Source organism: Streptomyces sp. NPDC048197, from assembly GCF_043202395.1.
In the GTDB taxonomy this organism is placed as follows: Bacteria; Actinomycetota; Actinomycetes; order Streptomycetales; family Streptomycetaceae; genus Streptomyces; species Streptomyces siderophoricus.
On record NZ_JBIDAJ010000010.1, the window covers coordinates 136,748 to 247,973 of the forward strand.

The 111,226-nt window shown below is 73.0% G+C and carries 99 protein-coding genes, 1 tRNA gene, 1 pseudogene and 1 riboswitch (1 of these 102 only partly in view); of the genes and pseudogenes, 54 read left to right on the forward strand and 47 right to left on the reverse strand.

All coding sequences use genetic code 11. From position 1 onward, the window contains the following. Nucleotides 1-152 precede the first annotated feature (152 nt). On the reverse strand, nucleotides 153-923 hold the full coding sequence (locus tag ACGF4C_RS16315) for a polysaccharide deacetylase family protein (RefSeq protein ID WP_393566946.1): 771 nt from the start codon (nucleotides 921-923) through the stop codon (nucleotides 153-155). Between the two features lie 147 nt (nucleotides 924-1,070). On the opposite strand from ACGF4C_RS16315, the gene ACGF4C_RS16320 reads away from it, so the two are divergent. The 4 genes from ACGF4C_RS16320 to ACGF4C_RS16335 are packed head-to-tail and all read left to right on the forward strand — an operon-like array spanning nucleotide 1,071 to nucleotide 4,413. Then, entirely contained in the window at nucleotides 1,071-1,775 is a 705-nt protein-coding gene (locus ACGF4C_RS16320; protein WP_030415362.1) for a response regulator transcription factor, read from the forward strand. Continuing rightward, nucleotides 1,772-3,358 (forward strand): ATP-binding protein, encoded by a 1,587-nt coding sequence (locus ACGF4C_RS16325; RefSeq protein ID WP_393566779.1) that lies wholly within the window; start codon nucleotides 1,772-1,774, stop codon nucleotides 3,356-3,358. The genes ACGF4C_RS16320 and ACGF4C_RS16325 overlap by 4 nt, the downstream gene beginning before the upstream one ends. Continuing rightward, nucleotides 3,355-3,969: a hypothetical protein gene (locus ACGF4C_RS16330; RefSeq protein ID WP_393566781.1), complete on the forward strand. Its 615-nt coding sequence runs from the start codon at nucleotides 3,355-3,357 to the stop codon at nucleotides 3,967-3,969. Before ACGF4C_RS16325 ends, ACGF4C_RS16330 begins: the two co-directional genes overlap by 4 nt. Before the next feature lie 42 nt (nucleotides 3,970-4,011). Further along, a complete protein-coding gene (locus tag ACGF4C_RS16335; protein WP_393566783.1) occupies nucleotides 4,012-4,413 on the forward strand; it encodes a DUF1992 domain-containing protein in 402 nt (133 codons plus the stop codon). An 18-nt stretch (nucleotides 4,414-4,431) separates the two neighbouring features. Here ACGF4C_RS16335 and ACGF4C_RS16340 read toward each other — a convergent pair whose 3' ends face one another. Next, nucleotides 4,432-5,718: a hypothetical protein gene (locus ACGF4C_RS16340; protein ID WP_393566785.1), complete on the reverse strand. Its 1,287-nt coding sequence runs from the start codon at nucleotides 5,716-5,718 to the stop codon at nucleotides 4,432-4,434. Between the two features lie 160 nt (nucleotides 5,719-5,878). On the opposite strand from ACGF4C_RS16340, the gene mutA reads away from it, so the two are divergent. The 4 genes from mutA to ACGF4C_RS16360 all read left to right on the forward strand — a co-directional run bounded on the left by mutA (nucleotide 5,879) and on the right by ACGF4C_RS16360 (nucleotide 11,462). Continuing rightward, nucleotides 5,879-7,765 carry a methylmalonyl-CoA mutase small subunit gene (mutA, locus tag ACGF4C_RS16345; protein WP_393566787.1) on the forward strand — a complete coding sequence of 629 codons (1,887 nt, stop codon included), beginning with the start codon at nucleotides 5,879-5,881 and terminating at the stop codon, nucleotides 7,763-7,765. Nucleotides 7,766-7,770: 5 nt separating this feature from the next. Continuing rightward, a complete protein-coding gene (scpA, locus tag ACGF4C_RS16350) occupies nucleotides 7,771-10,002 on the forward strand; it encodes a methylmalonyl-CoA mutase (protein ID WP_393566948.1) in 2,232 nt (743 codons plus the stop codon). 11 nt (nucleotides 10,003-10,013) lie between these two features. Then, a complete protein-coding gene (meaB, locus tag ACGF4C_RS16355; RefSeq protein ID WP_393566789.1) occupies nucleotides 10,014-11,021 on the forward strand; it encodes a methylmalonyl Co-A mutase-associated GTPase MeaB in 1,008 nt (335 codons plus the stop codon). An 81-nt stretch (nucleotides 11,022-11,102) separates the two neighbouring features. After that, a complete protein-coding gene (locus ACGF4C_RS16360; protein WP_393566791.1) occupies nucleotides 11,103-11,462 on the forward strand; it encodes a coenzyme f390 synthetase in 360 nt (119 codons plus the stop codon). On the opposite strand, the gene ACGF4C_RS16365 is transcribed toward ACGF4C_RS16360, so the two are convergent. After that, nucleotides 11,459-12,361, reverse strand: coding sequence for a LysR family transcriptional regulator (locus ACGF4C_RS16365; RefSeq protein ID WP_393566793.1), 903 nt, complete (start codon nucleotides 12,359-12,361; stop codon nucleotides 11,459-11,461). The two genes, ACGF4C_RS16360 and ACGF4C_RS16365, sit on opposite strands and share 4 nt — an antisense overlap. A gap of 82 nt (nucleotides 12,362-12,443) precedes the next feature. Continuing rightward, on the reverse strand, nucleotides 12,444-12,968 hold the full coding sequence (locus tag ACGF4C_RS16370) for an ATP-binding protein (RefSeq protein WP_393566795.1): 525 nt from the start codon (nucleotides 12,966-12,968) through the stop codon (nucleotides 12,444-12,446). 196 nt (nucleotides 12,969-13,164) lie between these two features. Here ACGF4C_RS16370 and ACGF4C_RS16375 point away from each other — a divergent pair, with 196 nt between their 5' ends. Continuing rightward, complete coding sequence (locus ACGF4C_RS16375; protein ID WP_393566797.1) at nucleotides 13,165-13,398, forward strand: DUF397 domain-containing protein; 234 nt, start codon at nucleotides 13,165-13,167, stop codon at nucleotides 13,396-13,398. A 129-nt stretch (nucleotides 13,399-13,527) separates the two neighbouring features. Continuing rightward, nucleotides 13,528-14,433 (forward strand): helix-turn-helix domain-containing protein, encoded by a 906-nt coding sequence (locus ACGF4C_RS16380; protein ID WP_393566799.1) that lies wholly within the window; start codon nucleotides 13,528-13,530, stop codon nucleotides 14,431-14,433. Nucleotides 14,434-14,519: 86 nt separating this feature from the next. On the opposite strand, the gene ACGF4C_RS16385 is transcribed toward ACGF4C_RS16380, so the two are convergent. Continuing rightward, a complete protein-coding gene (locus ACGF4C_RS16385; protein ID WP_393566801.1) occupies nucleotides 14,520-15,335 on the reverse strand; it encodes an SAM-dependent methyltransferase in 816 nt (271 codons plus the stop codon). A gap of 260 nt (nucleotides 15,336-15,595) precedes the next feature. On the opposite strand from ACGF4C_RS16385, the gene ACGF4C_RS16390 reads away from it, so the two are divergent. The 3 genes from ACGF4C_RS16390 to ACGF4C_RS16400 all read left to right on the forward strand — a co-directional run bounded on the left by ACGF4C_RS16390 (nucleotide 15,596) and on the right by ACGF4C_RS16400 (nucleotide 18,916). Further along, entirely contained in the window at nucleotides 15,596-15,991 is a 396-nt protein-coding gene (locus ACGF4C_RS16390; protein ID WP_393566803.1) for a hypothetical protein, read from the forward strand. 67 nt (nucleotides 15,992-16,058) lie between these two features. Continuing rightward, a complete protein-coding gene (locus ACGF4C_RS16395) occupies nucleotides 16,059-16,877 on the forward strand; it encodes a class I SAM-dependent methyltransferase (RefSeq protein WP_393566804.1) in 819 nt (272 codons plus the stop codon). Nucleotides 16,878-17,191: 314 nt separating this feature from the next. Continuing rightward, nucleotides 17,192-18,916 (forward strand): Ig-like domain repeat protein, encoded by a 1,725-nt coding sequence (locus tag ACGF4C_RS16400; protein WP_393566806.1) that lies wholly within the window; start codon nucleotides 17,192-17,194, stop codon nucleotides 18,914-18,916. Nucleotides 18,917-19,015: 99 nt separating this feature from the next. Here ACGF4C_RS16400 and ACGF4C_RS16405 read toward each other — a convergent pair whose 3' ends face one another. Next, nucleotides 19,016-19,603 carry a DUF6314 family protein gene (locus tag ACGF4C_RS16405; RefSeq protein WP_393566807.1) on the reverse strand — a complete coding sequence of 196 codons (588 nt, stop codon included), beginning with the start codon at nucleotides 19,601-19,603 and terminating at the stop codon, nucleotides 19,016-19,018. 231 nt (nucleotides 19,604-19,834) lie between these two features. Between ACGF4C_RS16405 and ACGF4C_RS16410 the strand changes: the two genes are divergently transcribed. Genes ACGF4C_RS16410 through ACGF4C_RS16420 form a run of 3 tightly spaced genes read left to right on the forward strand, consistent with a single transcriptional unit; the run spans nucleotide 19,835 to nucleotide 24,506 of the window. Next, on the forward strand, nucleotides 19,835-21,304 hold the full coding sequence (locus ACGF4C_RS16410) for an aldehyde dehydrogenase family protein (RefSeq protein WP_393566808.1): 1,470 nt from the start codon (nucleotides 19,835-19,837) through the stop codon (nucleotides 21,302-21,304). Next, nucleotides 21,301-22,929: an APC family permease gene (locus ACGF4C_RS16415; RefSeq protein ID WP_393566809.1), complete on the forward strand. Its 1,629-nt coding sequence runs from the start codon at nucleotides 21,301-21,303 to the stop codon at nucleotides 22,927-22,929. Before ACGF4C_RS16410 ends, ACGF4C_RS16415 begins: the two co-directional genes overlap by 4 nt. Nucleotides 22,930-22,943: 14 nt before the next feature. After that, nucleotides 22,944-24,506, forward strand: coding sequence for a GMC family oxidoreductase (locus tag ACGF4C_RS16420; protein WP_393566811.1), 1,563 nt, complete (start codon nucleotides 22,944-22,946; stop codon nucleotides 24,504-24,506). A 22-nt stretch (nucleotides 24,507-24,528) separates the two neighbouring features. Further along, nucleotides 24,529-24,701, reverse strand: a riboswitch (TPP riboswitch). A gap of 166 nt (nucleotides 24,702-24,867) precedes the next feature. Here ACGF4C_RS16420 and ACGF4C_RS16425 read toward each other — a convergent pair. Together ACGF4C_RS16425 and ACGF4C_RS16430 are read right to left on the reverse strand one after the other, a co-directional pair. Continuing rightward, nucleotides 24,868-24,955, reverse strand: a tRNA-Leu gene (locus ACGF4C_RS16425). A gap of 894 nt (nucleotides 24,956-25,849) precedes the next feature. Next, the gene (locus ACGF4C_RS16430; RefSeq protein WP_030412914.1) at nucleotides 25,850-26,191 is read right to left on the reverse strand and encodes a chorismate mutase; all 342 of its coding nucleotides are present in this window, start codon (nucleotides 26,189-26,191) and stop codon (nucleotides 25,850-25,852) included. A gap of 278 nt (nucleotides 26,192-26,469) precedes the next feature. Here ACGF4C_RS16430 and fdhD point away from each other — a divergent pair, with 278 nt between their 5' ends. Beyond that, entirely contained in the window at nucleotides 26,470-27,318 is an 849-nt protein-coding gene (fdhD, locus tag ACGF4C_RS16435; RefSeq protein ID WP_393566814.1) for a formate dehydrogenase accessory sulfurtransferase FdhD, read from the forward strand. Between the two features lie 89 nt (nucleotides 27,319-27,407). On the opposite strand, the gene ACGF4C_RS16440 is transcribed toward fdhD, so the two are convergent. Next, the gene (locus ACGF4C_RS16440) at nucleotides 27,408-27,857 is read right to left on the reverse strand and encodes a MarR family winged helix-turn-helix transcriptional regulator (RefSeq protein ID WP_393566816.1); all 450 of its coding nucleotides are present in this window, start codon (nucleotides 27,855-27,857) and stop codon (nucleotides 27,408-27,410) included. A 135-nt stretch (nucleotides 27,858-27,992) separates the two neighbouring features. On the opposite strand from ACGF4C_RS16440, the gene ACGF4C_RS16445 reads away from it, so the two are divergent. Together ACGF4C_RS16445 and ACGF4C_RS16450 are read left to right on the forward strand one after the other, a co-directional pair. Beyond that, nucleotides 27,993-28,934 carry a zinc-binding alcohol dehydrogenase family protein gene (locus ACGF4C_RS16445; protein WP_393566817.1) on the forward strand — a complete coding sequence of 314 codons (942 nt, stop codon included), beginning with the start codon at nucleotides 27,993-27,995 and terminating at the stop codon, nucleotides 28,932-28,934. 282 nt (nucleotides 28,935-29,216) lie between these two features. Then, nucleotides 29,217-31,196, forward strand: a complete 1,980-nt coding sequence (locus ACGF4C_RS16450) for an exo-alpha-sialidase (RefSeq protein WP_393566819.1) — start codon at nucleotides 29,217-29,219, stop codon at nucleotides 31,194-31,196. Here ACGF4C_RS16450 and ACGF4C_RS16455 read toward each other — a convergent pair. Continuing rightward, nucleotides 31,079-32,260 carry a bile acid:sodium symporter family protein gene (locus ACGF4C_RS16455; protein ID WP_393566820.1) on the reverse strand — a complete coding sequence of 394 codons (1,182 nt, stop codon included), beginning with the start codon at nucleotides 32,258-32,260 and terminating at the stop codon, nucleotides 31,079-31,081. The two genes, ACGF4C_RS16450 and ACGF4C_RS16455, sit on opposite strands and share 118 nt — an antisense overlap. A gap of 131 nt (nucleotides 32,261-32,391) precedes the next feature. On the opposite strand from ACGF4C_RS16455, the gene ACGF4C_RS16460 reads away from it, so the two are divergent. The 8 genes from ACGF4C_RS16460 (at nucleotide 32,392) to ACGF4C_RS16495 (ending at nucleotide 41,963) form a co-directional block, all read left to right on the forward strand. Beyond that, a complete protein-coding gene (locus ACGF4C_RS16460; RefSeq protein WP_393566822.1) occupies nucleotides 32,392-33,255 on the forward strand; it encodes a LysR family transcriptional regulator in 864 nt (287 codons plus the stop codon). A 262-nt stretch (nucleotides 33,256-33,517) separates the two neighbouring features. Further along, nucleotides 33,518-35,344, forward strand: a complete 1,827-nt coding sequence (locus tag ACGF4C_RS16465; RefSeq protein ID WP_393566823.1) for an AMP-dependent synthetase/ligase — start codon at nucleotides 33,518-33,520, stop codon at nucleotides 35,342-35,344. A gap of 132 nt (nucleotides 35,345-35,476) precedes the next feature. Continuing rightward, nucleotides 35,477-36,484 carry a hypothetical protein gene (locus tag ACGF4C_RS16470; protein WP_393566825.1) on the forward strand — a complete coding sequence of 336 codons (1,008 nt, stop codon included), beginning with the start codon at nucleotides 35,477-35,479 and terminating at the stop codon, nucleotides 36,482-36,484. A gap of 14 nt (nucleotides 36,485-36,498) precedes the next feature. Next, on the forward strand, nucleotides 36,499-37,332 hold the full coding sequence (locus tag ACGF4C_RS16475; RefSeq protein ID WP_393566827.1) for an aldo/keto reductase: 834 nt from the start codon (nucleotides 36,499-36,501) through the stop codon (nucleotides 37,330-37,332). 179 nt (nucleotides 37,333-37,511) lie between these two features. Continuing rightward, the gene (locus tag ACGF4C_RS16480) at nucleotides 37,512-38,303 is read left to right on the forward strand and encodes a VOC family protein (RefSeq protein ID WP_393566829.1); all 792 of its coding nucleotides are present in this window, start codon (nucleotides 37,512-37,514) and stop codon (nucleotides 38,301-38,303) included. Between the two features lie 113 nt (nucleotides 38,304-38,416). Then, nucleotides 38,417-39,490 carry a DUF1266 domain-containing protein gene (locus tag ACGF4C_RS16485; protein ID WP_393566831.1) on the forward strand — a complete coding sequence of 358 codons (1,074 nt, stop codon included), beginning with the start codon at nucleotides 38,417-38,419 and terminating at the stop codon, nucleotides 39,488-39,490. A gap of 30 nt (nucleotides 39,491-39,520) precedes the next feature. Then, nucleotides 39,521-40,900, forward strand: coding sequence for a cryptochrome/photolyase family protein (locus ACGF4C_RS16490; RefSeq protein ID WP_393566833.1), 1,380 nt, complete (start codon nucleotides 39,521-39,523; stop codon nucleotides 40,898-40,900). 118 nt (nucleotides 40,901-41,018) lie between these two features. Next, entirely contained in the window at nucleotides 41,019-41,963 is a 945-nt protein-coding gene (locus tag ACGF4C_RS16495; protein ID WP_393566835.1) for a YihY/virulence factor BrkB family protein, read from the forward strand. Nucleotides 41,964-42,002: 39 nt separating this feature from the next. On the opposite strand, the gene ACGF4C_RS16500 is transcribed toward ACGF4C_RS16495, so the two are convergent. Then, the gene (locus tag ACGF4C_RS16500; RefSeq protein WP_393566837.1) at nucleotides 42,003-42,314 is read right to left on the reverse strand and encodes a 4a-hydroxytetrahydrobiopterin dehydratase; all 312 of its coding nucleotides are present in this window, start codon (nucleotides 42,312-42,314) and stop codon (nucleotides 42,003-42,005) included. 127 nt (nucleotides 42,315-42,441) lie between these two features. On the opposite strand from ACGF4C_RS16500, the gene ACGF4C_RS16505 reads away from it, so the two are divergent. Further along, on the forward strand, nucleotides 42,442-43,260 hold the full coding sequence (locus ACGF4C_RS16505) for a helix-turn-helix domain-containing protein (RefSeq protein ID WP_051823313.1): 819 nt from the start codon (nucleotides 42,442-42,444) through the stop codon (nucleotides 43,258-43,260). Between the two features lie 12 nt (nucleotides 43,261-43,272). Here the strand turns inward: ACGF4C_RS16505 and ACGF4C_RS16510 are convergent, their stop codons facing one another. The 6 genes from ACGF4C_RS16510 to ACGF4C_RS16535 all read right to left on the reverse strand — a co-directional run bounded on the left by ACGF4C_RS16510 (nucleotide 43,273) and on the right by ACGF4C_RS16535 (nucleotide 49,432). Continuing rightward, entirely contained in the window at nucleotides 43,273-43,647 is a 375-nt protein-coding gene (locus tag ACGF4C_RS16510; protein ID WP_393566839.1) for a nuclear transport factor 2 family protein, read from the reverse strand. A gap of 135 nt (nucleotides 43,648-43,782) precedes the next feature. Beyond that, nucleotides 43,783-44,763, reverse strand: a complete 981-nt coding sequence (gene rfbB, locus ACGF4C_RS16515; protein ID WP_393566840.1) for a dTDP-glucose 4,6-dehydratase — start codon at nucleotides 44,761-44,763, stop codon at nucleotides 43,783-43,785. A 48-nt stretch (nucleotides 44,764-44,811) separates the two neighbouring features. Further along, nucleotides 44,812-46,200 carry an amino acid permease gene (locus ACGF4C_RS16520; protein ID WP_393566842.1) on the reverse strand — a complete coding sequence of 463 codons (1,389 nt, stop codon included), beginning with the start codon at nucleotides 46,198-46,200 and terminating at the stop codon, nucleotides 44,812-44,814. 264 nt (nucleotides 46,201-46,464) lie between these two features. Further along, on the reverse strand, nucleotides 46,465-47,583 hold the full coding sequence (locus ACGF4C_RS16525; protein WP_393566844.1) for an MBL fold metallo-hydrolase: 1,119 nt from the start codon (nucleotides 47,581-47,583) through the stop codon (nucleotides 46,465-46,467). A 70-nt stretch (nucleotides 47,584-47,653) separates the two neighbouring features. After that, on the reverse strand, nucleotides 47,654-48,868 hold the full coding sequence (locus ACGF4C_RS16530) for an aminotransferase class I/II-fold pyridoxal phosphate-dependent enzyme (RefSeq protein WP_393566846.1): 1,215 nt from the start codon (nucleotides 48,866-48,868) through the stop codon (nucleotides 47,654-47,656). Nucleotides 48,869-48,985: 117 nt separating this feature from the next. Next, entirely contained in the window at nucleotides 48,986-49,432 is a 447-nt protein-coding gene (locus ACGF4C_RS16535) for a GNAT family N-acetyltransferase (protein WP_393566848.1), read from the reverse strand. A 48-nt stretch (nucleotides 49,433-49,480) separates the two neighbouring features. Between ACGF4C_RS16535 and ACGF4C_RS16540 the strand changes: the two genes are divergently transcribed. From ACGF4C_RS16540 to ACGF4C_RS16550, 3 genes are all read left to right on the forward strand, one after another. Further along, on the forward strand, nucleotides 49,481-50,962 hold the full coding sequence (locus ACGF4C_RS16540) for a bifunctional phosphatase PAP2/diacylglycerol kinase family protein (RefSeq protein ID WP_393566849.1): 1,482 nt from the start codon (nucleotides 49,481-49,483) through the stop codon (nucleotides 50,960-50,962). Nucleotides 50,963-51,085: 123 nt separating this feature from the next. After that, the gene (locus ACGF4C_RS16545; RefSeq protein ID WP_393566851.1) at nucleotides 51,086-51,901 is read left to right on the forward strand and encodes a methyltransferase domain-containing protein; all 816 of its coding nucleotides are present in this window, start codon (nucleotides 51,086-51,088) and stop codon (nucleotides 51,899-51,901) included. A gap of 132 nt (nucleotides 51,902-52,033) precedes the next feature. Further along, complete coding sequence (locus ACGF4C_RS16550; RefSeq protein WP_393566853.1) at nucleotides 52,034-52,393, forward strand: VOC family protein; 360 nt, start codon at nucleotides 52,034-52,036, stop codon at nucleotides 52,391-52,393. A gap of 76 nt (nucleotides 52,394-52,469) precedes the next feature. Here the strand turns inward: ACGF4C_RS16550 and ACGF4C_RS16555 are convergent, their stop codons facing one another. Both ACGF4C_RS16555 and ACGF4C_RS16560 read right to left on the reverse strand, forming a co-directional pair. Continuing rightward, nucleotides 52,470-53,393 carry an NADP-dependent oxidoreductase gene (locus ACGF4C_RS16555; protein ID WP_393566855.1) on the reverse strand — a complete coding sequence of 308 codons (924 nt, stop codon included), beginning with the start codon at nucleotides 53,391-53,393 and terminating at the stop codon, nucleotides 52,470-52,472. A gap of 98 nt (nucleotides 53,394-53,491) precedes the next feature. Beyond that, nucleotides 53,492-55,622, reverse strand: a pseudogene (locus ACGF4C_RS16560) (DUF5107 domain-containing protein). A gap of 282 nt (nucleotides 55,623-55,904) precedes the next feature. On the opposite strand from ACGF4C_RS16560, the gene ACGF4C_RS16565 reads away from it, so the two are divergent. Next, entirely contained in the window at nucleotides 55,905-56,240 is a 336-nt protein-coding gene (locus tag ACGF4C_RS16565; protein WP_393566857.1) for a DUF6204 family protein, read from the forward strand. A gap of 46 nt (nucleotides 56,241-56,286) precedes the next feature. On the opposite strand, the gene ACGF4C_RS16570 is transcribed toward ACGF4C_RS16565, so the two are convergent. The 5 genes from ACGF4C_RS16570 to ACGF4C_RS16590 form a co-directional block, all read right to left on the reverse strand. Then, on the reverse strand, nucleotides 56,287-56,682 hold the full coding sequence (locus ACGF4C_RS16570) for a glyoxalase superfamily protein (protein WP_393566859.1): 396 nt from the start codon (nucleotides 56,680-56,682) through the stop codon (nucleotides 56,287-56,289). Nucleotides 56,683-56,687: 5 nt separating this feature from the next. Further along, nucleotides 56,688-57,287 (reverse strand): GNAT family N-acetyltransferase, encoded by a 600-nt coding sequence (locus tag ACGF4C_RS16575; protein WP_393566860.1) that lies wholly within the window; start codon nucleotides 57,285-57,287, stop codon nucleotides 56,688-56,690. A gap of 97 nt (nucleotides 57,288-57,384) precedes the next feature. Further along, nucleotides 57,385-58,842: a CoA transferase gene (locus ACGF4C_RS16580; RefSeq protein WP_393566861.1), complete on the reverse strand. Its 1,458-nt coding sequence runs from the start codon at nucleotides 58,840-58,842 to the stop codon at nucleotides 57,385-57,387. A 181-nt stretch (nucleotides 58,843-59,023) separates the two neighbouring features. Next, on the reverse strand, nucleotides 59,024-59,263 hold the full coding sequence (locus ACGF4C_RS16585; protein ID WP_030412942.1) for a hypothetical protein: 240 nt from the start codon (nucleotides 59,261-59,263) through the stop codon (nucleotides 59,024-59,026). A 138-nt stretch (nucleotides 59,264-59,401) separates the two neighbouring features. Further along, complete coding sequence (locus tag ACGF4C_RS16590) at nucleotides 59,402-59,971, reverse strand: RNA polymerase sigma factor (RefSeq protein WP_030412943.1); 570 nt, start codon at nucleotides 59,969-59,971, stop codon at nucleotides 59,402-59,404. Nucleotides 59,972-60,100: 129 nt separating this feature from the next. On the opposite strand from ACGF4C_RS16590, the gene ACGF4C_RS16595 reads away from it, so the two are divergent. Further along, complete coding sequence (locus ACGF4C_RS16595; protein WP_393566863.1) at nucleotides 60,101-60,238, forward strand: hypothetical protein; 138 nt, start codon at nucleotides 60,101-60,103, stop codon at nucleotides 60,236-60,238. A gap of 9 nt (nucleotides 60,239-60,247) precedes the next feature. On the opposite strand, the gene ACGF4C_RS16600 is transcribed toward ACGF4C_RS16595, so the two are convergent. Continuing rightward, nucleotides 60,248-61,144 carry a DUF2867 domain-containing protein gene (locus ACGF4C_RS16600; protein ID WP_393566865.1) on the reverse strand — a complete coding sequence of 299 codons (897 nt, stop codon included), beginning with the start codon at nucleotides 61,142-61,144 and terminating at the stop codon, nucleotides 60,248-60,250. Nucleotides 61,145-61,189: 45 nt separating this feature from the next. Here ACGF4C_RS16600 and ACGF4C_RS16605 point away from each other — a divergent pair, with 45 nt between their 5' ends. The 3 genes from ACGF4C_RS16605 to ACGF4C_RS16615 all read left to right on the forward strand — a co-directional run bounded on the left by ACGF4C_RS16605 (nucleotide 61,190) and on the right by ACGF4C_RS16615 (nucleotide 63,408). Then, nucleotides 61,190-61,795, forward strand: a complete 606-nt coding sequence (locus ACGF4C_RS16605; protein ID WP_393566867.1) for a TetR/AcrR family transcriptional regulator — start codon at nucleotides 61,190-61,192, stop codon at nucleotides 61,793-61,795. A gap of 195 nt (nucleotides 61,796-61,990) precedes the next feature. After that, nucleotides 61,991-63,178 carry a cytochrome P450 gene (locus ACGF4C_RS16610; RefSeq protein WP_393566869.1) on the forward strand — a complete coding sequence of 396 codons (1,188 nt, stop codon included), beginning with the start codon at nucleotides 61,991-61,993 and terminating at the stop codon, nucleotides 63,176-63,178. A gap of 35 nt (nucleotides 63,179-63,213) precedes the next feature. Beyond that, nucleotides 63,214-63,408, forward strand: coding sequence for a ferredoxin (locus tag ACGF4C_RS16615; RefSeq protein WP_393566870.1), 195 nt, complete (start codon nucleotides 63,214-63,216; stop codon nucleotides 63,406-63,408). Nucleotides 63,409-63,528: 120 nt separating this feature from the next. Here the strand turns inward: ACGF4C_RS16615 and ACGF4C_RS16620 are convergent, their stop codons facing one another. The 4 genes from ACGF4C_RS16620 to ACGF4C_RS16635 form a co-directional block, all read right to left on the reverse strand. Then, nucleotides 63,529-65,364: a CocE/NonD family hydrolase gene (locus ACGF4C_RS16620; RefSeq protein ID WP_393566950.1), complete on the reverse strand. Its 1,836-nt coding sequence runs from the start codon at nucleotides 65,362-65,364 to the stop codon at nucleotides 63,529-63,531. A gap of 179 nt (nucleotides 65,365-65,543) precedes the next feature. Further along, the gene (locus ACGF4C_RS16625) at nucleotides 65,544-67,571 is read right to left on the reverse strand and encodes a S9 family peptidase (protein ID WP_393566871.1); all 2,028 of its coding nucleotides are present in this window, start codon (nucleotides 67,569-67,571) and stop codon (nucleotides 65,544-65,546) included. A 44-nt stretch (nucleotides 67,572-67,615) separates the two neighbouring features. Continuing rightward, on the reverse strand, nucleotides 67,616-68,977 hold the full coding sequence (locus tag ACGF4C_RS16630; protein WP_393566873.1) for a M20/M25/M40 family metallo-hydrolase: 1,362 nt from the start codon (nucleotides 68,975-68,977) through the stop codon (nucleotides 67,616-67,618). After that, entirely contained in the window at nucleotides 68,970-69,803 is an 834-nt protein-coding gene (locus tag ACGF4C_RS16635) for a M55 family metallopeptidase (RefSeq protein WP_393566952.1), read from the reverse strand. Before ACGF4C_RS16635 ends, ACGF4C_RS16630 begins: the two co-directional genes overlap by 8 nt. A 348-nt stretch (nucleotides 69,804-70,151) precedes the next feature. On the opposite strand from ACGF4C_RS16635, the gene ACGF4C_RS16640 reads away from it, so the two are divergent. Both ACGF4C_RS16640 and ACGF4C_RS16645 read left to right on the forward strand, forming a co-directional pair. Continuing rightward, complete coding sequence (locus tag ACGF4C_RS16640) at nucleotides 70,152-71,033, forward strand: helix-turn-helix domain-containing protein (RefSeq protein ID WP_393566875.1); 882 nt, start codon at nucleotides 70,152-70,154, stop codon at nucleotides 71,031-71,033. A 320-nt stretch (nucleotides 71,034-71,353) separates the two neighbouring features. After that, nucleotides 71,354-72,244, forward strand: coding sequence for a serine hydrolase (locus ACGF4C_RS16645; protein WP_393566877.1), 891 nt, complete (start codon nucleotides 71,354-71,356; stop codon nucleotides 72,242-72,244). A 32-nt stretch (nucleotides 72,245-72,276) separates the two neighbouring features. Here the strand turns inward: ACGF4C_RS16645 and ACGF4C_RS16650 are convergent, their stop codons facing one another. The 3 genes from ACGF4C_RS16650 to ACGF4C_RS16660 form a co-directional block, all read right to left on the reverse strand. Then, nucleotides 72,277-73,071, reverse strand: a complete 795-nt coding sequence (locus ACGF4C_RS16650) for a hypothetical protein (protein ID WP_393566956.1) — start codon at nucleotides 73,069-73,071, stop codon at nucleotides 72,277-72,279. Between the two features lie 147 nt (nucleotides 73,072-73,218). After that, nucleotides 73,219-75,807, reverse strand: coding sequence for an MFS transporter (locus tag ACGF4C_RS16655; RefSeq protein WP_393566878.1), 2,589 nt, complete (start codon nucleotides 75,805-75,807; stop codon nucleotides 73,219-73,221). Between the two features lie 373 nt (nucleotides 75,808-76,180). Further along, the gene (locus tag ACGF4C_RS16660) at nucleotides 76,181-76,624 is read right to left on the reverse strand and encodes an SRPBCC family protein (RefSeq protein WP_393566880.1); all 444 of its coding nucleotides are present in this window, start codon (nucleotides 76,622-76,624) and stop codon (nucleotides 76,181-76,183) included. Between the two features lie 187 nt (nucleotides 76,625-76,811). On the opposite strand from ACGF4C_RS16660, the gene ACGF4C_RS16665 reads away from it, so the two are divergent. After that, a complete protein-coding gene (locus tag ACGF4C_RS16665) occupies nucleotides 76,812-77,894 on the forward strand; it encodes an Rv2578c family radical SAM protein (protein WP_393566881.1) in 1,083 nt (360 codons plus the stop codon). A 17-nt stretch (nucleotides 77,895-77,911) separates the two neighbouring features. On the opposite strand, the gene ACGF4C_RS16670 is transcribed toward ACGF4C_RS16665, so the two are convergent. Together ACGF4C_RS16670 and ACGF4C_RS16675 are read right to left on the reverse strand one after the other, a co-directional pair. Next, entirely contained in the window at nucleotides 77,912-78,271 is a 360-nt protein-coding gene (locus tag ACGF4C_RS16670; RefSeq protein ID WP_393566882.1) for a MerR family transcriptional regulator, read from the reverse strand. A gap of 140 nt (nucleotides 78,272-78,411) precedes the next feature. Then, on the reverse strand, nucleotides 78,412-79,215 hold the full coding sequence (locus ACGF4C_RS16675; RefSeq protein WP_393566884.1) for an SDR family NAD(P)-dependent oxidoreductase: 804 nt from the start codon (nucleotides 79,213-79,215) through the stop codon (nucleotides 78,412-78,414). A gap of 195 nt (nucleotides 79,216-79,410) precedes the next feature. Between ACGF4C_RS16675 and ACGF4C_RS16680 the strand changes: the two genes are divergently transcribed. Next, nucleotides 79,411-80,043, forward strand: a complete 633-nt coding sequence (locus ACGF4C_RS16680; RefSeq protein WP_393566886.1) for a GNAT family N-acetyltransferase — start codon at nucleotides 79,411-79,413, stop codon at nucleotides 80,041-80,043. Between the two features lie 28 nt (nucleotides 80,044-80,071). Here the strand turns inward: ACGF4C_RS16680 and ACGF4C_RS16685 are convergent, their stop codons facing one another. Next, nucleotides 80,072-80,764: a HEAT repeat domain-containing protein gene (locus ACGF4C_RS16685; protein WP_393566888.1), complete on the reverse strand. Its 693-nt coding sequence runs from the start codon at nucleotides 80,762-80,764 to the stop codon at nucleotides 80,072-80,074. Between the two features lie 393 nt (nucleotides 80,765-81,157). Between ACGF4C_RS16685 and ACGF4C_RS16690 the strand changes: the two genes are divergently transcribed. The 10 genes from ACGF4C_RS16690 (at nucleotide 81,158) to pssA (ending at nucleotide 94,754) form a co-directional block, all read left to right on the forward strand. Further along, the gene (locus ACGF4C_RS16690) at nucleotides 81,158-82,978 is read left to right on the forward strand and encodes a 3-hydroxyacyl-CoA dehydrogenase family protein (RefSeq protein ID WP_393566890.1); all 1,821 of its coding nucleotides are present in this window, start codon (nucleotides 81,158-81,160) and stop codon (nucleotides 82,976-82,978) included. Nucleotides 82,979-83,114: 136 nt separating this feature from the next. Continuing rightward, a complete protein-coding gene (locus ACGF4C_RS16695) occupies nucleotides 83,115-83,918 on the forward strand; it encodes a TetR family transcriptional regulator (RefSeq protein WP_201805004.1) in 804 nt (267 codons plus the stop codon). A gap of 49 nt (nucleotides 83,919-83,967) precedes the next feature. Beyond that, entirely contained in the window at nucleotides 83,968-86,433 is a 2,466-nt protein-coding gene (locus tag ACGF4C_RS16700; RefSeq protein ID WP_393566893.1) for a hypothetical protein, read from the forward strand. 510 nt (nucleotides 86,434-86,943) lie between these two features. Beyond that, nucleotides 86,944-88,281 carry a crotonyl-CoA carboxylase/reductase gene (ccrA, locus tag ACGF4C_RS16705; protein ID WP_393566894.1) on the forward strand — a complete coding sequence of 446 codons (1,338 nt, stop codon included), beginning with the start codon at nucleotides 86,944-86,946 and terminating at the stop codon, nucleotides 88,279-88,281. A gap of 15 nt (nucleotides 88,282-88,296) precedes the next feature. Further along, on the forward strand, nucleotides 88,297-90,333 hold the full coding sequence (locus ACGF4C_RS16710; RefSeq protein WP_393566896.1) for a protein meaA: 2,037 nt from the start codon (nucleotides 88,297-88,299) through the stop codon (nucleotides 90,331-90,333). Next, nucleotides 90,330-91,349, forward strand: a complete 1,020-nt coding sequence (locus ACGF4C_RS16715; protein ID WP_393566898.1) for an HpcH/HpaI aldolase/citrate lyase family protein — start codon at nucleotides 90,330-90,332, stop codon at nucleotides 91,347-91,349. Before ACGF4C_RS16710 ends, ACGF4C_RS16715 begins: the two co-directional genes overlap by 4 nt. Before the next feature lie 5 nt (nucleotides 91,350-91,354). Continuing rightward, complete coding sequence (locus ACGF4C_RS16720; protein ID WP_362143531.1) at nucleotides 91,355-91,879, forward strand: MaoC family dehydratase; 525 nt, start codon at nucleotides 91,355-91,357, stop codon at nucleotides 91,877-91,879. Between the two features lie 5 nt (nucleotides 91,880-91,884). After that, nucleotides 91,885-93,090, forward strand: a complete 1,206-nt coding sequence (locus tag ACGF4C_RS16725; protein WP_360949493.1) for an acyl-CoA dehydrogenase family protein — start codon at nucleotides 91,885-91,887, stop codon at nucleotides 93,088-93,090. 169 nt (nucleotides 93,091-93,259) lie between these two features. Further along, nucleotides 93,260-93,907, forward strand: coding sequence for a phosphatidylserine decarboxylase (locus tag ACGF4C_RS16730; protein WP_030412970.1), 648 nt, complete (start codon nucleotides 93,260-93,262; stop codon nucleotides 93,905-93,907). After that, entirely contained in the window at nucleotides 93,894-94,754 is an 861-nt protein-coding gene (gene pssA / locus ACGF4C_RS16735; RefSeq protein WP_393566900.1) for a CDP-diacylglycerol--serine O-phosphatidyltransferase, read from the forward strand. The genes ACGF4C_RS16730 and pssA overlap by 14 nt, the downstream gene beginning before the upstream one ends. Nucleotides 94,755-94,835: 81 nt before the next feature. Here pssA and ACGF4C_RS16740 read toward each other — a convergent pair whose 3' ends face one another. After that, nucleotides 94,836-95,960, reverse strand: coding sequence for a glycerate kinase (locus ACGF4C_RS16740; RefSeq protein WP_393566954.1), 1,125 nt, complete (start codon nucleotides 95,958-95,960; stop codon nucleotides 94,836-94,838). A gap of 184 nt (nucleotides 95,961-96,144) precedes the next feature. On the opposite strand from ACGF4C_RS16740, the gene ACGF4C_RS16745 reads away from it, so the two are divergent. Then, the gene (locus ACGF4C_RS16745) at nucleotides 96,145-96,657 is read left to right on the forward strand and encodes an NUDIX hydrolase (RefSeq protein WP_362143372.1); all 513 of its coding nucleotides are present in this window, start codon (nucleotides 96,145-96,147) and stop codon (nucleotides 96,655-96,657) included. A gap of 38 nt (nucleotides 96,658-96,695) precedes the next feature. Then, nucleotides 96,696-97,511, forward strand: coding sequence for a nucleotidyltransferase domain-containing protein (locus ACGF4C_RS16750; protein ID WP_393566902.1), 816 nt, complete (start codon nucleotides 96,696-96,698; stop codon nucleotides 97,509-97,511). Nucleotides 97,512-97,620: 109 nt separating this feature from the next. Here the strand turns inward: ACGF4C_RS16750 and ACGF4C_RS16755 are convergent, their stop codons facing one another. Then, nucleotides 97,621-98,256, reverse strand: a complete 636-nt coding sequence (locus ACGF4C_RS16755) for an NAD(P)-dependent oxidoreductase (protein ID WP_393566903.1) — start codon at nucleotides 98,254-98,256, stop codon at nucleotides 97,621-97,623. Nucleotides 98,257-98,422: 166 nt separating this feature from the next. On the opposite strand from ACGF4C_RS16755, the gene ACGF4C_RS16760 reads away from it, so the two are divergent. Then, nucleotides 98,423-99,082, forward strand: coding sequence for a TetR/AcrR family transcriptional regulator (locus ACGF4C_RS16760; protein WP_393566905.1), 660 nt, complete (start codon nucleotides 98,423-98,425; stop codon nucleotides 99,080-99,082). Between the two features lie 423 nt (nucleotides 99,083-99,505). Here the strand turns inward: ACGF4C_RS16760 and ACGF4C_RS16765 are convergent, their stop codons facing one another. From ACGF4C_RS16765 to ACGF4C_RS16805, 9 genes are all read right to left on the reverse strand, one after another. Beyond that, nucleotides 99,506-100,102, reverse strand: a complete 597-nt coding sequence (locus tag ACGF4C_RS16765; protein ID WP_393566906.1) for a methylated-DNA--[protein]-cysteine S-methyltransferase — start codon at nucleotides 100,100-100,102, stop codon at nucleotides 99,506-99,508. Nucleotides 100,103-100,121: 19 nt separating this feature from the next. Then, complete coding sequence (locus ACGF4C_RS16770; protein ID WP_362143363.1) at nucleotides 100,122-101,594, reverse strand: AlkA N-terminal domain-containing protein; 1,473 nt, start codon at nucleotides 101,592-101,594, stop codon at nucleotides 100,122-100,124. A gap of 227 nt (nucleotides 101,595-101,821) precedes the next feature. Next, on the reverse strand, nucleotides 101,822-102,874 hold the full coding sequence (locus ACGF4C_RS16775) for an alpha/beta fold hydrolase (RefSeq protein ID WP_393566908.1): 1,053 nt from the start codon (nucleotides 102,872-102,874) through the stop codon (nucleotides 101,822-101,824). Between the two features lie 134 nt (nucleotides 102,875-103,008). Further along, a complete protein-coding gene (locus ACGF4C_RS16780; RefSeq protein WP_393566910.1) occupies nucleotides 103,009-103,299 on the reverse strand; it encodes a hypothetical protein in 291 nt (96 codons plus the stop codon). 289 nt (nucleotides 103,300-103,588) lie between these two features. Then, nucleotides 103,589-104,035 (reverse strand): hypothetical protein, encoded by a 447-nt coding sequence (locus ACGF4C_RS16785; protein WP_393566911.1) that lies wholly within the window; start codon nucleotides 104,033-104,035, stop codon nucleotides 103,589-103,591. A 272-nt stretch (nucleotides 104,036-104,307) separates the two neighbouring features. Further along, a complete protein-coding gene (locus ACGF4C_RS16790; RefSeq protein WP_393566913.1) occupies nucleotides 104,308-104,844 on the reverse strand; it encodes an O-acetyl-ADP-ribose deacetylase in 537 nt (178 codons plus the stop codon). Between the two features lie 31 nt (nucleotides 104,845-104,875). After that, entirely contained in the window at nucleotides 104,876-106,297 is a 1,422-nt protein-coding gene (locus tag ACGF4C_RS16795) for a phytoene desaturase family protein (RefSeq protein ID WP_393566914.1), read from the reverse strand. A 40-nt stretch (nucleotides 106,298-106,337) separates the two neighbouring features. After that, nucleotides 106,338-107,330 (reverse strand): inositol monophosphatase family protein, encoded by a 993-nt coding sequence (locus ACGF4C_RS16800; protein WP_393566916.1) that lies wholly within the window; start codon nucleotides 107,328-107,330, stop codon nucleotides 106,338-106,340. An 87-nt stretch (nucleotides 107,331-107,417) separates the two neighbouring features. Next, entirely contained in the window at nucleotides 107,418-109,277 is a 1,860-nt protein-coding gene (locus tag ACGF4C_RS16805; RefSeq protein WP_393566917.1) for a gamma-glutamyltransferase family protein, read from the reverse strand. A 190-nt stretch (nucleotides 109,278-109,467) separates the two neighbouring features. Between ACGF4C_RS16805 and ACGF4C_RS16810 the strand changes: the two genes are divergently transcribed. Continuing rightward, nucleotides 109,468-110,235 carry an NAD-dependent deacetylase gene (locus tag ACGF4C_RS16810; RefSeq protein WP_393566918.1) on the forward strand — a complete coding sequence of 256 codons (768 nt, stop codon included), beginning with the start codon at nucleotides 109,468-109,470 and terminating at the stop codon, nucleotides 110,233-110,235. A 54-nt stretch (nucleotides 110,236-110,289) separates the two neighbouring features. On the opposite strand, the gene ACGF4C_RS16815 is transcribed toward ACGF4C_RS16810, so the two are convergent. Next, nucleotides 110,290-111,226, reverse strand: the 3' portion of a protein-coding gene (locus tag ACGF4C_RS16815) for a TIGR03842 family LLM class F420-dependent oxidoreductase (protein WP_393566920.1). It continues 71 nt past the right edge of the window; only the last 937 of its 1,008 coding nucleotides appear in the window; its start codon lies off the right edge, out of view; it ends in the stop codon at nucleotides 110,290-110,292.

The window sequence follows — 111,226 nt, forward strand, 5'->3', positions numbered from 1 at the left end:
CTAACCCCTTCCCCCCCCCCACCTGGGCGCGCGCCACTCCCGGGCCCCGCCCCGGCTTCCCCGACCGCGCGGCGCCGCCCCCCCCCCCCCCGCCGCCCCGGGGGGGCCCCCCGGGCCCCCACGGCCGCTTCACCGCTTACGGAAGGGGTGGGTCAGCGCTTCGGGAACCCGAAGCCGTACCCCTGCTGCTTCATCCACGGCAGCAGGCGGTCCAGGGACGCGACGGTGAGGGAGCGGTTGCCGCCGCCGTCGTGGAAGAGGACGGTCGGCCCGTTGGTGATCTCCCCGTGGACGGTGGCCTCGATCGCCTCGGCGCTGCCGCTCTCGAAGTCCTTGCTGTCGACGTTCCAGCCGAGCGGGCGCATGCCGTGGGCGGCGGCCAGCTTCCGGCTGTAGGGGGTGAAGGCGCCGCCGGGTGCGCGGTAGTACTCGACCTTCGCGCCGCCCGCCGCGTCCTCGATCATCTTCTGGGCGTCGAGGATCTGCTGCGACTGGTAGCTCTCCGGCTGGTGGTCCATGCCGGTGTTGTGGCTGACGGTGTGGTCGCAGAGCTTGTGCCCGGCGGCCACCACCTGCTTGACCAGGTCGGGGTGGGCCCTGGCCTGCGGGCCGATCATGCAGAAGACGGCCCTGACGTCGTGCTTCTTCAGCACTTCGAGGACCTTGGGGGTCCAGACCGGGTCCGGGCCGTCGTCGATGGTGATGTTCAGGCTGCGGCCGGGGCGGTCGGAGGCGTGCACGATGGACGGGTCGACGGGGGCGATCTTCGGTGCCCGCGCGGTCTGCCGGCCCAGGGTGTCCGCCTCGGCCCTGGACGGCCCACCGAGTTGGCCGGAGGCGACCGCCCCGACGATCCCCAGCGACACCACCGCCGCCGCCACCACTCCGATGATGCCGCCCTCGATACCGAAGCGCCGAGCCATCCCGATCCCGTCCCCTATGCCGTGCCGGTGTCCGTGCGGACGGCGGGTGCCGGAGGCATCCGCCGTCTTCACCACGACAGATGCGTCCCGGGCCGGGATGGCTGCTCCTGTTACGGATCCATCATGAAACTTATTGATACTGGTGCCATGCCACGAGTACTTCTGATCGAGGACGACGCCGCCGTACGGGACGGAGTGTCCCTCGCGCTACGGCGGCGCGGCCACGAAGTGGCGGCCGCGGCCAGCGGCGAGGAGGGTCTGGCGGCGCTGCCCGGGTTCCGCCCGGACATCGTGCTGCTGGATCTGATGCTCCCCGGCAAGGACGGTTTCGAGGTGTGCCGGCTGATCCGCGCCGAGCGGCAGCTGCCGATCATCATGCTCACCGCCCGCGGCGACGATCTGGACGTGGTGCTCGGGCTGGAGGCGGGAGCCGACGACTACATCGTCAAACCGGCCCGTGGTGAGGTGCTGGAGGCGCGCATCCGGGCGGTGCTGCGCCGTACGGCGCTGCCCGCCGACGGGGCCCCGGCCGTGGAGCCGGGGCCCGCGCCGGTCGAGACCTACGGCGAACTGGCCATCGACCGGGCCGGTCTGGTCGTCGCCAAGGGCGGCAAGGACCTGGCGCTGGCACCCTCGGAGATGAAGCTGCTGCTGTTCCTGTCCGCGACGCCGGGGCAGGTCTTCAGCCGCCAGCAGTTGCTGGAGCATGTGTGGGAGCACAGCTACCACGGCGATGCGCGGCTGGTGGACGCCTGTGTGATGCGGTTGCGGACGAAGATAGAGGACACTCCGCGCAGCCCCCGTTACGTCCAGACCGTGCGCGGCTTCGGTTACCGCTTCGGTCCGCTGTGAACCGCCTCGCCGGCCGGGTGCCGTCGCGCACCCTGCTGCGTGGTCTGCGGGCGCGGCTCGTCGTGGGGTTCCTGGTGGTGGCGGCCGTCAGTGCGCTGACCACGGCGCTGCTGACGTACCGCGAGGCCCGTAACGCCATTCTGCAGCGGTCCCAGGACATCGCGGTGAACGATCTGCGGGCGCAGGTGAACTCGCTCGCGCCGGAGCTGACGGTGCCGCCGACGCAGGCGGACCTGGACAACTTCCGGGTGCAGCTGGAGCGTTCCGGCAAATCACGCGAATGGGATATTTCCGTACATTATCTCGGTGTTCCGGACAGTGATGAGGGCGGGCTGCAGCGCAGTGTGGTGATCCCGGCCGATCTGAAGGCGTCGGTGGAGAAGCGGCACGTCCCGGCCTTCCAGCGGATCAACCGCGCGGGGTCGCCCTGGCTGCTGATCGGCATGCCGGTGCGGCAGTCCGACGGGCAGGCGTCCGCGTTGTCCGTCTATGCCCAACTGCCGCTCAGCGCCGAGGAGTCCAACGTCGAGGCACTGGTGACCGCGGCCCAGCGAGGTGCCCTGCCGGTGCTGATCCTCGCGGTGATCCCGGCGCTGCTCGCCGCGCGCGGGGTGCTGCGGCCGGTGCGTGGGCTGCGGCAGGCCGCCGGGCGGATCGCCGAGGGCAAACTGGACACCCGGCTGGAGGTCAAGGGCGCCGACGAACTCGCCGACCTCTCCCGCACGTTCAACGACATGGCGGCCCGGCTGGAGGAGAGCATGGCCGAGCTGCGCCGCCTGGAGGCCAACTCCCGGCGGTTCGCGGCCGATGTCTCGCACGAGCTGCGCACGCCGCTGGCGGCGATGACCGCGGTGACCGACGTGCTCGACGAGGACGCCGACTCGCTCGACCCGGACACCGCCTCCGCGGTCCGGCTGATCAGCCAGGAGACCGGCAAGCTGGCGCGGATGGTGGAGGACCTGATGGAGGTCTCCCGGTTCGACGCGGGCGCCGCGGCGCTCCATCTGGACGAGGTGGATGTCGCCGAGACCATCCGCAAGACGCTGCAGGCCCGGGCCTGGCAGAAGCGGGTGGCCGCGGACCTGCCCGAGGACGTCCGGGCCCAGCTCGATCCGCGGCGGCTCGACGTGGTGGTCGCCAACCTGGTCGGCAATGCGCTGCACCACGGTGGTGAGCCGGTGCGGGTGGTGCTGCACGCCCCGGAGCCGGGCGCGGACCGGCTGCTGATCGAGGTCCGCGACAGCGGTCCGGGAATAGACCCCGAGGTCCTGCCGCACGTCTTCGAGCGGTTCTACAAGGCGGACTCGGCCCGGGCCCGTTCGGAGGGCAGCGGTCTGGGGCTGGCCATCGCGATGGAGAACGTACGGCTGCACGGCGGCGTGATGCGGGCGGCCAACTCTCCGGAGGGCGGCGCGGTGTTCACCGTGGACCTCCCGCTGCGCCAGGACGAGCCGGGCGACCCCGGCGGCACGTCCGACGTGAGCGGGGCGGACGCGACGGACGGTCCGGGCAGGACGGACGGGGCGGACGCGGCCGACGGGACCGAAGGGAACCGGGCGGCCGGTGAGGAGAACGACGGATGAGCGCCATGAACGGGCGGAACGCCCCGCGGACGCCCAGGGCCCGCGTGCTGGGCGGTGTGGTCAGCGGTGCGCTGGCCGGTGCGCTGGCCGGCTGCGGTATCGCGCCCACCGATGTGATCGACGCCGGTGAGCCCGCCTCCGGGGTGAAGTCGCCGGGCCAGCCCGCGGCCGATGTCCAGCTGTTCTTCTACGGGCCGTCCGGGCTGCGGTCGGCGACCCGGCCGGCAAAGGCCCCGGTCGACCCGGACCAGGCGCTGTCGCTGCTGATGGAGGGGCCCAACCACGCCGAGCGGATGCGCGGCCTGTCCAGCGTGCTGCCGAAGTTCCCGGGCCCGCTGACCGCCACCACCGGCGAGGGCACGGTCGTGATCCACCTGCCGATGAACGTCAAGCTGCTGGACTCCGCCTCGCTGAACCAGCTGGTGTGCACCGCGGCCAACGCCCGGGTGCCGGGGAACAAGCCGCCGGACCAGGTGATGGTGACCCTGGTGGGCGACACGGTCCGGGTCGGCCCCATGGTGTGCGGCGGCAACAACGCCTTCCCCATCGTCCAGCCCAGCCCGACCGCACCGGGCGGCACCGGCGGTACGGAGGGCGGCGGCGTAGGCTGATCACAGGGCCGGACCAGAGCCGCGACGTGGGGAGTCCTTGCGATGTCCGAGCGCAAACCACCCGGAGTCAGCTTCGAGAGCTGGGTCGACAAGCAGATCCGCGAGGCCACGGAGCGCGGCGATTTCGCCGACCTCCCCGGGGCCGGCAAGCCCCTTCCGCACCTCGACCAGCCGTATGACGAGATGTGGTGGATCAAGGAGAAGATGCAGCGGGAGCACCTCTCCTACCTGCCGCCGAGCCTGGTGTTGCGCAAGGAGGCCGAGGAGGCGCGCGAGGCGGCCGCGAACGCGCCGACCGAGGCCGCGCTGCGCCGCATCCTGGCGGCGGTCAACGAGCGGATCCGCGCCGCGCTGCGCACTCCCCTGGAGGGCCCGCCGCTGAATCTGGTGCCGTTCGACATCGACGAGCAGGCCCGCACGTGGCGGGAGCGGCACGGGAGTTGAGGCCCGCCGCGCCGGCCGTCAGGGTGCGGCGTCCGCCATCGTGACGAGGAGGAAGCGCGGCCGGTAGAGGTCGACGTCGCCGTTGACGTGCGGGTCGGCCGGGACGCCGGGCGGTCCGAGCCAGTTGATGTCGTAGCTGAGCTGCAGGGTGCCGTCCGTGGTGGGTCCGGGGTGGGCCTGCGGGTTGTAGGCGACGACGTACTGCGGGTCGGGGGCGGGTGGCCGGGGCGGGGTGATCCGGCCGTTCGGGCCGTGCCAGGGGCCCTCGGGTGCGCAGGCCCAGTAGCTGGTGAGGGTGCGCATCCCGGCGGTGCCGCCGCCCCCGGTATCCATGGTGAACAGCACCCAGGCCCGGGAGCTGCCGCCGCCGTCGCGGACGACGGTGAAGGCACTGCCGACGCCGCGGCGGCCGCCGTCCCGCAGCACCGGTGCGGCCCGGCCGGCCCGTGGCTGCCAGTGGGTACCGTCCCAGAAGCGCCAGCTGCCGCGGTCCGCGAGCCGGCCGACGGGGACCCGGGCGAGGTAGGCGCGGGAGGCGGGCACGGAGGGCGGGTCGTCGGCGCCGTAGACGTAGGTCCAGCGGCCGGCCCGGACGGCCGCGGCGCCGTAGAGCACGCGCCGCCCGGGATCGGCAGTGGCGTCCGGGCCGACGGTCTCGTCGATGCGTTCCAGGTGCAGGCCGGGCAGCGAGAGGGTGGCGACCTCGGTGCCGTACGGCATGCCGAAGATCCACGGTCCGGTGCCGGGCGTCCGGCGCCACAGCAGCACCCGGACCACGCGCTCGGCGGCGCCGGGCGTCCGGGGCTCGACCCGCGCCTGGACCGGCCAGCGCCAGCCGCCGCCGGGCGGGTCGGGGAAGTACGGGCCGGGTGCGGTGGGGGTGCCGCCGGTCAGGGTGCGTTCCGGCCGGCCCGAACGGGAGGTCACCACCAGGGAGTTGTGCCGGAGGTACGGGGTGCCGTGGTCGGCGGTGCGCCAACGGCTGTGCCGGCCCTGCGGGTTGGGGGGTGGCTGGATGCGGTCGAGGAAGGTGTCGGAGAAGAGCCACAGCGTGCGGCCGTCGGGGAGGCGCACCGAGTGGGTGCCGTCGCCGCCGGTCCAGTCGTCGGTGCGGGTGTTGTCGTTGCCGTAGCGGGTGAATGCGGCGGTTTGCCGGGAATCGACCGACCAGGAGGCGATCCGGCGTCCGGTGCAGCCGGCCGCCCGGCGGGGGCCGCCGGACCCGGGCAGTGCCCACAGCAGCGCGGCGACGGCCAGGAGCAGGGCGGCGAGGGCCGTGGTGCGGCGGTGCGGCGCCCTGGACATCGTGCTCCTCGGTCGGTCTCCGGGGTCGTCGGGTGTCCGGGATCACCGTACAGAACCGGTCAGCGACGCATAGATACGAACATGCGGGGGTGGTCAACGAGTGCAACGTCACAGCCGGAGCCCCTGCTCCAGCTAACGGTCGTTCGCCTAGCCTGCTGCCATGACCGCCGAGTCCACCGAACTCCCCCTGGCCGCGGCCTTCCCGGATGCCGATCGCGAGCAGTGGCAGCGCCTTGTCGAAGGCGTGCTGCGCAAATCGGGCGTCACCGAGGCAACGGGTGCCGCCGCCGAGGACGCGCTCGCCACGGATCTCCAGGACGGGATCCGCGTCCGCCCGCTCTACACCGCCGAGGACGGTGCGGCCGCCTCGGGCCGCCCCGGGTTCCCGCCCTTCGTACGGGGCGGACGACCCGAGGGCACGACCGTCGCCGGCTGGGACGTACGCCAGCGCCAGGTGCACACCGATCCGCGGCGCGCCAACGAAGCAGTGCTCGCCGATCTGGAGAACGGCGTCACCTCGGTCTGGCTGACCGTCGGGCACGGCGGGGTGCCGGTGTCCGGTCTTGCCGAGGCGCTCAAGGGCGTCTATCTGGACCTGGCCGCGGTGGTGCTGGACGCGGGCGCCGATTTCGCCCCGGCCGCCGAGGAGTTGCTGCGCCTGTACGCCGCGGCCGGTGTGCCGGCGGCCGAGGTCACCGGCGCGCTGGGCGCCGACCCGCTGGGGCTGCTGGCCCGTACCGGTGACGACAGCAAGCTGCGGGTGCAGCTGGAGGCGGCGGCCCGGCTGGCCGGGCGCTGCCTCGCGGAGGCGCCCGGGGTACGGGCGTTGGCCGTCGACGCGCTGCCGTACCACGAGGCGGGCGGCTCGGCGGCCGAGGAGCTCGGCACCTCCCTCGCCACCGGTGTGGCCTATCTGCGGCACCTGACCGCGGCCGGGGTGGGCATCGACGACGCCTGCCGGCAGCTGGAGTTCCGCTACGCCGCGACCGCGGACCAGTTCCTGACCATCGCCAAACTGCGCGCGGCCCGCCGGCTGTGGGCGCGGGTCGCGGAGGTGTGCGGGGCCGCGCCCGGCGCGTCCGCGCAGGTCCAGCACGCGGTGACCTCGCCGGTGATGATGACCCGCCGGGACCCGTGGGTGAACATGCTGCGCACCACGGTCGCCGGGCTGTCGGCGGGGGTCGGCGGTGCGGACGCGGTGACGGTGCTGCCGTTCGACGCGGCGCTCGGCCTGTCCGACGCCTTCGCCCGGCGGATCGCCCGCAACACCCAGTCGGTGCTGCTGGAGGAGTCGCATCTGTCGAAGGTGATCGACCCGGCGGGCGGCTCCTGGTACGTGGAGCAGCTGACCGATGAACTCGCCCGCGCGGGCTGGGCGTTCTTCCAGGAGATCGAGGCCGCGGGCGGTCAGGCCGCGGCACTGCGCTCCGGGATGCTCCGCGAGCGGCTGGCGCGGACCTGGGCGCGCCGTACCGAGGACCTGGCGCACCGCCGCGAACCGATCACCGGCGTCAGCGAGTTCCCGTTCCTCGCCGAGGCGCCGGTGGAGCGCGAGCCGGCGCCGGCCCCGGTGTCCGGTGGGCTGCCGCGGGTGCGCAGGGACGATGCGTACGAGGTGCTGCGGGCCCGTTCGGACGCCCATCTGGCGGCGACCGGGGCCCGGCCGAAGGTGTTCCTGGCCGCGCTGGGCCCGGTCGCGGCGCACACCGCGCGGGTGGCGTTCGCCGCCAACCTGTTCCAGGCGGGCGGCATCGAGACCGGGCAGGAGCCGGCGGCCGTCGACGCCGAGTCGGTGACCGAGGCGTTCGCACGCAGCGGTGCGCGGATCGCCGCGCTGTGTTCGAGCGACGCGGTCTACGGCGAGCAGGCGGCCGCGGTGGCGGCGGCACTGAAGGCGGCGGGTGCGGTGCGGGTGTTCCTGGCCGGCCGGCCGGGCGAGCGCCGGGAGGAATTCGAGGCGGCCGGGGTCGACGCGTACGTCTTCGCGGGCTGCGACGCGGTCGAGGTGCTGTCCTCGGCCCTGGACGTCATGGAGGTGGCGGGATGACCGAGATGCAGGAAGCAACGCAACGGGCCGGCGCCATCCCGGACTTCAGCACGATCGAGCTGGGCGGCCCGGCCGCGGCGGACGGCGCGGCCGGGGCGGAGCAGTGGGCCCAAGCCGTGGAGACGGCCACCGGCAAGGGACTTGCGGACCTGACGTGGGAGACGCCGGAAGGCATCGACGTCAAGCCGCTGTACACCGAGGACGATCTGGCGGGCGTCGACTTCCTGGGCACGTACCCGGGCATCGCGCCGTACCTGCGCGGCCCGTACCCGACGATGTACGTCAACCAGCCCTGGACGATCCGGCAGTACGCCGGCTTCTCCACCGCCGAGGAGTCCAACGCCTTCTACCGGCGCAATCTGGCGGCCGGCCAGAAGGGCCTGTCGGTCGCCTTCGACCTGCCCACCCACCGCGGCTACGACAGCGACCACCCGCGGGTGACCGGTGACGTCGGCATGGCGGGTGTCGCGATCGACTCGATCTACGACATGCGGCAGCTCTTCGAGGGCATCCCGCTGGACAAGATGACGGTGTCGATGACGATGAACGGCGCGGTGCTGCCCGTGCTGGCGCTGTACATCGTGGCCGCCGAGGAGCAGGGCGTTCCGCCCGAGAAGCTGGCCGGGACCATTCAGAACGACATCCTCAAGGAGTTCATGGTCCGCAACACCTACATCTATCCGCCGCAGCCGTCGATGCGGATCATCTCCGACATCTTCGCGTACACCTCGCAGAAGATGCCGCGCTACAACTCCATCTCGATCTCCGGCTACCACATCCAGGAGGCCGGTGCGACGGCCGACCTGGAGCTGGCGTACACCCTCGCGGACGGGGTGGAGTACCTGCGGGCGGGGCTGGCGGCCGGGATGGACGTGGACGCGTTCGCGCCGCGGCTGTCGTTCTTCTGGGCGATCGGCATGAACTTCTTCATGGAGATCGCCAAGCTGCGCGCGGCCCGGCTGCTGTGGGCGCGCCTGGTCCAGAAGTTCGAGCCGAAGAACCCCAAGTCCCTGTCCCTGCGCACCCATTCGCAGACCTCGGGCTGGTCGCTGACCGCGCAGGACGTGTTCAACAACGTCACCCGGACGTGCGTGGAGGCGATGGCGGCGACCCAGGGGCACACCCAGTCGCTGCACACCAACGCCCTCGACGAGGCGCTCGCCCTGCCCACCGACTTCTCGGCGCGGATCGCCCGGAACACCCAGCTGTTCCTCCAGCAGGAGTCGGGCACCTGCCGGGTGATCGACCCGTGGGGCGGCAGCGCCTACGTCGAGAAGCTCACGTACGACCTGGCGCGCCGGGCCTGGCAGCACATCGAGGAGGTCGAGGCGGCCGGCGGGATGGCCAAGGCGATCGACGCGGGCATCCCGAAGCTGCGGGTGGAGGAGGCCGCGGCCCGTACCCAGGCGCGGATCGACTCCGGGCGGCAGGCGCTGATCGGCGTCAACAAGTACCGGGTGGCCAGCGACGAGGAGATCGAGGTCCTCAAGGTCGACAACTCCGCGGTCCGCGCCCAGCAGATCGAGAAGCTCAAGCGGCTGCGGGCCGAGCGCGACGAGGCGGCCTGCCAGGACGCGCTGCGGGCGCTGACCGCGGCGGCGAAGTCCGGTCCCGGCAAGGGACTTGAGGGCAATCTGCTGGCGCTGGCGGTGGACGCGGCCCGGGCCAAGGCGACCGTCGGCGAGATCTCGGACGCCCTGGAGGAGGTCTACGGGCGGCACTCCGGCCAGATCCGTACGATCTCGGGTGTGTACCGAGACGAAGCGGGCCCGTCCTCCGGTGTGGAGCGCACCCGGGCCCTGGTGGCCGAGTTCGAGCGGGCCGAGGGGCGCCGGCCGCGCATCCTGGTGGCCAAGATGGGCCAGGACGGCCATGACCGCGGCCAGAAGGTGATCGCCACGGCCTTCGCCGACCTGGGCTTCGACGTGGACGTCGGCCCGCTGTTCCAGACCCCGGCCGAGGTGGCCCGCCAGGCGGTCGAGGCGGATGTGCACATCGTCGGGGTGTCCTCCCTCGCCGCCGGTCACCTCACCCTGGTGCCGGCGCTGAAGGAGGCGCTGGCGGCGGAGGAGCGGGAGGACATCACGATCGTGGTGGGCGGGGTGATCCCGCCGCAGGACGTGCAGCCGCTGCGCGACATGGGTGCGGCCGCGGTGTTCCTGCCCGGCACGGTGATCCCGGACGCCGCGCACGACCTGGTGAAGGACCTGGCGTCGGTCCTCGGCCACGAGCTGTAGAGCGGGGGGACATGCCTGCGACGATCGACGTCGAACGGTACGCCGAAGGGGTCCGGGCGGGTTCCCGGGCCTGGATCGCCCGGGCCGTCACCCTGGTCGAGTCCACCCGCGCCGACCACCGGGCGGCGGCGCAGCGGCTGCTGGTCGAGCTGCTGCCGTACTCCGGTGCGGCCCGCCGGGTGGGCATCAGCGGGGTGCCCGGTGTCGGCAAGTCGACCTTCATCGATGCGCTGGGGTCGCTGCTGACCGGGATGGGGCACCGGGTGGCGGTGCTCGCCGTCGACCCGTCGTCCAGCCGGACCGGTGGCTCCATCCTGGGTGACAAGACCCGGATGGAGCGGCTGGCGACCGACCCGGCGGCGTTCGTCCGCCCCTCCCCCACGTCCGGGACGCTGGGCGGGGTGGCGCGCGCCACCCGGGAGTCCATCGTCGTGATGGAGGCCGCGGGCTATGACGTGGTGCTGGTGGAGACGGTGGGGGTCGGCCAGTCGGAGACGACGGTGGCCAACATGGTCGACACGTTCCTGCTGCTGACCCTGGCCCGCACCGGCGACCAGCTCCAGGGCATCAAGAAGGGCGTGCTGGAGCTGGCGGACCTGGTGTCGGTGAACAAGGCCGACGGTCCGCACGAGCGGGACGCCCGCTCCGCGGCCCGCGAACTCGCCGGAGCACTGCGGCTGTTGCAGCCTGCCGACGCGGCCTGGACGCCGCCCGTGCTGACCTGCAGCGCCCGCGAGGGCACCGGTCTGAAGGCGGTCTGGGAACGCGTCGAGCAGCACCGCACCCTGCTCGAATCGACCGGTGCGCTGGCCGAGCGGCGCCGCACCCAGCAGGTCGACTGGACCTGGTCGATGGTCCGCGACCGGCTCATCGACCGCCTCCAGGAGCATCCCGAGGTGCGCCGGCTGGGCCCGGAGGTCGAGCGGGCGGTGCGGGACGGTGAGATCACCGCGACGCTGGCGGCCGAACGGCTGCTGTCCGCGTTCGGCCTGGCGGACCCGGCGGCCGGCGAGGCGTAGCGGCGTCCGGCCGGAAATACTCACCCGGACACCTGAGTAGCTCAGCTCATGACGGCCCCTCGCCGGGCCCCGAGTATGTCGATGACGCATGGACGGACGTTTTCGGCATCTTCCCTGGGGGCCATCATCAATCCGCAGGACGTCGCACACGGGCTGTACGAGGACAATCCGCTGGCCGGGCTGATCGAGGGGTTCTGTGTGGCGCCGGCCGGCGGTGAGCTGGAGTCCCGGCCGGTCGTCCATGTCGAGCTGCGGCCGGGGGTGCGGCTGTCGGCCGTCGAGGCGGACCGGCTGGCGCTGGCCTGTCAGCAGGGCGTGCTGCGCCGGCTGGCCGCCGGTTGCCGGGACTTCCTGCCCTCGCCGGCGGACTGCCCTGCGGCCCACGAGGTGGCGATCACCCTGCACGGGTACGGCACCGGCCCGTTCGCCCGGCAGTCCTAGAGCATCCCGCGCGCCCGCCGGGCCCGTTCGGCGAAGTGGGTGACGGCGAGGTCGCGGAAGCGGGCGGCCGCCGCGGAGAGGTAGCCGTCCTCGCGGCGCACCAGGCTCAGGACCCGTACGCAGTCGGGGGCGTCGATGCGCAGCCAGGCCAGCGGGGCGGCGGTCAGGTCGGCGCGGGCGATGGAGGGCATCAGGCCGATGCCGAGGCCGGCGATGACGAGGAAGTGGGTGGCGCCGGGTTCGTCGCCCTCGCAGCCGATGACCGGGCGGCGGCCGATGGTGGTGAACAGCCGCTCCAGCAGGGCGCGTTGCCAGTGTCCGGGGCGGGTGGTGATGAAGGGCTCGTCGGCGAGGTCGGCCACCGTCACCCGTTCCCGGGCGGCCAGCGGATGGGCCGCCGGGACCGCGAGCAGCACCTCCTCCTCCAGCAGCCGCACCGCGCCGAGCCCGGCGCCGGTGAGCGGCTGCGAGGCGACGCAGAAGTCCACCTCGCGGGTGCGCAGGTGTTCGCGCATCAGGTCGGGGGTGGACTGGAAGCAGCGGACGGTCACGTCGGGGTGGGCGGCGCGGAAGCCGGCCAGCAGTTCGGTCAGCGGCAGCAGGGTCTCGGCGGCGATGGTGACGCTGCCGTTGTCGAGCCCCGCGGCGTCGGCCATCTCCCGGCGGGCGTCGTCGAGTTCGTCCAGGGCCCGTTCCACCCGGGTGAGGAAGGCGGCGCCGTGGCGGTTGAGCCGGATCGCCCGGCCCTGCCGGTCGAAGAGCGGCAGGCCGAGTTCGGCTTCGAGGCGGGCGATGGTCCGGCTCACCGAGGGCTGGGCCACCCGGAGTTCCTCGGCGGCCCGGCTGATGTGTTCCCGGCGCGCGACGACCCGGAAGTACCGCAGGGACAGCAGATCCATCGGTTCCTCGGGCCTTCGGGTCGGACGACGGCGACCCGGAAATGATCACACAGGGCGACCCCGGAGACCGGGGCACGGTGGCTCAGCCGCGCAGCGGCACCGTGGCCCACACCGTCTTGCCCGAGTGGTCCGGCGGGGTCCAGCCCCAGGCCTCGCTCAGCCGGTCGACGAGGTGCAGCCCGCGGCCGGATTCCGCCAGCGGGTCGGCGGTCCGTACGACCGGGGCGTCGGTGCCGGTGTCGGAGACGGCGCACAGCACGGCGGTCTCCTGCCGGGTCAGGGCGAGCCAGGCCGGGCAGACCGGCGCGGGCACCAGGGCGAACCCGCGGGCGACCGGCACCGCGTCCGGCTCCCCGGCCCGGATGCCGTGGCGCAGGGCGTTGCTGACGAGTTCGGTGACGACCAGCGCCGCGTTCTCGGTCACGTCCGCGGTCAGTTGCCAGCCGCTGAGCGTCGCCCGGGTGAAGCGGCGGGCCTCCGCCACGGTCTGCGCGCAGCTGCTGAGGGCACAGGCGGCGAAACCGTCAGGGGCGGGCATCCACCAGCTCTCCTCGAACGCTTCCTCTGGAAGGGCGTCGTGCACGGTCTCTGCCGGATGAGCGGTCATCAAGATCTCCGCGAGGGCGATTTCGGGGCTGGGCCGGACTGCCTTGGAGAGCTAATATCCTCGGCAGCCGTCGCCCGGTGCAAGTGCATCTGCAATTACATCGGTAAGGACGGCCGCTCAGGGGCTCGTTCACGCCAACGTGATCGCGAGCCCGGGATCGGTCGGAGGGATGTCCTCCAGCAAGGGAGCAGGTCTGATGGAGTCGGTGACCAACGGCATGCAGGCGACCCGCATCGAGGGCGTCGTATGGCGCAAGAGCCGCCGCAGCAACCCCAGCGGCAACTGCGTTGAGCTGGCCGTTCTTTCGGACGGCGGGGTGGCCGTGCGCAACTCCCGGTTCGCCTCCGGGCCGGCGCTGGTCTACACCCGCGACGAGATGGCGGCCTTCGTCCAGGGCGCCAAGGACGGCGACTTCGACGACCTCGTCTGACGCACCGGCGGCATATGCCGCCGAGATTGGCGCATATGTCGTTCGGATAGTCGCCCTGACTGTACGAACACTTGGCGCGATGGGACACTGGGCGTTCGCCCGACCACTCAGGGGAGTCAGGGAGTCAGCATGAGTGAGGCGCAGCCGAGCAGCGGTCAGTCCCTGCGCCGGTATCTCGACCATCCGCGGGGCGGTCCGACGGTCCTGCGGATCGTGCTGGGCACGCAGTTGCGCCGGCTGCGCGAGGCGGCCGGCGTCACCCGGGAGGCCGCCGGGGACGCCATCCGCGGTTCCCACGCGAAGATCAGCCGCCTGGAGCTCGGCCGGGTCAGCTGCAAGGAGCGGGACGTCGCCGATCTGCTGACGCTCTACGGCGTCACGGACGACGCGGTCCGTGACGACTTCCTCAAACTGGCCCGCCGGACCAGCAGTCCGGGCTGGTGGCACCAGTACGGCGATGTGCTGCCCGGCTGGTTCGAGACCCATCTCGGCCTGGAAGAGGCCGCGTCGGTGATCCGCACCTATGAAGTGCAGTTCGTGCCGGGCCTGTTGCAGACCGCGGACTACGCCCGCGCGGTGGCGCAGCTCGGCCATCCGCGGTCGACGCCCGAGGAGATCGAGCGGCGGGTGCGGCTGCGCGTGCAGCGGCAGGAGTTGCTGACGCTGCCGGATGCGCCGCGGGTGTGGGCGGTGCTCGACGAGGCCGCGCTGCGCCGTCCGCTGGGCGGCCGGGAGGCGATGGCGGGCCAGCTGAGACATCTGCTGACGATGGCCGAGCTGCCGAACGTCACGCTGCAGATCGCGCCGTTCAGCCTCGGCGGTCTGGCGGCGGCCGGTGGTCCGATCACGATCCTGCGCTTCCTGGAGCCGGATCTGCCGGACATCGTCTATCTGGAGCAGCTGACCAGTGCGCTGTATCTGGACAAGCGCGATGACGTCGACCACTACCTGGCGGTGATGGACCGCCTCAGCGCCCAGTCGGAATCGCCGCGCGAGTCGCTGGCGATGCTGGAGCGGATGCTCAAGGAAATCTGATACCGCTCAGCCAGATCCGATCAGACGACGAGCGGCGGGGCGCCCGGTGGGCTCCTGGCCGCTCGTCGTCGCCCGGGCCCGGTACGTCAGATCTTGCGGGCGACCCCGCCGTACTCGATCCACTCCAGGGTCAGCTGCTTGGGGCCGATGTCCGCGTCCGGCTTCCAGGTCGAGACCTCCACCAGCCCGGGCTCCTGGATCTCCAGCCCGTCCAGGAATCCGGCCAGTTCATGTGCCTGCCGCACCCGGCCCCACTGGCCGTGGGTCTGCTCGGCCATGAAGTTCGTGACGAAGTCACGGGTCGCCGCGTCCTCGCTGACCAGCTGGCACACCACCAGGAAGCTGCCCGGGGCCAGCCGGTCGGCGACCCGCTTGATCAGCCCTCCCGGATCGTCGGAGTCCGGGATGCAGTGGAGCACGGAGACGAACAGCGCGGCGACCGGCCGGCCGAAGTCGATCAGCCGCGTCACCTCCGGGCTGTCGAAGATGCCGTCGGTGTCCCGCATGTCGGCCTGGATCACCGCGGTGTTGGCGTTCTCCTCCAGCAGGGCCCGGCCGTGCGCCAGCACGATGGGGTCGTTGTCGACGTACACCACCCGGGCCTCCGGGTCGACGCGCTGGGCGACCTGGTGGACGTTGTCCTGGGTCGGCAGGCCTGAGCCGTGGTCGATGAACTGCCGGATGCCGTGTTCGGTGGCCAGCCAGCGCACCACCCGCTGCAGGAAGCGGCGGTTGTTGAGGGCCAGCACCTGGGTGCTCGGCACGACCTTGCTCAGCTGCTCGCAGGCCTCGCGGTCGACGGCGTAGTTGTCCTTGCCGCCGAGGTAATAGTCGTACATCCGCGCGACGCTGGGGACGGTGACATCGACGGTGCTGGACTGCGGTGCTGATTCTTGGCTCATTCGACACTTTCCCGTCGCTTCGACAGCCCTCGGCCATGGCAGGGCCATGGCGCAGCAATGGCGCCGTTCCGTGTCGGAACGACCACGCCGTGCAGTCCAACATACCTATGGAGTGGCGGCTGTTGCAGGTGAGCGGCAAGGGTTCTTACGTCTCGTCAGTGGCCTCGGCCCCGGCAGCGGACGGCCGCCGTGCCGCCGATTCTCGGGGTGGTTTGCGGCGGGGAGCACGGTCTCGTCCAGAACTCGCCGCCGGGGCCCTGGTGGAGGTCGGGCTCGGCAGTCAACTGCATGCGTTTCCGGCCGAGTTGAGGGATGCGATGCGGCGGCGGGTGGCGCTGGCGCGGGCACTGGTGAAGCGGCCGTCGGTGCTGCCGGCGGACGGGCCGACCGCCTTGCTGGACGCCCGGGAGCACACCGAGCTGGTGGAGCTGTTCGTACGCCTGTGGGGCGAGCGGCGGGTCTGCCGCATCGTGACCACCGCGGACGACGCGCTCGCCCGCCGGGCGCCGCGGCTGGCGACGCTCACCGCGGGGCGGGTGACCCTCCTCGCCGGTCACCGGCGCACGGTTCCGGCCGTCCCTTCTGGTGGCCCTTCCGCGTGGCCGGTAGAAGGGAGGGATGACCATCGCGACGAATGCATCCGGGACCAGCGGTGAGCAGGGGGACGGGGGGCCGATACCGCCGCGGCCGGCAGTTGGGCACCCGGCTCCCGGCGTCGAGGAGATGATCCGCGCCAACCAGGCCAACTGGGACGCCCGGACCCCCGTCCATGTGGCCAGCGAGTTCTACGGACTGGACGGTTCACGGACCGCCGAGCACTGGTTCGCGCCGTTCGAGTGGGCGGACCTGGGTGAGCTCGCCGGGCGGGACGTGCTGCATCTGCAGTGTCATCTGGGCACCGAGACGGCCGCGTTCGCCGACCGGGGCGCGGCACGCACCGTGGGCCTGGACTTCTCGGCCGCGGCGGTGCGGGAGGCCCGGCGGCTGGCCGAGGAGGCGGGCCGGGACATGGAGTTCGTGCGGGCGGACGTGCACGACGCGGTGTCCGCGCTGGGCGGCCGCCGCTTCGACGTGGTCTACACCGGCAAGGGCGCGCTGTGCTATCTGCCGGACCTCGCCGCGTGGGCGGGGATCGTCAGCGCCCTGCTCCGGCCCGGCGGCACGTTCTACCTGGTGGAGTTCCACCCGCTGCTGGACGCCCTCGGTCCGACGCCGGACCCGGAACGGCAGGACCTCCGGCTGCGCCACGACTACCTGGGCGGCCGCGGCGCCCTCCGGAGCGATACGCCGCACACCTACACCGACGGGCCGCCGGTGCGCGGCGCCACCACGAGTTACGAGTGGCGGCACGGTATCGGCGAGGTGATCACGGCCGTGACCGGTGCCGGTCTGGCCGTCCAACTGGTGCGGGAGACCGAGCTGTTGCCCTGGAAGCGGTTCGACGCCATGGTGCCGGCCGAGAACGGCTGGTGGCGGCTGCCGCCGTCGGAGCCGTTCATTCCGCTGCTGTACGCGCTGCGGGCGGTCAAGCCGCACGACTAGCGGCGGCCGCAGCACCGAACCCCTTTACCCCATCCGGCACCTGCCGTCGTCACGGACACGCCGACGCACGCTCCGCCAATCGGGTTGCTTCGTGCCCCGTCCGTGGTCCTGCGTGCGGCCGGTCGCTTCAATGAGTGGTACCGACGGTGGGTGCCCATCCCCTGGCGGGGACCACGGACGGCTGCTGCACGAGGCAGTCCGCTGTGCTTCTTCAGGGCACCCCCGGCAGGAGAACGCGATCGGCACAGTGTTCTGACTGTGCCGCGCGGCGGCCCCACCTCCTTAGCGGAGCCTTCGAAAGGGGCTGTCCAAACATGGCGCTCATCATCACCCTGACCCCGTCGACCGTCGCGGCGGGCCAGACCTTCACGGCCACGATCACCGGTGCCACACCGGGCGACACCATCACCGTCACCTATGACGCGCAACCGGCGCAGACAGTGGTCGCCGACGCCAATGGCAACGCGACCGTGTCCTTCACCGCGACCACATCGGGGCTGGTGGTCGCCACCGGCAACACAAGTGGAACCAGCGTGGCGACGCTCACCGTGACCACATCGAACTGTGTGGTCACGGTGTCGTCCACCCCCGCCAACCCGACCGCCGGCCAGCCCGTCACCGTCACCGCCACCGTCACCTGCAACGGCGTCGCGGTACCCGGGGCGTCGGTGGTCTTCACCTCCGGCGGCGGCGGCATCGCGCTGGGGGTCGGCACCACCGATGCCTCCGGACAGGCGAGCGTGACCAGCAGCGCGCTGCCGGCCGGGGCCAATGTCGTCGTCGCCACCGTGGTCTCCGCCAACACCACCTGCACCTGCGTCGGCGTCACCGGCACCGCAACCGTCAACGTCCAAGCGGCGACCAACTGCGTGGTCACCCTCTCCTCGACCCCCGCCAACCCGACCGCCGGCCAGCCCGTCACCGTCACCGCCACCGTCACCTGCAACGGGGTCCCGGTTCCCGGCGCGGTGGTCACCTTCGTCTCCGGCGGCGGCAGCCTTCAGCTGGGCGCCGGCACCACCAACGCCTCCGGCCAGGCCAGCGTCACCACCAGCGCACTGCCGGCCGGGGCCAATGCCGTCGTGGCCACCGTGGTCGCCGCCACCACCACCTGCACCTGTGTCGGCGTCACCGGCACCGCAACCGTCAACGTCACGGCGGCGACCAACTGCGTGGTCACCCTCTCCTCGACCCCCGCCAACCCCACCGCCGGCCAGCCCGTCACCGTCACCGCCACCGTCACCTGCAACGGGGTCGCGGTCCCCGGCGCGGTCGTCAACTTCACCTCCGGCGGCGGCAGTCTCCAGCTGGGCGCTGGCACCACCAACGTCACCGGACAGGCCAGCGTCACCACGAGCGCGCTGCCGGCCGGCGCCAATGTCGTCGTCGCGACCGTGGTCTCCGCCGAAACCACCTGCACCTGCGTCGGCGTCACCGGCACCGCAACCGTCAACGTCCAAGCGGCGCCCAACTGCGTGGTCACCGTCTCCTCCACCCCCGCCAACCCCACCGCCGGCCAGCCCGTCACCGTCACCGCCACCGTCACCTGCAACGGAGCCCCGGTACCCGGCGCGGTGGTGGTCTTCTCCACCTCCGGTGGCACCCTGGGGGTCGGGACCACCAATGCCTCCGGACAGGCGAGCGTGACCACCAGCGCGCTGCCGGCCGGCGCCAACGTGGTCACCGCCACGGTGATCTCCTCTTCGGGCGCCTGCACCTGCACCGGCGTCTCCGGCACCGCGACGGTGAACGTCGGCGTGGGACTCCCCGTCCTGACGGCGAAGCCGGCCTGCTACCTGCTGAACTTCCCGCCGGTGCCCTGGGCGTTCGCCCACGCCACGTTCAGCGTGAGCGGTGCGACTCCCGGATCCACGGTGACCTTCTCCGTACTGGGCGGCACGGTGTGCACGGCCGTGGCCGACGCGAGCGGTAACGCCAGCTGCACCGGCAACCTCAGCGTCACCCAGGTGCTGGCCTCCAGCTACACCGCGACCAGCGGCGGGGTGACCGCCACCGGCAGCCTGAAGGCCTGTGTCTGACGGACAGCCGGACACCACAGCCGTCCCCCGTAACGCAACTACGGGGGACGGCTGCTTGCTCCCAGGATAAGGGCGGCGGATAGCCCCGGACCGCCGCGCTCAGCCAGCCGTCCGCCGGTACCGCGTGCGCAGCAGCTGCCGCTTGGCCGGGCCGGTGACCCGCCACTCCAGGTGCCACTCGTCCGCCGAGCGGACCGTGAAGGTGCCCTCGTAGCGGTCCTCGGAGCAGGGGTGGACGGCGGTCCACTGTCCGGTGGTGAGGTCGAGGTCGTGGAAGGGGCGGCCGTCGGCGAAGTCGATCTCGGCGCTGCCGTCGGCGCGGGGCCGCAGGCGGAGCGTCCGGCTCGCCGGGTAGGCCGTGCCGTCCCAGGTCAGCTCCCCCTCCTCCACGTGCAGCAGCGCGCCGCCGGCCGGGTCGGGCCGGAAGTCGGCGGTGCCGTGGAAGCGGCCTTCGGTGCCGGTCCGCAGGTCCTGCACGGTGCGCTCGATGCTCCAGCGTCCCGCCAGGTACCCGGCGACGTCGGGGACCGGTGTGAACGGCCCCTCGTGCGGGCCCGCCTCGTGCGGCTCCACTTCGTGCGGGTCCGCCTCGTGCGGGCCCTCCGCGTGCGGGCCCTCCGCATGCGGATGCTCCTCGTACGGGTCCGGAGCCTGCCGTTCCTCGTGTGCTGGCTGCGCGCTGGACATGGCCCCATTCTCCCGTCCGGCCGCGCCGTCACCCCATCGGCCCCGCCCGGGTCCCGGCCGCTCCCCGCCGGCCCTTCGCACCGTGCGGACCCGCGGTGGCGGTCTTACGCTCGGTGCAGTGATCGTCACGGAGGTGCGCACGGCTGCCGGACGGTGGCCGGGCGCCCCCGGACCGTCCGCCGTGCCCCGCGCTGCCGCCCCGTAAGCGCCCGGAGAACGAAAGGCACCACCATGCCGGAGCTGTTCATCGGCGGTCAGTGGACCGCAGCGGCCGACGGGCAGGTGCGGGAGATCCGCTGTCCGGCGGACGGCACGCTGGTCGCGACCGTCGACGAGGGCGGGCCGAAGGACGTCGCGGCGGCGATCACCGCGGCCCGCACCGCCTTCGACGACGGCCCCTGGCCGCGCACACCGGCGGCCGAGCGCGGCCGGCTGGTGCTCCGGGTCGCCGAGCTGCTGGGGCGCGACAAGGACGCGCTGGCCCGGGCGGAATCGCTGGACACCGGCAAGCGGCTGGTGGAGAGCGAGTACGACATGGACGACATCGCCAACTGCTTCCGCTACTTCGGCAACCTCGCCGCGGCCGGCGGCACCGACCGGGTGGTGGACACCGGCATCGCGGAGACCGACAGCACGGTGCGGCACGAGCCGGTCGGGGTGTGCGCCCTGATCACCCCGTGGAACTATCCGCTGCTGCAGACCGCGTGGAAGGTCGCGCCCGCACTGGCCGCCGGCAACACCTTCGTGCTGAAGCCCAGCGAGCTCACCCCGCACACCGCCGTCCACCTGATGCGGCTGCTGGACGAGGCCGGGCTGCCGGCCGGTGCCGGCAACCTGGTGCTGGGCACCGGACCGGTGGTGGGCGCGCCGCTGACCGAGGACCCCCGGGTGGACATGGTGTCGTTCACCGGCGGGCTGCTCACCGGGCGGCGGATCATGGCCGCGGCGGCGCCCACGGTGAAGAAGATCGCCCTGGAGCTGGGCGGGAAGAACCCGAACATCGTCTTCGCGGACGCCGACTTCGACACCGCGGTCGACTACGCCCTGACCGCGGTCTTCCTGCACTCGGGACAGGTCTGCTCGGCGGGCGCCCGGCTGCTGGTACAGGAGGGGCTGCACGACGCGTTCGTGGACGAACTGGTCTCGCGCGCCCAGCGGATCCGGCTGGGCGGGCCGTTCGACGAGCACGCCCGCACCGGCCCGCTGATCTCCGCCGAACACCGTGCCAAGGTCGAGGCCTATGTGGCGGCCGGGCTCGACGAGGGCGCGGTGCTGCTCTGCGGCGGCTCGGCGCCGGACGACCCGTCGCTGGCGAACGGCTACTACTACCTCCCGACGGTGCTGGACGAATGCACGCCGGACATGTCGGTGATCCGCGACGAGTCGTTCGGCCCGGTGCTGACCGTCGAGCGGTTCCGCGACGAGGACGAGGCGGTCTCGCTCGCCAACGACACGGTCTACGGCCTGGCCGGGGCGGTGTGGACGCAGGACGGCGAGCGTGCGCACCGGGTCGCCGCGCGGCTGCGGGCCGGGACGATCTGGATCAACGACTTCCACCCGTACGTACCGCAGGCGGAGTGGGGCGGGATGAAGCAGTCCGGTGTGGGCCGGGAGCTGGGGCCGGCAGGGCTGGCCGAGTACCAGGAGGCCAAGCACGTGTGGCGCAATACCGCGCCACGGCCGCAGAGGTGGTTCGAATGAGCACGCCGGGCCCGCCCCGCCCGGAACCCGGGAACGGCCGAGCCCACGGGAACGGCCCGGCACCCGGGAACGAGCACGCGCACGACGACGCCTCGCTCGCTGAACTCGGCTACAAGCCGGAACTCAAGCGCACGCTGGGCAACTTCCACACCTTCGCCGCCGGGATCAGCTACATCTCCATCCTGACCGGCACCTTCCAGCTGTTCTACTTCGGTGTCGCGCACGGCGGCCCGGCCTACTGGTGGTCCTGGCCGATGGTGTTCGCCGGCCAGCTGATGGTGGCCCTGTGCTTCTGCGAGCTGGCCGCCCGGTATCCGGTGGCCGGTTCGATCTACAACTGGTCCAAAAAGCTGGGCGGTCCGCACATCGGCTGGCTCGGCGGCTGGCTGATGCTGACCGCCTCGATGGTGTCGCTGTCCGCGGTGGCGCTGGCCTATCAGGTGACGCTGCCGCAGATCTCCTCCTGGTTCCAGTTCATCGGCGACGGCACCGGGAAGTCCGCGGCCGCCAACGCCGTCCTGCTCGGCACCGTCCTGGTCGCCTTCACCACCCTGGTCAACGCCTTCGGCGTGAAGCTGATGGCCCGGATCAACTCCGCGGGCGTGGCCATCGAGCTGATCGCCGCGATCGTCCTGGTGCTGCTGCTCGCCGCGCACATCACCCGCGGTCCGAGCGCCATCACCGACACCTTCGGGCTGGGCAGCGGCGAGACCCTCGGCTACTTCGGCGCGTTCCTCACCGCGTCCCTGGCCTCGGCGTACGTCATGTACGGCTTCGACACCGCCTCCTCGCTCGGCGAGGAGTCCAAGGACCCCGGCCGCAACGCCCCGCGCGCGATCCTGCGGGCCCTGATCGCGTCCTTCCTGATCGGCGGGCTGATCCTGCTCTTCGCCCTGCTGTCCGTACCGGACCTGCACGCCAAGGAGCTGTCGGTGGACGGCCTCCAGTACGTCGTGCTGGCCACCCTCGGGTCGACGATCGGGCAGATCGTGCTGTGGTGCGTGGTCATCGCGATCACGGTGTGCGAGCTGGCGGTGCACACCGCGGGCATCCGGCTGGCGTTCGCCATGGCCCGGGACAACAACCTGCCGGCCGCCTCGCTGCTGGCCAAGGTCAGCCCGCGGTTCCAGACCCCGGTGCTGCCCGCGATCATCATCGGGCTGGTGGCGGTCGGCATCCTGTTCCTCAACGTCAACCAGCCGCAGATCTTCTCGGTGATCACCAGCATCGCGATCATCATGATCTACCTGGCGTACCTGGCGGTGACGCTGCCGATGCTGGTGCAGCGGCTGCGCGGCAACTGGACGCCCCTCAAGGGCAAGTTCTCGCTGGGAAGGTTCGGGCTGCCGGTCAACGTCCTCGCGGTGCTGTGGGGCGCGGGCATGTCCCTCAACCTCGCCTGGCCGCGCGCCGCGGTCTACAACGCGACCGGCCCGCAGCACTGGTACCTGCGCTGGGGCGCGTTCCTCTTCATCGGCGTCGTCGGGCTCGGCGGCTTCGCCTACTACTGGTTCGTCCAGCGCAAGAAGACCGGTGTGCTGGCCATGCACGCCGCCGTGCTCCCCGACGACACCCAGCCGGGCGGCCAGGGCGGCCCGGGCACCCCCTCCTCCCCCTCCCCCTGACTGGAGACGGCCCGATGTCCCAAGAGATCCCTGCGGACGAGTTCGACTACGTCGTGGTCGGTGGCGGCACGGCCGGCGCGGTCGTGGCGGCCCGGCTCAGCGAGGACCCCGCGGTCACCGTCTGCCTGCTGGAGGCCGGCCCGAGCGACGTCGACGACGACAACATCCTGCGGCTGGACCGCTGGATGGGCCTGCTGGAGTCCGGTTACGACTGGGACTATCCGGTCGAGCCGCAGGAGAACGGCAACAGCTTCATGCGGCACGCCCGCGCCAAGGTGCTGGGCGGCTGCTCCTCGCACAATTCCTGCATCGCCTTCTGGGCGCCCGCCGAGGACCTCGACGAGTGGGCCGTGCTGGGCTGCTCGGGCTGGCACTCCCGGGACACCTTCCCGCTCTTCACCCGCCTGGAGAGCAATGACGCCCCCGGTGACCACCACGGCCGCACCGGCCCGGTCACCCTGCGCACCGTCCCGCCGCACGACCCCTGCGGGGTGGCCCTGCTGGAGGCGTGCGCGGCGTCCGGCATCCCCACCACCCCGTTCAACACCGGCCGGACCGTCGTCCGCGGCGCCAACTGGTTCCAGATCAACTGCCGCCCCGACGGCACCCGTTCCTCGTCCTCGGTGTCCTACCTCCACCCCGTCATGGGCACCCGCCGCAATCTCGACGTCCGCACCGGGCTCCAGGCCAAGCGCCTGACCTTCGCCCCGGACCGGCGCTGCACCGGCGTGGACTACCTGGCCCCCGACCTGATCCGCACCCACGGCGTACGCGCCCGCCGCGAGGTCATCGTCTCCTGCGGCGCCATCGACACCCCGAAGCTGCTGATGCTCTCCGGCATCGGCCCGGCCGACCACCTCCGCGACGTCGGCGTGGACGTCCTGCTCGACTCCCCCGGTGTCGGCGCGAACCTCCAGGACCACCCGGAGGGCGTGATCATGTGGGAGGCCAAGCAGCCGATGGTCACCTCGTCGACGCAGTGGTGGGAGATCGGCATCTTCGTCGACACCGAGCCGGGCCTGGACCGCCCGGACCTGATGTTCCACTACGGCTCCGTGCCGTTCGACCTGAACACCTACCGCCGCGGCTACCCCACCTCGGAGAACGCCTTCTGCCTCACCCCGAACGTCACCCGCGCCCGCTCCCTGGGCACCGTGCGCCTGCGCACCCGGGACTTCCGCGACAAGCCGAGGGTCGATCCGCGCTACTTCACCCACGAGCACGACGTCCGGGTGATGCTCCACGGCCTGCGGCTGGCCCGCGAGATCGTCGCCCAGGCCCCGATGGCCGACTGGGCCGGCCCGGAACTCGCACCGGGCCCCTCCGCCCGGTCCGACGAGGAACTGCTGGACTACGTCCGCGCCACCCACAACACCGTCTACCACCCCGCCTGCACGGTCCACATGGGCGCCCCCGACGACCCGGCCGCCCCGCTCGACCCGGAACTGCGCGTCAAGGGCGTCAGCGGTCTACGGGTGGCCGACGGCTCGGCCATGCCGTTCCTGCCGGCCGTGAACCCGTGCATCACCACGATGATGATCGGCGAGAAATGCGCCGACCTGATCCGCGCCACATGACCGACCCCCGCGCGCACATCAAAGACCTACGAGGTGGGCTCCCTTCGCCGGCATTGTCCGGATCAGGTGCTTGGGGGTCGCCGTCCGGTCCGCATGACCTTTCAGCCTCTCAGCCCGACCTTCACTCACGTCCTCGGCGAGAACCGAAGTCCCCGTTGCGAGGTCCGCTCCAATCGGACTCCCTCGCTCGCCCCGTAGGCCGGTCTTCAGGATACTCCCGACCAAAGGGGATGGAATAGGCCTGAAGCAGCTTTTTCAGATAATTTCCGACATCCCCCACAACCGCCCTCCGACACACCCCCCACACCCCCAGACATGCAGAAAACCCCTGGTCAACCAGGGGTTCCCAGGGGTTCTCATGTGGTGTCCGAGGGGGGACTTGAACCCCCACGCCCGATAAAGGGCACTAGCACCTCAAGCTAGCGCGTCTGCCATTCCGCCACCCGGACTAGGTGTGATCTTCGCGGGGCGTTTCCCGCGGCGACGTGGACAACCATATCAAGGTTTCAGAGTGCCTTGCGCTGCGCTGGGCCTTCCCCCCACGTACCCGGCTTTCCCGCCGCGGGGCTCGCTCGCCGTTGCCGCATTGCGGCGCCTCCCGCGTAGCTGGCTGTCCCGCGGCGGGGCTCGCTCGCCGCTGCCGCTTTGCGGCGCCGCGTACGTAGCCGTCTGCGGCGCCGCGCGGCTCTCCCACCGTTGCCGCTTCGCGGCGCACCGCACGTACCCGCCGGTCCTGTCGCGGGGCTCGCTCGCCGTTGCACGCCTTGCGGCGCCTCCCGCGTACCTGGCTGCCCCGGCGCGGGGCTCGCTCGCCGTTGCGCCTGGCGGCGGGCGTGGTGTTTTTGGGTGCGGTGCCGGCCCTCCAGACTTCGTCCTCCGGTCCAGCCCCTCCCGTGAGTGGGGGGTGGAAGGCCGGTGGGGGTGGGCGTCGTCGTCCTAGGTGTACCTGGTGTTTGGGGGGAGCGGGAATATGTCCCCCCTACCGTTGAGTTGAGGCATGCAAGGGGCGCGTGCATCCCCTACGGGATCTGTTCGACCGTCCCCTACGGGTCCCAAGGACCCCTTGCAGCCCCAACGCTCGCCCCCACCCACCGCATTCCCATCCCCCAACGGGAGGGGACGGGCCGGAGGGGCCGGTGTTTGGGACGTAAAGCGAAGCAGTCCCAAACACCGGCCCCGCAGGCCCGTCACCGCACCCAACACCCACCCAGCCCGCCGCAGGCGCAACGGCGAACGAGCCCCGCGGCGGGACGGCCAAGTACGTAGGGGGCGCCGCAAAGCGCGCAACGGCGAGCAAGCCCCGCGGCGCCGCAGACAGGTACGTGGGCGGCCGGCCAAGCGCGTCAGCGGTTGTTCTGTTTGGCGATGGCCTTATGGTGGCGGACCACTTCGTCGATGATGAAGTTGAGGAACTTCTCCGCGAACGCCGGGTCCAGCCGGGCGTCCTCGGCCAGGCGGCGGAGGCGCTCGATCTGCGCCGCCTCGCGGGCCGGGTCGGCGGGCGGCAGGCTGTGCCGGGCCTTGAGTTCACCGACCTGCTGGGTGCACTTGAAGCGCTCGGCGAGCAGATGCACCAGCGCGGCGTCGAGGTTGTCGATGCTGCCGCGCAGATAGCGCAGTTGCTCACGGGCCGCCTGGTCGGCGACGGTGGCCGCTTCGCCGGCCGCCGGTGTCCCTTCGCTCATGTGCCTCTCGCCATCCGTGGTCGTTCCGGTGCGTCGCTCGGTACTCCGCTGGTGATCACCTGCACATTACCCGGCTGAGGGGTGGCAGCCGGGTGTGGTCTCGCGGATCGGACCATGTAGGTCGTTGCCGGTCGCAGTCGTTCCCGGTCGCAGTCGCCGCCGGTGTCCGCCGCGGCGGGCGGGCGGCCTCGGATGCGAGGTCGGTCCGTACGTGCAGGACAATGAGGTCGTGAAGCGCTGCGGCCACCAGCACATACCGAACCGGGACTGAGGACGACATGGGACGAGTCACGGAGCGACGCAAGGTCATCCGCATCCGGGACGGGGCGGTCTCCGCCCGTCCGGACACCCTTGTCGCCGAGGAACCACTGGAGATCCGGCTGAACGGGAAGCCGCTGGCGATCACCATGCGCACCCCGGGCGACGACTTCGCCCTGGCGGCCGGGTTCCTGGTCAGCGAGGGGGTGCTGGGCGGCGCCGGCGATCTGCAGAACATCGTGTACTGCGCGGGTGCGACGGCGGACGGGGCGAACACGTACAACGTGGTGGACGTGCAGACCGCGCCGGGCGTGACGGTCCCCGACATCACCCTTGAGCGGAACGTCTACACGACCTCGTCCTGCGGACTGTGCGGCAAGGCGAGCCTCGACGCGGTGCGTACGACGGCTCGCTGGACGATCGATGACGCCCCACCGCTGCGGCTGGAGCCGGAGCTGCTGGCCGGACTGCCCGACCGGCTGCGGGCGGCCCAGCGGGTCTTCGACCGGACCGGGGGGCTCCATGCGGCGGCCCTGTTCACCGAGGACGGCGAACTGCTCGACATACGGGAGGACGTGGGGCGGCACAACGCCGTCGACAAGCTGATCGGCCGCGCCCTGCAGAACGGGCAACTGCCGCTCTCCCGGAGCGTTCTGCTGGTTTCCGGCCGGGCGTCGTTCGAGCTGGCGCAGAAGGCCGTGATGGCGGGGATTCCGGCCCTGGCTGCGGTCTCGGCCCCGTCGTCGCTGGCCGTGGACCTGGCGGCGGAGACGGGTCTGACCCTGGTGGGCTTTCTGCGCGGTGCGTCGATGAACGTGTACGCGGGTGAGCACCGCCTCGCCCTGCCCGCGACGGCCGCGACGAGCTGAGGCCGGGCGGCGGGCCGGGACCCGGTGGCGGGCTGAGGTCCGGGCGAGGGGCGGGGGTCGGTGCGTGAGCCGGCGGCCGTCCGGGCCGGTCACTGGTCCGGCAGGGCGATCTTGCCGAGCAGGGTGATCAGCTGGGCGCGTTCGTCGGGGGTCAGGGCAGCGGTGAGTTCCGCGTTGGCCTGGTCGCCGAGCTGCTGGGTGCGGCGGAGCCGCTGTTTGCCGGCGGGGGAGATCTCGACGGCGTTCTTGCGGCGGTCCCTGGGGTCGGGGGTGCGGGTGACCAGTCCGTCTTTCTGCAGGTCGTTGACGAGCGCGACCATGTCCTTGGGGTCGATGCCGAGGGTCCGGCCGAGCTCTGCCTGGGAGACCGGACCGAGCTCGTCGACCGCCGACAGGACGGCGTGGTGCATCATCCGCATGCCCTCGGTGGCGAGGGCGTCGGCGACCAGTCGGTGGCCGCGGGCCGCGGCGCGGCCCAGCAGCCAGCTGGGGAGGGCGCGGATACGGCTGGGGGCGTAGGGGGTGTCGTCGTCGGACATGGGACCACCGTAGCGAATTCCATGGGGAGGACCAACGAAAAACCATTGCAGGCCCAATGGTTTGTGGTTATCGTTGGGGCACCCAATGAAACCGGCCGGCGCCCGTCGGCCGACTCTTCCTGGAGGTGCCGGCCCATGCGCCGAGTCCGATTCCATTCCTACGGCGGTCCCGAGGTCCTGCGCGTCGAGGAGGCCGAGGCGCCGGTGCCCGGTCCCGGTGAACTCCTGGTCCGCACCGAGGCGATCGGCGTCACCCTGCCGTGCGTACGGCGGGTCCGCGGCGACGGCAAGGGCGGCGGCGATCCGCTCCCTTCGATGCCCGGCGGGGAGATCGCCGGCGAGGTCGTCGCGCTCGGCCCGGACGTCACCGGCTTCGCCGTCGGCGACCGCGTCACCTCGCTCACGCTCACCGGCTCGTACACCGAACTCGCTCTGGCGCCCGCTTTCCTGGCGAGCCGGATACCGGACGGGGCGAGCGCGGTGGACGCGGTGGCGCTGGTGCGCAGCGGCCATGTCGCGCTCGCCGCGCTCAGCACCGCGGACCCGCGGGGCGCCGAGTCGGTGCTGATCACCGGCGCGGCCAGCGGCACCGGGCACCTCGCCGTCCAACTGGCCAAGTTGCAGGGCGTGCCACGGGTGGTGGCCGCCGTCGGTTCGGCCGCCAAGGCGGAGTTCCTGTACGACCTGGGCGCCGACGAGGTGGTGACGTACGACCAGGAGTCCTGGGGCGAGCCGGTCGACGTGGTGCTGGACGGGGTGGGCGGCGAGGTGCTGCCGCGGGCACTGGCCGCGGTGGCCGAGGGCGGCCGGCTGGTCTTCTTCAACTCCGGTGGCGGGACCGTCCCGGCGTACGAGTTGCTGGCCGGTTCGAAGACCGTCATCGGGCTGACCATGCGCCGGTTCGCCACCGTCCACCGGGAGCGGTACGAACGCCATCGCGAACAGCTGTGGGAACTGGCCGGTTCCGGGCGACTGCGGGTGGCGGTCCATGCCGAACTCCCGCTGGCGGACGCCGCTAAGGCGCACGAGATCATCGAGGGCCGGGCCAACCTCGGCAAGGTCGTGCTGCGGCCGTGAGCACCGTCGAGCGGCGAGCGGCGAGCGGCGAGCGGCGAGCGGCGAGCGGCGACCTCGCAGGGCCGGGAGGGCGGGAGATCTACGGCCCCGTGGGGCGGGAATGTACGGCCCGGGAGGGCGGGGCGGGTGCGGCCGGGTGGGTGAATTCCTGTTGGGGCGTGGAGAACCGTCGCACCTCCTTGTCGCGGTCCGCACGCGGCAGTAGCTTCCGTCAGGGATGCACATAGGACGTGGGATGTCCTGATGACCCGACCGCCGATCCCTCGAAGGGCAGGCCGGACCATGACGTCAGTTCTCCGCGCACACCCCAGCCCCCGCCGCAGATCCAGGCGCCGCCGCGCCGCCCTCCTGCTCTCCGCGCTGACCGTCGCAGCCCTCACCCTCCTGCCGAACTCCCCCGCCCAGGCGGCACCCGACGCGGCGCCGGACGTGCCCGGCGCCGCCGCAGTCGTACCGCCGGCCGGCGGCTTCGAGCAGCAGGTCCTCTTCAAGGCCGCCCAGGAACAGGGCTACTTCTGCTTCCGGATACCGGCCGTGGTCAGGTCCACCCACGGCACCCTGCTCGCTTTCGCCGAGGGCCGGCGGCACGACTGCGGCGACTCCGGCGACATCGACCTGGTCCTCAAACGCTCCACCGACGGCGGCCGCACCTGGGGTCCGCTGCAGGTCGTCAATCGCGGCGGCGGCGACACCCACGGCAACCCGGCGCCCGTCGTGGACCGCCGTACCGGCCGCATCGTGCTCGCCGAGACGTACAACAAGGGCCGGACGGACGGCCTCAGCTGCGATGTGCCCTGTGACCGCACCCCGCACCTCCAGTACAGCGACGACGACGGCGCCACCTGGTCCGCGCCCCGTGATCTGACGTCCGACATCCGGCCCGCGCGGTGGAATTCCTGGTACGCCACCGGCCCGGTGCACGGCATCCAGCTCACCCGCGGGCGGCACGCGGGCCGGCTGGTCTTCGGCATCAACGCCGAGAGCTACGCGGGCAATCGGGTCACCGCCAACCACGCCGCCCTGGTCCACAGCGACGACGGCGGGGACACCTGGAAGGTCGGGGCGCTCGACACCTGGCCGATCGCCGTGGACGGAACCTTTCGGCAGAAGCCCTCGGAGATGACGCTGCTGGAACGTTCCGACGGTGCGATCTACGTCAACGGCCGCGAACAGGACGGCACCGACCTGGGACATCGGACGTGGGCGGTCAGCCGCGACGGCGGTGGCTCCTTCAGCGCCCCGTTCCGCGCCCTCCCCGACCTCTATACGCCGATGGTGCAGGCCTCCGCGCTGCGCCTGCCGCACTCGTCCGCCGCCGCCGGCGGCCGCAGCCGCACCCTCTTCGCCGCGCCCGCCGACCCCGACCGCCGCCGGACCATGACCATCCGCTCGTCCTGGGACGAGGGCCGCACCTGGGAGGGCGTCGACCGGGGCGCCCGGGTCACCACCGACTGGTCCGGCTACTCGGACCTGGTCGCCGTCTCCCCCGACGTCACCGGCCTGATGTACGAGGGCGGCCGGGTCGACGCCCGGGACGAGATCCGCTTCGTCCGCTTCACCGAGGAGTGGCTCGGCCCGCGCCGCGGCCCCGACCCCACGACCCGCGACACCGCCCCCGGCGCCCGGCCCGCGCTCGTCCTCGGCGGTCCGCGCCGTACCGACGGCCGGTTCGGCGGGGCGCTCGACTTCGACGGCAAGGACGACGCCGTACGCCTCCCGTTCCGCACCTCCCTCCCGCTGGGCACCCACGACTTCACCTGCAGCCTGTGGTTCCGTTACGAGGCCGGGACCGGGGAGCAGCCGCTGCTGTGGATGGGCGGTGTCGGCACCAGGGCGCCCCAGGTCGCGCTGGAGGGCGATCCGGTGCACGGCAGGATCGTCGCCCGGCTCACCGCGGTCGACGGCGCCGAGCCGGCCGCCACCGCCCAGGCCGCCACCAACGGCGCCTACAACGACGGCGACTGGCACCATCTGGCGCTGCGCCGCACCGGGGGCCGGCTGCTGATCACCGTCGACGGCACCGAGACCACCGTCGTGCCCGACGTTCCGGGGTCGGTCAGCCGCGGGTCGGTCTTCGGCGTGCACCTCGGCCAGCGGCCGGACGCCCGTGCGCAGTTCACCGGCGCGCTGGACGAGGTGCGGGTCTACCGCCGGGCACTGACCGACGCGGAGCTGTCCGGCGTCCGTGAGGACGACGCCTCGGTGAGCGCGCCGCTGGTGCTGGGGCTGTCGTTGGACCGGGTCGGCGGGCCGGGCAGGTAACTCCCACCGCCGGCCGCCGCGGCGGGGTCGTCGTCCTCCCGCCGCGGCTCCGGTCCCGCCGCCGCGGCTGCGTCTGCGTCTGCGTCTGCGTCTGCGTCTGCGGCCCAGCGCCGGGCCAGCACGGCACACACCATCAGCTGCATCTGGTGGAAGAGCATCAGCGGCAGCACCGCCAGGCCGGCCTGGGCGCCGAACAGCACACTGGCCATCGGCAGCCCGGCCGCCAGGCTCTTCTTGGACCCGGCGAAGGTGATCGCGATGCGGTCCGCGCGGCCGAAGCCGAGCCGCCGCGACCCGTACGACGTCCCGGTCAGCATCACGGCGAGCAGCACGGCCTCCACGCCCAGCAGGCACAGCAGCCGCAGCGGCGAGACCTGGTGCCAGATGCCCTGGACCATCCCGGTGCTGAAGGCGCTGTAGACGACGAGCAGTATCGAGCCGCGGTCCACGTGGCCGAGGGCCTTCTTGTGGCGGGTGAGGAACGGCCCGATCCAGCGGCGCAGGAATTGCCCGGCCAGGAACGGGAGCAGCAGCTGGCAGACGATCGTGACCAGCGAGCCGGCCGAGAACCCGCCGCCGCTGCCGTGCAGCACCAGCCCGGCGAGCAGCGGGGTGACGACGATGCCGACGAGGCTGGAGAAGGAGCCGGCGCAGATCGCGGCCGCGACGTTGCCGCGGGCGAGGGAGGTGAAGGCGATCGACGACTGGACCGTCGAGGGGACCAGGCACAGGAACAGCAGCCCGGTGTGGAGGGCGGGCGGCAGGACGTACGGGACGAGCCCGCGGGCGGCCAGGCCGAGCACCGGGAAGACGGCGAAGGTGCAGGCCAGGACGGTCAGGTGGAGCCGCCAGTGGCGCAGGCCGGCCATCGCCTCGCGGGTGGAGAGCCGGGCGCCGTAGAGGAAGAAGAGCAGCGCGACGGCTGTCGTGGAGGTGCCCCCGGCGGCCGTCGCGGCCGGTCCGCGGGCGGGCAGCAGTGCGGCCAGGGCGACGGTGCCGACCAGCGCCAGGATGTAGCCGTCCACGGGGAGCCAGGAGGGCGGCTTGGGCAAGGGGTGGCGCATGGTCTCTCTTCGGTGGTCCGGCGGACAGCGGGTGGTGCGCTGCCCAGGGTGCCGGGCCGGGCGGCGATCGGGAAGCCCTCTTACCGTGGTCACTGTCATCATGGATCGCGATGGCCGCCCCCGGAGGTGTCATGTTCGAGCCCGTGCAGCTGCGCACGTTCCTTGCCGTGGCGCAGACGCTCAGCTTCACGCAGGCCGCGCAGCGGCTCGGGCTGCGGCAGTCCACCGCGAGCCAGCATGTGCGGAAGCTGGAGGAGGCGGCCGGGCGGCGGTTGTTCGTCCGGGACACCCATGGCGTGGAGCTGACCGAGGACGGCGAGGCGATGCTCGGTTTCGCGCGCACGATCCTGGAGGCGAACGAGCGGGCCGCGAGCTTCTTCGCGGGGACCCGGCTGCGCGGCCGGCTGCGGTTCGGGGCGTCGGAGGACTTCGTGCTGACCAGGCTGCCGGAGGTGCTCGAAGGGTTCCGGCGGGACCACCCCGAGGTCGATCTGGAGCTGACCGTGGAGCTGTCGGGCACGTTGCACGAGCTGCTGGCGGCCGGGCGGCTGGATCTGGTGCTCGCCAAACGGCGTCCGGAGGAGAGCCGCGGCCGGCTGGTGTGGCGCGACCGGCTGGTGTGGGTGGGCGCCGAGCGGCTGCGGCTGGAGCCGCAGCGGCCGGTTCCGCTGGTGGTCTTCCCGCCGCCCGCGGTCACCCGGGCCCGGGCGCTGGAGGCGCTGGAGCGGCAGGGCCGGGAGTGGCGGATCGCCTGCACCAGCGGAAGCCTCAACGGACTGATCGCCGCAACCCGGGCAGGTCTGGGCGTTATGGCACATACCAAGGGCATGATCCCGCCAGGTCTGGTGCAGATTCAGCCACGGTCGGGTCTGCCGGAACTGGGCGGCGTGGATTTCGCTCTTCTCCATGGGCGGCGCGATCGCGCGGCCCGGGGCCCGGCGGAGGCACTGGCCGAAGCGATCCTGGCCGGCGGCGACCGGCTGCAGCTTCCGTAGCGGGCGTGACCACGGATGTTCCGCGACCAGAGCGTGTGATCCGGGGTCAGGTGCAGAGATTTGGTGCAGATATGGTCCCGGCGTCGTGATCGTCCGGCGTTGAACAGCACGGATCGTGTCCCTGCTTCTCCGAAGTCATCCGTTTTCTCCTCTTGGCGCGTTCCCGCGGGGACGATTTCGCGCCGTGGCAGGCACCTGCCGGATGACGCCCCCGTGGGGTACGGTCGCGGCCTTGTGAGCAACACCACGAGGAGCTAGGTCATTGCGCGAGTTCACCGTCCCCCCTCTGGCGACCGCGCCCCGGGTCGGCGGGCTGGCGGATGCCGTGTACGACAACGCCGAGGCCGATCCCGGACGCGTCGCGCTGGCCCGCAAGGACGACGCGGGGAACTGGCAGGACGTCACCGCCGCCCAGTTCCGGGACGAGGTGATCGCGCTGGCCAAGGGCCTGCTCGCGCAGGGCGTCCGGTTCGGCGACCGGGTCGGCATCATGTCCCGTACGCGCTATGAGTGGACCCTGTTCGACTTCGCGCTGTGGTCGATCGGTGTCCAGTCCGTCCCGCTGTATCCGACGTCCTCGGCCGAGCAGGTCTTCTGGATGCTGCACAACGCGGGCGTCTCGGCGTGCCTGGTGGAGCACGAGGACCACGCGATGACCGTCGGCTCGGTCATCGACCGGCTTCCGCAGCTGCGCAAGCTGTGGCAGCTGGACGCCGACCCGGTGGCGGAGCTGACCGCGGCCGGTGCGCACATCGACGACGACGTGGTGCACCGCCACCGGATGGCGGTCACCCCGGACGCCACCGCGACGCTCATCTACACCTCGGGCACCACCGGCCGGCCCAAGGGCTGTGTGATCACCCACGCCAACTTCATGGCCGAGGCCGACAACATCGTCATGCGGTACGAGACGGTCTTCACCTCGAAGCCGAACGACGAGGCGGCGACCCTGCTGTTCCTGCCGCTGGCGCACGTCTTCGGGCGGATGGTGCAGGTCGCCGCGGTCCGCGGCCGGGTCAAGCTGGGCCACCAGCCCGAGCTGGCGGCCCGGGCGCTCCTGCCCGACCTGCAGACCTTCCGGCCGACGTTCATCCTGGCGGTGCCGTACATCTTCGAGAAGGTCTTCGCCGCGGCCCGGCGGAAGGCCGAGGCGGAGGGCAAGGTCGGCCCGTTCGACAAGGCCGTGGAGATCGCGGTCCGTTACGCCGAGGCGCAGGAGAACAAGGCGTTCGGCACCGGCTCGGGTCCCAGCGCCTCCCTGCGGATGCAGCACCAGCTCTTCGACAAGCTGGTCTACAGCAAGGTCCGTACGGCGATGGGCGGCCGGGTGCGGCACGCGATGTCCGGCGGTTCGGCGATGGGGCGCCGGCTGGGGCTGTTCTTCGCCGGCGCGGGCGTGCGGATCTTCGAGGGCTACGGCCTGACCGAGAGCACCGCGGCAGCCACCGCCAACCCGCCCGAGCGGACCCGCTTCGGCACCGTCGGCACCCCCGTCCCCGGCACGACCGTGCACATCGCGGAGGACGGCGAGATCTGGCTGTACGGCGGGCAGATCTTCCACGGCTACCACAACGACCCCAAGGCGACCGACGCGGTGCTGCACGACGGCTGGTTCGCCACCGGTGACCTGGGCGCGCTCGACGAGGACGGCTATCTGACGATCACCGGCCGGAAGAAGGAGGTGCTGGTCACCTCCGGTGGCAAGACGGTCTCACCGGTGTCCCTGGAGGAGCGGGTGCGGGCGCATCCGCTGGTCGCCCAGTGCATCGTGGTCGGCAACGACCGGCCGTTCATCGCCGCGCTGGTCACCCTCGACCCGGAGGCCGTCGCGCACTGGCTGACCATGCGCGGCAAGCCGGAGATGCCGCCGACGGACCTGGTGCGCGACCCGGACCTGGAGACCGAGATCCGGCGCGCCGTGGTGGCCGCCAACACGCTGGTCTCGCAGGCCGAGTCGATCCGTACGTTCCGGATACTGGCCCACCAGTTCACCGAGGAGCACGGGCTGCTGACGCCGTCGCTGAAGCTCAAGCGCAAGGCGATCGAGACGGCGTACTCGGTGGAGGTGGACGCGCTGTACAAGGGATGAGACGTACCAAGGGGTGAGGCGTGCCGGGCCGGAGGTACCGGCCCGGGGCGGTGGGCGGCTCCCCCGTGCGGCGGAGCCGGATCGGTCCCGGGCACGACGATCCCGGGCCGGCGGCGCAGCAGACTCCGCTGCATGGACTCTCGCCGTCTCACCGTCCTCGGCCGGATCGCGGTCGTCGCCTGCCTGCCCTATCTGACGCTCAAACTGCTGTGGGTGCTGGGCTTCGACGTCGGTGTGGTCGACACCCACCGCATCGGCCGCGCCGTCTGGTTCGCGGCCAACCTCTTCACCTTCCTGCTCGACGCGGTCGCGGCGGCAGTGGCGCACACCCTGGCCCGCCCGGGCGGCCGGCGTGCCCCCGCCTGGCTGCTGGCCTTCCCGCTGTGGATGGCCTCCGGGCTGCTGGTGCCGCTGGTCACGGGCGTGGTGGGCGGCAGCGTCGCGGGGCTCCTGACGGGCCGGCCCAACCCGATGGCGGCCGGGGACTTCCTCGCGCCCTGGGTCTGCGGGGTGGTCTACGGCGGCTTCCTCGTGGAGGGCGTGACGCTGCTCGGCGCCTTCGCGGTCTACGCGCACCAGCGGTGGGGCGGTCTGCTGCGGCGCCCGGTGGGCGCGCTGCCGGACACCGGCAGCCGGGCTTTGCAGCGGATCTTCCTGGTGCCGGCGGCGGTGCTGCTCGCCGTACTGGGCGGTGTGGACGTGCTGTGGGGCGCGGGCTCGACGCTCGGGGTGCCGGCGGGTGACGCGGGCGGGGGTACGGTGCTGAGCGCCGCGTCGGACTGGTCGCAGGGTCTGCTCTCGCTCGCCGGCGCGGCCGGGCTGCTGCTCCTGGTCCTCCCGCGGCTACGGCCCCGGCTGCCGGTGCGGGTGCCGCTCGCCCTGGCATGGACGGGCAGTGCCTCGGCGTTCGCCTGCGGCGGCTGTCTGTGGCTCGGCCAAGCGGTCGCCGACGGCCTCTCCCCCGGCGCGCCGGCGGTTTCCGGCGGGCTGCCCGGCCTGGTGGGCGCGCTGGAACTGTTCGCCGGGGTGGTGGTGCTCTGGGCGGGCGGCTTCACCCTCGGCGAACTCAGCGCCGGCGTGCGCGGGAATGTGCCGGGGCGGATGATCGTTGAACCGTCCGGAACACGAACGTCGACGTAAGGACCGATCCCCCCGTGAGCAAGGTTCCGTCCATCACGCTCAACAACGGCATCGCCATGCCGCAGCTCGGCTACGGCGTCTGGCAGGTCGAGGACGACCAGGCGTTCACCGCCGTCGGACAGGCCCTGGCCGCCGGCTACCGCAGCATCGACACCGCGGCGGCCTACGGCAACGAAGAGGGCACGGGCAAGGCGCTGGCCGCCTCGGGCATCCCCCGCGAAGAGCTGTTCGTCACGACCAAGCTGTGGAACTCCGGTCATGGCTACGACGCGGCGCTCCGCGCCTTCGACGCCTCGCTGACCAAGCTCGGCCTGGCGTACGTGGACCTCTACCTCATCCACTGGCCGGTCCCCTCCAAGGGCATCTACATCGAGACCTACAAGGCGCTCGAGAAGATCCTCGCCGACGGCCGCGCCAAGGCCATCGGCGTCTCGAACTTCCTCCCCGAGCACCTGCAGCGGCTGCTGGGCGAGACCTCCGTCGTGCCCGCCGTCAATCAGATCGAGCTGCATCCGCACCTCCAGCAGGAGGAGGCCCGCGCCTTCCACGCCCGGCACGGCATCGCGACCGAGGCCTGGTCGCCGCTCGGCCAGGGCCGGGGCCTCCTCGACGACCCGACGATCGGCCGGATCGCCGCCAAGCACGGCAGGACGCCCGCCCAGGTGGTGCTGCGCTGGCACCTCCAGATCGGCAACGTCGTCATCCCGAAGTCCGTCACCCCCTCGCGGATCGTCGAGAACATCGACGTGTTCGGCTTCGTGCTGGACGGTGACGACTTCGCGGCGCTGGCCGGCCTGGAGACCGGCAGCCGACTCGGCCCGGACCCGGCCACGTTCGACATGGCCTGATTCCCCCGCGCACGGCGCCGCCCGGACCGCCGGGTGGCGCCGTGTCATGGGCCCGCGGGCCCGAGTGGCGGGGTCGGCGGACGGCAGGAAGTGTGGAGGGTGGAGCGTGCGGCGTCCCCGGGCGCGCCCGGCGGGCGGTTCGCGCGGCCCGGCCCGCCCCTGCCCCCGAGGAGGCCACGATGCCCGACGTCACCTCTCCCTATCAGCCCGGGACCCCCTGCTGGGTCGACCTCGCGGCCCCCGACCAGCAGGCCGCCATCGATTTCTATGCGAGCGTCTTCGGCTGGACCGGTGAGATCGGGCCCCCCGAGACCGGCGGTTACGCGGTGTGCCAGCTGAAGGGCAGGCCGGTGGCCGGCATCATGGCCGCGCTCGCGATGGACAACCAGCCCCCGCCGCCGACGGTGTGGACCACCTATCTCGCGGCCGACGACGCGGACACCGCCTCGGAGGCGGTCAGCAAGGCCGGCGGCACGATCCTGATGCCGGTCACGGACGTGATGTCGCTCGGCCGGATGTGCATCGCGGCCGACCCGACGGGGGCGGTGTTCGGTGTCTGGCAAGCCGTCGACTTCCCCGGCGCGGGCATCGTCAACGAGCACGGCGCGCTGATCTGGAACGAGCTCAACACCACCGACCGCTCCGCCGCGGCGGCCTTCTACCGGGCCGCGCTGGGCATCGAGAACGTCCCTCTGCAAGGCGCCGACAACTACTACGCGCTCAAGGTGGAGGACCGTGCGGTGGGCGGTATGCAGCCGATGTCCGAGCAGATGGCGCCCGACACGCCCTCGCACTGGCTGCCGTACTTCTCGGTGGCGGACACCGACCGGACGGTGGCGAAGGTGATCGCGGCCGGCGGCGCGGCGCTCCAGCAGCCGTTCGACATGATGGCCGGCCGGATGGCCGTGGTGACGGACCCGCAGGGCGCCACCTTCGCCGTGATCACGCCGAATCCGCTGAACCAGGGCTGACGACCGGAAGCGGACGACCGCGGCCGGGCCGTCGGGCGGCGGCCGCAAGCGGCCTTGCCGGGCCGGCAACCCCGAAGTCCGCGGCGCGCGACGGTCCTCGTAGGGTCGGAGCCGTGGCAACTCCGGGATGGATGCCGCCGACGGATACCGAGCGGCGGCTGTATGAAGCGACGGCACGTGGTGACGGGGACGGACAGGTCGCCGCGATCGCCGGCGAGGACCTGTATCTGGCGGCCCCTCAGCAGGGCCAGGACCCGCTGCCCGTCTACGACGACCCTGCGGTCGGCGGGAAGTGCATCCCCGTCCTGACCCGCGGCATGCTGCCGCCGTGGCAGCCGCAGCAGCTCTTCGACCGGGTGTCGCTGGAGGAGCTGGCGCAGGACTGGCCGAACGACAAGTGGCGGCTGGCGGTCGACCCCGGCACGCCGTGCGCCGCGTACCTGGCCGCCACGCCCGCCCACCGGGCCGGCTGGCTGCGGGTCCGCGCCCAGGTCGGGGTGCGGCCGGGCGGGCTGCTGGTCACGCACTTCGGCGGTCCGCTGCACGGGCCGGTGGCGCAGGGGCTGGCGTGCGGCGCGCCGCTCGCGGTGCATCACAGCGTGCCCTGGAACGAGCTGGGGACGGCGTTCCTCGACCCCGCGACGGACGCCGGCACGCTGCGCGAGCAGTGGTCGGTGACCGACCCGGTGGGCTGGCAGCAGCGCCTGGAGCAGCTGCTGGCGGGCCAATTCACGCCGGCGGACGCCGAGGCGGCGCTGCGCGCCCGGGCGGACCGGCGCACCACGGACGGGGACGCGGCGCCGGCCACCGACGACGCGGCGCCCCACCTGCCCGAGCCGGTGGCCCGGTACGAGGAGCGGTTCCGCGCGGACGGGCTGCTGCCGGCCGGCGGTGCGGTGGTGTCCGTGGTGGCGCTGGACCTCGCCCATGCCGTGGCGCTGGTCCGGTGGGGCCTGGGCGCCCGGCTGTGCGCGCCGCCGCAGGCCGAGCAGGCGGTCCAGCGTGCCGGGGCCCGGGCCGCGGAGGTGTACGGCTCGTGGGAGGAGTTCGCCGCGGGGTACGCACTGGGCCGGGTGCTGGCCTTCGACAACGGCTGGTTCGGTGCCGCGTACGCGGAGACGGTGCATCTGCACCGGGTGCTCACCCAGGATCCGTCCTCGCCGTGGCGGGGCCTGCCGTTCGCCTGATCCTGCCGCGGCCCGGTGTAGAGAGGGGCCATGGATGTGGCGATCTGTCTGTTCAGTTCCGATCTGCGGGTGCACGACCAGCCGGTGCTGCGGGCCGCGTTGCGCGCCGCGGCGCGGGTGGTGCCGCTGTTCGTGGTCGATACCGGCATCGCGCGGGCCGGGTTCGCGGTGCCCAACCGGGCCGCCTTCCTGGCCGGGGCGCTGGCGGACCTCGATGCGCAGCTGCGCGAACGGGGCGGCCAGCTGGTCCTCCGTACGGGCGATGTGGTGGCCGAGACCTGCCGGGTAGCGGCGGAGACCGGGGCCGGGGAGGTGCATCTCGCGGCCGGGGTGAGCGGCTACGCGCAGCGCAGGGAGCGGCGGTTGGCCGAGGCGCTGGCCGGTGCGGGGCGGGCGCTGGTCGTCCACGACGCGGTGATCACCGCCGTACCGCCGGGTGCGGTGCTGCCCGCCGGGCCGGGCCGGGACCACTTCGCGGTCTTCACGCCGTACTTCCGGCGCTGGCGGGCCGAGAAGCTGCGGGCGGTGCTGCCGGCACCGCGGGTGGTGCCGGTGCCGGAGGGGTTGCGGTCCGGGGCGGTGCCGTCGGCGGCGGAGCTGTGCCCGGGCGGCCGGCCGTCGCCGGCGCTCCCGGAAGGCGGCGAGCGGGCCGGCCGCCGCCGGTTCGCGTCCTGGCAGCGGTCCGGTCTCGCCGCTTACGAGGAGCGGCACGACGACCTCGCGGGCGATGCCACCTCGCGGCTGTCGCCGTATCTGCACTTCGGCTGTCTCTCGTCGGTGGAGCTGGTGCACAAGGCGTCCAAGCGGGCCGGGGCCGGGCCCGAGTCCTTCGTACGGCAGCTGGCCTGGCGGGACTTCCACCACCAGGTACTGGCCGCCCGCCCGGATGCGGCGGCCGCCGACTACCGTTCCCGGGGCGACCGGTGGCGGCGGGCGGACGCGGAGGTGGCGGCCTGGAAGGACGGCCGGACCGGGTTCCCGGTGGTCGACGCGGCGATGCGGCAGTTGCGGCACGAGGGGTGGATGCACAACCGGGCCCGCATGCTGGTGGCCGGCTTCCTGACCAAGACGCTGTACGTGGACTGGCGGGTGGGCGCCCGGCACTTCCTGGACCTGCTGGTGGACGGTGACGTGGCCAACAACCAGCTGAACTGGCAGTGGATGGCGGGGACCGGGACCGACACCCGGCCCAACCGGGTCCTCAATCCGCTCGTACAGGCCGGACGGTTCGACCCGGAGGGTGAATATGTGCGGCGGTGGGTCCCCGAGTTGGCGGGCCTCGACGGGCCCTCGGTGCACCGGCCGTGGCGGCTGAGCGGGCCCGAGCGCGCGGCGCTCGACTACCCGGAGCCGCTGGTGGACCTGGCGGACGCGGCACTGCGGTTCCGGCGCGCACGCGGGCAGGAGTAGCGGTACGGGCGGGAACGTCGCCGGGCCGGCGCACCGCGGGCGCAGGTCACCGTGGCGTGGGCGGTCCCGCCGGCGGGGGATGATGCAGGACGTACCGACGGAGAGGACGGATGACGACATGGGCGACACCGGGACGCGTCGCGGGATGGACCGGACACTGCTGGACCGGGCCCTGGGGGCGGCCGGGCCGCGGCAGCCGGCCACCCGTCCCACCTGGGCCCAGTGCCGCACCGCACTGCGCCGGACACCGCTGTCGGTGTGGCACGACGACGTCACGGACTGGGCGGCGAGCCTGACGTACTACTCGGTGCTGGCGCTGCTGCCGTCGCTGATCGTCACGGTGTCGCTGATCGGCCTGGCCGATCCGGCGGCCACCGAGCAGCTCGTCGACCAGATCAGTTCGCTGGCGCCGGCCGGGTCGGGCGGGACCGTGCACCGCGCGCTGGCCACCATGGCGCAGCAGCGCACCGCGGCGTGGGTGGTGGTGGGCGGTGCGCTGGTCAGCGCGCTGTGGTCGTCGTGCAGCTATCTGGCGGTGTTCCGCCGGGCGCTGCACGCCATGCACCGGACGAAGGACGACCGGCCGCCGTGGCGCAAGGCGCCGCGCATCCTGGCCACCGCGCTGCTGCTGATGGCGCTGCTGATCAGCAGCGCGGTGGCGCTGCTGGTGAGCGGGCCGATCGCGGCCTGGGCGGGCCGGGCGCTCGGGCTGGGCGATGCCGGTGAGGCCACCTGGAACGTGCTGAAGTGGCCGCTGCTGCTGGTCCTGGCGGCCGTGCTGGCCATGGTGCTGTTCCGGTCCGGGCCGCCGAGTTCGCGCGGGGTGCGGCGGGCGGCGCCCGGCGGTGTGGTCGCGGTGCTGCTGTGGCTGGTGTCGTCCGCGGGCTTCGCCGTCTACGTCGACTGCGTCGGCACCTTCAACCGGCTCTACGGCTCGCTGGCGGGGCCGGTGGTGTTCCTGATCTGGTTGTGGTTCTCGCACCTGTCGCTGCTGTCGGGCGCGCAGTTCAACGTGGAGCTGGCCCGGGCGGGCCGGGTGGTGAAGCCGCGCTCGGGCGACTGAGCGGGGCCCGCCCGGCGGGCCGGGCGGGTACCGCACCGGTCAGTGCGCGCCGTGTGCCCCGGCGATCTCCTCGATGCGGCGGGCCAGTTGGAAGTCGAGGTCGGTGACCTTGCCGCCGATGCTGTGGGTGTTCACCGCGACGGTCAGCCGGTTGTAGCCCAGCGTCAGATCGGCGTGGTGGTCCAACTCCTCCTGGATGCGGGCGATGTGGATGACCATCACGGCCGCCGGGAGGTGTCCTGGGAAGTGGTAGCCGCGGTGCAGCCGGTCGTCGTCGACGGACCAGCCCGGCAGCTCCGCGAGCCGTTCCTCGATCTCCTTCTCACCGAGCGGTTCCACCTGGGCGCCCATCGCGTTCCCCTCTCACCGGTGTCGTCCTGCCGCCGCCTCGCACGGTGACGTCCCGTCACACACGTGCCTCGACGGTTCCTGACAATTCGATCGTACGTCGGGCCGCCGATCGATTACCGTCATCGCCATGACGACTGTTGCGGCGCCGGCCCCGCCGGAGACGAGCACAGGGGTGGGCGCGCTGCTGCGCGAATGGCGCGACCGGCGCCGGATCAGCCAGCTGGAGCTGGCGCTGCGCGCCGACTCCTCCGCCCGGCACATCAGTTTCATCGAGACCGGCCGCTCCCGCCCGAGCCAGGAGATGGTGCTCCGCCTGGCCGAACACCTCGACGTCCCCGTACGCGAGCGCAATGCGCTGCTGATCGCCGCCGGCTACGCCCCCACCTTCCCCGAGACCCCGCTGGACGACCCCGCCATGGATGCCCTGCGCTCCGGTCTGGAACGGCTGCTGACCGGTTACGAGCCGTTCCCGGCGCTGGTGGTCGACGGGCTGTACACCGTCCAGGCGGCGAACCGCGGCATCACCATGCTGCTGTCGGACGTCGACCCGGCCCTCCTCACGCCGCCGCTGAACGCCATGCGGATCACCCTGCACCCGGGGGGCCTGGCGCCCCGCATCCGCAATTTCCTGGAGTGGCGCGAGCATCTGCTCGGCCAGATGGAGCGCCAGCTGGCCCTGATGCGGTCCGCGCCGCTGCGTGCGCTCTACGAGGAGGTGAGCGGCTATCCGCTGCCTCCGGGCGGCCGTGAGCGGGCGTCCTTCGGCGATCATGCGCCGTTCGCCCTGCCGATGATGATCGAGCACGACGGCCGGGTGCTGTCCTTCATCTCGACCATCGCCACGTTCAACACCCCGATGGATGTGACCGTTTCCGAACTCGCGGTGGAGACCTTCCTCCCCGCCGATCCGGAAACGGTCACCTATCTGCGTGAGCAGGCCGGATAACGGGCCCGCCCGTCACATGGCGGGCACCCGGTCCAGGAACCCCACCACGGTGCGGATCCGGCCGTCGTCGGCCAGTCGCGCCACGTCGAAGCCGGCGACCGGCGCCGTGCCGTCCGGCGCCACCAGCTCCCAGCCGAACCGCAGCACGTCGTGGTGCCCGTCCACGTCCCCCAGCTGCCGGAAGACGAACCCCGGGAACTGCGCGTGGGCCCCGGCGATCACCGCCGCCAGCCCGTCGTGGCCGGCCACGTCGGCCAGCGGGTCGGTGTAGGTGGCCTGCCCGTCGAAGGCCGCGGCGACGGCCTTCCCGAGCGCCTCCTCCTCGGTCGCGTTCCAGGCCTCGAAGTACCGTGCCACCGCGTCCGCGTACCGCTGCTGCTCCGTCATGATCTGCTCCTCGTCACGTGCGAAATCAGGTGGGATCGCGGTTCACGGGCCGGAGTGCGCCGGCCCGTGAACCGGTGCCCTCAGCTTGCCGGGCGGCGCGGCCGGGGTCGATGACGTCGGAGGTAATGGCCCTCGTCAGCGGGGGTGCGGGACGCGCAGCGGCTGCCACCAGCCGGGGTTGTCGCGGTACCAGGCGACGGTGCGCAGCAGTCCGGTGCGGAACGGCACCTGGGGGGCGTAGCCCAGCGCGCGCAGCTTGCGGTCGTCGAGGGCGTAGCGGCGGTCGTGGCCGGGCCGGTCGGCGACGTGGCGGATCCGGTCCGGGCCGGCGCCGCAGGCGTCCAGCAGCAGCTTGGTCAGGTGCAGATTGGTGAGTTCCTCGCCGCCGCCTATGTGGTAGACCTCGCCGGCGCGGCCGCGTTCCAGGACGAGGTGGATGCCGCGGCAGTGGTCGTCGACGTGCAGCCAGTCGCGGACGTGCCGGCCGTCGCCGTAGAGCGGCACGGTCCCGCCGGACAGCAGGGAGGTCACGAACAGCGGGATGACCTTCTCCGGGTACTGGTACGGCCCGTAGTTGTTGCTGCAGCGGGTGATGCTCGCGTCCAGCCCGTAGGTGCGGGCGTAGGACCGGACGAGGAGGTCGGCGCTGGCCTTGGTCGCCGCGTAGGGCGAGTTGGGCAGCAGCGGGCTCTCCTCGGTCCACGCCCCGTCCTCGATGGAGCCGTACACCTCGTCGGTGGAGATCTGGACGAAGCGCGGTACGCCGGTCCGGCGCACCGCTTCCAGGAGGGTGTGGGTGCCGAGCACGTTGGTGCGGACGAAGGCGTCCGCGCCGGCTATGGAGCGGTCGACATGGGACTCGGCGGCGAAGTTGAGCACCGCGTCGTGCCCGGGCAGCAGGTCGGCGAGCAGCGGGCCGTCGCAGATGTCGCCCTGGACGAAGGTGAGGCCGGGATGGTCGCGCACCGGCGCGAGGTTGGCCGGGTTGCCGGCGTAGGTGAGCTTGTCGAGCGCGGTGACCCGGACGTCGCAGGCGCCGGGGTACGCCCCGGTCAGCAGGGCGCGCACGTAGTGCGAGCCGATGAAACCGGCGGCACCGGTGACCAGCAGCCGCATCACGCCGTCCTCTCCGTCGGGGCGCCCGGGGCATTGTCCCCGGTGCGGTCACCCGGCAAGGCGCGCGGGCTCCGGGTCGTCCGTGCGGTCGGTCTCGGGGACCGCCGGACCGGCCGTGGGGGCCTGCCGGGTGGTGCGGCGGGCGGCCATCCAGGCGTAGACGAGGATGCCGGCGAAGAGGAACAGCACGCCCTGGTAGATCGCGGCGTAGCCGGCGCCGGCGACGAGCCAGAAGGTGAAGCCGAAGGCGGCCAGCGCGAGGGTCAGGTCGCGGGCGAAACGGGCCGGGCGGACCCGGTCGCGGCGGCCGGTGAGGAGGAAGTAGACCTGGGCGCCGGCGGCGAGGAGGTAGGGGACGGTGGCGGAGAAGGTGGTGATCAGCACCAGGATCTGGAAGACGCCGCCGGTGCCGAGGAAGTAGTTGATGACGGTCAGCGCGCTGGCGAGGATGCTTGCGGCGAGCACGCCGAAGGTGGGGACGCCGCGGCGCTTGACCAGGAACGGCGCGGGGAAGAGGCCGTCCTTGGCGGCGGCGTACGGCGACTGGGCGCTCATCAGCGTCCAGCCGTTGAGCGCGCCGATGATCGAGACGACGGCGGCGCCGGCGACGAGGGTGCCGCCCCAGTGGCCGCCGAACATCGCGTTCACCGCGTCCGAGAAGGGCGCCGTGGAGTTCACCAGCTTGGCGTGCGCGACGGTCCCGAAGACCGCGACGGTGCCCAGCAGGTAGACGACGGCGGCGCCGACGGTGCCGAGGACGGTGGCCCGGCCGACGTTGCGCTCCGGGTCGCGGACCTCGCCGGCGCTCATCGCCGCGGACTCCACGCCGACGTAGGAGTAGAGCAGGATCGCGGCGGCGGCGGACATCCCGCCGAGTGCGCTGCCGTGGCCGGCGTGGAACGGGCCCAGGTTGTGCGGGTCGAAGAAGAACAGTCCGACGACCGCGATGAAGAGCAGCGGGACGAACTTGAGGACCGTGGAGACCATCTGGACGGCGCCCACGTAGCGGGTGCCGGCGAAGTTGGCGAGGGCCGGCAGCCAGAGGGCGGCGAGCGCGACCAGCAGGTCGGTGCCGGCGGAGGCGTGGCCGGGGACGAGGACGTGCACATAGCCGACCGCGGCGACCGCGAGGGCGGCGTTGCTGACCCAGGTCATCGTCCAGTACGACCAGGCCGAGAGGAAGCCGGCGAAGTCGCCGAACGCCTCGCGCGCGTAGACGTAGGGCCCGCCGGTGTCCGGGTGGCGCTCGGCGAGCCGGCCGAAGACCAGGGCGAGGGCGACCGCGCCGATGGTGAGCACGCCGAAGGCGACCAGGCTGACGGTGCCGAAGGGGGCCACGGAAGCCGGGAGGAGGAAGATTCCGCCGCCGATGATGTTGCCCATCACCAGGCAGGTGGCGGTCCCGAGACCGAAGCGGCGGGTGTGCCGGTCGTGCATGGCGTGGTGGGCCTCTCGTCGTGCGCGGTGCACCCGGGGTTACCGAGCACCGGTAATGGTCGGTGATCGAACGGCCGGGGCCCAAATCAGCGGGATTTGTGCGGCGCAGGGTGGTCCGGCGCGGCAAAACCTTCGGGTGGCGGGGCGTCGGGCCGTATTTCGTCCACGGGGGCGCCGTGCGGGCCGGTCCGCTCCCCGAAGGCGTGCGCCGCACCGTGCCGGCAGTGGGAGCCGTCCCGCGGCGGTCCCGGCCGTACCGTCCCGTCAGCGCTCCGCCAGCACCCGGGACGCCCCCACGGGCAGGTCCCACAGGTCCTCGCGGGGGCGGCCGGTCGCCTCCCAGGCGGCGCGGACCCTGCGCAGCGGCTCCAGCGGCGGCTCGCCGGAGAGCAGGAACGTCGACCAGTGCATCGGCACCAGGGCGCGGGCGCCCAGGTCCTGACAGGCCCGGACCGCCTCCTCGGGGTCGGTGTGCACCGGGCGCAGCATCCAGCGCGGGTCGTAGGCGCCGATCGGCAGCAGGGACAGGTCGATGCCGGGGTAGCGGCGGCCGATCTCCTCGAACCAGTGGCCGTAGCCGGTGTCCCCGGCGAAGTGGACCCGCCGTCCGTCGGGGGCGGTGAGCAGCCAGCCGCCCCACAGGGAGCGGCAGGTGTCGGTGAGGGTGCGCTTGCTCCAGTGGTGGGCGGGGACGAAGTCGAGGCGTACCGGGCCACCGGGTGCGGGGAGTTCGACCGCCTCCCACCAGTCGAGGTCGGTGACGTGGCGGAAGCCGCGCCGGCGGGCCCAGCAGGCCAGGCCGGCGGGCAGCAGCAGCGGGGTGTGCCGGGGCAGCCGCTTGAGGGTGGGGATGTCGAGGTGGTCGTAGTGGTTGTGGCTGATGAGGACGGCGTCGACCGGTGGCAGGTCCTCCCAGCGGACGCCGACGGGGGTGACCCGGGGCGGGGTGCCGAGGATCTTGCGGGACCAGACCGGGTCGGTCAGGAGGGTGAGTCCGGCGATCCGGATGACCCAGCTGGCGTGGCCGGCCCAGGTGAGGGCGAGGGTGGTGGGGCCGGCGGCGGGCAGCGGGCCCGGCTCGAACGGCAGCTGCTGGATCTCCCGGAGGGTTTCGGGGGCCGGGCGCAGTTTGCCCTCGCGGGCGATCCGGGCCAGTGCGCGGACGCCGGGCAGCGGGGCGGTCAGCCGGTCGGTGAAGTCCCGGGGCCAGCTGCGGGTTTCGCGCAGCGGGCGGGGCTCGGCGAGGGGCGGCGGGGTGTCGGTGACCGGTACCGGGGCGGTGGCCGGGGCGGTGCCGGGGTCCGCCTGCCCGCCCGGTCCGGCGCCGGTGCCGCCCCGGTGGTCGGCGGACTCGGCGAGGGAGCGCTCGGTCTGTTCGGTCATCGAGGGGCTCCATTCGGTGGACAGAACCGGGGCGGTTCACAACGGGGTCGGGGCGCGCAGGGCCGGTGGATCAGCCGCCCCCGGCGGCGGTGAGCGCGGCCAGGGCGCGCGAGAGGGCGGTCAACGCCTCGGTGATGTGCGGGAGTTGGAGCGGGTCGGGGGCGTCCAGGACGCGTTGCCGCAGCTCCTGGTCGGCACCCAGCAGGGCCTCGGTGCCCAGCCGGACCCGCAGCGCGCCCGGGTCGTCGCCGAAGCGGTGCCCGCCGCGCGCCGCCCACGGCGCCAACTCCCGTTCCAGCGCGGTGGATTCGACGATGCCGTGGGCGGTGAGGGGGCGCCGCAGCGGTTCCAGGTCGGCGTAGAGGTGGCTGCCGGCGCGCGGCGGCCGGCAGAGCGCGCCCGCCTCGGTGAGGGCGTGGTGGAGGGCGGCGGTGAGCACACCGTGGATCCGGGCGACGGTGGCCGTCCGGGCCCGTACGGTGTCGGGCTCGCCGAGCGCATGGGTCACGGCGCAGGCCAGCGGTCCCGGCAGCGGGCTGCGGAGCGCGCCGAGCACCTCCAGGGTCGCGGTGCGCAGCTCGGCGCCCCGGCGGGTGTCCGGGAAGCGGGCCAGCGCGGCGGGCCAGGAGGCGGGCAGCAGGGTGGCGCGCAGGTCGGTGATCACCACGACCTCGCCGGGCAGCATCTCGGCGGGGCTGAGCAGCACGGTGTCGTGCGGTTCGTGCAGCAGGTCGCGGCGGGTCTCGTCACTGAGGACCCACATCCCCTCCCCGGCCGCCGCCTCGCACACCTCGTGCAGCTGCTCGGGCGCGGGGCAGGTCCCGGTCGGGTCGTCGGGGACGGAGAGCACCAGCACCCGCGGGGGGTCGCCGTGCTCGCGGGCCCGGCGGACGGTCTCCAGCAGCGCGAACGGGTCGGGCAGCCCGCCGGACTCCGCGGGTACCGGGGCCCGGTGCACCGCCCGGCCGAGCAGCCGGGCGGGCGGTGCGTACGACTCGGAGCAGGGCCGGGGCAGGACCACGGCGCCGTCGGCGGCGGCGTACAGCGCGAGCAGCAGCGGGGTCGCCCCGGGTGCGGCGAGGATCTGGCCGGGGCCGGTGGCCAGGCCGCGGCGTTCCCAGTGGCCGGCGGCGGCGGAGCGCAGCGGGGCGCCGCCGCCCGGGGGTTCGGCGTCGGTACGGCCGGCGGCCGCGGCGAGGTGCGCGGCGAGGTCCGGGAGGACCGGCAGGCCCACCGGAGGGTCCGGGTCCGGCTCAGGCCGCGGATCGGGGGCGGTCCGCTGCATCCGTACCTCCACTCCACGACGGCGGGTCGATCGTGGGCCCATCACATGATGGGCGGCCCCGTCCACCTTCGCAGATCACGCCGGTGCCGCCCGGGGGCGACACGTCAGCGACGGGGCCTAATGGCCCGGGCCACCCACCCGCTCGTAGCGGTGCACCGTCACCGTCTCCCCCGCTCCCCAGTCCTGCTGCTCCGTGGCGCGGCGGACCCAGCCGCGCCGCTCGTAGAGGGCGATGGCCGCGGTGTCGGTGGCCTTCACCTCCAGCACGGGGCGCAGTCCGCGGGCCGCCGCGGCGTCCTCGACGGCGCCGAGCAGGCGTCCGCCGTGGCCCGCGCCGCGGGCGCCGGGGGCGACGTAGAGGCGGCTGATCTCGCGTCCGCACAGCGCGCCGTGGCCGACGATCCGGCCGGCCGACAGGGCGACCCAGGCGGCGGTCAGTCCGTCGGGGGTCAGCCAGCGCGCCGGGTCGTCCGGCCAGTGGTGCGGATATCCGCTGTGCGCGTGTACCTCGGCCAGTACGGCCGTGCAGGCGTCCAGGTCGGTGGCCCGTCGTCTCCTCAGCACCGGATGATGGAAGCACAGTTCCGGGCGGGAGGGGGTAGGAGGTGCCGCATGCGAACGCTCTTGAGCAGACTCGACCGGCGGACCTTCGACCTGATCGCCACCCGTGAGTGGCCCGGGGCGCAGCGGGTGCTGCCCCGGCTGACCCGCAGCGCCAACCACGGGCTGTTGTGGTTCGGCATCGCGGCGGGTGCGGCGGCGCTGGGCGGGCGGCCGGCGCGGCGGGCCGCGCTGCGCGGGGTGGCGTCCCTGGCCGTCGCCTCGGCCACGGTGAACACGCTCGGCAAGCGCTCGGTGCGCCGGCAGCGGCCGCTGCTGGACGCGGTGCCGGTGATACGGCAGCTGACCCGCCAGCCGTTCACCTCCTCCTTCCCGTCCGGGCACGCCGCCTCGGCGGCGGCCTTCGCGACCGGGGTGTTCTTCGAGAACAAGTGGTGGGGCCTGGCGCTGGCGCCGGTCGCCGTCTCGGTGGCGTTCTCCCGCATCTACACGGGCGTGCACTATCCGGGTGATGTGCTGGCGGGTGCCGCGCTGGGTGCGGGGGCGGCGTTCGCGGTACGGGGCCTGGTGCCGACCCGCGCCCAGCTGGCGCCGCCGGCCCGGCCGCGTGCGGAGGCGCCCGCGCTGCCCGGCGGCCGGGGGCTGGTGGTGGTGGCGAACCCGGGCTCCGGGCAGCGCACGGGCCAGCGCCCGGACCGGGCCGCCGAGGTGCACGCGGTGCTGCCGGAGGCCGAGGTGGTGGTGTGCGACGGGTCGGAACAGCTGCCGCTGGACGAGGCGCTGGAGGCCGCCGCGGAGCGGGCCCGGGAGCTGGGCGGCGCGCTGGGGGTGGTCGGCGGGGACGGCACGGTCAACGCCGCAGCGACGGTCGCGGTGCGGCACGGGCTGCCGCTGGCGGTGCTGCCCGGCGGCACCGCCAACCACTTCGCGTACGACCTGGGGATCGAGAGCTTCGCGGAGGCGGCACGGGCCGTGCAGAGCGGGGAGGCGGTCGCGGTCGACCTGGCGCGCTTCCGGACCGGCCCGCACCGGGAGGGGCGCTATTTCCTCAACACCTTTTCGGTGGGCGTCTATCCGGAGCTGGTGCGGATCCGGGAGCACTGGGCGGGCCGGATCGGTGCCTGGCCGGCGGGGGTGCTCGCGGCGTGGGAGGTGCTGCGCTCCGCGGAACCGATGTCGGTGCGGATCGGCGGCGAACTGCGCTCGGTCTGGCTGCTGTTCGTGGGCAACTGCCAGTACCGGGGGCTGGGTTTCGCACCGGTGCGCCGGCACGACCTGGCGGACGGGGTGCTCGACGTACGGGCGGTGCACGGCGGCCGGCTGGCCCGCACCCGGCTGCTCGCCGCGGCCCTGATGGGCACGCCGCGCCGCTCGCCGGTGCTCGGCGAGGCGCGGTTGCCGCGACTGCGGATCGGCGGGCTCGGGGACACCGCGGCGGTCGCGTACGACGGTGAAGTGGCCATGTCGGGTGGCGAGTTGACGTTGGAGAAGGAGCGCGAGGCGCTGACGGTGTATCGACTGCTGCCCGACTGAGCGGCACCTCGACCCGGTGGGCCGGACGCCCGGCCGGTGATCACATTCTGAGACGGGACTCTCAAGATACGAGATCGACGCGTACCGTGGGTGGCACACCGACGCATGCGAAGGAGTGCCCCCATGCCGCAGGAGTCCGCCGTCTACACGCACGGCCACCACGAGTCCGTACTGCGCTCCCACACCTGGCGCACCGCGGCCAACTCGGCCGGGTATCTGCTGGATTCGCTGAAGCCGCACATGCAGGTCCTGGACATCGGCTGCGGCCCCGGCACGATCACCGCCGATCTGGCCGCACTGGTGCCGGACGGCCAGGTCACCGGGCTGGAGCGGGCGCCGGAGGTGCTGGACCAGGCACGTGCCACCGCCGCCGCGCGCGGGGCCGACAACACCCGGTTCGTGGTCGGCGACGTCCACGCACTGGACTTCCCCGATGACACGTTCTGCGTGGTGCACGCCCATCAGGTGCTGCAGCACGTGGGCGATCCCGTGCAGGCGCTGCGGGAGATGCGCCGGGTGACCAGGCCGGGCGGGATCGTCGCCGTCCGCGATGCGGACTACTCGGCGATGACCTGGTACCCCGAGGTCCCCGGCATGACCGACTGGAAGCAGCTGTACCTGCGGGTGGCCCGGGCGAACGGCGGCGAGCCGGACGCCGGGCGCCGGCTGCACGCCTGGGCCCGGCAGGCCGGCTTCGCCCCGGAGGCGGTCACCGCCACCACGGGCACCTGGTGCTACCGGACGCCGGAGGAGCGGTCCTGGTGGAGCGAACTGTGGGCGGACCGCACGGTCAGTTCGTCGTACGCCCGGATCGCGGTGGACGGCGGGCACGCCACCGAGGCCGAACTGCGGCGGATCGCGGAGGCCTGGCGGGCCTGGGGCGCCGAGGAGGACGGCTGGTTCGGCGTCCTGCACGGCGAGATCCTGTGCCGGGTGTGAGCCCGGTCCCGTCCCCGGCCGGCGCGCCGGGGACGGCCTCCGGGAGGTCGCACCGTCCCGCTGCGGGTGCGGACGGTCCGATCACGGTCAGGTGATCGCGCACCGGCCGGAGGCCCAACTAGGGTGGTTCCTATGGACATTCTGGGGACCTCGCTGCGGGTGTGCGTCGGTGATCTCAATGCCGCGATCGGCGTCTACGAACGGCTCACGGGCGCGGAGGCGATCCGCTTCCAGCGTGGCGGTGTGTCGGTCGCGGCCGTCGGCTGCTTCTTCCTGATGAGCGGCCCCGAGGCGGAGTTGTCGGTACTGCGGAAGATCACCGCGACCCTCGCCGTGGCGGACGTGGACGCGGCGGTGGCCGATCTGACGGCGGTCGGCGCGGACATCATCGCCGGGCCGGTGCCGACGCCGATCGGCCGGAATGTGGTGGCCCGTCATCCGGACGGTGCGATCTTCGAGTACGTCGACCGCAAACAGGCCGCGGAAGCCTGACGGACTCCCCGGCGGCCCGCTCCCCCGTCCAGCGCACCCGCTCGGGACGGCCCCTTACAGGCTCTCCCGGGCTCTCTCAGGACACCCCCAGGACGATCTTGCCGCGGGCCCGTCCGGCCATGCTCCGCCGCAGTGCCTCGGGCGCCTCGGAGAGCGGGTACACCGCGTCGACCGCCACGGTCAGCTTCCCGGCGTCCGCCAGGGCGCCGAGGGCGGTCAGGTCGCCGCTGTCCGGGCGCACCCACACCAGATGGCCGCCCTTCTCCTTGACCTCGCCGTCGGCGATGGACGCCACCCGGCCGCGGTCCTTGAGGAGCTCCTGCGAGACGTCCACCACGCCGCCGCCGACGAAGTCCAGCGCCACGTCGATGCCGTCGGGTGCCAGCGCCCGCACCCGGTCGGCGAGCCCGTCGCCGTAGGTGACCGGCTCGGCGCCGAGGGACCGCAGGAAGTCGTGGTTGCGCTCGCTGGCCGTACCGATGACGCGGAGGCCCTGGGCGACGAGGATCTGCACACCGAGCGAGCCGACACCGCCCGCCGCGGCGTGCACCAGGGCCGTCTCGCCCGCCTTGGCGCCGACCCGCGCCGCGGCCTGATAGGCCGTCAGCCCGGCCAGCGGCAGCCCGGCGGCCTGCTGCCAGCTGAGCGCGGCCGGCTTGCGCGCCAGGGTCCGCACCGGCGCGGCGACCAGCTCGGCGTACGTGCCGTGCTGGAGGTCGTCCTTGCGGACGTAGCCGATGACCTCGTCACCGACCGCGTACTCGGGGGCGTCCGCGCCGACCGCCTCGACCACACCCGCCACGTCCCAGCCCGGGACGAGCGGGAAGTGGACGTTCAGCATCGGGTCGAGATAGCCCGCGAGGGCCTTCCAGTCCACCGGATTGACCCCGGCCGCCCGGACCCGGATCAGGACCGAGTCCGGGCCCACCTTCGGGTCGGGGAGGTCGGAGTAGGTGAGGACGTCGGGGTCGCCGTAGCGCTGTGTGCTGATTGCCTTCATGCCCGGCCACAACACGGGACGGTCCGGGATCATTCCGGACCCGCGCACACGTTCACCGGATCGGGCGTACGGGCCCGGCGCACCCGGAGGGAGGCCGGCTACACCGGCCGCATCCGGTACTCGTAGGCGTCCGGGAGCGGATGCGCGGACCGGGCCCTGGCGCGTACCTCGTCGGTGACCGGTCCGCCGGACGCGGTCAGCCGCTCGGCGATCGCGAACCAGGTGTCGCTGAGCGTCTCGTCGCCCTCCCGCAGATCGGCGATCTCGAAGCCGGCGTCGAAGACCTCCCGGGCCGCGCCCGGCCGGTCCTGGGCGAGCAGGACCTGGGCGGTCAGCAACCGGAAGCGGCCCTCGGCGGCGACCCGCTCCGGCAGCCCGGCCAGCAGCCGCGCCGCCTCCTCGGTACGGCCGGCGGTGAGCAGTGCGGGCACCGCCTCCCGGACGAGGGCGGGCAGCGTGGCACGCCAGGTACGGGCGGCCGGACCGTCCGCGGCGGCCGCCGCGGCCACCGCGTCGCAAGCCTGCGCGTACCGGTCGGCGGCCCGCGCCGGTTCGCCCGCCGCGGACTCGGCGACGGCCAGGCAGTAGAGCGGCAGGACGCCTGCCTCGGGGCGACGGGGCAGGACGCCTGCCTCGGCGGCGGTGGCGCCGCGCCCGCGCTTCCCGGCTCCCGCCTCAGGATCGGTGGCCCGGCCCGGGCCCCCACCGCCCTGCCCGACCGCCCGTTCCCAGCTGCGGACCGCCTGGGCGCGGTCGCCGGCCTGCCACTGGGCGAGGCCGAGGTGGTAGTCGGTGGCCGGGCCCGGCGGGGCGGACTCCAGCAGGTCGCGCCAGGCCGGGGCGGTCGGCGCCGGGCCGGGCAGCGGTCCGCCGGGCGGCAGTTCTCCGGTCCTCAACAGGGCGAGCCAGGGCTCCTGTTCGGGCCCGAGGGTGGCCGGGTCGAACGGCGTACCGGGCAGCGGGAAACCGGCCCGGGCCACCTCCAGCGCACCCCAGCCCGACCCGGTGGCCAGCACTTCCTTCGGCTCCCGGTCGGCGTACGGCAGCCAGGCCGCGTACGCCGCGTCGACGTCCACCCGCGGCAGGGCCGCCGCCAGCCCGGCGGCGACCGCCTCGCGGGCCGCCGCCCAGTCCGCGCCGTGCACCACCGCGGGGTCGGCGGCCAGCGGCCCGTACGCCTCCAGCCAGGCGAAGGCACCGCCGGGGTCCAGGGGCACGTGCTCCAGCTGGGTACGGGCGAGCCCGGCCTGGATCTCGGCGTAGCCGCCGGTGCCCGGCTCGGTGAGCCACTGCTGCCAGCGCCGCCCGGCCCGGCCGGTGCCCCACAGGAAGAGCTTGCGGCCGCGCAGCACGTCGGTGGACGTCTGGACCAGGCCCCGGCCGGCCGCGTCGAGCGAGGTGATCCAGCGACGGGCGCCGTCGGGCACCTCGTAGAAGTAGTCGGCCGGGAACTCGCTGCTCCCCGGGTATGTGCGGTCGGCGCCGTCCGACTCCGGGACCGGGACCCGGCGCAGGGTCCGCTCGTAGCCGAAGAGCCAGGCCTCGTCGGCGGGCGCCAGGACGCGGGTGCCCGCCCCTTCGGGGACCGCGGTGTTGGACCACCAGTAGACGGGCACGGTGTGGTGGTGCGGGTTCCGGATCCGTACGCCCACGCGCAGGAAGTCGGAGCCGTCCGGCAGCCACAGGTCCACCTGGAAGGGCAGATCGCGCAGCCGCTCCCATTCCCACAGCCGGAGCATCTCACCGCCGTCCGGCGCCGGGACCCGGGCGGCGTGCAGGGGGGGCGCAGGAGAGGGTGGTGTGGCCGGTGGCGCCGATGTTCCATTCGATGCCGCCGGAGAACCACGCGCCGTTGAGGGCGAACGCGGCGGGCTGCAACACCGGGTTCCGGTAGAGCAGTTCGCGGTCGGTGGGCTTGTGGTACAGGGAGTACACCCGGCCACCCAGCGCGGGCAGGACGGTGGCGCGCAGCCGGTCGTTCTCGATGACCAGGGCGTCGAGGTCGGTGCTGCGGCGGTCGCGGCCGTATCCGTCGCGCCGCGCGACCGGCAGGATCGACGTCAGCGGCCGGTACCCGATCCGGCGCGCCATGTCGGTGGGCAGCCCGGCGTCCCGGGGGATGTGCACGCGGTGCACGTCGTGGCCGCCTTGGAGGGCGGGGAGGGGGTTGTCCGGACCGAGGGGGGCGGCGGGAAGGGTCAGGGTGGTGCGTCGCACGCTCGTGGCCACGGCTGCCTCGCAGGGGGATGGGCCACCTCGGCGTCGGCGGCCTCCTGTTGACCATGGAACCGCCTGCTCGCCGGTCTGAACAGGGCTTCTTCCGGCCCGCGGGGTCAGGGTTACGCAAAGGAAGGCCCCGGGAACGGTGCGATGCGGTCCGGGGAACGGTGCCGATGCCGCCCCGGGAACGGTGCGATGCAACCGCATCGGAAAATCGGGGGCGCCGGCGGGCACCGCCGCATAGCCTGGCGCTCCCGGCCCACTGACGCAGCGACAGGAGACGCGAGGACCATGGCGACCCAGCACACCTACCGGGTGATCGTCCGCGGCAAGTGGGACGGTCTGACGGCCGCGTCCCGGGCGAAGCTGCTCGCCGAGGCCGACCGACACGGGCTGTCGCAGTACCGTTTCACGCCCGAGGGCGCGCTGGCCTACGACGCCGCGCTGCACTCGTTCAGCTACCGCTGCGTCATCGTCTCGGACGCCGCGGACGGCGAGGAGATGGCGGCCGCCCTCGGCGAGGAGAAGGCGGAAGCGGCACTGACCGCGGCCGGCCTCGGGTACCGCGACCTGCGGTCCACGGCCACCGACATGGACACCATGAAGATCAACCGCAAGTCCCGGTGACCGGGGGCCGGTCCGGAGCGGGCCCGGACTCCTCCCCGGACTCCGGCTAGGGCTCCGGCTCGGGCTCGGGCTCGGGCTCGGTGAAGCGCAGCCGGTTGCCGAAGGGGTCGATGAGGGTGAGGGACCACCCGGTCTCGTCGCGCTCCAGACCCGGCCGCAGAGAGGGGTAGTCCTTCGCGGCCAACTCGGCGTGCAGCGCGCGCACCCCGGTCAGCTCCGTGTACACCACCCCGCCGGGCGTCCCGTCGCCGTGGTGCTCGGACAGGTGCAGCACGAGGTTGCCCCGTGAGACCTGGGTGTAGAGCGGCATCCCCGGCTCGAAGCGGTGCTCCCAGTCGACGGTGCAGCCGAGGTAACCGACGTAGAACTCATGGACCTTGGCCACGTCGAAGATGCGGAAGACCGGCACCGTGCGGCCGAAGGTCACGTCCGTGGTGGGCACCGGCGTCACGCCTTCCCTTCCGTGGCGGTCTCCCCGCCGGTGGCCGGTTCCCCCTCCGTGGCCGACTCCGTGACCATCTCACTGGTGATCGCCCAGCGTTCGTGGTCGCGCCAGGCGCCGTCGATGAAGAGGAAGTCCGGGGAGAACCCCTCCCGGCGGAAGCCGGCGCGCCGGACGAGGGCGAGCGAAGAGGCGTTCTCCGGCTGGATGTTGACCTCCAGCCGGTGCAGGCCCAGCGCGCCGAAGGCATGGTGGAGCACCAGGCGCAGCCCCTCGCTCATCAGGCCGCGGCCGGCGGCGTGCGCGAAGGCGCCGTAGCCGATCGCACCGCAGCGGAAGGCGCCGTGCACGATGTTGTTGATCGTGAGGTAGCCCGCGATCCGGCCGGTGGTGAGCTCGCAGATCAGGAAGCCCTCGCGCTGGGGCTCCTGCAGCCTGAGCAGATAGGCGTCAAAGGCGGCGGCGTCGGTCGGCGGGTAGAGCCACGGCCGGTGCAGCTCGGCGCTGGCGCGCGCCCCGGCGGTGAACTCGTCCCGGTCGGCGGCGGTGAGGGGCCGGATGCCCACCCGCGGTCCGCGCGCGAGGTAGCGGTGGTTGATCGTCACCGGCAAATCGTACGGACGGTCGCACGGTACGGCCAGCGATTACGGTCGGCGATACGGTCGGCGTCCCACCCTCAGCACCCTCTCTCGGCGTCGCCTCTCAGCGCCACACCGGGGCGTCCGCGGCCACCCGGCCGGGTGGGGTCGCCCAGGTGTCCGGCGCGCCGTCGAAGGAGACCGGCGGCACGGCGTGACGCAGCCGGCCGAGCGGACCGGCGGTCTCCCGGAGGTGGTCCGCCGGGTCGTACCCGCGGTCGCCGGGCGCGGCGGCATCGGACGGCGTACGCCCGGGTCCGTTCATGAGCCCGTCCTTCCCCTCCCCGTCCGACAGGTCGTGCATCAGCCAGTGGGCGGTGCCGGCCAGGGAGACGGTGGCGAGGAAGGAGCCGCCGGTGCGGTTCTGTTCGGTCAGTGCGCGGAGTACCGCGGCGGCCAGCAGATAGCCGGTGCCGTGGTCGAGGGCCTGGGCGGGGAGCGCGCCAGGGGTCCCGTCCGGGCCCGCCTCGAGGGCGGCGATGCCGCAGGCCACCTGTACCAGGCTGTCGAAGCCGCGCCGCTCGCCCCAGGGGCCGTCGTGGCCCCATGCGGAGAGGCGGGCCACCACCAGCCCGGGGCGGCGGGCGGCCAGCTCCTCGGGGGCCAGGCCGAAGCGGTCGAGGGCGCCCGGACGGTAGCCGGTGACCACGACGTCGGCGCGGGCGAGCAACTCCTCGAAGGTGGCCCGGCCGGCGGCCGAGCCGAGGTCGAGGGCGGTGGACCGCTTGCCGAACCCGGTGTCGCTGTGCGCGTCCTGGCTCTCCGGCAACTGCGGGGCGTCGATGCGCAGCACGTCCGCGCCGAGCAGGGCGAGGGTGCGGGTGGCGACCGGGCCGGCGATCACCCGGGTCAGATCGAGGACCCGCAGACCGGCGGCGGGCCGCACCGGGTGTCCCGCGAGCGGCGGCAGGACGCGCGGCGGTCCGCCGGCGTCGAGCGGGCCCAGGGTCAGCAGCGGACGGGCGGCCACCGCCGCGCCCTGCGGATGCCGCGCCCACTGTCCGGGCGTACGCACCGCGACGGCCAGTCCGCCGGCCGCGTACACGGTCTCCTCGATCTCCTCGGCCGCGCGCCCGGCCAGCTCGTCCTCGACCTCCGGGGCCCCGGCACCGTCCGGCAGACCGAGCGCCCGGAGCAACCGGGCGCGGTGGTGCGGGTAGTTGGCGTGGGTCCGCACCCAGCCGTCGGCGGCCCGCCAGAAGCGGGACAGCGGCGCGAACGCCGACACCGGGCGGCCGTCGATCCGGAGGTGCCGTTCACTGACGAAGGCGGTGGCGACCGCTCCCTCGTCGACGCGTACGGCGGGTACCGGGCCGCCGCGGCGTGCCGCCGCCAGCTCGGCCGCGGCGAGCGCACACACGGCCACCGTGCCCCGCGCCAAGGTGCCCACCGCGAGCCGCGCCGGCAGCAGACCGCCCGGTCCGCGGTACCCGACCCGCTCGATGAGTCCCGGCTCACCCCCGAGCGCCGCCCACGCCGACGCGGTGCCGCGCCCGCCCCCGTCACCCTGTCGTTGCCCCATACAGGCAGTCTGCCACGGTCCCCGCACCGCGCCGGAACGCGCGGCGGCCGGCTCCGGGCCCCGCCGGCGCCGCCCACCCCCGTGTGGCCGCGCCGCCGGTGCCCCCGCCGTCAACTCCGCGCGCGCACGCCCCCCGTGACGTGCGCGTGCGTGCTCAGGTCCCTCCGTAAGCGACCGGCCTTCACCGGTTCACCACCGATCGGCCGAGGCCCGCCTCGTGTCCGTCGTCGTACCAGGACGCCGGCGAGAGGTCGGTGGGCTCCGGTGGTTCGGTGGCCCCGCCGAGGTCGGCTGCCGCCGCGAGGGCCCCGTACCGCAGGTCCCAGTCGTGCGCGGTGCGGGTGTCCGGTGGCACGAGGCGGTCCCCCTCTCGGAGGTAGGTCAGCAGCCTCTCGTGCGGAGAGGACTGACGTTCACTCATGGATGCTCCCCATTTCGATGTGAAGACCGGGGCGGGATAGGTCCCACCCTGAAGCCGCGTGTGGCGCACGGCCTCGGGGCGGGATCCAGCCCGGCAGGCGGCGGCCGCCAAAGGGTGCGGCCGCCGGGAGCCCGGGGCCTACGCCGGTTCCAGGTCCTCGTCCTCCCGCCAGAACTTCGCCTTCGCCTCGGCCGCGGCCAGCTGCCGGCTCACCGTCGCCGAGGAGATCTCCAGCAGCTCCGCGATCTCGGTGCCCTTCAGGCCCCAGACGTGGGTGAGCTCCCAGACCGCCGCCTGCCGCTCGTCGGCGATCGCCGCCTTCACCGACTCCAGCAGCTCCAGGTATTCGAGGCCGGCGGCCGGGTCCGGGCCGAACCGCCGTCCGTGCTCGGGCGGTTCGTCGTACGGCCGCTCGCCCGAGGAGCTCTTGCGCCAGTGGTCGCGGAGCTTGTTGCGGGCCACCACGGTCGCGAAGACCAGGACCGGCTTCTCGAACCTGGTGCCCTTGCGGAACTCCTGGAAGATGGCGATGCACACCTCCTGGGTGATGTCCTGGGCCAGGTGGTAGTCGTGGGTGACCCGCGTGACCGAGGCGATCAGCCGCGGCTCGACGGTACGCAGCGCCTCCATCAGCTCGGCCTCGCGCTCCTTGGACAGCCGGCGGGGTGACTCCGCGGAGTCGCTTCCGCCCCCTGAGAGCTGCCTCATGTGTCGTCCCTCTCCGCTGACCGGGTACCGCTCGGGGGTCCCGGGCTCCCTGGAAGGACGGGACGGGGACCGGAAGTTTTTCATCGGGCCGGGATGAAAATTCCGGCCGCCCCGGCGGGACTTGAGGGTATGGACACTCGCACCGCACTCGCCCTCGTGCTCGGCGGCTTCGCCGTCTACCTCGCCTACGTCGACCCGGTGCTCGGCGCCGCCCTCGGCATCGGCGTCGTGGTGGTCACCTTCCTGCTCACGCTGCTGGAGAAGTAGCCCGGCCGGTCAGGTCCCGACCGCCGCCTCCCGCTCGGCCGCGGTCGGGGCGGCGAGGGCCAGACGGCGGTGGATGCGACGGAGCATCGTGCGGGCCATGAAGGGGTGGACGCGGCGGACCACGGCGAAGTAGAGCCGGCCGGCCGTGTTGTGGATGCGGACGACCGTGCCGAGGGTGACGGTGCCGTCCGCGACCAGGAGCGAGGCGCGGAAGTCGAGGTGCCGGGCGTCCTCGCCGAGCAGCAGCTCCTGGTCCGTCCGGCCGACGACCGGGAAGGGCGCCCCGCGCAGCACGCCCTGCCACGCCTCCGGGGCGTCCGGCAGGCCGGGCCGGAGGTCCAGCTGCCAGGCGTCCTCGAAGTCGGTGCGCGGGAAGGCCCGGCGCGCGAGCCGTGCCGCGGCGGGCAGTTCGACGGCCCGGGCGCGGTCCCACGCCAGGCGGTTGAGCAGGCGGATCCACGGGGAGCGGCGGGGTCGCGGTATCCGCCGTCCCGCGGCGGCCCGTTCGATGTTGTCGAAGAGCTCCTGGACGACGGTGCGGTGCATCGCACGGATCGCGAGAGTCCACAACAGCCGTCGAACGGGCGGGAGTTGGGCCTCCAGGAGGTGTTGTACGCGGCAGCGGCCGGGGCCGTCGGGGTGGACGGTGACCTCGTGCCGGCCGCGGCTGCCGTCGGTGAAGTCGAAGCGGATGCGGCGGCCGGGCTCGTAGGCGCCGACGCGGTAGCGGACGAAGCCGTGGCCGCCGTCCGCGCCGACACCCAGCGGACGGTCGAAGCGCATCGGGGGCCAGGCCGGCGCGGGGAAGAGCGGGTCGTGGTCGCTGCCGAGCCGGTCGAGCAGGGCGCCGACGGTCTCGGCCGGGGCCTGGACGGTGCGGGAATGGACGTCGCGAACGGTACGCACGGAGCACCTCCATACGGTGGCGTATGTTTCACCGTACGGTAGCGTATGGACATGGCACGACAGCAGCGGACGAAGGAATCCGGCGGCGTCCCCCGGCAGCGGCTGACCGCGCAGGACTGGGCCGATGCCGCCCTCGCGGCCATGGGCGAGGGCGGTCTCGCGGCGGTGGCCGTGGAGCCGCTGGCCGCCCGGCTGGGCACGACGAAGGGCAGCTTCTACTGGCACTTCGCCAACCGGGAGGCGCTGGTAGAGGCCGCCCTGGAGCGCTGGGAGCAGCTCGGCACGGAGGCCGTGATCACCGAGGTCGAGGCCGAGCCGGACCCCGGCAAGCGGCTGCGCCGGCTGCTGCTGCACGCCACGAACCGGTCCGCCGAGGACCCCCTGGAGGTCTCCCTGCTCGCGACCGCGGCGCAGCCCAGGGTCGCGGCCGCACTGGCCCGGGTCACCGAACGGCGGATCGGCTATGTCGCCTCGCTCTTCGCGGAGCTGGGCTTCCCCGAGGAGGAGGCGCACCGGCGCGGTCTGCTGGCGTACACCGCCTACCTCGGGCACACCCAGCTGGCGCACGCCGTCCCGCGGAGCCTGCCGGACGCGACCGCGCGCGAGCGCTATCTGGACGGCGTGATCGACATGCTGGTGCGCCCGCTGTGACGGCCGACGGGAGGAGGTGCCGGTGCCCGAACTCGACCGAAGATGAACCAAGTTGGCCGATCTACGCGTAGACGCGCCATGTGTCCGAGGCATGAAGTGGAGATCAGCGCGGCGAATACGGCGCGCATGTGCGTTGACATCTCTCACCCGAGTGGTTCGAGTCCACTCCAACCCCCCTCGCCCGGGAGGCATGTCGTGACCGAAGCCATTTCCTACTTCCAGGACCGCACCTGTCCCTACCACCCGCCCAGTGCCTACCAGCCACTCCGGGAGGCCCGCCCGCTGACGCAGGTGACCTTCTACGACGGCCGCAAGATATGGGCGGTGACCGGCCACGCCGAGGCGCGGGCGCTGCTGAGCGACCCGCGGCTGTCGGCCGACCGGCAGAACCCGGCCTTCCCGATCCCCTTCGAGCGGTTCGCGGCGATCCGCCGGGTCCGCACCCCGCTGATCGGGGTGGACGACCCGGAGCACAACACCCAGCGGCGGATGCTGATCCCCAGCTTCAGCGTCAAGCGGACCGCCGCACTGCGGCCGGAGATCCAGCGGATCGTCGACGAGCTGATCGACCGGATGCTGGAGCAGGGCCCGCCGGCCGAACTGGTCTCCGCGTTCGCGCTGCCGGTCCCGTCGATGGTGATCTGCTCACTGCTCGGCGTCCCGTACACCGACCACGAGTTCTTCGAGGAGGAGTCCCGCCGCATCCTGCGCGGCCGCTCGGCCGAGGAGGCGGAGGACGCCCGGGCCAAGCTGGAGGAGTACTTCGCCGGGCTGATCGCCGACAAGGAGAAGCGCCCGGGCGACGGACTGCTCGACGAGCTGATCGAGGACCGGCTGCGGGCCGGCGCCCTGGAACACGACGAGCTGGTCCGGCTCGCCATGATCCTGCTGGTGGCCGGCCACGAGACCACCGCCAACATGATCTCGCTCGGCGTCTTCACCCTGCTCGAACACCCGGAGCAGCTGGCGCAGTTGAAGTCCGAGGAGAGCCTGATGCCGGCCGCGGTGGAGGAGCTGCTGCGGTTCCTGTCCATCGCCGACGGCCTGCTGCGGGTGGCGAAGGAGGACATCGAGGTCGGCGGTCAGTTGATCCGCGCCGACGACGGCGTGCTGTTCCCGGCGTCCCTGATCAACCGCGACGAGAACACCTTCCCCGCGCCCGACCGGCTGGACTTCGGGCGGTCCGCCCGGCACCACGTCGCGTTCGGCTTCGGCATCCACCAGTGCCTGGGCCAGAACCTCGCCCGGGCGGAGCTGGAGATCGCGCTCCGTTCGCTGTTCACCCGGATCCCGGATCTGCGACTCGCCGTACCGGCTGCCGAGATTCCGTTCAAACCGGGAGACACTCTCCAAGGCATGATCGAACTGCCGCTGGCCTGGTAGCGGCCATGACGGCGGACGAACGAAAGGGGTCCGGCATGCGGATCACCATCGACCAGGACGTCTGTATCGGCGCCGGCCAGTGCGCCCTGACCGCCCCCGCGGTGTTCGACCAGGACGACGACGGTTTCGGCCTGGTGCGTTCCGGCCGCGAGGACGGCGCCGGCGACCCGCTGGTGCGGGAGGCCGCCCTGGCCTGCCCCGTGCAGGCCATCACGATCACGGACGACTGAGCCGACACCTCCGCGGACGGCGCGGCCGACGCGCGCGGCGGCCGGACGGCTTCCGGCGCCCGCGGCGCGCCCGCACCGTACCGCCCCGATTCTTGTTTCCTACGGCAGCCACCTCATCCGCTACCGCAACACCCCTTGGGTGACCGGCAGTTCGAGGACTCCGGTGTCCTCGGGCGCGCTGGTGACCGTCACCGGCTTCACCCCGCGATTGCCCGCATAGGCGGAGTCGCTCGCGGCGAGGGTGAAGCGCAGTCGGTGCCCCGGCTCGTAACGGTGCACGATGCCCGGCAGTTCCACGGTGAACCGCCGGGTCGCATCGGGCACCCGGGCCGGGGCCACCAACCGGTGCACCAGCGTCTGCCTGCCGTCCGGCGCGACGTCGTAGAGCTTCGCGAAGAGCACGAGTTTGTCGGCCGCGTCGGCGGAGTTCTGCACCTGCTCGGCCCGCGGCGAGACCACCTTCAGCGTCACCCTGGGCGCGCCCACCACGTCCACCGGCCGGCCGGTGACCGGCGCGGACGTCCAGTCCAGATGTGTTCCGCGGGCGTCGAACGGTGCCGGGTCGGGCAGCTGGAGCATCCCGGCCGGCGAACTCTCCGAATGGCTGGTGGCGACCCGCAGATTGCGGTACTCACGACTGCCGCGCACCACCTTGGCCCGGTTGTCGACCAGCTTGCCGTCACCGGACAGATACAGCCGCCGGGTGCCGCCCGCCGGGTAGGTGGCGGAGGTGGCGTAGGTGGGCCCGCCGGTCACCCAGTCCCGGTAGTACGCGAAGGCCGGTCCGGTGCCGGTGTGTGTGCGGTGCCGCAGATAGCGGCCGAACCAGGCGAGGATCCGGCGTCCGACGTAGCTGCCCTCCATGTTGCCCTCGGCCAGGCGGAGTTCGCCCGCGGGCGGGTTCTTGATGCCGCCACGGTGGCCCCAGTACTGCCAGATCATCTTCGCCGGGGTGCCCTGGGCGGTCAGGGCCCGGTACGTGGCGGCCGCCTCGTTGAGGTTGAAGAGCGTGTCGGCCTGGCCCTGGACCAGCAGCGTCGGCGCCGTGACGGACTTCAGGTACGAGACCGGAGAGACGCTGCGCGCATAGCGGAGCATGGCCCCGGTGCGGGCGGCCGGGTACTTCCCGGAGTCCAGCAGCCGCTTGGTTGCGCAGGCCGGCGCGACGAAGTGCAGACAGCCCGCGCCGCCGGTCCGCGACGGGTCGATGCCGGGGTGCAGCAGCCCCTGCGCCTCACCGATCAGGAAGAACCCGTTGGTCCACTGCCATTTGTAGGCGCCCGGCACCGTTCCGCCGGCGCCCCGCCGGCGGCCGGCGTTGTTGGGGTCGAGGGAGTAGGACAGGTCGTTCCAGGTGATCAGCGGGACCAGGGCGTCCACCCGGTGGTCGACGGCGGCCGTCGCCAGCTGGATCGCCCCGCCGTAGGACCCGCCGATCATGCCGACCCGCGGATCGCCCCGGCCGTCCTTGGCGACGTAGTCGAGGCGGGTGCCGTTGTCGGCGGTCCGCGATCCGGCCAGCAGATCGACGAGTTGACCGGCCGCCCGGCCGTCGATCCGGGGGTCGTCCAGGGAGATCGGGCAGCCGGTCCGGCCGAAGCCGAGGCCGGAGTAGGCCAGCGCCACATAGCCGCGGGCGGCGAACGCCTTGGCGAGGGCGTCGGTGGAGCCGTCCGCCTTGCTGCCGCCGAAGCCGTTGGTGGTCAGCACGGCGGGCGCGGGGTGGGCCGCGTCCACGCCGGACGGGCGGTAGACGTCGGTGTCGACGGTGCAACTGCGGCCACCGGCACGGACGGTGACCTTCAGCGCGGTGACGGTGTACGGCCCGGCGGCCGCGGCCGAGGGACCGGTCAGGGCGAGGGGCGCGGCGAGGGTGGTGCCGGCCAGCAGGGCGAGGGACGTGCGGAGCAGCGGACGGAACCCGGCTCGGGACTCGCGGGGCACCAGGACCTCCAACGGGGACACGGCGTACCAACCAGTCGGTAGCGGCGCGTTCATGTTGTGACACGAGTAATGTCGTGTCAACGCTCCGGACACCGTTTCCCGTGGGGACGTCAGTTCGCCACCGTCCGCCGCAGCCGGGCCAGTTGGGCATGGTTGGGCCTACGGCCGACGCGGCCACCGGTCACCACCGGTCACTCGCGGAATTCCAGCGGCGGGACCTCGTCGCGCGGGAAGCCGAACGTCCGGGCGTAGAGGGCGAGTTCCGCCTCCAGGGTGCGGACCAGGGTCTCCGCGCGGCGGAAGCCGTGTCCCTCGCCGGGAAAGGCCAGGTAGGCGTGGGGTACCCCGCGGCCGGCCACCTCGGCGAGGAAGCGCTCGCACTGCGCGGGCGGGCAGATCACGTCGTCCAGCCCCTGGAGCAGCAGGAACGGTGCGGTGATCCGGTCCGCGCGGTGCAGCGGCGAGCGCTCTCGGTAGCGGTCGGGGACCTCGGCGAGCGGGCCCACCAGCCCCTCCAGGTAACGGGATTCAAAGTCATGGGTCCCGCCGTTCGCCCAGTCGGTGAGGTCCAGGACGGGGTAGCTGATGGTGCCGCAGGCATAGAGGTCGGTGGAGGTCAGCGAGGCGGCGGTGGTCCAGCCGCCGGCGCTGCCGCCGCGGATGGCGAGCCGGGCGGGGTCGGCGGTGCCCTCCTCGGCCAGCGCCCGGGCGACCGCCGCGCAGTCCGCCACGTCCACCACGCCCCACTGGCCGCGCAGCCGCTCGCGGTAGGCGCGGCCGTAGCCGGTCGAGCCGCCGTAGTTGACCTGGGCGACGCCGATGCCGCGGGAGGTGAAGTAGGCGATCTCCAGGTCGAGCACCAGCGGCGCGCGGCTGGTGGGGCCGCCGTGCGCCCAGATCACGTAAGGCGGCAACTCGCCGTCCGGCGGGGCGTGTTGGGGGTTGTGCGGGGGATGGATGTGGGCGTGCACGTCCCGGCCGCCGGGGCCGGTGAAGGTGCGGTGCCGTGGCCGGGAGTAGTAGGCCGGGTCCACGGCGTCGGTGTGCCGGCAGGCGATAGCCCGGGCGCGCCCGGTGCAGGTGTCCAGCTCGACGACCTCGTACGAGCGGTCCGGGCCGGCCGCGATGCCGACCACCCGGCTGCCGTGCGCGGCGAGCGTGGGCGTCCACTCCGTCCAGGGTCCGGCGGCGTCGACGAGGTCGCCGCTGACCGGGTCGAGGATGCCCAGGGTCATGGCGCCGCGGCCGTGCAGCACCGCGACGGTGCCGTTCTCCAGCGGCAGGAACCAGCGCTCGCCGACGTTCCACAGCGGGCCACCGAACTCCTCCTGCCGGGCGGGGCACAGGCCGCGGCTCGGCACCGCGCCGGCACCCTCCGCACCGGGGTGGAGGCGCCGGAGCTCCCACCAGCCGCCGGGGTCCGAGACGAACAGCAGCGAGCCGTCGGCGTCCCATTCGATCTGCACCACGGACTCGCCGGTCGCGCCGCCGCCCGGAGCGGTCGGGCCGAGGTCGCCGGCCAGCGGCCGGACGGCGGTGAACTCGCCCTTGCCGGTGACCTCGGCGAGCATCACCAGCGTGCCGTCCCAGGGCATCTGGGGGTGGTCCCAGGCGAGCCAGGCCGCCCGGCCGCCGTCCGGGGAGATCCGCGGACCGGTCACGAACCGGTGGGTGTCGTCGCTCAACTCCCGTACGGACTGCCGGTGTCCGGCCGCCGAGCCGTCGAGCGGGACGGCCGCGATCACCCGCCGCACGTCCGTCGGCCGCTCGCCGGTGAACTCCTCCAGGACGCACCACACCTCGCCCAGCTCCGGCCGCAGCACCGGATCGACCCAGCGCAGCCCGTCCCCCACTCCGGACAGCGGGGTGAGCGGGCGGGGCTCCCGGCCGCTGTCCGGTTCGAAGGCGTACAGCCGCTGGTCGGCGAAGTCGCAGAAGACGATCAGCGGTCCGCGCTCGGTGACGGTACCGGCCCAGGGCAGGCCGCCGTACTCCAGCACCCGGCTGCGGACGTTCCACGGCGCGGGCAGCACCGTGTGCTCGGTGCCGTCCGGCCGCCGGCGGACCAGCGCCCGGCGGCCGCCCTCGGCGGGGCGCGGCTCGGTCCACCACACCTCGTCGCCGACCACGCCGACGAAGGCCGGCCGGCCGTCGTGCGCGGCGACCGTCCGGGCATCTACCGGGGACGTCCAGCTGCCGTAAGGGGCCGTGGTCACCATGGTGCGGATCCTCTCCTCCACCGGTCGGGCGGGGCGCGGGCCGGTCAGGCCGCGCGCAGGAAGTGGTCGAGGACCCGGACACCGAAGTGCAGTCCCCCGACCGGTACGCGCTCGTCCACGCCGTGGAAGAGCGCCTGGTAGTCGAAGCCCTCGGGGAGCTTCAGCGGCGAGAAACCGTAACCGGTGATGCCCAGCCGGGAGAACTGCTTGGCGTCCGTGCCGCCGGACATGCAGTACGGGACGACGTGGCCGTCCGGGTCGAAGCGCTCGACGGCGGCCCGCATCGCGGCGTACGTCGGCGTGTCCACCGGGGCCTGCAGGGCGACCTCGCGGTGGTGGTACTCCCAGTCCACCTCGGGGCCGGTCAGCTCGTCCAGGGTGGTGCGGAACTCCGCCTCGCCACCGGGGACGACCCGGCCGTCCACATGGGCCACGGCGGAGCCGGGGATCACGTTGATCTTGTAACCGGCGGACAGCATCGTGGGGTTGGCGCTGTTGCGGACGGTCGGTTCGACGAGCTTGGCGGACGGGCCGAGCTTGCCGAGGAGTGCGTCGACATCGCAGTCCGGGGCGTCGACGTTCACGTCCAGGCGGTGCAGTGCGGCCAGTTCGCGCAGGGCGGCCCGGACGGTCGGGGTGAGCCGGACCGGCCATTCGTGCTCGCCGATCCGGGCCACCGCGCCGGCCAGCCGGCTGACCGCGTTGTCGTGGTTGACCTTCGAGCCGTGTCCGGCCCGGCCCCGGGCGGTCAGCCTGAGCCAGGCGGTGCCGCGCTCCCCCGCCGCGATCGGGTACAGCTGCATCCCGCCGCCGGCGTGGAAGGTGAACGCCCCGGATTCGCTGATGCCTTCGGTGCAGCCGGCGAACAGCGGGGCGTGCCGGTCGGCGAGGAAGCCCGAGCCGTCCTCGGCGCTGGCCTCCTCGTCGGCGGTGAAGGCCAGCACGATGTCGCGGCGCGGCCGGACGCCGGTGCGCGCCCAGTGCCGTACGGCGGCGAGCACCATCGCGTCCATGTTCTTCATGTCGATGGCGCCGCGGCCCCAGACCACGTCGTCGACGACCTCGCCGGAGAACGGGTGCACGGTCCAGTCGGCGGGTTCGGCGGGGACCACGTCGAGATGGCCGTGGACCAGCAGGGCGTCGGCCGCGGGGTCGGTGCCCTCGATGCGGGCGACGACGTTGGTGCGGCCCCGGGTGCGTTCCAGCAGGGTCGGTTCGATGCCGGCGTCGGCCAGTCGCTCGGCGACGTACTCGGCGGCCGGGCGCTCCCGGCAGGTGCCGTCGCCGGCGTTGCCGGTGTCGATCCGGATCAGGTCGGAGGTGAACCGCACCACCTCGTCCAGCGCCTGCCGGTCCACCCCGGCCCCGTGGCCCGCGGCGCCCTCTTGCACGTTCTTCTCAGCCATATTCTTCCTCCACGGCGGACGACACGACGGTGGTGACCGCCTTGAAGCACCGGATGGCTTCGTACATGTTCCGACTGGTATACGCGACCCGGCGCTCTGCGCTGCGCTCCACGCCGGGCACACAGGTGGCGGCACCCACCAGATGCTCCGCGTCGAACTCCAACTCGACGTGGAACGGGCCCCGGTGCGCCGCTTCGTGACGGACCGCCAGTGCCGTGGCCTTGGCGGCCGCGGCCCGGATGTCAGCGGCCGTACGGGCCGGTGGCCGGCAGACCGCGGCGTAGCGCGAGACGTAGTCCTTGACCGCGACGGCGGGCGCCTCGGGGGCGTATCCCTGGGCGTCCTGGCAGGTGCGGTCGTCTCCGGTGACCAGGACGACGGGCACGCCGTACTCGGCGACCACGAGGGAGTTGAGGTAGCCCTCGCTGGCGCGGGTGCCGTCGACCCAGACGCCGGTGAGGGTGTTGGCGAGGTAGGTGTGGGCGAGGACGCCCTCGGTGCCCGCGCCGGTGTGGTAGCCGACGAAGGCGATGCCGTCGACGTCGCCGTGCTGCACGCCCTCGACCATGCTGAGCGACTTGTGCCGGCCGGTGAGCATCTGCGCCCGTTCGTCGAGCTTCTCCAGCAGGAGGTTGCGCATCGACCAGTGGGCCTCGTTGACGAGCACCTCATCGGCCCCGCCGTCGAAGAATCCGGCGATCGCCGCGTTGACGTCGGAGGTGAACAGGTGGCGGCAGCGTTCCCACTGCGGCTTGCCCGGCAGCACGTCCGCCGGCCAGGTCACGCCGGTGGCGCCCTCCATGTCGGCAGAGATGAGGATCTTCACGGTCACCAGTCCTATCGCAGGCGGCAGGCGGTATGCACGATTTTGGACATCACTCGTTCACAACGTTTTCGAGGCGCCGAACGCGCCCGACAGGGCATGACACCTCGTCCGGAACCCTCCAGGAGCACCGAGTTGGCCGCAACACCGTGAGCCCTCGCAGCGCCGGCAGGTGACGCGGACACGCTCGTGTGGCACCGTATTCCACACAGTTTCTGTCGCAAAGCGGAAGGGCATCCGCCAGAATTCCGATGGAGTTCCGACGGACTTCTGTCAGCCGCCGACGCCCCCAGCCCGGTGGGATAGAACGTCCCGGACCGGCCTCCCACATGAGGAGACAGAGGCAGAATCATGAGCACAGCACGCAACGCCAGCCCGTTAGTACAACCCGGCGACCCGCAGGCCGACGGTGGTGACGAGCAACTGGCCGCCCTCACCGAACTGGTCATCCACTCCCTTTGCGAACGCAATCCAGGCTTCCGGGAATTCCTGGAGCGGAACGACGGGGCGCAGGTCACCCGGCTGATCGCGGACGTCCTGCGGGCCGGCCGGCCGCTGCCGGCCACCGTGCGGGCGGTCCGGCTGGCGACCGCCACCGACCTCCACCTCGTCGCTGCGGCGCTCGGCGACTGCCTGGTCAGCCTGCCGGACGAGGCGCCGGGGCTGCTGATCCCCGGCGCGCTCGCCGAGGGCGAGGAGGGACGGGCCCGACTGAAGGGCATCCTGCGGCACCGCGCCGCCGCGGTCGGCCATGCGGTGCCGCCGCAGGACGCCGCCGCCTCGGTCCGTGCCGCCTCCCGCCTGCTGGACCTGGCCGCCCGGTGCGACGGCCCCGCCGCGGGCGTGGCGTTCGTCGACGACCACCTCTCCAGCCTGCTGCTCCTCCAGGACGAGTCGCTCACCCGCACCCTCATCGCCCGCCGGCTCCGGCCGCTCGCGGGCCTGTCACCGGAGCGGTGCGCGCGCCTGGAGGCGACGCTGCTGGCCTGGCTGGGCGGGATGGGCGCGCCGGAGGTGGCCAAGGCGCTCAGCATCCATCCGCAGACCGTGCGGTACCGGATGCGCCAGCTGGAGAAGCTCTTCGGCGCCCGGCTGCGCGATCCGCGGACCCGCTTCGAGATCGAGCTGGCCCTGCGCGGCCGCCGGCTGATGGCGGGCGCCCACCGCCGACGGACCGCCGCGTCCCGCCGGTCACGCCCCAGCCGCCTCCGCCAACCGGTGCCGCGCCCCTAGAGGCACGCCCCGGGACGCCGCGCCACCCACCCCGCACCCCTTCCCTTCGCCCTTCCCTTCACCCTTCCCTCCATCCGATCTGCCCGGCCCGCCCCGTCCGTCCCCATTTGGCGAATCTCACACCCGCGCCACACTTCCCAAATCCGGACATAGCACCCCAGATTCCCGGGGTGCCCTCCGACCTGCCCCGTATCGTCACCGTGACCCATGAAGGGCGCACCGCCGCCGCACGCGGCTGCGCCGGCCCGACCGCCTCCGGTCACCCCAGGGCCGACCCGCCACCGGCGGGGCCCCGATACAGCGGGACAGGAACCACCCCCATGCACGGATCACGCCTCCACGGACGACGCCTCGCAACCGGCACGCGCCGCGGACTGGCCGCGCTGGTGGCCGCCGGATCACTGCTCACGGTGCTCAGCTCGGCGACCCCGGCCGCGGCCGGCACCGCCAGCGCCCCGGTGGCCGGCGCCAAGGTCGTCTGCAGCTCCAAGAAGCCCGGCCTGGCCCCGGCCCTGTCCCACGACATCGCCGACGCCCTGCACGGCCGGCGGAGCGCCTCGGCACTGGCCTTCTACGACCGCAGCACCGGCACCCGCTGTGCCTTCAAGCCCGGCACCCACTTCGACTCGGCGAGCGTGGTGAAGGTCACCGTGCTCGGTGCACTGCTGCGGCAGGCCGAGGAGGCGCACCGGAAGCTGACCAAGCACGAGGTCAAGCTGACCACCGCCATGATCACCAAGTCGGACAACGACGCGACCAACGCCCTGTGGCACCAGATCGGCCCGGCCGGCGTCCAGCGCTTCCTGGACCTCGCCGGTATGCAGGACACCGTGCCGGGCCACGGCGCGTCCTGGGGCCTCACCCAAGTCACCGCCGCCGACCAGCTCACCCTGATGCAGCTGCTCACCACGGACGGGGCGGTGCTCGGCCCGGCCTCCCGGGGCTACGCACTCGACCTGATGCACCGGGTCGCGGCCGACCAGCGCTGGGGCGTACCGGCCGGCGCCCCGGCCACCGCGACCGTCCACGTCAAGAACGGCTGGCTGCCGCGGGACACCGGCGGCTGGCGGATCAACAGCGTCGGTACCTTCACCGGCCACGGCCACGACTACGGCATGGCCGTCCTCTCCACCGGCAACGCGACCATGGACTACGGGGTCGCCACGGTCGAGGGCGCCGCCCGCGTCATCCACCGCGACCTGCAGCGCTGAGCCGGCCGCCCGCGGGCGGCCACGGCACCTGCCTAGGCGAGCTCGGTGGGCAGGCCGTCCCGGCGGCTGATCTCCAGCACCGGACAGCCCAGCTCCAGCACCTGCGCGACGATCCGGGCGCTCAGGCCGGGACTCAGGTCCGGCAGGAACCCGGGGAGCCGGCGGGCCAGTTCAGCGGCGCCGGGGAGATCGGCCTCGGGGAAATCGGTGGCGGGGAGATCGGTGGCGGTCGAGTCAGTGTCGATTGAGTCGGCGTCGGTCGAGTCGGTGTCGGTCGATTCGGTGTCGGTCGATTCGGTGTCGGTCGATTCGGCGTCGGTGTGCCGGGCGAAACCGGGCATCCAACGCTCATCTCCGGCGCCCGGCCCGCTTTGCCCGCCCGGCCCGCACGGGCCGTCGGGCAACAGGGCGGCATCCGCGGCGAGGACGAGAGTCGGCCCGGGGCCAGGGGCGGCGAGCGGGTACGCCCACCACAGCAGGTCCACGGGACCCGCCCCGCCGGTCGCCATCCGGGCCCGACCCGCGGTGGGGTAGGACGTCGGACCTCCCGACGAGGCGGGCAGACCGCCGGGCCCGTCGCACCCCTGCGCACCGCTGTCGCCGAGGGCACCCGTGACCGGCATCAGGTCGAGCGCGGGGGTGCCCACCGCCTCCGCACGGCCGGGCCCGAAGAGCCGGCGGGCGCCGCTGCTCCAGTGGGAGATCCGGCCGTCCGCGGCCACCACCACGACCGCAAGCGGAATCCGTCCCGGCAGTGCGCGACGCGGCTCGGCCACCCGGGTCGCCGTACCGGGCCGGCCGGCGGCGTCCGACGGACCGCGCTCCATGGGCGGTTGCTTTCTCGTACCCCGATCATGCCTCACCGCCACCACGCTACGGCCGCGGGCTGATGCGGTGGGCGGCATTTCCCCAAGAGGCCGAACAGGTGGTATGCCCGCACAACGGGCCCCCGGCCCCCGCCCCTTGGCGCGCGGTCAGTCCTCGTGTCCGAGCTGGAGGTCGCGTTCGGTGCGGCCGCCGCCGGCCACCTGGAGGACGGTGGCCACCGGCGGATATCCGGCGGCGACCACGGTGTACTCGCCGGCCGCGAGGTCCACGAAGCGGAACAGCCCGTCGGGCCCGGTGACGGCGGTGTCGACGACATTGCCCGCGACGTCCAGCAGGGTGACCCGGGCGTCCTCGACGGGGCGCCCGCCACCGGCCCGTACGGTCCCGCGCAGCACGGCACCACCGGCGAGTTCGATGTCCTGGCGGGTCTCCCGCGACGCCTGGACGGTGACCGGCAGCGCGGCCGGCCGGTACGCCGGTGCGCTGGAGGCGAGGGTGTACTCGCCGGCCACCAACTCACCGATCACGTAAGCGCCTTCGCGTCCGCTGCGGGTGGTCGCGACGACCTCGCCGCGCACATCGGTGAGGGTGACCATGGCATCGCGTACGGGGGTGCCGTCCGCGGTGGTGACGGTGCCGGCCAGCCGCCCGGCGCCGCCGAGGACCACGTCCAGTTCGACCGGCCGTTCGCCGACGGTCACGGTCACGGCCTGCGGTTGGTGGCCGCCGGCGGCCGCGATCAGCACGTAGGAGCCGGGGCCGGGGGTGCTCAGGGCGTACCGCCCGTCCTCGCCGGAGGCGCCGCGGCCGATCTGCCGGCCGGTGACGTCGATGAGGGTGAGCGCGGCCCGCGGCACGATGGAGCCGTCGTGGTGCCGTACCGCCCCGCACACCGGGATGCCCTGATGCCCGCCACCGGAGAGACGGGAACCACGGCGGTAACCACTCCCGGGGAACGTCGGGTTGAGGGTCTCCGGGTCCGCGGCGGAACGGGCCTGCGGCACGGCGGTCGGCACGGTCTGTCCGGTCGGTTCGGCGGGTACGGAAGGCCCGGCAGGTCCTGCCGGTTCGGTCGGATCGCCGTAGGTGGTGGGCCGGTCCGGGGTCGGGGAGGTCTGCGGGGCGTGAGAGGCGTGGGACACCAGTGTTTTCTCTTTCAGGAAGAAGGCGAGCACGAGGCCCAGGACGAGCACCGGCACGAGGAAGAAGAAGACCCTCGGCATGGCGTGGGCGTAGGCGGCGACGGAGCCGTCGCGCAGGGAGGCGGGCAGCGCACGCAGCAGTTGCGGGGGGATCGACTCCGGATGGGGCAGCCGACGCGCTTCCGGCAGCCGGCCGGCGAGCCGGCGGGCCGGCCGGTCGGCGAAGAGGATGCCGAAGAGGGTCACGCCGACGCTGCCGCCGAGGTGCCGGAAACAGTGGTGGGTGCTGGTCGCGGTGGCGAGGTCGCGGGCGCGTACGGAGTTCCGGGCGGCGAGCACCAGCACCGGCAGCACGAGGCCGAGGCCCAGGCCCAGGACGGCCGCCAAGAGGCTGGAGGTCTCCCTGGGGGTGCCCGGCGCCGTCCGCGTCAGCAGCCACATCCCGCCGGCGGCCAGCGCACAGCCCAGCACGGCGAAGACCTTGGGGTGGCCGGTGCGGCCGATGAGCCGGCCGGAGACGACGTACGCGAGGACGGTGCCGCCCATCAGCGGCAGCATCAGCAGGCCGGACCCGGTGGCCGAGGCGCCGTCGGCCCCCTGCAGGAAGGTCGGCGCATAGCCGGCGGCGCCGAAGAGGGCGATGGCGACGGCGGCGCCGATCAGGCCGGTGCGGGTGAAGAGGGAGTCGCGGAACAGCCGCAGCGGGACGATCGGTTCGGCGGCGAAGTGCTCGACGGCGAGGAAGAGCAGCGCGCTGCCGAGCGCTCCGGCCGCCAGCCCGAGGACGACCCGCGAGTTCCAGGAGTACTCCGTGCCGGCCCAATTCGTCAGCAGCGCAAGGCAGGTGGAGAACGCGGCGAGCAGCAGGGCGCCGGCGAGGTCAGGCCTGGGCCGGCGGGGCGGCCGGGGCGGCCGGGGCAGCTTCAGGGCGAAGGCGATGACGAGGAACGTCAGGGCACCGAACGGGACGTTGAGGTAGAGACACCAGCGCCAGGAGGCGTGGTCGGCACAGAGGCCGCCGATCAGCGGTCCGGCCGCGACCGCGAGGCCGAAGATGGCGCCGATCAGTCCCAGGGAGCGGCCACGGGCCCGGGGCGGTACGACGTCGGCGACGAGGGCATGGACGCCGATCAGCAGTCCGCCGCCGCCGACGCCCTGGACGGCCCGGAAGGCGACCAGTTCGTCCATGGTGTGCGACCGGCCGGCCAGCGCCGAGCCGGCGGTGAAGACCAGGAGGGCGAGGAGGAGGACCGGTTTGCGGCCGAAGAGGTCGCCGAGTCTGCCGTGGAGGGGCAGGCCGAGGGCGGAGGCGAGGAGGTAGGACGTCACCACCCAGGACGCCGCGCCCCGGCCGTGCAGCTCACCGACGATCTCCGGGAGTGCGGTGGCGACGATGGTCTGGCCGAGGGCCGCGAGCAGCAGGGCCAACAGCAGGCCGGCGAAGACCGGACGGGCCCGGCGGGGGCCGAGCGGCACCGGCGCGGCGCCGCCGTCCGGTGCACCGGGCCGGTCCCCGGCGGGCGGTGCCGTGGCCGTGCCCGGTGCCGGTGGGCCGGTCCGCCCGGCCGGGTCGCTCAGGGTGGTCCCGCCCACGTGCTGCTCCCCTCGTCACGCCTGTTGCCGCCCAATTTCTCGCATTGGGCGACAACAGCGTTCAAGCGCGACGAAAGGGGTCAGGCGCGGCCGGAAGGGATGTCAAGTGCCTTGTCGGGCAGGCCCCTTGGGCTCCCATCAGGGCTTTCCGCACGGAACGGGTCCCACGGCCGGGGCACCTCGGCGCGGCCGAAACCACCCGAACCGGTGAGCGTGACGCAACGCGCCCAGGGTGACGCATGTGACGTCCGCGCTCAGCGCGGAAAGCACCCGACGCCGGCAGCGAGCTGTGCGCGCATGACACACAGGGGACCTGCGACACAGGGATGCGCGGCAGGGGATGCGCGACACGGAGATGACGTATGACGTCCGCTCACTTCTCCATGTGCGCGGCGAGGTTGGCGAGGATGGTGTCGTAGATCCGGCCGAGACCCTTGGGGGCGAAGGTCCGCTCGAAGAAGCCGCCGATACCGCCCGCGCCCTGCCAGGTGGTCGTGACGACGACCCGGGCGCGCTTCTCACCGGCCGGCGTGACGACCCAGGTGGTCACCATGGAGGAGTTGCGGTCCTTCTCCACGAGCTGCCCGTCGGTGGGCTCGTCGACCTCCAGCAGACAGTCGCGCACCCGCTTGCTCGTGGCCTGGAGCTTCCAGTGGACGAGGGTGCCCTTGCCGTCGCCGCCCTCGCGGACCTCGTACTCCGAGAAGTGCTCGGGCAGCAGCTGCCGGCGCGTGCCGCTGTAGTCGGCGAGCGCGTCGAACACGTCCTCCGGGTCCGCCGCGATCTCGCGCTGCGTGGTGGCCTCGACCTGACCCATGTGTGTCTTCCTCCAGTAGTCGGCTGCCGGTCCTGCGATGCGCCGCCAAGCCAACCACCACTGGGGTGCACGCCCAAAATCCGCCCCGGACCCGACCCGCCGGACGAGAGGAGAACGCGATGGGAACACGTGTTCTATTATGGCGCCCGGGGGGCTCGACGGCATGCAGCATGCAGAAGGAGGCCCGATGCGCTGGGACAACCTGGGTGACGGCCCGGCCGCACTCTTCGGTGCGGACGTGGTCAGCCGGACGTTCGACACCCCCGAATTCCGCGGGATCACGTTCCACGAGGTGCGCGCCAGTTCCCTCGTCAACCGCGTCCCGGGCGCCTCCCGGATGCCGTTCGAATGGACGGTCAACCCCTACCGAGGCTGCAGCCACGCCTGCGTCTACTGTTTCGCGCGCAAGACCCACAGCTATCTGGACCTGGACACCGGCCTCGACTTCGACAGCCAGATAGTGGTGAAGGTCAACGCCCCGGAACTACTGCGCCGCGAACTGGCCGGGCGCCGCTGGCGCGGCGACCACATCGCGATGGGCACCAACGTCGACTGCTACCAGCGCGCGGAGGGCCGCTACCGCCTCATGCCCGGCATCCTCACGGCGCTGCGCGATCACGCCAACCCGTTCTCGATCCTCACCAAGGGCACGCTCATCCTGCGCGACCTGGAACTACTGCGGCAGGCCGCCGAGATCACCGACGTCGGCATCTCGGTCTCCGTCGGCTTCCTGGACCACGAGCTGTGGCGCACGGTTGAGCCCGGCACGCCCGCCCCCGAACGCCGGCTGGACGTGGTGCGCACCCTCACCGCGCACGGCATTCCCTGCGGTGTGCTCATGGCGCCCGTCATCCCGTTCCTCGGCGACGCACCGGAGCAGCTGCGCGGCACGGTCCGCGCCATCGCGGAGGCCGGCGCGGGATCCGTCACGCCGCTGGTCCTGCACCTGCGCCCCGGCGCCCGCGAGTGGTTCCTGTCCTGGCTGGACCGCCACCATCCGCATCTCGTACGGCGCTACGCGACGATGTACGCGGACGGCGCCTACGCGCCCACGTGGTACCAGCGCCGGATCACCCGCCAGGTCCACGAACTCGCCGCCGAATACGGCATCGGCCCCGCCCGCTCCGGGGAGGCCCGCCGCATCCGCCCGCCCTCCGGGGACGCCGGGAATTCCACCCCTGCGGCCGATTCCACGTCTGCCCCCACACCCACACCTACGCACACGACCACGCCCACCACCCCAGGGCCGACCCAGCTGACCCTCATCTGAGCCAGCCGGCCGGCCACTTACGCAGAGGCGGCCGGGACGGCCTCCAGGGCCCGCGCCAGGCGGTCGCGGGCCTCGGTCTGGGCGGCGATCCGCTCGTCGATGACGGCGAGCCGCTCACGGGCGATCCGCAGCCCCTCTGCGGACGGCGGAGCGGTGGTCATGTCGCCGTCCAGGCAGGAGGTGAAACAGCGGACGTCGGCGAGCGTGAGCCCGGCCGCCAGCAAGTGGCGGATGTTGCACACCCGTACGACCGCGCGGGCGTCGTAGACCCGATAGCCGTTCGCCTCCCGGACGGAGGCGATCAGCCCCTCCCGCTCGTAGTTCCGCAACGCCCGCGGCGTCGCCCCCGTGACCTCCGCCAACTCCCCGATCCGCACGGGTCGCCCCCTCCCTCGGCTCCGACCTCGACTCCCACTCCGCACACTTCGCAGTCGATTCCAGCACGGACACGAGTGCGGTGGTGACGCGGCCACGGATCCGGGACGGGTCGGGCCCCGAAGCAGGGGGCGAGGTGGGCTCAGCCGACCACCGCTCCGCCGTCGACCGGGAGGATCACCCCCGTGACGAACGAGGCGGACGGGGCGGCCAGGTGGGTGATGGCCCAGGCCACCTCCTCGGGGCGGCCGATCCGCCCCATCGGGGTGTGCGCGATCTGCCACGCCCGGTGCGCCGCCCGCTGCTCCTCGGACAGGCCCTGGTGGAGCGCGATCGGGGTCTCGATCGCGCCCGGGGCGACCGCCACCACCCGCACCCCGCGCGGTGCGAGCTCCACCGCCCAGCTGCGGGTGAGCAGTTCGAGCCCCGTCTTGGTCGCGGCGTAGACCGCGTTGCCGGGCCAGCCGCGCTGGCCGATCGAGGTGCTGATGTTGACCACCACCCCGCCGGTCCGCTCCAGATGGGGCACCGCTTCCTGCGTCAGCAGTACGGGCGCGACGAGGTTCGTCGCCAGTTGCGCCCCCATCCCCTCCTTGGTGAAGCTGCCGAGTGCCCCGGTGCCCACTATGGCGGCGTTGTTGACCAGTACGTCCAGCCGGCCGTAGGTCTCGATCGCATGGCGGACGAGGTGCGCGGGGGCGTCGTCCGCGGTGATGTCGGCGAGGTACGGGACGATCTCGCCGTCCCCCTCGGCGTCCGGCGCCGTCTCCGCCAGCGGCTCGGCCCGGCGGCCCACCGCCAGCACCCGGGCGCCCTCCGCCGCGAAGGCCCGGGCGGCGGCCCGCCCGATCCCCGTACCGGCGCCGGTGATGATCACCACCCTGCCCGGCGGGGTTTCCGTGGTGCGGTCGGTGTGCGTCGTGTGCGTGGTCGCGCTGTGTGCCATGCCGGGAGTCTCGAACCCTGCCCCCAGGGGCAAGGTCAAGCGCACAGCTGCGGAAACTCCGAAAGCCCCCTTGACCGGACCCCTACCGTCTCCCTCATGGACACGGACAGGGAGAGCGACCGGCACAGGGGCAGGGAGAGGGACGCGGACAGGGGCAGGGGCAGGAGGCCCGTAGGACCGCTCCGGATACGGGAAATGGGCGAGGCCGACATCGAGGCGGTCTCGGCGGTCCGGGTCCGCGGTTGGCAGGCGGCCTACCGCGGGCTGATGCCGCAGACGTATCTGGACGGGATGAGCGTGGCGGCGGACGCCGAGCGGCGGCGGTCGTGGTTCGGGCGGCGCTCGCCGGACGTGGTCGACCTGGTGGCGGAGTCGGCCGGTGAGGTGGTCGGCTGGGCCTCGGTCGGCCCGGCCCGGGACCCCGATGTGGCCCCGGGCGCCGAGGAGTTGCCCGACCCGCGCCCGACCGCGGGTGAGCTGTTCGCGCTGTACGTCGCGCCCGAGCGGATCGGCACCGGCGTCGGGCGGGCCCTGATGGCCGCGGGCACGGAACGGGCACGGCAGAGCGGATACCGCGCGCTGTATTTGTGGGTGGTGCGCGGCAACACCCGCGCCCAGCGGTTCTACGAGCGCGCCGGCTTCGTACCCGACGGGGCGGAGGAGACGTACAAGGTGGGCGGCAGCAACGTCCCCGAGCTGCGCTACTGGCGTCCGCTCACCCCCTGTTCTCCGGGCCGCAAGTCGTCTTCCCCGGACCCCACGCCGGGTTCTCAGGACCCCACACCGTCGTCTCCGGACCCCACGCCGCGTTCTCAGGACACCACGTAGGACATTCCATGATCTCCGGCTGACCGCTTCAGCCCCCTGGGCGCTCCTTCGCGGCTGCTGGGCCCTCCTTGGCCGGGTCCCCGGCCCCGCCCCCGTCGCCCCGCCCCTCGTCCCCCGGCGGCTCATGGACCCCCAGCCGGGCCAGTGAGGCCGCCGCGGCGGCGGCCAGGCGGGGGTGGGCGGTAGCGGCGGTGAGGGCGGGTACGGCGCGGCGGTCGCCCAGGGCGCCCAGGCCCTCGACGCAGGCGAGGGCCACCCGCCAGTAGGGGTTGTGCGGGGTCAGCAGCCGCTCCAGGGTGGCGATCAGCGCCGGCACGGACTGCGGTGCGCGCAGCTCGGCGAGGAGCCGGACCGGGTGCAGGGCGTACGCGGTGCGCAGCGGGTTGGTGGCGAGGGCGGCCGCGGCGCGGGCGGTGCGTGGGTCGCCGAGCCGGCTCAGGGCGTGGGCCGCGGTGGCGCAGCGCACCGGATCGCGGTAGTTCAGCAGCAGTACGAGCGTCTCGAAGGCACGTTTGTCGCCGGCGCAGCCGAGGATGAAGGCGGCGATCTCGCGGGCCCACAGGGGGCGTTCGACGGCGACCAGCATCCGGGCGAGTTCTTCCCGCCCGGCGGGGGTGTTCTTGCGGGCGAGCCCCAGCAGGCGCTCGTAGGCGACCAGATCCTGTGGGGAGCGGAGTTCGGCCCGCACCCGGTCCGTCAACTCGTGGAATTCGTCTTCCATTTGCCGCTTCCCTCCCGCCGGGGCGCCCCGGTTGCCGAGACGTGGCCTGCACCACAGACTAATGACCCGCCCTACCCCTGGCGCTGCGGTTACCCACCGGTTAACCTGCTGGAACGAGCAGCACCCCTGTTCGGGCGGCCTGGTGACGCAGCCGCCACAGAGTGAAGTCGGTTCGGCACCGCAACAGCACGACCTCGATACAGAGCACGGCACGGCCCCGGGACAGGGCCCCGCCGCAGCTCCCACACCGCCGGCGCTGCCAGCAGCGCTGCGGCCGGTGCGGCCCCGCCGCGCTCCGGCCGCCGCGTATCCGCTGCCCCTCGCGTCCGCGCGGCCCCCCTTCAGTCGTCACTTCTCCCCTGCCCTTCAGGGGAACACCCTCAGGAGTTCGCGATGGGCCCTTCGTCCACCCCTGATCTCGCCCCCGACATTTCCCCACTGTCCCTCTCCACCGTGGCCGTCGTCGGCCTCGGCACGATGGGCACCGGCATCGCCGAGGTGCTCGCCCGGGCCGGCCGCGAGGTCATCGGCATCGACACCGACGAGGCCGCGGCCCGGCACGCCGTCGCCGCGCTGGAGGCCGCCACGGCGCGTGCGGTGCGCCGCGAGCGGATCACCGAGCGCGAGCGGCAGGACGTCCTGGCCCGTTTCCGCACCTTCACCGATCTGCAGGCCGCCGCGGACGCCGACCTGGTCATCGAGGTGGTCCCCGAGGACTACGAGCTCAAGCGGCAGGTCTTCGCCGAACTGGACGCCGTGGTGCGGCCGGACGCCGTGCTGGCCACCGGCACCAACGCACTGTCGGTGACCCGGCTCGCCGCCGATTCGCAGCGTCCCGAGCGGGTGCTCGGGCTGCACTTCTTCAACCCCGCACCGGCCATGAAGCTGGTCGAGGTGGTCTCCTCGGTGCTCACCGCGCCGACCGCGGTCGCCGCGGTCACCGAGCTCGCCCGCGACCTGGGCAAGGACCCGATCGCGGTGGGTGACCGGCCCGGTTTCGTCGCCGACGGCCTGCTGTTCGGCTATCTGAACCAGGCCGCCGCGATGTACGAGTCGCGGTACGCCACCCGTGAGGACATCGACGCCGCGATGCGGCTCGGCTGCGGCCTCCCCATGGGCCCGCTGGCGCTGCTCGACCTGATCGGCGTGGACACCGCCCGGACCGTCCTGGAAGCGATGTACGCCGAGTCCCAGGACCGGCTGCACGCCCCGGCCCCGATCCTGGGGCAGCTGGCCGAGGCCGGGCTGACCGGTCGCAAGGCGGGCCGCGGCTTCTACACGTACGAGGCGCCGGGCTCGGCCACCGTGGTGCCGGACGCGGAGAGCCCGGCGGCCGGCGGCGAGGCAGCGGCCGGGCGTACGGTCACCCGGGTCGGTGTGGCCGGTTCCGGGACGATGGCGAGCGGGATCGCCGAGGTCTTCGCCAAGGCGGGGTACCAGGTCGTGCTGGCCGCCCGCAGCGCGGAGAAGGCGGAGAAGGCGAAGGACCGGATCGCCAAGTCGCTGGGCCGGTCCGTGGCGAAGGGCCGGATGACCGAGGAGGCCCGGGACGCGGCGCTGGCGGCGATCACGCCGGCCGGGACGCTGGACGCGTTCGCGGAGGTGGACCTGGCCGTCGAGGCGGTGGCCGAGGACCTGGCCGTCAAGCAGGAGCTGTTCCGGACGCTGGACAAGGTCTGCAAGCCGGGCGCGGTCCTGGCCACCACGACCTCGTCGCTGCCGGTCGTGGCCTGCGCCCGGGCCACCTCGCGCCCGCAGGACGTCATCGGGATGCACTTCTTCAACCCGGCGCCGGCGATGAAGCTGGTCGAGGTGGTGCGGACGGTCCTGACCTCCGACGAGGTGCACGCGACCGTGCGGGAGGTCTGCGCCAAGGTCCGCAAGCACCCGGTGGACTGCGGCGACCGGGCCGGTTTCATCGTGAACGCGCTGCTGTTCCCGTACCTGAACAACGCGATCAAGATGGTCCAGGAACACTACGCGTCGCTGGACGACATCGACGCGGCGATGAAGCTCGGCGGCGGCTACCCGATGGGCCCGTTCGAGCTCCTCGACGTGGTCGGCCTGGATGTCTCGCTGGCCATCGAGAAGGTCCTGCACGCCGAATTCCGCGACCCGGGACTGGCCCCCGCGCCGCTGCTGGAGCACCTCGTCGCGGCGGGGTGCCTCGGACGCAAGACGGGCCGCGGCTTCCGTGAGTACGCCCGGCGCTGACCCGTGGGGGCGCCCCCGCCCGGACGGGGCGGGCTGGGGTGGACTGCTGGAGCCGGACGGCGGTCCACCCCCGCTCACAAGGGCGGAGGTGGCACCTCATGCCGCAGGCCGGGTAAATATGCAGTACCGTCCCCACATGTCCCAGCCCGCTCGTACGCAGCCTTCCGACGCCCCCGACAGCAGCACTCCCGGCACCCGCCGCGCGGCCGCGCAACGGCTCAAAATGCGCCGCGAACTGTCGGCGGCGGCCATGGAGCTGTTCGCGACCAAGGGCTACGAGGCGACGACGGTCGATGAGATCGCGGCCGCCGCGGGCGTCGCCCGGCGGACGTTCTTCCGCCACTTCCGCTCCAAGGAAGAGGCGATCTTCCCGGACCACGACGACACCCTGGTGCGGGCCGAGGCGGTCCTGGACGCCGCACCGCCGCACGAGAACCCGCTCGACACGGTCTGCCGCGGCATCAAGGAGGTCATGCGGATGTACGCGGCCTCGCCGGCCGTGTCGGTGGCCCGCTACCGGCTGACCCGCGAGGTGCCCACCCTCCGCGAGGCCGAGATCGCCTCGGTGGCCCGTTACGAGCGGCTGTTCACCCGCTATCTGCTGGGCCACTTCGACGAGGGCGCGCACCGCGAGGGCGATGACGACCCGCTGCTGGCGGAGGTCGCCGCGTCCGCCGTGGTCACCGCGCACAACCACGTGCTGCGCCGCTGGCTGCGGGCCGGCGCGGAGGGTGACGTGGAGGCTCAGCTGGACCATGCCTTCGAGATCGTCCGGGAGACCTTCGGCGCCGGGATCGGCGCGGGCCGCGGCACGACGGGCGAGCAGCCGTCGGCGTCCGTCTCCCGGGAGGGCGAGGTGCTGGTCGCGGTGGCGCGTACGGACGCCCCGCTGGAGGAGGTCATGCGCACCATCCGCAAGGCGATCAAGGACCGGAGATGATCCCGTAACGGCCTGACGGGCCCGGCTCGCTCGTGCTATCCACTACGGCGTGGCGGACGCGAGCGAGGCGGGGCCGGCTCCGGCCACCCACAACACGATCAGCGGCGGGCAGGCCCGCGATGTGATCCAGGGTGGCGTCGTCCAGATCTACCCGGCGCCCGCCCCGGTCCGCTCCCTGAACGCGCTGCCGCCCCGGCCCGCCGCCCTGCTCGGCCGTTCCGGCCCGCTCGCCGCGCTCCTGGCCCTGCTGGCGCCCGGCGACCGCGCCGGGGCTCCCACCGCGATAGCGGTCACCGGCGAGGGCGGGGTGGGCAAGTCGGCGCTGATGGCGGCCGCCGCGCACGAGGCGCACAAGTGGTTTCCCGGCGGGGTGCTCCACGCGGACGCCCGGGCGCACGGCGGCGGGGAGCCGATGAGCCTGGAGGAGCTGCTGGGCACCTGGCTGCGGGCGTTCGGCATCCCCGGCGACCAGCTCCAGCCGCACCGGGCCGGGCTGCTCGGCCAGTTCAAGAGCCGGCTGTGGGAGGCGGAGGAGGCGCTGCTGATCCTGCTCGACGACGCCGCGCCGGACGAGCACCTCGTGCCGCTGATACCCCCCGACGGCCGCCACCGCCTGCTGGTCACCGTCCGGACCGCCCCGGAGCACGCCTCCTTCGCCGTGCTGCGGCTGGACACGCTCGGTCCGAAGGATTCCCGGGCGCTGCTGGAGGCCGCGGCCACCGAGCCGGTCCCGCCGTCGCAGCTGGACGAGATCGCCGCGCTCTGCGGCCATCTGCCGCTGGCACTGGACGTGGTGGCCGGCCGGCTGCGGGACGGCGACGACAGCGCGCAGCGCATCCTCTCCGCGTTACGCCCGCCCGGTGAGCGGCTGGCCGAACTCGACCCGGTACGGCAGGCGTTCGAGGCCTCGTACCAGGCGCTCGACGACCCGGACGCACGGATGCTGCGCCGTCTGGGGCTGCACCCGGGCAACGAGATCGACGCCGGGTCGGCCGCCGCGCTGGCCGGGGTCTCACCGGCGGAGGCCGACCGTGCGCTGCGCCGCCTGGTCAGGGCCCAGCTGCTGCGTCCCACCGGCCCCGAGGGCCGGGTCCGCTTCCACGATCTGCTGCAGCTCTATGTCGGTGAACTCGCCTCGCAGGAGCCGGAGTCGGCGCGTGCTGCGGCGCTGGAGCGGCTGATGGCCCACTACGGCGAGCGGGCCGCCACCGCCGACGAGGCGTGGTTCGACCGGGAGCGCGGGGCGCTGGCGGCGGCCCTGGCGGCGGCGGTGGACCAGGGCCGGTACGAGCGGGTCGGGCCGGTGGTGGACCACCTGGTGGCGTATCTGCTGCGGCGCACCCGCACCGTGGACGCGCTGTTCGTGCTGCGGCAGGGCGTCCTCGCGGCCCGGCACCGCGCCGACCACCTCCGGGAGGCGGAGCTGCTGCGGATGATGCGTCGCCACTACCGTGCGCTGGAGCACTGGCCGGAGGCCCGGTCCTGCGCGGAGGCGGGCCATCTGGCGCGTATCCGGGCCGGTGTGCGCTCGCCGGAGCTGGACGACGACCTCGGTGAGCAGGCGGCCGAGCGCGGTGACCACGGGGCGGCGGCGCACCACTACGGGCGGGCGGTGCGCGGCTGGGCGCTGCGCGGTGACCGGCACCGGCTGGCGGCCTCGCTGCTGGCGCGGGGGGACGCGGAGGAGGAGCTGGGGCGGGCCCGGGACGCGGCGCTCTCGTACCGCCGGGCGGTGGCGACGGCGCCCGACGGCGACCTCACGGTCGTGGCGCACGCCTGGCTGAGACTGGCCGGCTGCGCGGCGCACCGGCACGACCCCCGGCAGGTCCTTGACCTGCTGCGCCGCGGGCTGGAGGTGGCGCGCAGGTCGGGGGACGTCCGGGTGACGGTCGAGGCGCTGGCGCTGCTGATGGAGGCGGAGAAGGAGGCGGGGCGGCTGGGGGCGGCCGAGCAGCTGCTCCGGGAGGCGCTCAGCGAGGCCGGGGCGCACCACCTGCCGCTGCTGCGGGAGCAGCTGCTGGCGATCAAGCCGCCGTGGTTGAAGCTGGCCGCGGAGCCGGAGGCCGCCGCGCCCCGGACGGGGGCGTCGCCCGCCAAGGAGCCGCCGCCCGCGGTACCGGACCCGCCGGTGGAGCGGGCGGCCGGCCATGTGCGGCCGGTGCTGCTGCGGCTGCTCGCCCTGCCGTGCTGCGGGGTGCTCTGGGCGCTGGGCTGCCTGACCGTGGCGCTGGTGGAGGGCGGGCCGGTGGCCCCGTGGCCGGCGCAGCTGGTGCTGGCCGGTGGCACGGCCTGGGCGGCCCGGCGGGTCTGGCAGCGCAGCCGCGGCAGCCGGCTCGGCGATCTGGCCGCGGTCGGTCTGCACCGCTTCCACGCGGTGGGTGCGGCCGGGCTGCTGGCGGCGGGGGTCTGGTCCGGGGCGCCGGGCGGCAGCGCCGTCGCCGCCGGGCTGCTGTTCCTGCACACCGCCGCGCAGCTGTGGCCGGCCGTCCGTGAGCGCCTGAGGTCCCGGGCCTGACCGGGACACGACCCACCCGAACGGTCTAAGCGCCTCCCCCTTCACCTGCCGTGATTCTGGAAGTGCGGTGCGTGACCGAGGCGCCCTCCATCGGCCCATCTACCGCTCATACGTGCCGGCCAAATGACATCTGAGAGAAATTCTTGGCACTCAGTGTCTTGTCGACTGGCACGCGGTGTCATACGTTGAGGGTGTCCGGGCGACCGGCGGACGAGGCGATCCTCGTGCGCCGGCTGTCCCAACAGCCCTCCCCGGCTGCCGCCCGGATGCCTGCGTCACAGGCACACCGCCCGGCACCCGCCGGGCACCGCGCTCACCAAGGCGCTGCCAGGCACCACGGCCGACGCCTCCGCGACACCGGCGGAGACGGCGGCGGTAGCGCCACCCCGGCCGAACCGACGGCACCACCTCCCGCACCACCCCCGACGTTCCCTCAAGCCGTTCCTTACCGATCCCCCGAGCTCTCGACTCCGCTCGAGCAGGGGCGGCCCCACCCGCCGGAGGCACACCGTGAACGAGATCCTGGACGCAATCCTTGCGCCTGACACCACCAGCGCCGACTTCGCCGCGCTGCCCATCCCCGAGTCCTACCGCGCGGTGACCGTGCACAAGGACGAGGCCGAGATGTTCGCCGGCCTGCCCACCAAGGAGAAGGACCCGCGCAAGTCGCTGCACGTCGATGACGTCCCGGTCCCCGAGCTCGGCCCCGGTGAGGCGCTGGTGGCCGTGATGGCCTCCTCCGTGAACTACAACTCCGTCTGGACCTCGATCTTCGAGCCGCTGTCGACCTTCGGCTTCCTGGAGCGCTACGGCAAGGTCTCCGACCTGGCCAAGCGGCACGACCTGCCGTACCACGTCATCGGCTCCGACCTGGCCGGCGTCGTGCTGCGCACCGGCCCGGGCGTCAACTCCTGGCGGCCCGGCGACGAGGTCGTGGCGCACTGCCTGTCCGTCGAGCTGGAGTCGAGCGACGGCCACAACGACACCATGCTCGACCCCGAGCAGCGCATCTGGGGCTTCGAGACCAACTTCGGCGGCCTGGCCGAGATCGCGCTGGTCAAGTCCAACCAGCTGATGCCCAAGCCCCGGCACCTGAGCTGGGAGGAGGCGGCGGCCCCGGGCCTGGTCAACTCGACCGCGTACCGCCAGCTGGTGTCCCGCAACGGCGCCGGTATGAAGCAGGGCGACAACGTCCTGATCTGGGGCGCCAGCGGCGGCCTCGGCAGCTACGCCACGCAGTTCGCGCTGGCCGGCGGCGCCAACCCGATCTGTGTCGTCAGCAGCGACCAGAAGGCGGAGATCTGCCGGAAGATGGGCGCCGAGGCGATCATCGACCGCAACGCCGAGGGCTACAAGTTCTGGAAGGACGAGCAGACCCAGGACCCGAAGGAGTGGAAGCGCTTCGGCAAGCGCATCCGCGAGCTCACCGGCGGCGAGGACATCGACATCGTCTTCGAGCACCCCGGCCGCGAGACCTTCGGCGCGAGCGTCTTCGTCACGCGCAAGGGCGGCACCATCACCACCTGCGCGTCGACCTCGGGCTACATGCACGAGTACGACAACCGCTACCTGTGGATGTCGCTGAAGCGGATCATCGGCTCGCACTTCGCCAACTACCGCGAGGCGTGGGAGGCCAACCGCCTGATCGCCAAGGGCAAGATCCACCCGACCCTGTCGAAGACCTACACCCTGGAGGAGACCGGGCAGGCGGCGTACGACGTGCACCGCAACCTGCACCAGGGCAAGGTCGGCGTGCTGGCCCTGGCGCCCGAGGAGGGCATGGGCGTGCGCGACGAGGAGATGCGCGCCAAGCACCTCGACGCCATCAACCGCTTCCGGAACGTCTGAGGCCGGGAGGCACCCATGACAGAACGTCACCCTCAGTCCCAGGGGCGAAGGGAACGGGACCGGCCGTGGCTGATGCGCACGTACGCCGGTCACTCCACGGCGGAGGCGTCGAACGAGCTGTACCGGCGCAATCTCGCCAAGGGCCAGACCGGTCTGTCGGTGGCGTTCGACCTGCCGACGCAGACCGGCTACGACCCCGACCACGTCCTCGCCCGCGGCGAGGTCGGCCGGGTCGGGGTCCCGGTGTCCCACCTCGGTGACATGCGGCGGCTGTTCCAGGACATCCCCCTGGACCAGATGAACACCTCGATGACCATCAACGCCACCGCCATGTGGCTGCTGGCGCTCTACCAGGTCGTCGCGGAGGAGCAGGGCGCGGACATCACCAAGCTCCAGGGGACGACCCAGAACGACATCGTCAAGGAGTACCTCTCGCGCGGGACGCACGTCTTCCCGCCGGGGCCGAGCCTGCGGCTCACCACCGACATGATCACGTACACGGTGGCCCACATCCCCAAGTGGAACCCCATCAACATCTGCTCGTACCACCTCCAGGAGGCCGGTGCGACGCCGGTCCAGGAGATCGCGTACGCGATGAGCACCGCGATCGCCGTGCTCGACGCCGTGCGGGACTCCGGGCAGGTGCCGCCGGAGAAGTTCGGCGACGTGGTCGCCCGCATCTCCTTCTTCGTGAACGCCGGCGTCCGGTTCATCGAGGAGATGTGCAAGATGCGCGCCTTCGGCCGCATCTGGGACCACATCACCCGCGAGCGGTACGGCATCGAGAACCCCAAGCAGCGGCGCTTCCGCTACGGCGTCCAGGTCAACTCGCTCGGCCTGACCGAGGCCCAGCCGGAGAACAACGTCCAGCGGATCGTGCTGGAGATGCTGGCCGTGACACTGTCGAAGGACGCCCGCGCCCGGGCCGTTCAACTCCCGGCCTGGAACGAGGCGTTGGGCCTCCCCCGGCCCTGGGACCAGCAGTGGTCGCTGCGCATCCAGCAGGTCCTCGCGCACGAGAGCGACCTGCTGGAGTACGAGGACATCTTCGCCGGCTCGCACGTCATCGAGGCCAAGGTGGACGCGCTGGTCACCGACTGCCTGGCCGAGATCGAGCGGATCCAGGAGATGGGCGGCGCGATGGCCGCGGTGGAGTCCGGCTACCTCAAGTCGCAGCTGGTGTCCGCGCACGCCGAGCGGCGGGGCCGGATCGAGGCCGGCGAGGAGAAGATCGTCGGGGTGAACTGCTTCGAGTCCACCGAGCCCAACCCGCTCACCGCGGACCTCGACACCGCCATCATGACCGTCGACCCGGCCAACGAGGCGCGGGTGGTGCGGGGGCTGCACGACTGGCGGGACAACCGCGAGGAGGGCCGCGCCCAGGAGGCGCTGTCGGCGCTGAAGAAGGCGGCGGCCGGCGACACCAACCTCTTCGCGGCGACCCTGGAGTGCGCCCGTGCCGGTGTGACGACCGGCGAGTGGGCCTGGGCCCTGCGGGACGTCTTCGGCGAGTTCCGGGCGCCCACGGGCGTCTCCAGCGCCCCGCTGGCGGTACCGGCCGAGGCGGGCAGCCCGCTGGCCGCGGTCCGCGAGAAGGTCGCCAAGACGGCGGCCGAGCTCGGCAGCGGCAAGCTGCGGCTGCTGGTCGGCAAGCCCGGACTGGACGGGCACAGCAACGGCGCCGAGCAGATCGCGGTACGCGCCCGGGACGCCGGCTTCGAGGTGATCTACCAGGGCATCCGGCTGACGCCGGAGCAGATCGTCTCGGCGGCGGTCGCCGAGGACGTGCACTGCGTGGGCCTGTCCATCCTCTCCGGCTCGCACGCCGAGCTGGTGCCGGACGTGCTGGCCCGGCTGCGGCGGGCCGGCGTGGACGACATCCCGGTCATCGTCGGCGGCATCATTCCCTCGGCCGATGCGACCGCGCTGCGAGAGGCCGGAGTGGCGGCCGTCTTCACGCCGAAGGACTTCGGTATTACGGAGATCATCGGCCGTATCGTCGACGAGATCCGGACGGCGAACCAGCTCGACCCCTTGGAGGTCCCCGCATGACGGCGGTGAACCGGCTGCTCCCACCCGTCTCCCACCACCGCCCCGAGACGGCGCCCCTGCGGGGCGGCACCCTCCGCTCTCGGCGCTCCTGCCTCGCGGTACCCGGCAGCAATCCGCGCTTCCTGGAGAAGGCCCAGGGCCTCCCCGCGGACCAGGTGTTCCTGGACCTGGAGGACGCCTGCGCGCCGCTCGCCAAGGAGGGCGCCCGGCACACGATCGTCGAGGCGCTGAACGAGGGCGACTGGACCGGCAAGACCCGGGTCGTGCGGGTCAACGACTGGACGACGCACTGGACGTACCGGGACGTCATCACGGTCGTCGAGGGCGCGGGGCCGAACCTGGACTGCATCATGCTGCCCAAGGTCCAGGACGCCCAGCAGATCGTGGCGCTGGACCTGCTGCTGACACAGATCGAGAAGACCATGGGCTTCGAGGTCGGCCGGATCGGCATCGAGGCGCAGATCGAGAACGCCAAGGGCCTGGTGAACGTCGACGCGATCGCCGGTGCCTCGCCGCGGCTGGAGACCCTCATCTTCGGCCCGGCCGACTTCATGGCGTCGATCAACATGAAGTCCCTGGTGGTCGGCGAGCAGCCGCCCGGCTATGGCGCGGACGCGTATCACTACATTCTGATGCGCATTCTGATGGCGGCACGGACCTACGATTTGCAGGCCATCGACGGCCCCTACCTTCAGATCAAGAACGTGGAGGGGTACCGGGAGGTCGCCGGCCGCGCCGCGGCACTCGGCTTCGACGGCAAGTGGGTGCTGCACCCGGGCCAGGCCGAGGCCGCCAACGAGGTGTTCTCACCGTCCCAGGAGGACTACGACCACGCCGAGCTGATCCTGGACGCCTACGAGTGGCACACCTCGGAGGCGGGCGGCAGGAAGGGATCCGCGATGCTCGGTGACGAGATGATCGACGAGGCGAGCCGGAAGATGGCGCTGGTCGTCGCCGGCAAGGGCCGGGCCGCCGGCATGATCCGTACATCCAAGTTCGAAGCCCCGGAGGCATGAGCGCGATGCAGTTCGGCCGCACCTATGAAGAGTTCACCGTCGGCGATGTGTACAAGCACTGGCCGGGGAAAACGGTCACCGAATACGACGACCACCTCTTCTGTCTGCTCACGATGAACCATCACCCGCTGCACATGGACAGCAACTACGCGGAGCAGACCACCGACTTCGGCAAGAACGTCGTGGTCGGCAATTACATCTATTCGCTGCTGCTGGGCATGTCGGTGCCGGACGTCTCCGGAAAGGCCATCGCCAATCTCGAGATCGAGTCGCTGAAGCACGTCGCGCCGACCTTCCACGGCGACACGATCTACGGCGAGACCACGGTGCTCGACAAGACGCCCTCGAAGTCGAAGTCGGACCGCGGGATCGTGTACGTGGAGACCAAGGGCTACAAGCAGGACGGCACCCTGGTCTGCATCTTCCGCCGCAAGGTCATGGTCCCCACGGCCACGTACATCAAGGAGCGCGGCGGCGAGCAGCCCGGCCGCCCCGAGCCGGCGGCCCCCGCGGCCAAGAAGGAGAAGTGACCGCCATGACCCGTCTTGCGCAGACCGAGGGCCTGACCGACATCCAGCGGGAAATCCTCTCCACCGTCCGCGACTTCGTGGACAAGGAGATCCTGCCGGTCGCCACGGAACTGGAACACCGCGACGAATACCCGACGCAGATCGTCGAGGGCCTGAAGGAACTCGGCGTGTTCGGCCTGATGATTCCCGAGGAGTACGGCGGGCTGGGTGAGTCCCTTCTCACGTACGCGCTGACCGTCGAGGAGATCGCCCGCGGCTGGATGAGCGTCTCGGGCATCATCAACACGCACTTCATCGTGGCGTACATGCTCAAGCAGCACGGCACGCAGGAGCAGAAGGACTATTTCCTGCCGAAGATGGCGGCCGGCGAAATCCGGGGCGCCTTCTCGATGTCGGAGCCGGCGCTCGGCTCGGACGTCTCGGCCATTTCCTCCAAGGGTGTGCGGGACGGCGACGATTACGTCCTGACCGGCCAGAAGATGTGGCTCACCAACGGTGGTTCGTCCACGCTCGTGGCGGTGCTGTGCCGTACCGACGAGGGGCACCCGGAGGGCACCGCTCCGCACAAGTCGATGACCACCTTCCTCGTGGAGAAGGAGGCCGGCTTCGGTGAGGTGCGGCCCGGCCTGACCATTCCGGGCAAGATCGACAAGATGGGCTACAAGGGCGTCGACACCACCGAGCTGATCATGGACGGGCTGCGCATCCCGGCCGACCGGGTGCTCGGCGGCCAGACCGGACGTGGCTTCTATCACATGATGGACGGCGTCGAGGTCGGCCGGGTCAATGTCGCCGCGCGCGGCTGCGGCGTCGCCCAGCGCGCCTTCGAGCTGGGCGTTTCCTACGCGCAGCAGCGGCACACCTTCGGGAAGCCGATCGCCCAGCACCAGGCGATCCAGTTCAAACTGGCCGAAATGGCGACAAAGGTTGAAGCTGCCCATGCCATGATGGTTAATGCTGCTCGCAAAAAGGACTCCGGTCAGCGAAACGACCTGGAGGCGGGCATGGCGAAGTACCTCGCCTCCGAGTACTGCAAGGAGGTCGTGGAGGACGCGTTCCGCATCCATGGCGGGTACGGCTTCTCCAAGGAATACGAGATCGAGCGCCTCTACCGGGAGGCCCCGATGCTCCTGATCGGTGAAGGTACCGCCGAGATCCAGAAAATGATCATTGGTCGCCGGCTACTGGAGGAGTACCGAATCCAGGCGTGAATGTCCGGTTTAGGTCGTTTTGGCCTAGACGAAGATCACACCCCGTCATTGTTCTTCGGCCACGGATTGGCTCTGGCTCTTGGCCAGTTGCCGCTCGCAACCGATAGCATCCGGGAAAGCCGCCGTCCCCCGTATCCCTACGCGGCATCCTCCGCTACGAAGGTCATCCATGCCCCACAGCCAATCCTCTGCACAACGCGGTCGCGTCCGCCTCGCGCGCGGAGCGTCGCCGTGGCTCCTGCCGACCGTTGCCACGGCGGCGGTCAGCCTCGCCCGGTCCCGCCGGTCGGGCCGCTGGGCCGCTGTTGCCGTGCCCACCACCGCACTGGCGGCGGGCATGCTGTGGTTCTTCCGCGACCCGGAGCGGGAGATTGCCCAGGGCCGCGTCATTTCCCCGGCCGACGGCGTGGTGCAGAGCATCATGCCGTGGAAGGACGGGCGCACCCGCGTCGCAATCTTCATGAGCCCGCTGAACGTCCACGTCAACCGCGCGCCGCTGGCCGGCACGGTGACGTCCGTGGAGCACATCCCCGGCGGGTTCGTTCCGGCGTTCAACAAGGAGAGCGAGAACAACGAGCGGGTCGTCTGGCACTTCGACACCGAGCTCGGCGACATCGAGATGGTGCAGATCGCCGGCGCGGTGGCCCGCCGCATCGTCCCCTACGTGCCCCAGGGCACCAAGGTGGAGCAGGGCGAGCGGATCGGGCTGATCCGCTTCGGCTCGCGCGTCGACGTCTACCTCCCGGCGGGCGTCGAGGTCGCGGTCGAGGTCGGCCAGGCCACCACCGCGGGGGTGACACGTCTTGACCGTGATTGATCCTGAGACGCAGGCGGGCTGGGCGCCCGAGACGGACGGGGACGAGGACGACATGCCGCTGTCGACGCGGCTGTCAATAGCGGACACCCTCACCCTCGGCAACGCCATCTGCGGCTTCATGGCGGTGTACTTCACCACCACCGGCGTCCTCATCCCGCACCTGACGGGGACCGAGGACGGCGGAATGGCCCGGCACAGCGCGGCCATGGCCGTGATCCTGATGCTGTTCGCGTCGGTCTTCGACCTCTTCGACGGGCTGGTGGCACGCAAGCTGCGGGCCTCGGCGATGGGGGCCGAGCTGGACAACCTCTCCGACCTGATCAGCTTCGGACTGGCGCCCGCGTACTTCGTCGTGACCTGGGGCATGGTCGCCCAGGACGCGCACCAGCGGGTGTCGGTCGTCGCGGCGGTGGTGGTGCTGCTGGCGGTGGTGCTGCGGCTCGCGCGCTTCTCCTGCGTCACCCTGCGTGACGGCATCTTCCAGGGCATGCCGAGCCCGTTCGGCGCGCTGACCGTCGTCGCCATCGTGCTGCTGGAGCTGCCGTTCCTGCCGACGCTGCTGGCGATCATCGGGGTGGCCTGGCTGATGGTGAGCCGGGTCGAGTACCCCAAGCCGCGGGGCCGGCTCGCGGTGGCGATGCTCAGCTGGATCGTGCTCAGCATGGGCATGCTCGCGGCCTGGGCACTGGACGCGCCCGGCGGCCAGCTGCTGCTGCAGACCGGCTGCTCGCTGCAGATCGTGCTGGGCGCCATGATCCCGGTGTTCGCCACGGCCCGCCGGGTCAACACCTTCCGCGACAACCGACGCGAGTCCCGCGCCGAGTCGCGGGCCGCCCAGCTCCCCTAGCGGGGGCGGCACTTCTCACCAACGCCGGAGCCCCGGGCGCATACCGCGCCCGGGGCTCCGGCGTTGGTGCCGTCCGTCCGGTCAGACCAGGAAGTCGCGGGCGAGGTTCTCCGCCGCCCGCTCCAGCAGCGGGCCCGCCTCGGCCATGCAGCGGGCCGGGTCGGACTCCAGGTCGGTCAGCGCGTACGCACGCTGGATACCGGCCCGGGTGAGGGCCTCCGGCGGCAGCTGGAGCCGGCCGCAGACCGCCACCACGTCCAGGCCCGCCGCCCGGGCCGCGGCGGCGACACCGGCCGGGGCCTTGCCGTGCAGCGTCTGCTCGTCCAGCGAGCCCTCGCCGGTGATCACGAACGTGGCGCGGGCCAGTGCCGGCGCGAAGCCGAGCACCTCCAGCATCACGTCGATACCGGCCCGGAACGTCGCGTCCAGACCGACCAGCGCGCCGTAGCCGATCCCACCGGCCGCGCCCGCGCCGGGCGCCAGCGCGTACTCGGCTGCCTTCGGGCCGACCGCCCGCTCCAGCACCTGGGCGTAGTGCGCGAGCGCGGCGTCCAGCGTGGCGACGTCCTGCTCACTCGCGCCCTTCTGCGGGCCGTAGACCGCCGGGGCGCCCTTGGGGCCGGTGAGCGGATTGTCCACGTCGCTGGCGAGCACGACCTCCGTCCCGGCGAGCCGGGGGTCCAGGCCCGACAGGTCGGCCGTGGCCAGCTCGCGCAGCGGCCCGCCACCGGGGGCCACCGGATTGCCGTCCGCGTCCAGGAACCGGGCGCCCAGCGCCGCGAGCATGCCCGCGCCGCCGTCGGTCGTGGCGCTGCCGCCGACGCCGAAGACGATCGTGGTCGCGCCCGCGTCCAGCGCCGCGAGCAGCAGTTCGCCGGTGCCGTACGTGGTGGCCGTCAGGGGCGCGAAGACGCCCTCGGGGAGGTGCTGGAGGCCGGACGCCTCCGCCATCTCCACCACCGCGGTGCCGTCCTCGCGCAGCGCGAAGGTGGCCGTCACCGGGGTGCCGGTGGGGCCGGTGACCCGCGCTTCGTGGCGGGTGAAGCCGGCCGCGAGTGCCGCGGCGACGGTCCCGTCACCGCCGTCCGCGACCGGGACGGCCGCCACGTCCAGACCGGGGACCACGCGCCGCAGACCGGCCGTGACGTGCTCGGCGACCTCGACGGCCGTGAGCGAACCCTTGAACTTGTCCGCGGCGATCAGCACATGTGCTGTGTGTGTCCTTGCTGCGTCCGCCACCGTGTTTCCCCTTGCTTTCGAACTGGCAGTCGCGCCGCTGCGACCTTATCCGGCGCGCGGCGCCGCGAACAGGGCACTCCGGTACGCGGACGCTTCGAGCGCCCCGGAATGCGCCTCGAAGATCCCCCGGGCAGGCTCTAGGCTCGCGCCCGTGACGACCTTGGACTACGCCACCTACATCGCCGGCCTGCCCCGCGTGCTCGCGGGCGCCGGCGCCCTCCTCCGTGACGCGCAGGGCCGCATCCTGCTCGTGGAGCCCAACTACCGCGACACCTGGATCCTGCCGGGCGGCACCGTCGAGTCGGACGACGGCGAGTCGCCGCGCCAGGCCGCCCGCCGCGAGACCGCCGAGGAGATCGGCCTGGACGTCGAGCTGGGCCCGCTGCTCGCGGTCGACTGGGTCCGCGGGCAGGGGCGGCCGCCGCTGGTGTCGTACCTCTTCGACGGCGGGGTGCTGGACGCGGACCGCTTCGCGGCGATCCGGCTCCAGGAAGAGGAACTGCTGTCCTGGCGCCTGGTCGACTGGGAGGAGGCCCGGACCCTGGTCAGCCAGGAGATGGCCCTGCGCATCGGCGCCGCCCTGAAGGCCCTCGCGGACGGCGGCGGCCCGGCGGAACTGGAGGACGGCGTCCCGCCCGCGGGAGCGTTCGCCGCCCGAAAATGACGTGATCGCCGGCCACCCGGGATCCTAGGGTGGCTGGCATGGAAGAGATCGCCGCCAGGATCGCGCAGGTGCCGGGAGTCGTCGGGGTGATGCTCGGGGGGAGCCGGGCGCGGGGGACGCACCGGGCGGACTCCGACTGGGACCTGGGGGTGTATTACCGGGGCGAGCCGGATCTGAAGGCGCTGGAGGCGCTGGCCACCGAGGTGACCGGCGGGCCGGTCGAGGTGTTCGGGCCGGGGGCCTGGGGGCCGTGGGTGAACGGCGGGGCCTGGCTCGTACTGCCCGACGGCCGCCATGTGGACTGGATCCTGCGCGACCTCGACCGGGTGCGGCGGGTCTGGGAGGACTGCCGGGCGGGCCGCTTCGAGACCGGGATGCAGGCCGGTCATCCGCTCGGCTTCTGGTCGCCCGCATACCCGGGCGAGGTGGCACTGGGCCGGGTGCTCGCCGACACCGCCGGAGAGCTGTCCGGCCTCAAGGAGGAGACCCGCGCGTATCCGCCGGCGCTCCGTACGTCCCTGTCGGGCACGGCGGTCTGGGATGCCGGCTTCTCGGTGGCGATGGCGGGCAAGTCGTCCGCGGCACAGGACGTACTGCACGCGGCCCTGTGTCTGTCCCGTGCCGTCGGCCAGCTCGTCCAGGCCCTGCACGCACACCACGGCGCCTGGTGCCTCAACGAGAAGGGCGCCCTCGCGGCCGCCGCGGCCCTGCCCGACACCCCACCTGATTTCGCCGACCGCGCCACCACCCTGCTCGCCCGCCTCGGCCACACCGGAGGCGAGCTGCGGGGCTCGCTGGCGGAGGCTGAGCGGCTGGTGGACGAGGTGCGGGGTGTGGTCGGGGCGGCGTCGTAGGGGCGCGGGTGAGCGGGGCGTGGCCGTCGCACCGTCTTGGTGTGTGGTCGCCGCACCGTCTTCGGGGGTGACGGTCCGCCGTAGTGGGTCCGCCGTAGTGGGTCCGCGGTCAGCGGCTGACGCCGACCGCGTGGCCGTAGGTGCGGGGGTCGGTGACGAAGTCGAGCATGGCCCGGGCCACGTCGGCGCGGGCGATGACGGAACCGGCCGGTCCGGCCTCGACGGCATGGCGGTAGCGGCCCTCGCCGGGGCGGTCGAGCAGGCGGGGCGGGCGGACCGCGGTCCAGTCGAGGCCGCTGTCGCGCAGTACCGCCTCCATCCGCGTCAGGTCGGTGTAGACCTCCTTGAGGGCCGCCCACAGCAGCGGCCCGAACACCCGGTGGCTGAGGAACGGCTGGCCGGCGCCGGTGCGGTTGATCGGGCCCGCGCTGACCACCAGGAGCCGCCGTACGCCGGTGGCGGTCATCGCCTCGACCACGGCCCGGGCCGAGGTGGACGCCGGGCGCAGCGGATCGTGCCGGCCGGCCTGGCCCATGCCGGAGAGCACCGCGTCGGCGCCCTCGACCACGGTCTTGACGGAGGCGGGGTCCAACGGGTCGGTGCGGACGACCGTCAGCCGCTCGTGGCGCTCGGTCAGCTTCTCCGGGCTGCGCAGCGCGGCGGTCACCTGGTGGCCGTCGGCCAGGGCGTGGGTGACGAGCTGCCGGCCGACGCCGCCGGACGCGCCGAGGACGGTGAGTTTCATGGTCCCTCCCGGGACGAGCTGGGCCGCGGAACGAGCGGAGAACCGGAACGAGCAGGGCGAACGCCCCCTACGCACGCCCAGGATCGAACGGGACGAGCCAGGTGAGTGAGCGCTCACCAACCAGGGTGAGTGAGTATTCACCCACCTGTCAAGGTAGGCTCTGCCCATGACCTCCGACGCCGCCGCTCCCCTGACCGGAGGCGCGCTGACGCGCTCCCGCATCCTCGACGCCGCCGCCGCGCTGATGACGACCGTGGGCCTGACCCGTACGACGACGAAGCAGATCGCCCGGGAGGCCGGCTGCTCCGAGGCGGCGCTCTACAAGCACTTCCGCAACAAGGAAGAGATCTTCGTCCGGGTGCTGCACGAGCGCGCACCGCGGTTCTCGGACGCGCTGCGCCGGCTGCCGGACGCCGTCGGGGCCGAGGGCGGGCCGGCCCGGCATCTGGAGGAGGTGGCGCTGACGGCCCTGCGCTTCTACCGGCGCTCGTTCCCGATCGCCGGTTCGCTCTTCGCCAGCCCCGAGCTGCTGGACACCCACCGGCGCAAGCTGGACGAACTGGGCACCGACGGGCCGCAGAACGCCGTCCAGCACCTGGCCGCCTACCTGACGGCCGAGCAGAACCTCGGCCGGATCGCCCCCGGCATCGACCCGCACGCGGCCGCCACGCTGCTCATCGGCGCCTGCTTCCACCGCGCCTTCCTCGACCTGTTCTTCGACGCCAAGGCACCCGCCGGCGCCCTGCTCCCCGAAGACGAGCGGGACTTCGCCACCGAAACCGTCCGCGCCCTGCTCAACGGACTCCGCCCCCCGGGCACGCCGTAGGCGCCGCCTGGGGACCGTGGGCACACCAGGACGGCACGGGGGCGCCGTCGACACACCGGTGCGGCACCGGGCCGCCGTGGACACACCGGTGCGGCGCCGGGACCGGAAGACGCGGGGGCGCGGCAGTGTCCTCGCGCTCAACTCGCGCCTGCGCCACGGGAATTCGCCGCACCCCCCGGCCCCCTTACCCCCGTGCGGCACCAGAACACCGCCGACACCGGTGCCGCACCAGGTCACCGGAGACGCAGGGCTGCGGCAGTGTCCTCGCGCTCAACTCGCGCCTGCGCCACGGGAATGCGCCGCACCCCCACCGCGTTGTGGCCCGCAAGGGGCGTCCGCGTCCCCTACGGGATCTGTTCGACCGCCCCGTAGGGGACCCGGGCCCGGCCCCGCCCTCCCCCTCCTCAGTCCGCCGCCGCCCCGTCAGCCGCACTCCTGCGCCGGGAAGAGGCCCTCTTCCTCCGGGAAGAGACCCTCCGCTGCCGGGAAGAGGCCCTCCTGCGTCCGTTCGAAGGTCAGCAGTCGTCGTTTGCGGTCGAGGCCGCCGCCGTAGCCGGTCAGGCTGCCGTCGGCGCCGACCACGCGGTGGCAGGGGACGATGATGCCGACCGGGTTGCGGCCGTTGGCCAGGCCGACCGCGCGGGCCGCGCCGGGCGTGCCGAGCAGCGCGGCGAGTTGCCCGTACGTCCGGGTTTCCCCGTAGGGGATCGTGCACAGCGCCGCCCAGACGCGCCGCTGGAAGGGCGTGCCCCGCAGCGACAGCGGCAGGTCGAAGGTGGTCAACTCACCGCGGAAGTACGCGCGGAGCTGGAGGGCGGCCGCGGCGAACGGCGGGTCGTCGGGGTCCGCCGGCGCGCCGAAGGTCTCCTGGGGCGGGCGGTGGCGCTGGTCGGTCATGTAGAGGCCGGTGAGGGCGTCGCCGGCGGCGACGAGGGTGAGCGGGCCCACCGGGGTGTCGTCGAGGACGGTGTGGGTGAGGGGCGCGTCGGGGGCGGGGGCGTGCACGGTAGTGGCAGTCATGGCAGTCATGGCAGCGGACTCAGTTCGTGGGGAGGTGGTTGATGGGGTGGTCGTCGGTGGCCCAGAGGTACTGGACGGCGTAGGCCCGCCAGGGCCGCCAGATCGCGGAGTGCCGGATGAGGGCGGCCGGGGTGTGCGGCAGGCCCAGACCGGCGGCCGCGCGGCGCAGGCCGAGGTCGGTGGGGGTGAAGGCGTCCGGATCGCCGAGCGCGCGCATGGCGATGCATTCGACGGTCCAGGGGCCGACGCCGGGCAGCGCGGCGAGCCGGGTGCGGGCCTCCTCGCGGTCGCTGCCGACCCCGAGTTGCAGCTCCCCGGAGGCGAGCGCGCCGATGACGCCGAGGAGGGTGGCCCGTCGGGTCCGCGGCATGGCCAGCGCCTCCGGGTCCAGTCCGGCGAGCGCGGTGGCGGGCGGGAAGAGGTGGGTCAGCCCGCCGCCCGGGTCCTCGACCGGGGTGCCGTGCGCGCGGACCAGCCGTCCGGCGTGCGTACGGGCGGCCGCGGTCGAGACCTGCTGGCCGAGGACCGCGCGGACGGCGAACTCATCGGCGTCGACGGTCCGCGGGACCCGGCGGCCGGGCGCCTTGTCGACCAGCGGGGCCAGCCCCGGGTCCTCGCGCAGCAGCCCGTCGACGGCCTCCGGGTCCGCGTCGAGGTCGAGCAGCCGGCGGCAGCGGGCGATGGCGCCGGCCAGGTCGCGCAGATCGGTGAGGGCGAGCCGGCAGTCGATGTGGTCGGGGCGGGGCGCGAGGGCGACGATGCCGTGCCCGTAGGGGAGGCGCAGGGTGCGGCGGTAGGCGCCGTCGCGCCACTCCTCGACTCCCGGTACGGCGGTGGCGGCGAGGTGCCCGAAGAGGTTGTCGGGGTTGAGCGGCCGGCGGAACGGCAGCCGCAGCGCGAGCGTGCCCGGGACGACCGTCCGGCGGTCCGGCCGGGCGCGCTGGCGCAGTTCGGTCGGGGCGAGCGCGAACACCTCGCGGACCGTCTCGTTGAAGCTGCGGATGCTGGCGAACCCGGCGGCGAAGGCGACCTCGGCCATCGGCAGCTGCGTCGTCTCCACCAGCAGCCGGGCGGTCTGCGCCCGCTGGGCCCGGGCCAGGGCGAGGGGGCCGGCCCCGAGTTCGGCGAGCAGCTGGCGTTCGATCTGCCGGGTGCTGTACCCGAGCCGGGACGCGAGGCCGGGGACGCCCTCGCGGTCGACGATGCCGTCGGCGATCAGCCGCATGGCGCGGGCGACGAGGTCGGCCCGCTCGTCCCACTGCGGCGACCCCGGGCTGGCGTCCGGCCGGCACCGTTTGCAGGCCCGGAAACCGGCCTGCTGCGCCGCGGCCGCGCTCGGGTAGAAGCGCATGTTCCGGGGCTTGGGCGGCACCACGGGACAGCTGGGCCGGCAGTAGATGCGGGTGGTGAGCACGGCCGTGTAGAACCACCCGTCGAAGCGGGCGTCCTTGGACTGTACGGCGCGCACACAGCGCTCGGTGTCGGTGTGCATGCCTCAAGGATTCCGCAGCGGGGCGGCCGGGGCTGGCGGAAATCCGACATCAACGTCGGGCTACCAGGTCCGGCGCAGATCGCCCAGGGATGGTGGCGCCGGTCAGGCGGGCCTCGCGCCGCCGGCTCCTCCTGCTCACCGCGCCGGGCGACCGCACCTCACCTCACGCGGCGACCGCACCTCACCTCACGCGGCGACCGCACCTCACCTCACGAAACGGTCGCGACTCACCGCGCGAACCGGTCCAGCGCCGCGATCACCTCGGCGCGGGTCCGCCCGCTCCCCTTGTGCCCGGCGTCGTCGATCACGATCAGCCGGGCATCGGTCCAGGTCCGGGACAGCTCCCAGGCGGTGTCGAGCGGACTGCTCAGGTCCTGGCGGCCGTGGATGAGCACCCCGGGGATGCCCGCGAGTCGCCCCGCCCCGCGCAGCAGGACGCCCTCCTCCAGCCACGCACCGTGCGAGAAGTAGTGCGCGCAGATCCGGACCAGCGCCAGTCGCGCCGTCGACGGCCGGTCCCCGTAGGGGTGGGCGGAGCCGTGCGGCTCCATGGAGAGCACCGCGTCCTCCCACGCACACCAGTCCGCGGCGGCCCGCTCCCGTACGGCCGGATCGGGATCGCCCATCAGCCGCCCATACGCCGCGACCAGGTCCCCGCCCCCTGCCCCTGCCCCTGCCCCAGCCCCAGCTTCAGCCCCGTCCGCATGCACACCATCCGCATGCGCACCACCTGGCCCGTCCACGCGCCGCGCACCCCGCGCCGCCCCGTCCCGGAAGCGTTCCCACGCCTCGGGGAAGAAGCGGCCGACCCCCCGGTACAGCCAGTCGATCTCCGAGCGCCGGGTCGTGGTGACGCCCGGGATGACGATCTCCGAGACCCGCTCCGGGTGCCGTTGCGCGTACGCCAGGATCAGCGTGGAACCCCATGACCCGCCGAACAGCAGCCAGCGCTCGATGCCCACGTGCCGGCGGAGCCGTTCCATGTCGGCGAGCAGATGCGCGGTGGTGTTGTGCCGCAGGTCCATCGCGGGGTCACCGACATGCGGGGTGGAACGCCCGCACCCGCGCTGGTCGAAGAGCACCACCCGATAGCGGTCCGGGTCGAAGTATCGGCGCGCCCGGGCCGTACACCCCGAACCCGGCCCCCCGTGGACGACCAGTGCGGGCTTCCCCCGGGGGTTGCCGCACACCTCCCAGTACACGAGGTTGCCGTCACCGACGTCGAGCATCCCGGCGTCGTACGGCTCGATGGGCGGATAGCTGTCGCTCAAGGGACGCATGGCGTCACGCTATCGGAACCCTGCGGTACGGCCCCGACTTCGTGGTTCCCTGCGTGGATGGCCTGGCCCCGCCTGGCCAACTACGTTCATGGGAAGGGAAGTTGGGATTTGGCCGTATGCCCCAGGGCGACGGATCATGCCGCGGTGGTCACCTCACACGGGCAAGGACGCGGGTTGCCGTACTTCTCGATGTTGCGCTCTTCGAGCCGTGCGACCTCCTCGGGGCTCATACCGGCCCGGGTGATGTCCTTGGCGTCGTTGCGCATCCGCACCAGCCGCCTGGCGATCTCCTCCTCGCTCCGGCCCTCGGCGCGCATCTCGCAACGGGTGCGGTCCATTTCGCCGATCAGGGCGTGGTAGCGCATACGGACCTCGCGCGACTCCAGCCGCCCCTCGGGCGTCGAACGACGGATGCCGCAGACCACCTTCTCCGGACTGGTGCAGGGGCCGGTGCTCGGCGGAGCCTGGGAGGCCGGGGCAACGATGGCCTCACGGGCCTCGACTACGCACGGAGCAGGGGAGTTTCGCCCTGACGTGGCGCGTTCAGGAGTCCCGCCCGGAGCGGTATTGACGCGCCCTCCGCTGCCCGTCAAGTAGCCCATTTCATCGGCCAGTTGCGGCGGAGGAGGAGGGCCGGCTGCGCAAGGGGCGGAAGGAGAGCTCGCCAGGGCAGCGGCGGTAAAGGCCGCCGGTGCAGGGCGATGTGACGTGTGGTCAGTTCCAGAGACGGGTGGTGACCACGCGCGGTGTGTCCGCCGGCCGGTCGGCGGGGTAGGTCAGGGTGATCCGGGTGTAGTGCCACTGACCGGGGTGGCCCGGGCGGTGCTGCGGTTCGTCGAGGCGCACCCGGACGCGGTAGCTGTGGAAGTGGCCCGCCGCGCAGTAGGGCCGGCAGTCGTTGACCATGTCCCGACCCTCGGCCACCGCCGACTGCGGCTGCCAGCGCGACCAGCGAAGCGACGTAAGGACGTTGTTGCCGTCGCCGCACGCGAGCATGAAGGTGCCCGGGCGGACCTGCGGATTCTCGGCGCAGTCGACGACCGCCGCGCCGGGCCGAGTTCGTGGTGCCGACGAGGCGGGGGCCGGCGCCGATACGCCGGCCACCGCGAGTGCTGCCCCGGCACAGACCAGAATTGCTGTTTTCGCACGCTGAGCTCGCATACCCGCTCCTCAACCGCTTCGTATGCGTACGCACCGGCTGCGACGCGGGGCCCGGCACTCGGTCGGGGCCGGCACTCGGTCGGGGCCGGCGTTCCCGCGGGGCGGTCGTGCTCCTTCCCCGCCACGCTACGACCGCGACGCGGGACGACGCCAGCCCAGGAGGCCACAAACGCGCAACACGGAAAATACGGGAAATGTGCGGCATGTAATGACCTTTGGCCGCCTCGCAAGGCACGCGTAGGAGGCCGCCGTTCCGGCCCTCCCCCACCGGGTCAGCGCATCTGCGCCGCGAACGCCGCATACGCCCGTTCGTCGAAGAGGACGAACCGCACCTCTTCCACCGCGGTCTCCGTGCTCCGCACCGTCTCCACCGCGATCCGCGCGGCGTCCTCCACCGGCCAGCCGTAGACGCCGGTGGAGATGGCCGGGAAGGCGACCGTGCGGGCGCCGAGTTCGTCGGCCACCCGGAGCGCTTCGCGGTGACAGGAGGCCAGCAGGTCGCTGCGGTCCTCGGACGTGGAGTGGACCGGGCCGACGGTGTGGATGACCCAGCGGGCGGGCAGTCGGCCGGCGGTCGTGGCGACGGCCCGGCCGGTGGGCAGGCCGCGGCCGTAGTGGGAGGCGCGCAGGGCGCGGCACTCGGCCAGGATGTCCGGGCCGCCGCGCCGGTGGATGGCGCCGTCCACTCCCCCGCCGCCCAGCAACGAGGAGTTGGCGGCGTTCACCACGGCGTCGACGGCCTGTTCGGTGAGGTCGCCCTGGACGAGGGTGACGCGGGGAGCGTGGGCTGCGGCGCGGTCGGAACTCATGGGACGAGCGTAGGACGCGGAGCCGCTCGGCTCAGCGACGGTTCGCGCGCAGGCGACGCCAGACCGCCTTGGCGGCGTAGTGGCCCGACATGCCGTGGACGCCCGGGCCGGGCGGGGTGGCCTGGGAGCAGAGGAAGACCGCGGGGTGGGCGGTCTCGTAGGGGACGCGGGCGAGTTTGGGGCGGATGAGCAGGCGCAGGCCGGCCGCGGAGCCGGTGGCCGTGTCGCCGCCGACGTAATTGGCGTTGCGGGCGGCGATCTCCGGCGGGCCGGCGACCGCGCGGGCCAGCACGAGGTCGCGGAAGCCGGGGGCGAAACGTTCGATCTGCCGCTCGACGAGCTCCGTGGCGTCGCCCTCCCAGCCGTTGGGGACGTGGCCGTACGCCCAGAAGACGTGCTTGCCCTCGGGGGCGCGGGTGTCGTCGATCAGGCTGGGCTGCGCGGTGATCAGGAACGGGACGGACGGGTCCTGGCCGTGCACGGCGGCGCTGAGCGCGGCGCCGATCTCGGCGCTGGTGGGGCCGATGTGGACGGTGCCGGCCCGGCGGGCGGCCGGGGCCGTCCACGGCACCGGTTCCGCCATGGCGTAATCGATCTTGAAGACGCTGGGGCCGTAGGTGACGTCGCGGTAGGCGTTGCCCAGGCCGGCGATCCGGGCCAGCGCGGTCGGCGAGGTGTCGAAGACGTACGCGCGGGCCGGCGGCAGGTCGTCCAGCCGCTTGACCTCGAAGTCGGTGTGCACCGCCCCGCCGTGCGCCCGCAGCAGCCCGGCCAGCGCGTCGGAGATGGCCTGCGAGCCGCCGCGCGCCACCGGCCAGCCGTTGGCGTGCGCGGCGAGCGCGAACATCAGGGCGATGCCGGACGTCCCGAGCCCGCCGAGCGGCGAGATGGCGTGCGCCGCGAGGCCGGCCATCAGGGCGCGGGCCTTCTCGCCCTGGAAGCGGCGGTTGAGGAGGGTGACCGGCTGCGCGGCGACCAGGCCGAAGCGGGCGTAGGTCAGCGGGTCGGAGGGGACCCCGAGCCACTGCGTCCGCAGGAAGTCCTGGGCCATGGCGTCCCACCTGCCGATGAACGGCGCCACCAGCCGGCGGTACGCGCCGGCGTCGCGCGGGCCGAACGACATCGCGGTCTCGCCGACGGAGTGCGCGAGCACCGCGGCCGTACCGTCCGGGAACGGGTGCGCCATCGGCAGCTCGGGGTGCACCCATTCCAGGCCGTAGCGGTCCAGCGGCATCTTCGTGAAGGCCGGCGAGCCGGCGCCGGTCGGGTGCACCGCCGAGCAGGGGTCGTGGCGGAAACCGGGGAGCGTCAGCTCCTCCGTACGGGCGCCGCCGCCGATGGTGTCGCGGGCCTCGAAGACCTCGACGGACATTCCCCGCCGGGCCAGTTCGACGGCCGCCGTCAGGCCGTTGGGTCCTGCCCCGATCACGACGGCATCGAGCATCCTCGGCACCTGCGCCACTCCCCTCACGTCCGACCCTCGTCGGTGAGGATCAGTTGGCGGCTGCCAGCAGTCCGAGGATACGCCGCGCGGTTTCGGCGTCCCGGGCGGCGGTGAAGGGCAGCGCATTGCCGCCGGTTATCCGGAACGGCCGGCCGGTGACCGTACCGCTGGCGCCGCCCGCCTCGTGGACCAGCAGCAGGCCGGCGGCGTGGTCCCAGGGGTTCTCCCAGCTGAAGGCCGTGGCGTCGAGGTCACCGCGGGCGATGTGCAGATACTCCAGGCCGGCCGAACCGCAGGGCCGGGGGGCGATCCCGCCGGTGTCGAGGGCGGCCAGCACCCGCTTCTGGTCGTTGTCGGTGAAGTCGTAGTGGGACGTCGCGACGTCCAGGATCGCGTCCGGGGCGGGGCTGCCGGTGCGCAGCGGGACGCCGTTCAGCTCGGCGCCGGCGCCGCGGCGGGCGACGGCCATCAGGCCGAGCGCGGGGGCGTACGTCCAGGAGGCGAGCAGCTCTCCGCGGTGGGCGAGCGCGACGAGGGTGGCGAAGCCGGGGTCGCCGTGGACGAACTGGCGGGTGCCGTCGACCGGGTCGACGATCCAGACGGGGGCGTCGCCGTGCAGCGCGTCGAGCACGCCGGGGTCGGCGTGCACCGCTTCCTCGCCGACCACCAGGGAGCCGGGCAGCAGGGCGGTCAGGGCGACGGTCAGGTGCTCCTCGGCGCGCCGGTCGGCGGTGGTGACGAGGTCGTGCGGGCCGTTCTTCTCGACGATGTCCTCGACGGCGAGCTGCCGGAAGCGGGGCATGATCTCGTCGGCCGCGGCACGGCGGATGGCGGCGTCGACGGCCGCCAGGTCCAGCCCGGACAGGTCGGGCGAGAGGGCCATGGAGGCGCCCGCCGCATCGGCGACACCGGTGACCTCGGTATCGGTTACCGCGGTATCGGTCACATCGGTATCGGTGACATCGGCGACGTGCGTGACGGCAGCGGCATCGGTGATGTTCGTGGTGTCTCCCGGTTCTTGGGTACGAAGTGCTTCGATCATGTGTCCATCGAACCATGAGCCACTGACACAGCAGCCGGCCGCAAGGTGAACTCCGGGTGCCACCGGGTGTACGGCCAGATGCCGGGCTCAACGCCCGACCGCGTACCCCTGCATCCCGCGCGGATTGGCCGCCGCGGACAGCACCCCGGTCTCCGGGTCCCGCGCCACCGCGCACAGCCGCCCCTCGGACCATGCGTCGCCGACCGTGACCAGATGGCCACGCCGCCGCAGCGCCTCGATGGTCGCCGTGCCGATCCGGGATTCCACGGTCACGCTGCCCGGCCGCATCCCGCGCGGGAAGAAGGACCCCGGGAAGGAGTCGTTGTGCCAGTTCGGGGCGTCGATGGCGCCCTGCAGGTCGAGGCCGCCGCGGACCTTCGGGCGCAGCGCCACCGCCAGGAAGAAATGCGGCTGCCACTGGTCCTGCTGGTCACCGCCCGGTGTGCCGAAGGCCATCACCGGCACGCCGTCGCGCAGCGCCAGGGACGGGGTGAGGGTGGTGCGGGGGCGGCGCCCCGGGGTGAGCGAGTTCGGCAGGCCCTCCTCCAGCCAGGCCATCTGCAACCGCGTGCCGAGCGGGAAGCCGAGGGCGGGGACGACGGGGTTGGACTGCAGCCAGCCGCCGGAAGGGGTGGCGGAGACGAGGTTGCCCCAGCGGTCGGCGACGTCGAGATGGCAGGTGTCGCCCCGGGTGGCGCCCGTGCGGTCCACCTCGGGCGCGACGTCCGCGGGCACCCCGCCTCCTACGGTCGGCTCGCCCGCCCCGCTCACGGAGAGGCCGCTCTCGGTCCCGGGAGCCGCCGGGCCGCCGTAGTGGTCCTCGCCGGCCGCCGCCGCCGTCGCGTGCTTGCTGATCCGCGGGGTACGGCCGTCCGGGCTGCCGGGCCGCAGCTCGTACGAGGCGTGCTCGCCGATGAGCGCCCGGCGGGCGGCGTTGTACCCGTCGCCGAGCAGGGTGCGGAGCGGCACCTCGTCCGCGTCGCCGTACCAGGCTTCCCGGTCCGCCATCGCCAGCTTGCAGCCCTCGATGAGCAGATGGACGTACTCGGGGCTGCCGTAGGCGGGCAACTCGTCGGGCAGCAGGGCGAGTTGCTGCAGGAAGGCGGGCCCTTGCGACCAGCCGCCCGCCTTGGCCACGGTCCAGCCGTTCCAGTCATGGGTGACCGGCGCCTCGTAGGTGGCGGAGAAGGCGGCCAGGTCGTCACCGGTGAGGGTGCCGGCGTGCCGTTCGCCGGTGGTGTCCATGGCCGGGCGGGCCGCGATGTCGGCGAGCGCCGCGCCGATGAAGCCCTCGCGCCAGATACGGCGGGCCGCCTCGATCTGCGCCTCACGTCCGGCCGAGGCGGCCTCCGCCTCCGCGAGGAGCCGCCGCCAGGTGGCGGCCAGCGGGCGGTTCCTGAGCAGTCCGCCCGGGGCGGGCGCCGTCCCGCCGGGCAGGTAGATCTCGGCGGACGACGTCCACTCCGTCTCGAAGAGCTCCCGGACGGTCTCGACGGTCCGGCCGATCCGCTCGACGGCGGGATGCCCGTGCTCGGCGTAGCCGATGGCATACCGCAGGACCTCGGCGAGCGACTTGGTGCCGTGGTCGCGGAGCAGCAGCATCCAGGCGTCGAAGGCCCCGGGGACGGCGGCGGCGAGCGGCCCGGTGCCCGGAACGAGCGCCAGCCCCAGCGAGGTGTAGTGCGCCACGCTCGCCCCGGCCGGTGCCGGTCCCTGCCCGCACAGCACGCGCACCGGTCCGCCGGCGGGCGCCAGCAGGATCGGCACCTCGCCCGCGGGCCCGTTCAGATGCGGCTCGACCACCTGCAGTACGAACCCGGCCGCCACCGCCGCGTCGAAGGCGTTGCCCCCGTCCTCCAGCACCGCCATCGCCGACTGCGAGGCCAGCCAGTGCGTACTGGAGACCATCCCGAAGGTGCCCTGAAGGGTGGGCCGGGTGGTGAACACGTCGCCGCAACTCCTCATCTCTCCCACGTCCCGCGGCCCCGCTCCGCCCCACTCCCGCCCAGAGCCCACCCGCACCGACGCCCCCGATCCGTACCCGCCCACTCTCTCCCTCATGTCGGCACGGGGAACACCCCCGCCCCAGGCCCAATTCCCTCGCCGACGGCCACCCCCGCTGCGTACCCTCGGCCCCATGAGCAGTAGTGGTGCAGGGGGCGGGGGCCGGACTCGGCGGGTGCTCGTGGGGATTCTGAGTGGGGCGGGGATTTCCACGGACTCGGGGATTCCTGATTACCGGGGGCCGAACGGGCTGTGGCGGCGGGACCCGGAGGCCGAGAAGCTCGTGACGTATGACGCGTACATGAGCGACCCGGAGATCCGGCGGCGGTCGTGGCAGATGCGGCGGGAGAGTCCGGCGTTCCGGGCGAAGCCGAACGCGGCGCACGAGGCGGTGGCACTGCTGGAGCGGTCCGGGACGCCGGTGCGGGTGATCACACAGAACGTGGACGGGCTGCACCAGCTCGCCGGGGTGCCCGAGCGCAAGGTGCTGGAGCTGCACGGGACGGTGCGGGCGGTGACGTGTACGCGGTGCCATGCGCGGTCCTCGATGGCGGACGCGCTGGCGCGGGTGGCGGCCGGTGAGCCCGATCCGGACTGCCTGGTGTGCGGCGGGATCCTGAAGTCGGCGACGGTGATGTTCGGCGAGCGGCTGGATCCGCAGGTGCTGGGGACGGCGCTGGGCGTGGCCAAGGCCGCCGAGGTGTTCATCGCCGTCGGGACCACGCTCCAGGTCCAGCCGGCGGCCTCGCTCGCCGGGGTCGCGGCGGAGCACGGCGCGCGACTGATCATCGTCAACGCCGAGCCGACACCGTACGACCCGCTCGCCGACGAGGTCGTACGGGAGCCCATCGGAACGGCCCTGCCCAGGCTGCTGGCGGGGCTGGCGGAAGGGGTGGAGTAGGGCGGGGGCGGGACGGCACGGTGGCCGGCCCGCGTGCCCTGCCGTCCTCCCCCGCTACGCCTCCCTGAACGCCGGGATGATGTCCGTCCCGTAGGCGTCGAGGGTGGCTTCCTTGGCGTCGTGCATGGCGTAGACGGCGAACTGGTCGACGCCCAGGGCCTTGAGCGCCCGGAGCTTTTCGCGGTGGGCGGCGGGCGGGCCGAGGAGGCAGAAGCGGTCGACGATGGCGTCGGGGACGAAGGCGGTGTCGGGGTTGTCGGCGCGGCCGTGGTGGGCGTAGTCGTAGCCCGTGCGGGCCTTGATGTAGTCGGTCAGCTCGTCGGGGACCATGCCGGAGTGCTCTCCGTAGCGGGCGACGAGGTCGGCGACGTGGTTGCCGACCATGCCGCCGAACCAGCGGCACTGCTCGCGGGCGTGGTCGAGGTCCTCGCCCACGTAGGCGGGGGCGGCGACGCAGATCGTGACGGCGGCCGGGTCGCGGCCGGCGTCCACCGCGGCCTGGCGTACCGCCTTGATCATCCACTCGGTCAGGAAGGGGTCGGCGAGCTGGAGGATGAAGCCGTCGGCCAGCCGGCCCGCCATGGCCAGGGCCTTCGGGCCGTACGCGGCCATCCAGACCGGGAGGCGGCCGCCCCGGATCCACGGGATGCGGACGAGGTGGCCGCCGCCGAGGTCGGCCTCGCGGCCCTCGGCCAGGTCGCGGATGGTGCCGATCGCCTCGCCCAGCCGGGCCAGGGTGTTGGGCCGCCGGCCGGCCACCCGCATCGCGGAGTCGCCGCGGCCGATGCCGCAGACGGTGCGGTTGCCGTACATCTCGTTGAGGGTGGCGAAGGTGGAGGCGGTGACCTCGGGGGCACGGGTGGAGGGGTTGGTGACCATCGGGCCGACGATCAGCCGGTCGGTGTGTTCCAGGATGCGGCTGTAGAGGACGAACGGTTCCTGCCACAGGACCACCGAGTCGAAGGTCCAGCCGTAGCGGAAGCCGTTGCGC

What these genes read in the sequence shown, in the direction of transcription:
- ACGF4C_RS16315 (WP_393566946.1), bottom strand. Translation starts at nt 923, where the DNA reads ATGGCTCGGCGCTTCGGTATCGAGGGCGGCATCATCGGAGTGGTGGCG.
- ACGF4C_RS16320 (WP_030415362.1), top strand. Translation starts at nt 1,071, where the DNA reads ATGCCACGAGTACTTCTGATCGAGGACGACGCCGCCGTACGGGACGGA.
- ACGF4C_RS16330 (WP_393566781.1), top strand. Translation starts at nt 3,355, where the DNA reads ATGAGCGCCATGAACGGGCGGAACGCCCCGCGGACGCCCAGGGCCCGC.
- ACGF4C_RS16335 (WP_393566783.1), top strand. Translation starts at nt 4,012, where the DNA reads ATGTCCGAGCGCAAACCACCCGGAGTCAGCTTCGAGAGCTGGGTCGAC.
- ACGF4C_RS16340 (WP_393566785.1), bottom strand. Translation starts at nt 5,718, where the DNA reads ATGTCCAGGGCGCCGCACCGCCGCACCACGGCCCTCGCCGCCCTGCTC.
- mutA (WP_393566787.1), top strand. Translation starts at nt 5,879, where the DNA reads ATGACCGCCGAGTCCACCGAACTCCCCCTGGCCGCGGCCTTCCCGGAT.
- scpA (WP_393566948.1), top strand. Translation starts at nt 7,771, where the DNA reads ATGCAGGAAGCAACGCAACGGGCCGGCGCCATCCCGGACTTCAGCACG.
- meaB (WP_393566789.1), top strand. Translation starts at nt 10,014, where the DNA reads ATGCCTGCGACGATCGACGTCGAACGGTACGCCGAAGGGGTCCGGGCG.
- ACGF4C_RS16360 (WP_393566791.1), top strand. Translation starts at nt 11,103, where the DNA reads ATGACGCATGGACGGACGTTTTCGGCATCTTCCCTGGGGGCCATCATC.
- ACGF4C_RS16365 (WP_393566793.1), bottom strand. Translation starts at nt 12,361, where the DNA reads ATGGATCTGCTGTCCCTGCGGTACTTCCGGGTCGTCGCGCGCCGGGAA.
- ACGF4C_RS16370 (WP_393566795.1), bottom strand. Translation starts at nt 12,968, where the DNA reads ATGACCGCTCATCCGGCAGAGACCGTGCACGACGCCCTTCCAGAGGAA.
- ACGF4C_RS16375 (WP_393566797.1), top strand. Translation starts at nt 13,165, where the DNA reads ATGGAGTCGGTGACCAACGGCATGCAGGCGACCCGCATCGAGGGCGTC.
- ACGF4C_RS16380 (WP_393566799.1), top strand. Translation starts at nt 13,528, where the DNA reads ATGAGTGAGGCGCAGCCGAGCAGCGGTCAGTCCCTGCGCCGGTATCTC.
- ACGF4C_RS16385 (WP_393566801.1), bottom strand. Translation starts at nt 15,335, where the DNA reads ATGAGCCAAGAATCAGCACCGCAGTCCAGCACCGTCGATGTCACCGTC.
- ACGF4C_RS16395 (WP_393566804.1), top strand. Translation starts at nt 16,059, where the DNA reads ATGATCCGCGCCAACCAGGCCAACTGGGACGCCCGGACCCCCGTCCAT.
- ACGF4C_RS16400 (WP_393566806.1), top strand. Translation starts at nt 17,192, where the DNA reads ATGGCGCTCATCATCACCCTGACCCCGTCGACCGTCGCGGCGGGCCAG.
- ACGF4C_RS16405 (WP_393566807.1), bottom strand. Translation starts at nt 19,603, where the DNA reads ATGTCCAGCGCGCAGCCAGCACACGAGGAACGGCAGGCTCCGGACCCG.
- ACGF4C_RS16410 (WP_393566808.1), top strand. Translation starts at nt 19,835, where the DNA reads ATGCCGGAGCTGTTCATCGGCGGTCAGTGGACCGCAGCGGCCGACGGG.
- ACGF4C_RS16415 (WP_393566809.1), top strand. Translation starts at nt 21,301, where the DNA reads ATGAGCACGCCGGGCCCGCCCCGCCCGGAACCCGGGAACGGCCGAGCC.
- ACGF4C_RS16420 (WP_393566811.1), top strand. Translation starts at nt 22,944, where the DNA reads ATGTCCCAAGAGATCCCTGCGGACGAGTTCGACTACGTCGTGGTCGGT.
- ACGF4C_RS16430 (WP_030412914.1), bottom strand. Translation starts at nt 26,191, where the DNA reads ATGAGCGAAGGGACACCGGCGGCCGGCGAAGCGGCCACCGTCGCCGAC.
- fdhD (WP_393566814.1), top strand. Translation starts at nt 26,470, where the DNA reads ATGGGACGAGTCACGGAGCGACGCAAGGTCATCCGCATCCGGGACGGG.
- ACGF4C_RS16440 (WP_393566816.1), bottom strand. Translation starts at nt 27,857, where the DNA reads ATGTCCGACGACGACACCCCCTACGCCCCCAGCCGTATCCGCGCCCTC.
- ACGF4C_RS16445 (WP_393566817.1), top strand. Translation starts at nt 27,993, where the DNA reads ATGCGCCGAGTCCGATTCCATTCCTACGGCGGTCCCGAGGTCCTGCGC.
- ACGF4C_RS16450 (WP_393566819.1), top strand. Translation starts at nt 29,217, where the DNA reads ATGACGTCAGTTCTCCGCGCACACCCCAGCCCCCGCCGCAGATCCAGG.
- ACGF4C_RS16455 (WP_393566820.1), bottom strand. Translation starts at nt 32,260, where the DNA reads ATGCGCCACCCCTTGCCCAAGCCGCCCTCCTGGCTCCCCGTGGACGGC.
- ACGF4C_RS16460 (WP_393566822.1), top strand. Translation starts at nt 32,392, where the DNA reads ATGTTCGAGCCCGTGCAGCTGCGCACGTTCCTTGCCGTGGCGCAGACG.
- ACGF4C_RS16470 (WP_393566825.1), top strand. Translation starts at nt 35,477, where the DNA reads ATGGACTCTCGCCGTCTCACCGTCCTCGGCCGGATCGCGGTCGTCGCC.
- ACGF4C_RS16480 (WP_393566829.1), top strand. Translation starts at nt 37,512, where the DNA reads ATGCCCGACGTCACCTCTCCCTATCAGCCCGGGACCCCCTGCTGGGTC.
- ACGF4C_RS16490 (WP_393566833.1), top strand. Translation starts at nt 39,521, where the DNA reads ATGGATGTGGCGATCTGTCTGTTCAGTTCCGATCTGCGGGTGCACGAC.
- ACGF4C_RS16495 (WP_393566835.1), top strand. Translation starts at nt 41,019, where the DNA reads ATGGGCGACACCGGGACGCGTCGCGGGATGGACCGGACACTGCTGGAC.
- ACGF4C_RS16500 (WP_393566837.1), bottom strand. Translation starts at nt 42,314, where the DNA reads ATGGGCGCCCAGGTGGAACCGCTCGGTGAGAAGGAGATCGAGGAACGG.
- ACGF4C_RS16505 (WP_051823313.1), top strand. Translation starts at nt 42,442, where the DNA reads ATGACGACTGTTGCGGCGCCGGCCCCGCCGGAGACGAGCACAGGGGTG.
- ACGF4C_RS16510 (WP_393566839.1), bottom strand. Translation starts at nt 43,647, where the DNA reads ATGACGGAGCAGCAGCGGTACGCGGACGCGGTGGCACGGTACTTCGAG.
- rfbB (WP_393566840.1), bottom strand. Translation starts at nt 44,763, where the DNA reads ATGCGGCTGCTGGTCACCGGTGCCGCCGGTTTCATCGGCTCGCACTAC.
- ACGF4C_RS16520 (WP_393566842.1), bottom strand. Translation starts at nt 46,200, where the DNA reads ATGCACGACCGGCACACCCGCCGCTTCGGTCTCGGGACCGCCACCTGC.
- ACGF4C_RS16525 (WP_393566844.1), bottom strand. Translation starts at nt 47,583, where the DNA reads ATGACCGAACAGACCGAGCGCTCCCTCGCCGAGTCCGCCGACCACCGG.
- ACGF4C_RS16530 (WP_393566846.1), bottom strand. Translation starts at nt 48,868, where the DNA reads ATGCAGCGGACCGCCCCCGATCCGCGGCCTGAGCCGGACCCGGACCCT.
- ACGF4C_RS16540 (WP_393566849.1), top strand. Translation starts at nt 49,481, where the DNA reads ATGCGAACGCTCTTGAGCAGACTCGACCGGCGGACCTTCGACCTGATC.
- ACGF4C_RS16545 (WP_393566851.1), top strand. Translation starts at nt 51,086, where the DNA reads ATGCCGCAGGAGTCCGCCGTCTACACGCACGGCCACCACGAGTCCGTA.
- ACGF4C_RS16550 (WP_393566853.1), top strand. Translation starts at nt 52,034, where the DNA reads ATGGACATTCTGGGGACCTCGCTGCGGGTGTGCGTCGGTGATCTCAAT.
- ACGF4C_RS16555 (WP_393566855.1), bottom strand. Translation starts at nt 53,393, where the DNA reads ATGAAGGCAATCAGCACACAGCGCTACGGCGACCCCGACGTCCTCACC.
- ACGF4C_RS16565 (WP_393566857.1), top strand. Translation starts at nt 55,905, where the DNA reads ATGGCGACCCAGCACACCTACCGGGTGATCGTCCGCGGCAAGTGGGAC.
- ACGF4C_RS16580 (WP_393566861.1), bottom strand. Translation starts at nt 58,842, where the DNA reads ATGGGGCAACGACAGGGTGACGGGGGCGGGCGCGGCACCGCGTCGGCG.
- ACGF4C_RS16585 (WP_030412942.1), bottom strand. Translation starts at nt 59,263, where the DNA reads ATGAGTGAACGTCAGTCCTCTCCGCACGAGAGGCTGCTGACCTACCTC.
- ACGF4C_RS16590 (WP_030412943.1), bottom strand. Translation starts at nt 59,971, where the DNA reads ATGAGGCAGCTCTCAGGGGGCGGAAGCGACTCCGCGGAGTCACCCCGC.
- ACGF4C_RS16595 (WP_393566863.1), top strand. Translation starts at nt 60,101, where the DNA reads ATGGACACTCGCACCGCACTCGCCCTCGTGCTCGGCGGCTTCGCCGTC.
- ACGF4C_RS16605 (WP_393566867.1), top strand. Translation starts at nt 61,190, where the DNA reads ATGGACATGGCACGACAGCAGCGGACGAAGGAATCCGGCGGCGTCCCC.
- ACGF4C_RS16615 (WP_393566870.1), top strand. Translation starts at nt 63,214, where the DNA reads ATGCGGATCACCATCGACCAGGACGTCTGTATCGGCGCCGGCCAGTGC.
- ACGF4C_RS16625 (WP_393566871.1), bottom strand. Translation starts at nt 67,571, where the DNA reads ATGGTGACCACGGCCCCTTACGGCAGCTGGACGTCCCCGGTAGATGCC.
- ACGF4C_RS16630 (WP_393566873.1), bottom strand. Translation starts at nt 68,977, where the DNA reads ATGGCTGAGAAGAACGTGCAAGAGGGCGCCGCGGGCCACGGGGCCGGG.
- ACGF4C_RS16640 (WP_393566875.1), top strand. Translation starts at nt 70,152, where the DNA reads ATGAGCACAGCACGCAACGCCAGCCCGTTAGTACAACCCGGCGACCCG.
- ACGF4C_RS16645 (WP_393566877.1), top strand. Translation starts at nt 71,354, where the DNA reads ATGCACGGATCACGCCTCCACGGACGACGCCTCGCAACCGGCACGCGC.
- ACGF4C_RS16650 (WP_393566956.1), bottom strand. Translation starts at nt 73,071, where the DNA reads ATGGAGCGCGGTCCGTCGGACGCCGCCGGCCGGCCCGGTACGGCGACC.
- ACGF4C_RS16660 (WP_393566880.1), bottom strand. Translation starts at nt 76,624, where the DNA reads ATGGGTCAGGTCGAGGCCACCACGCAGCGCGAGATCGCGGCGGACCCG.
- ACGF4C_RS16665 (WP_393566881.1), top strand. Translation starts at nt 76,812, where the DNA reads ATGCGCTGGGACAACCTGGGTGACGGCCCGGCCGCACTCTTCGGTGCG.
- ACGF4C_RS16675 (WP_393566884.1), bottom strand. Translation starts at nt 79,215, where the DNA reads ATGGCACACAGCGCGACCACGCACACGACGCACACCGACCGCACCACG.
- ACGF4C_RS16680 (WP_393566886.1), top strand. Translation starts at nt 79,411, where the DNA reads ATGGGCGAGGCCGACATCGAGGCGGTCTCGGCGGTCCGGGTCCGCGGT.
- ACGF4C_RS16685 (WP_393566888.1), bottom strand. Translation starts at nt 80,764, where the DNA reads ATGGAAGACGAATTCCACGAGTTGACGGACCGGGTGCGGGCCGAACTC.
- ACGF4C_RS16690 (WP_393566890.1), top strand. Translation starts at nt 81,158, where the DNA reads ATGGGCCCTTCGTCCACCCCTGATCTCGCCCCCGACATTTCCCCACTG.
- ACGF4C_RS16695 (WP_201805004.1), top strand. Translation starts at nt 83,115, where the DNA reads ATGTCCCAGCCCGCTCGTACGCAGCCTTCCGACGCCCCCGACAGCAGC.
- ACGF4C_RS16710 (WP_393566896.1), top strand. Translation starts at nt 88,297, where the DNA reads ATGACAGAACGTCACCCTCAGTCCCAGGGGCGAAGGGAACGGGACCGG.
- ACGF4C_RS16715 (WP_393566898.1), top strand. Translation starts at nt 90,330, where the DNA reads ATGACGGCGGTGAACCGGCTGCTCCCACCCGTCTCCCACCACCGCCCC.
- ACGF4C_RS16720 (WP_362143531.1), top strand. Translation starts at nt 91,355, where the DNA reads ATGCAGTTCGGCCGCACCTATGAAGAGTTCACCGTCGGCGATGTGTAC.
- ACGF4C_RS16725 (WP_360949493.1), top strand. Translation starts at nt 91,885, where the DNA reads ATGACCCGTCTTGCGCAGACCGAGGGCCTGACCGACATCCAGCGGGAA.
- ACGF4C_RS16730 (WP_030412970.1), top strand. Translation starts at nt 93,260, where the DNA reads ATGCCCCACAGCCAATCCTCTGCACAACGCGGTCGCGTCCGCCTCGCG.
- ACGF4C_RS16750 (WP_393566902.1), top strand. Translation starts at nt 96,696, where the DNA reads ATGGAAGAGATCGCCGCCAGGATCGCGCAGGTGCCGGGAGTCGTCGGG.
- ACGF4C_RS16755 (WP_393566903.1), bottom strand. Translation starts at nt 98,256, where the DNA reads ATGAAACTCACCGTCCTCGGCGCGTCCGGCGGCGTCGGCCGGCAGCTC.
- ACGF4C_RS16760 (WP_393566905.1), top strand. Translation starts at nt 98,423, where the DNA reads ATGACCTCCGACGCCGCCGCTCCCCTGACCGGAGGCGCGCTGACGCGC.
- ACGF4C_RS16765 (WP_393566906.1), bottom strand. Translation starts at nt 100,102, where the DNA reads ATGACTGCCACTACCGTGCACGCCCCCGCCCCCGACGCGCCCCTCACC.
- ACGF4C_RS16770 (WP_362143363.1), bottom strand. Translation starts at nt 101,594, where the DNA reads ATGCACACCGACACCGAGCGCTGTGTGCGCGCCGTACAGTCCAAGGAC.
- ACGF4C_RS16775 (WP_393566908.1), bottom strand. Translation starts at nt 102,874, where the DNA reads ATGCGTCCCTTGAGCGACAGCTATCCGCCCATCGAGCCGTACGACGCC.
- ACGF4C_RS16785 (WP_393566911.1), bottom strand. Translation starts at nt 104,035, where the DNA reads ATGCGAGCTCAGCGTGCGAAAACAGCAATTCTGGTCTGTGCCGGGGCA.
- ACGF4C_RS16790 (WP_393566913.1), bottom strand. Translation starts at nt 104,844, where the DNA reads ATGAGTTCCGACCGCGCCGCAGCCCACGCTCCCCGCGTCACCCTCGTC.
- ACGF4C_RS16800 (WP_393566916.1), bottom strand. Translation starts at nt 107,330, where the DNA reads ATGATCGAAGCACTTCGTACCCAAGAACCGGGAGACACCACGAACATC.
- ACGF4C_RS16810 (WP_393566918.1), top strand. Translation starts at nt 109,468, where the DNA reads ATGAGCAGTAGTGGTGCAGGGGGCGGGGGCCGGACTCGGCGGGTGCTC.